Source organism: Citrobacter portucalensis, assembly GCF_002042885.1.
Lineage (GTDB): Bacteria > Pseudomonadota > Gammaproteobacteria > Enterobacterales > Enterobacteriaceae > Citrobacter > Citrobacter portucalensis.
Window position 1 is genome coordinate 1 of record NZ_MVFY01000011.1, and the last position, 115,343, is coordinate 115,343.

Below are 115,343 nucleotides of genomic sequence, written 5' to 3' on the forward strand. Positions count from 1 at the left end.
GACATTACTCACCCGTCCGCCACTCGTCACCCAAGGAGCAAGCTCCTCTGTGCTACCGTTCGACTTGCATGTGTTAGGCCTGCCGCCAGCGTTCAATCTGAGCCATGATCAAACTCTTCAATTTAAAGTTTGATGCTCAATGAATTAAACTTCGTAATGAATTACGTATGTTCACTCAAGAGACTTGGTATTCATTTTTCGTCTTGCGACGTTAAGAATCCGTATCTTCGAGTGCCCACACAGATTGTCTGATAAATTGTTAAAGAGCAGTTGCGACGCGCTTTAGCGCTCTGTCGCGAGGTGGCGTATATTACGCTTTCCTCTTTCAGAGTCAACCCTCATTTTCAGGTTTTTCTCTTCAACCGAACCGGCTGTTTGTGTGAAGTGATTCACATCCGCCGTGTCGATGGAGGCGCATTATAGGGAGTCGACTCAGGAAGACAAGCGGAAAAATGCATTTTTGTTTCAACCGCTCACCTTTTATCCACAACGCTTACTTTTGCTGCTTTTTTATCGTCATTGGCAGGTCTGCCAGACTATTTATGACCAAATCTGCCGCATTTTCTGCTTCCGGCGTGACGGGTTTGCCCGTGCGGACCAATACCTTCGTGCCAACATTCGCAGCTGCCGCCGCCTGCATATCTTCAATTTTGTCGCCTACCATATAAGAAGCGGCCATATCGATGTGCAAGAAGTCTCGGGCGGAGATAAACATGCCAGGATGCGGTTTACGGCAGTCGCAGACCTGACGATACTCTTCTACAGTACCCTGCGGGTGATGCGGGCAGTAGTAGATACCATCCAGCTCAACGTCGCGATCGGCCAGCGACCAGTCCATCCATTCGGTCAACGTTTCAAACTGCGCCTCAGTAAATTTACCACGCGCGATACCAGACTGGTTCGTCACGATAATAAGCGCGTAACCCATCTTTTTAAGTTCACGCATGGCATCAATAACGCCGTCGATAAACTCAAACTCGTCGATCTCATGTACATAACCGTGGTCCACATTAATGGTACCGTCACGGTCGAGAAAAATTGCGGGTACAGACTTTGCCACCTTTTATAGCTCCTGAATAAGGCATGTGACTCTAGTATCGCATGTTTCAGCGGGCAAGAAAGTGCTCATCGTGCAAAGCCTGATTGATTTAGACGTCTGGATGCCTTAACATCCATCTTGTTGACGGCTTCGACCGTACCTGACAGACGAAAATGCCACGGCTAACTTAATTACGATAATAAATAACCAATGATTAAACTTTCGAATATCACCAAAGTGTTCCAGCAGGGGACTCGCACCATTCAGGCGCTAAATAATGTCAGCCTGCATGTTCCTGCCGGGCAGATTTATGGCGTTATTGGCGCCTCCGGTGCCGGTAAAAGTACGCTCATCCGCTGCGTTAACCTACTCGAACGCCCTACCGAAGGCAGCGTTCAGGTTGGCGGTCAGGAGCTGACCACGCTTTCTGAGTCGGAGTTGACTAAAGCTCGCCGTCAAATCGGCATGATTTTTCAGCACTTTAACCTGCTCTCTTCCCGTACGGTGTTCGGTAACGTCGCACTACCGCTGGAACTGGATAACACGCCAAAAGAAGAGATCAAACGCCGCGTAACAGAGCTGTTGGAGTTGGTTGGTCTTGGCGACAAGCACGATAGCTATCCGGCCAACCTTTCCGGTGGACAAAAACAGCGTGTGGCGATCGCTCGTGCGCTGGCAAGTAATCCCAAAGTGTTGCTGTGCGATGAAGCCACCAGCGCACTCGATCCGGCAACGACCCGCTCGATTCTGGAATTATTGAAAGATATTAATCGTCGTCTGGGACTCACCATTCTGCTGATTACCCACGAAATGGACGTTGTAAAACGTATTTGTGACTGCGTGGCGGTCATCAGTAATGGTGAACTGATTGAGCAAGACACCGTTAGTGAAGTGTTCTCACACCCGAAAACGCCGCTGGCACAGAAATTTATCCAGTCCACGCTGCACCTGGATATTCCGGAAGATTATCTGGAACGTTTAAAAGCGGAGCCGGAAGCCGACAGCGTGCCGATGCTGCGTATGGAATTCACCGGTCATTCGGTCGATGCACCGCTACTTTCTGAGACGGCCCGTCGCTTTAATGTGAATAACAACATTATTAGCGCGCAGATGGATTACGCCGGCGGTGTAAAGTTCGGCATCATGCTGACTGAAATGCACGGCACACAGGAAGATACACAAGCAGCCATTAGCTGGTTGCAGGAACACCATGTAAAAGTAGAGGTACTGGGTTATGTCTGAGCCGATGATGTGGCTGCTGGTTCGCGGCGTATGGGAAACGCTGGCAATGACCTTTGTGTCCGGTTTTTTTGGCTTTGTGATTGGTCTGCCGGTCGGCGTGTTGCTGTACGTAACGCGTCCGGGGCAAATTATTGAGAACGCGAAGCTCTACCGTACGCTCTCTGCGCTGGTGAACATTTTCCGTTCCATCCCGTTCATCATCTTACTGGTGTGGATGATTCCGTTCACCCGCATGATCGTAGGCACCTCTATCGGACTGCAGGCAGCTATCGTTCCGCTGACCGTCGGTGCCGCGCCGTTTATCGCCCGTATGGTGGAAAACGCGCTGCTCGAAATCCCGACCGGGCTGATAGAAGCCTCTCGTGCGATGGGCGCCACGCCGCTGCAAATTGTACGTAAGGTATTACTGCCAGAAGCGCTGCCAGGACTGGTCAATGCGGCCACCATCACCCTTATCACGCTGGTTGGTTACTCCGCGATGGGCGGTGCCGTCGGTGCCGGTGGTCTTGGACAGATTGGCTATCAGTACGGCTATATTGGTTACAACGCTACCGTAATGAATACAGTACTGGTATTGCTCGTCGTTCTGGTTTATTTAATTCAGTTATCCGGCGATCGCATCGTCCGGGCTGTCACGCACAAATAACGTTGCACACAACACTAAAAACTCATTAAGAAAAGGAAATAAGCATGGCGTTCAAATTCAAAACCTTTGCGGCAGTTGGAGCCCTGATCGGTTCTCTGGCACTTGTGGGTTGCGGTCAGGATGAAAAAGATCCTAATCACATCAAAGTGGGCGTTATTGTTGGCGCAGAGCAGCAGGTTGCAGAAGTCGCGCAGAAAGTGGCAAAAGAAAAATACGGTCTGGACGTTGAGCTGGTCACGTTTAACGATTACGTTCTGCCTAACGAAGCGCTGAGCAAAGGCGATATCGATGCTAACGCCTTCCAGCACAAACCATACCTGGACCAGCAGATCAAAGATCGTGGTTACAAGCTGGTTGCTGTAGGCAATACTTTTGTTTACCCGATTGCGGGCTACTCCAAAAAAATCAAATCGCTGGATGAGCTGCAGGACGGTTCCCAGGTCGCGATTCCAAACGACCCGACTAACCTTGGCCGTTCCTTGCTGCTGCTGCAAAAAGTGGGCTTAATCAAACTGAAAGACGGTGTTGGCCTGCTGCCAACCGCGCTGGACGTGATTGAAAACCCGAAAAACCTGAAGCTGGTTGAACTGGAAGCACCGCAGCTGCCGCGTTCCCTGGACGATGCACAAATCGCACTGGCGGTCATCAACACCACCTACGCCAGCCAGATCGGCCTGACTCCGGCAAAAGACGGTATCTTTGTTGAAGATAAAGATTCCCCGTACGTAAACCTGATTGTAACTCGTGAAGACAATAAAGATGCTGAGAACGTGAAGAAATTCGTTGAAGCATACCAGTCTGACGAAGTGTACGAAGCAGCAAACAAAGTCTTCAACGGCGGTGCTGTTAAGGGCTGGTAATTTTAGGCTGTTTACAGAATCTGTAATATCATCAGGACGGGCGCTTGCCCGTCTTGTCATTTATGCAAGCACCTGATTCAATATCTGACGTTTAGATCATTCATTGAGGAAATATTATGCGTGCTTTACCGATCTGTTTAGTAGCACTCTTGCTGAGCGGCTGTTCTATGTTAAGCAGATCCCCTGTTGAACCCGTTCAAAGCACCGCAACCCCGCCGAAAGCGGAGCCGGAAAAACCGAAAGCACCGCGCGCTACGCCGGTAAGAATCATTACTAACGCTGAAGATTTAGTAGGCAAACCGTTCCGCGATCTTGGCGAAGTTAGCGGTGAATCCTGCCAGGCTTCAAACCAGGATTCCCCTCCGAGCATTCCAACCGCACGCAAACGCATGCAGATTAACGCATCAAAAATGAAAGCTAATGCGGTATTGCTGCACAGTTGCGAAGTGACCAGCGGAACGCCGGGTTGCTATCGTCAGGCGGTTTGCATCGGTTCTGCACTGAACATTTCGGCGAAATGAGCCATTTTCAGTTCGAGCAAATAGGCGTTATCCGCTCACCTTATAAAGAAAAGTTCGCCGTTCCACGCCAGCCCGGTCTGGTGAAAAGCGCCAGCGGTGAACTGCATTTGCTCGCACCTTATAACCAGGCCGATGCCGTTCGCGGCCTGGAAGCCTTCAGTCATTTGTGGGTGATTTTTGTTTTTCACCAGACAATGGAAGGTGGATGGCGTCCGACCGTGCGCCCTCCCCGCCTTGGCGGCAACGCCAGAATGGGTGTCTTTGCCACGCGTTCAACGTTTCGTCCTAACCCTGTTGGCATGTCGTTGGTTGAGCTACGGGGCATCCGCTGCCATAAAGAGCACGTGATCCTCGAACTCGGTGGGCTGGATCTTGTTGATGGCACGCCAGTCGTAGATATAAAACCGTATCTGCCGTTTGCCGAATCGTTACCCGATGCTCGCGCCAGCTATGCTCAGGATGCCCCCCAGGCCAGCGTAGACGTGACGTTCAGTGAAGATCTCGCGGAGCAGCTACCGAAGCTCGAACAACGTTACCCGCATCTTCGTCAGTTTATTGCCGAAGTGCTGGCGCAGGATCCGCGTCCTGCCTACCGTAAAAACGAGGAAGAAGGCAAAACCTACGCCGTCTGGCTGCTGGACTTTAACGTCCGCTGGCGCGTCACGCCGTCAGGATTTGAGGTCTTTGCTCTGGAAGCCCGCTAATTTGCGTCGCGTACTCTTTTGACATCCCTTTCTCGCTGGTAAACTAAACCACTTTTGTTTTGTGCCAGGCTCGTTTTGAGCCTGTTCGATCGTTCAACTGGAACCGTAACAACATGCGTACTAGCCAATATCTGCTCTCCACTCTGAAGGAGACACCTGCCGACGCCGAAGTCATCAGCCACCAGCTGATGCTGCGCGCCGGGATGATCCGCAAGCTGGCCTCCGGGTTATATACCTGGCTGCCGACCGGCGTGCGCGTCCTGAAAAAAGTCGAAAACATCGTGCGTGAAGAGATGAACAACGCCGGTGCGATCGAGGTGTTGATGCCGGTCGTTCAGCCTTCTGAACTGTGGGAAGAGAGCGGCCGTTGGGAACAATACGGCCCGGAACTGCTGCGTATTGCTGACCGTGGCGATCGTTCGTTCGTCCTCGGCCCAACGCATGAAGAAGTGATCACCGACCTGATCCGTAACGAGCTGAGCTCTTACAAACAGCTGCCGCTGAACTTCTATCAGATTCAGACCAAATTCCGTGACGAAGTCCGTCCGCGCTTCGGCGTGATGCGCTCCCGCGAATTCCTGATGAAAGATGCATACTCTTTCCACACCTCTCAGGAATCCCTGCAGGAAACCTACGACGCGATGTACGCTGCGTATAGCAAAATCTTCAGCCGTATGGGGCTGGATTTCCGTGCAGTACAAGCGGATACCGGTTCTATCGGCGGCAGCGCCTCTCACGAATTCCAGGTGCTGGCGCAGAGCGGCGAAGACGATGTGATCTTCTCCGACTCTTCCGACTATGCGGCGAACATCGAATTTGCCGAAGCCGTTGCGCCGAAGGAGCCGCGCGCGGCAGCAACCCAGGAAATGACGCTGGTAGATACGCCGAACGCTAAAACCATCGCCGAACTGGTTGAGCAGTTCAACCTGCCTATCGAAAAAACCGTGAAAACCCTGCTGGTGAAAGCCGTTGAAGGCAGCAGCTACCCGCTGGTCGCCCTGCTGGTTCGTGGCGATCACGAGCTGAACGAAGTCAAAGCGGAAAAACTGCCGCAGGTTGCCAGCCCGCTGACCTTTGCCACCGAAGAAGAAATTCGTGCGCTGGTAAAAGCAGGTCCTGGCTCGCTCGGTCCGGTGAATATGCCAATTCCGGTGGTTATCGACCGTACCGTTGCAGTAATGAGCGATTTCGCTGCCGGTGCCAACATCGACGGTAAACACTATTTCGGTATCAACTGGGATCGCGATGTGGCCACCCCGGAAGTTGCTGACATCCGTAACGTGGTCGCCGGCGACCCTAGCCCGGACGGCAAAGGTACGCTGATGATCAAACGCGGTATCGAAGTCGGCCACATCTTCCAGTTGGGTACCAAGTACTCTGAAGCAATGAAAGCCGCTGTTCAGGGCGAAGATGGCCGTAACCAGACGCTGACTATGGGCTGCTACGGTATCGGGGTCACTCGCGTAGTCGCTGCTGCTATTGAACAGAACTTTGACGATCGTGGCATCGTATGGCCAGATGCCATTGCCCCGTTCCAGGTCGCCATTCTGCCGATGAACATGCACAAGTCCTACCGTGTGCAGGAGCTGGCTGAAAAGCTGTACGCTGAGCTGCGCGCGCAGGGTATCGAAGTGCTGATGGACGATCGTAAAGAGCGTCCGGGCGTGATGTTTGCCGATATGGAACTGATCGGTATCCCACACACCATCGTGCTGGGCGACCGTAACCTCGACAACGACGATATCGAATACAAATACCGTCGTAACGGCGAGAAAGAGCTGATTAAAACCGGCGACATCGTCGACTTCCTGGTCAAAGCCATTAAAGGCTAATACCAACAAAAAGGCCCTGATTATCAGGGCCTTTTTTCTATCGATTAATTACACGCTTTACCAGGGATAAATTTCGCGTCTTTATCCGCCATCAACGTTTTCACTTTCTCACCCGTATCCGGGTTTGACTCCAGCGTGAAATGCGCCTCAAGCGTCAGCAGTACGGACTGTCCGTTTTCCGCACGAGCGGCTAAATAGTCGCGTTCAAGCTGAGCATTATTCGCCACCGGCATCCGTTTACCCGTTGCGCAGTCGGTAAAGATTGCCGTGTCAGCCATATAGAAATACATGCCTCGCATCGGCATTGGCGTCACCGGTAAGCTGGCGGAAACCGGCTGGAGCGTGTAGTTAAACTGTGACTCAATCGGGTTACCTTCACGATCGAGCATTTCCAGCGCCTCGCCTTTAGCCCGGTAGTACGATTTTTCACCTTTGCTGTCGGTCAGCACCAGTTTGTCGGCTGTACGCGCCCATGTGCCATAAGAGGCAAATGAAGACGGTTCATCCCGCACGCCCTGATAGCGTTCGTTCATCACCCATGTACCGTCTTTTTCCAGAAACAGAGAGGTTTCAATCCCTTCGCAGTCCGCGCAAGGTAAGATGCCACGCCAGCTTTGCTGCATCGGTTTTAATTCTGCCGCCCGCGTCGGCTGTAGTACTTCAACTTCAGTACGGTTATTACAGCCGATCAAGGAAAAAAGCGTGCATGCAGCGACCACGGACAATATTGCTGTTTTCACTATCAATTCCTTATTAATTTTTATTCCCGCTCGTCAGTCTTGCGTTCGACGAACTCTCCCACGCAGTGCTTTCACTGTGGATTTTTGCGCCTTCGATGACAACCTGCGCTCTTTCGAGGCGCGCGTAGGGCGAGTTGCCTGTCGGCTTTTTTGCACCGCGGTTAATTCTTTTATCACCGCCACCAGTCGGGAGATTGCCGCTTCCCGATTGAGCTCCTGGCTACGGTATTCCTGCGCCTTAATGATAATAATGCCATCGCCGCTAATCAGATGATGGCTGGCGGCCAGCAGGCGTTCCTTGTAATACTCTGGCAGGCTCGAGGCCCGAATGTCAAAGCGCAAATGGATAGCCGTCGAGGTCTTGTTAACGTGCTGACCACCCGCGCCTTGTGCCCGAATCGCCGTGATTTCCAGCTCATTATCAGGGATAGAGACGTTTCGGGAGAGAACAATCATGAACGCGGCTGCCACGCGGTCAGATGAATTTCCAGATTGTTCTGAGAGTCGGACAGCCAAATAGCGCCGTCCTGAATAGTCGCCTGCAGCGCCATTGTACGACCAGCAAAATCACTCAGTTGCGCCAGCTGTTCATCATCCAGATACCACACGGTGAGATTTTTAAACTGCGCACATTTGTTCTGGTTTTGCTGCCACCAGATCTGAGCCGCACGACTGTTGTAGGCAAACAGAGCAACCTCACCAGACTGGGTACAGGCTTTCTTGATACGGCGCTCATCCGGCAGACCCAGCTCAATCCAAAGATCGATGCCCAGATGGTCGTTACGCAGCCATGCTTCAGGCTCGTCTTCCGCGCTCAGGCCACGCGTGAACTGCAGCCGTTCATCGGCATATTTAATCCAGGCCAGCAGGCGCAGCATCATGCGCTCCTGGGTTTCAGAGGGGTGACGCGCCAGCGTCAAGGCCGCGTCAAGAAACTGGTTGCGGTCAAGATCCGCTACGTTGACGACGGCTTTATAAATTGTCGCTTTAAGCGCCATGGGAGAACTCCTTTCGAATCAGGCGCACATTGTAGCGAAAACTGCGGCAAAAGGCTGCTAACTGCTCATCTATCAAGGCGCTGATATTGCTTGAATGAGTATGGTATAGTCACCTTGCTAAACAGAGTTTATCTTCGTAGGCTTAGACTTGCATCCACGGTTAAGTCAGAGTGCTGACAGGAGGGCATGTGGAAAAATATTGTGAGTTAATACGCAAGCGGTACGCGGAAATCGCCAGCGGAGACTTAGGGTATATCCCGGATGCGCTGGGTTGCGTATTGAAGGTGCTTAATGAAGTGGCGGCAGACAGCGCCCTTCCAGAGTCGGTCAGGGAAAAAGCGGCCTATGCTGCCGCGAACTTACTGGTGAGCGATTATGTCAATGAATGAAACGTATCAACCCATCAATTGCGATGATTACGACAATCTTGAACTCGCCTGCCAGCACCATTTGTTACTGACGCTGGCGTTAAAAGATGGCGAAGTTTTGCAGGCGAAAGCGAACGACCTGGTTTCACGCAAAAACGTGGAGTATCTGGTCGCAGATGTCGCAGGTGAAACCCGGGAGCTTCGCCTCGACAAAATTGCCAGCTTCAGCCACCCGCAGATCGGTACCGTGGTGGTCAGCGAATCCTGATTATTTTGGTGCCGGATGACGGTGCAAAGCACCTTATCCGGCCTACTTTCCACGCCAAACCAGACTCACGCCTTCTTCATCTTCCGCCGCTCCCTCACGCGTCACGAAAACACCCGCAGCCGCAATCAACGTTTCGCCGTAAAACAGCAGCGGTGTGGTATCTCGTCGCCAGGGTGGAATCCCCTGCTCCTGCCAGATTTTCTTTAATTTCCGTCCACCGTTACGCCCGACAATATGCAATAACCCTGGTGCTTTGAAACGAATGCTGACGGCTTCATCCGCTTGCGGCATGCGCAATTCACCCGCAGAAATTAACTGAACCGAACCCAATCCGGCAGGCAGCGTCAACGGTGTTTTCCACTCTAACCATGGGATAACGGTTTCGCTTTGCCCATCGACTGACTTCACCCACCACAGCTGTGACTGATAACGACGGACCTCGTACTCCCCGAGGCGAAAACAGGGTGAGGCATCTTCCCGCGCCAGCGCCACTTCCTGCCAGATACGTTCCAGTCCATCACGAGAAGGCATCGGCGCATTTAACCCCGCCAGCCAGCGACGAAGTAGCGCGGCACGACGCACGTCGCTCATCATCATTAACGGTACCAGTAGCAGTGTGCCATGGGCTGTGATGCAATCGGCTAAATCGCTGGCCAGCAGTTCATCCAGTAAACTCTCCTGCTCAGCACACAGCGCGGCGCTGCGGGCTACGGCTTGCGCGAAGTGCGGCCAGCGCTGTTGCAGCAATGGGGTAACGCGCAATCTGAGAAAATTGCGATCGTAGGTATCATCCTGATTGCTTTCATCTTCAATCCAGCATAATTCATGCAGCCGCGCCCATGCTTCAAGCGCCTCTCGCGTTTGCGCCAGCAGCGGTCGAATCAGCTGGGTTCCGGCGAACGGTGAGTTTTCGCCCATGGCGGAAAGTCCGGCAGGGCCGCTGCCGCGCTTAAGCGCCAGCAGAAAGGTTTCACACTGGTCATCGAGATGCTGGGCGGTCATTAGCACCTCGCCCGGTAGTAAGGTCTGCGCAAATGCCTGATAGCGCGCTCGTCGTGCCTGAGCTTCGATGCCCAGGCCATCGTCCTCAAGGTGTACCCGCTCAACCACTAGCGGCACCTGCCACTGCATACATACTGACTCACAGTGCTGCACCCAACTGTCTGCATGTGGGCTTAATCCGTGATGAATATGGATTGCGCGTAAAGCGACCTCAGGATGCTGCGCTCGCCACTGCACCAGCTGATGCAGGAGTACGGTTGAGTCCAGCCCGCCGCTAAAGGCGACCAAAATCGATTGAGAATTCAGCAGTGAAGTGTTCAGCGTGAGTGTCGTCATGATGGTTACTTACAATGGCATTGCCCGGCACGTTACCGGGCTAACGCCACAATGACAAGCCTTACATCTCGTACAGTTCGAGGGGCAATCCGTCCGGATCGTTGAAAAACGTAAAGCGTTTACCGGTAAATGGATCGATACGTATGGATTCACACTTCACGTGGTGTGCTTCCAGATGCGCGATCGACTTTTCTACATCCTCCACGCTGAACGCCAGATGACGCAAACCGCAGGCTTCCGGTCGGCTCGGACGGCAAGGTGGAAACGGGAAAGAAAAAAGCTCAATCACATACTGGCCGTTCAATGCCAGATCGCCTTTCCACGAATCTCTCTCTTCCCGATAGGCTTCGCTCATCAGTGTAAAGCCAAGCACATCGCAGTAAAATGCCTTACTTGCCGCGTAGTCCGTCGCAATAATGGCAATATGGTGAACCTGTTTTAATCCCAGCATAGCGTCATCGCCTCTTTCATTTTTCTGTCAGCACGTTACTCGTACGTCTTAGGGTCAGGCAAGTCGTTATGCCATTTTTAAGACTCTCACGCGATACACGCCATCCTCGCCCAGTTTAGCGCCATGGATATCGGTTTCAAATCCCGGGTAGCGCTGCCCCACTGAACACAGCATCAGAAGAAAATCGAGGACAGCCCGGCTTTTGGCAGTGATCATTTCCCCGGGCATCAAGAGCGGCACGCCAGGAGGATAAGGCAGGATCATATTGGCGGACACGCGTCCTACCAGTTGATCAAGCGCCACGGTTTCCACCTCACCTTTGATCTGCCGCTGCCAGGCCTGGTGCGGTGTCATTTTCATTTCCGGCAAAGTATCAAATGCACGCAGCATCAGTCCGGAGAGATCGTGCTGGCGGATCAGCTTATGGATCCCCTGTGCCAGATCCTGAATACGCATATTGCGATAGAAATCGGGATCTTCAGCATACAGATCCGGCAGCATATTTTTCACGCGTAAATTCAGATCGTACGAGCGCTTAAATTCCGTCAGGCCACGTAGCAGCCCCATCGCCCGGGTTTTATCAATGCCAATACTGAACAGGAATAACAGGTTATACGGTCCCGTTTTTTCGACGACGACGCCGCGTTCATCAAGGAATTTCGCCACCAGCGCCGCGGGGATCCCCTCTTCGCTCATATTTCCCTGTTCATCCATTCCCGGCGTCAGAATCGTGACCTTCACCGGGTCGAGGAACATGTGGTCGGCATCAGCATCAACAAATCCGTGCCAGTCTTCACCTGGCGCTACCGGCCAACATTCTGCTTCATCGACCTTTTCCGGCTGCCAGATATCAAAGAACCAGCCATCCGACTCTTCGCGCAGACGCTGCACTTCTTTACGGAAATGCAGCGCCCGTTCCACCGAACGATTGATTAACCGCTTGCCGGAATTGCCACGCAGCATTGCCGCAGCCGTTTCTATCGACGCCACAATCGGATAGCTCGGAGACGTGGAGGTGTGCATCATAAAGGCTTCGTTGAACGTGTCTTCATCATAGTCACCCTTAATGTGGATCAGCGAAGCCTGTGACAACGCCGCCAGCATCTTGTGGGTGGACTGGGTTTCAAATATCACCTTTCCCGGTACCCGTTCGCCGCTCATCCCGCTTTTCCCCTGATAGATCGGATGAAAATGGGTATACGGCACCCAGGCTGAATCAAAATGGATGGAGGACACATCCAGGGTTTGCTTGATCCAGTTGGTGTTATAAAGCAGCCCGTCATAGGTGGAGTTGGTGATCACCGCGTGTACTGGCCATTGCGCCTGAGTCGTCTCTTCTACCTTGCGTTCAATACTTGCACGGGTAAATTCCCGACGGGGTATACCGCCGAGGATCCCCAACGCGTTACGCGTAGGCTTCAGCCAGATTGGCACCACATCGCTCATCATCAGCAAATGCGCCAGCGACTTATGGCAGTTGCGGTCAATCAGTAACGTACTGCCTGCAGGCGCAGCATACATGCCGACAATCTTGTTCGATGTCGAGGTGCCGTTGGTCACCATATAGCTCTGTTCGGCACCAAAAGTACGCGCGATGTACTCCTCCGCTTCGAGGTGTGGTCCGGTATGATCAAGCAATGAACCCAGTTCGGTTACGGAAATGGACACGTCGGCTTTCAGCGTATTGCCGCCAAAGAAATCATAGAACAGGCAGCCGACCGGGCTTTTCTGGTACGCCGTACCCGCCATGTGCCCGGGCGTACAGAAGGTATACTTTCCTTCCTTCACATAGGTAAACAGCGCCTTGGTGAACGGAGGCGTGATGTTATCGAGGTATTCGCTGGTGTACTGGCGAATGCGGGTGGCAATGTCTTCAGACTGACCCAGCGCATACTCAAAAAACCACAGCGCCATGCGCAGGTCGTGCGCACTGACATCCATCGTCGAATGGGTATTAATAAAGGCGTAGAGCGGGAGATACTCGTTGAGCTGGTTGATGTCACTACACAGCTCCAGGCTATATTCATCCCAGTCAAAAATGACGCCGCAAATTCGCGGGTTGTGTTCGATAAACTTCAGCAGGTCAACGCTATTCTGCGGCCAGATAATCTGAAATCCCTGCTGTTGCAGCGCACGTTCAAGTTCCTTGATGGGCTCATCTTTATAAAAGACGCCATGCGGTCCCATGATGGCAATGATATTCATGCGTTCCTCCTGGAAAAACCTTAGTTAATCATAGCCTGGCCAAACCACAGGTAAAAAAAAGGGCCACAACGTTGTGGCCCTTTTCGGAATTAATGCAGTTTACGCGTAACCGTAGCTCATCAGACGCTGGTAACGACGGTTTTTCAGATCGTCTTTGCTTAACACGTCGAGATCGGCGAGATCGGCCAGCAGCTGTGCTTTCAGGGACGCAGCCATCACTTCCGGATTGCGGTGTGCGCCGCCTAACGGTTCCGGAATGATAGAGTCGATAAGCTTCAGCTCTTTCAGACGCGGGGCAACAATTCCCATCGCTTCTGCGGCCAGCGGTGCTTTGTCGGCGCTTTTCCACAGAATGGAAGCACAACCTTCCGGGGAGATGACGGAATAGGTGCTGTATTGCAGCATATTCACTTTATCGCCTACACCAATCGCCAGCGCGCCACCGGAACCACCTTCACCGATAACGGTGCAGATTACCGGTACGCTCAGACGCGACATTTCACGCAGGTTGCGCGCGATCGCTTCTGACTGACCACGCTCTTCCGCGCCCACGCCCGGGTAAGCCCCTGGGGTGTCGATGAAGGTAATGATCGGCATGTTGAAACGCTCGGCCATTTCCATCAGACGCAGCGCTTTGCGATAACCTTCCGGCGCTGGCATGCCGAAATTACGGCGAATCTTTTCTTTGGTCTCACGGCCTTTCTGATGACCAATGATCATCACCGGACGGCCATCCAGACGCGCGATACCGCCGACAATAGCTTTATCATCCGCATAGGCACGATCGCCCGCCAGCTCATCAAATTCATCAAACGCCAGGCGGACATAATCCAGGGTGTACGGACGCTGTGGATGGCGCGCCAGTTGGGCTACCTGCCATGCGCCAAGATCGGCGAAGATTTTACGCGTCAGTTCTACGCTTTTTTCACGCAGGCGATGCACTTCTTCATCGATGTTAATATCCAGTTTCTCATCCTGACGGCTAACCGCAGTCAAAGAATCGATTTTTGCTTCCAGCTCTGCAATCGGCTGTTCAAAATCAAGGAAATTCAGACTCATAGTATTCCTGTATTAGTCAAACTCCAGTTCCACCTGCTCCGAACCAATAAGGCCACGGAGATCGTTTAGCAAACGATCGCTCGGAGAAACACGCCACGTCGCGCCAAAACGCAACCGCGCACGTGCATCCGCCCTCTGATAGTAGAGATGTACTGGAATTGTCCCCGAGCGGTGGGGTTCCAGAGACTGACGGAGTCGGTTTAAAAGCTGGTCATCAATTTGCCTGTCCGTCAGCGAGATAGCAAGCCCGCGAGCATATTTTTCCCGGGCTTCGTCAATATCCATGACTTCACGGGCCATCATTTTAAGCCCGCCGCTGAAGTCATCAAAGCTGACCTGTCCGCTGACGATAAGTATGCGGTCTTTTTCCAGCAATTGCTGGTATTTATCCAGAGCATCGGTAAACAACATAACTTCCAGACGTCCGGAACGGTCATCCAGTGTACAGATGCCGATACGATTGCCGCGCTTGGTGACCATTACCCGCGCAGCAATGACGAGCCCCGCAGCCGTGGTGACTTTACCACGTTCTGTCGGATGCATGTCTTTCAGCCTGTAGCCTCCGACATAGCGCTCAATTTCTTTTAAATACTGGTTGATGGGGTGTCCCGTCAGGTAAAGCCCCAACGTTTCACGCTCACCATCTAATACCACCTGCTCCGGCCATGGTTGGCAACTGGCATAGGATTGTTCAATTTGCTCCGGTTCTTCCGCCAGCACGCCAAACATATCGGCCTGACCGATGGCTTCAGCTTTTGCATGCTGATCGGCGGCTTTTAGCGCATCGTTGAGCGAATTCATCAACGCCGCGCGATGCGGGCCAAGGCGATCAAACGCCCCGGACATGATTAGCTTTTCCAGCACCCGGCGGTTAAGTTTTTTGATATCCGTGCGCGCACAGAGATCAAACAGCTCACGGAAGTAACCGCCTTCGTTACGCGCCTCAATAATAGCTTCAATTGGTCCTTCACCCACGCCTTTTATCGCGCCGATGCCATAAACAATCTCGCCATCATCATTCACGTGAAAATGGTAAAGCCCGGAGTTGATATCCGGCGGCAGGATTTTGAGCCCCATACGCCAGCATTCATCTACCAGCCCGACCACTTTTTCAGTGTTATCCATATCGGCGGTCATTACCGCCGCCATAAACTCAGCAGGATAATGCGCCTTCAACCACAGCGTCTGGTAAGAGACGAGCGCATAGGCTGCGGAGTGCGATTTGTTAAATCCGTAACCGGCGAATTTCTCCACCAGGTCAAAGATTTTCATCGCCAGTTCGCCGTCTACGCCGCGCTTTTTCGCCCCTTCTTCAAAGGTGCCGCGCTGCTTAGCCATCTCTTCCGGCTTTTTCTTACCCATCGCACGACGCAGCATATCCGCGCCGCCAAGGGTGTACCCGGACAACTCCTGGGCAATCTGCATAACCTGTTCCTGATACAGGATAATGCCGTAGGTCGGCTCCAGTACCGGTTTCAGACACTCATGCTGCCATTGTACGTCCGGGTAGGAAATCTCTTCGCGACCATGCTTACGGTCGATAAAGTTATCTACCATCCCCGACTGTAGCGGACCTGGGCGGAACAGAGCCACCAGTGCGATCATGTCTTCGAAGCAGTCAGGCTGCAGACGTTTGATCAGGTCTTTCATACCGCGGGATTCAAGCTGGAAGACCGCCGTGGTCTCCGAGCGTTGCAGCATATCGAAGCTTTTCTTGTCATCCAGCGGGATAGCCGCAATATCCAGCGGTGGCTCACCGTTCTTTTCACGGCGCGCGTTGATCATTTCCAGCGCCCAGTTGATGATGGTGAGCGTACGCAGGCCGAGGAAGTCGAACTTCACAAGACCGGCATATTCCACGTCGTTCTTATCAAACTGAGTAACCGGGTGCAGCCCCTGCTCATCGCAGTACAGAGGCGCAAAATCAGTAATTTTTGTCGGTGCGATAACCACACCACCGGCGTGCTTACCAGCGTTACGCGTGACGCCTTCCAGCTTACGCGCCATATCGATCAGCGCTTTAACCTCTTCATCTGCCTCATAGATTTCCGGCAGTTGGGGTTCGGCTTCAAAGGCTTTTGCCAGCGTCATGCCCGGATCGGGCGGCACCAGTTTCGAAATACGGTCAACGAAACCGTACGGATGTCCCAGCACGCGGCCCACGTCGCGGATAACCGCTTTTGCAGCCATCGTACCAAAGGTAATAATCTGCGAAACCGCATCACGACCGTACATTTCCGCCACGTGCTCGATAACCTGGTCGCGTTTCTCCATACAGAAGTCAACGTCGAAGTCGGGCATTGAGACACGTTCCGGGTTAAGGAAACGTTCGAACAGCAGGTCAAACTCCAGCGGATCGAGATCGGTAATTTTCAGCGCATAGGCGACAAGTGAGCCAGCGCCGGAACCACGTCCCGGGCCTACCGGTACGCCGTTATCTTTCGACCACTGGATAAATTCCATAACGATCAGGAAGTAGCCTGGGAATCCCATCTGGTTGATAACTTTAAGTTCAACTTCCAGACGTTCATCGTAAGGCGGGCGCTTCTGCGCACGAACTTCAGGGTCAGGGAACAAAAATTCGAGGCGTTCTTCCAGCCCTTCGCGTGATTTCGCCACGAGGAAATCCTCGGTGGTCATATCGCCAGTCGGGAACTGCGGCAGGAAGTATTCGCCCAGACGCACCGTCACGTTGCAGCGTTTGGCTATCTCGACGGTGTTTTGCAGTGCTTCCGGAATATCGGAGAACAGCTCGCACATCTCATCTTCGCTGCGCATGTACTGCTGCGGCGAATAGTTACGCGGGCGTTTCGGGTCATCAAGGGTGAACCCGTCGTGGATTGCTACGCGGATTTCATGCGCGTCGAAATCTCCGGTTTCCAGGAAGCGGACATCGTTAGTCGCCACCACCGGTAGACCACGCGTTTCGGCCAGTGCTACGGCTGCATGCAGATAATTTTCTTCATCTTGCCTGCCGGTGCGAATCAGTTCGAGGAAATAGCAATTGGGAAAATGTTCTTCGTAAAACGCCACGCACTCGTCAACCAGTGCGCTATTGCCGCGCAGCAGGCTGCGTCCGACATCGCCCATGCGACCGCCGGAGAGCAAAATCAAACCTTCTTTTAGCTCGACCAACCAGTCCCGGTCGATAACCGGTCCTTCTGCGCCATAGCCTCGCTGATAGGCTTTCGAAATCAACAACGTCAGGTTCTGATAGCCGGTATTATTTGCGGCCAGCACGGTGAGCTGCGTGAGTTCATCGCCCAACAGCTCACTGCGGACATGAAAATCTGCGCCAACTATCGGCTTGATACCCGCGCCGTGGCCCGCTCCGTAAAACTTCACCAGACCACACAGGTTGGTAAAATCGGTGATCGCCAGCGCAGGCATGCCTAACGCGGCCGCCTTTTTCACCAGCGGCCCGGTTTTCGCCAGCCCATCGATCATGGAGTAGTCGCTGTGCACCCGTAGGTGGACGAAACGTGGTTCAGACATCTTCAGATTCCTTCGACACAAGAATCAGGACGAGAGTCCCAGTGCGCGTTTGACGGGGCCAAAGCTGCGGCGATGGTGCTCAGTCGCACCATGCAGTGCCAATTTTTCCAGATGAAATGCGGTTGGATAGCCTTTGTGCTGTGCAAAACCATACTGTGGAAAAACCGTATCCAGCGCCGCCATTTCAGCGTCACGGGTCACTTTTGCCAGAATCGATGCGGCGCTGATCTCCGCCACGCGGCTATCACCTTTGACCACCGCCATCGACGGTACCGGTAATGCCGGGCAACGATTGCCGTCAATCAGCACGTATTCGGGCGCAATATGCAAACCCGCAACCGCACGCTGCATGGCCAGCATGGTGGCATGCAAAATGTTCAGCTCGTCGATTTCATGCGGTTCCGCCCGACCAAGGCTCCAGCTTAACGCTTTTTCTTTAATTTCATCAAACAGCGCCAGGCGACGTTTTTCTGACAGTTTTTTTGAGTCATTAAGACCGATAATAGGGCGAGTCGGATCCAGAATGACGGCAGCAGTGACGACCGCACCGACCAAAGGGCCGCGCCCGACTTCATCCACACCCGCCACTAAATGCGTATGCGGATACACAAATTCAATCATTGCGCTAACTCCAGGACCGCATCCGCCGCCTGCTCATCAGCATTGCAACGGATCTGCTGGTGCAGTTCACGGAATGTGTCGTGCATCGCATGGCTGGTTTTACCATTTGCCAGCAACGGCAACAGCGCTTGCGACAGCGCCTGCGGTTCACACTCTTCCTGCAACAGCTCTTTAACCAGTTCTCTTCCCGCCAGCAGGTTAGGTAGCGAAACGTAATCCGTTTTCACCAGGCGCTTCGCCAGCCAAAAGGTGAAGGGTTTCATACGGTAGCCAACCACCATCGGGCATTTTGCCAGCATACACTCCAGCGCGGCGGTACCTGAAGCCAGCAGTGCGGCATCGCTGGCCACCATTGCTTCACGTCCCATACCATTGAGCAGATGTACAGAAAGCTCCGGTGCAACTTCCGCTTTAATGCGTTCAAACTGCTCGCGACGTTTGGCATTCACCAACGGCACCACCACTTCGAGATCCGGATAATGCTGGCGTAATAGCTGCGCCGTTTTCAGAAAATCGGCGCTGAGCATCTCCACTTCTGCACCGCGGCTTCCTGGCAGTAGCGCCAGGCAGTGAGCGTCATGAGGAATGCCCAGAACATCACGTGCCGCATTTTTATCCGGGTCCAACGGCATGGCATCCGCCATGGTATGACCGATAAAGCGGCACGGGACGTTAAATTTGTCATAAAACGCTTTTTCGAAAGGCAGAAAGGCCAGCACCATGTTGGTGGATCTGCCTATTTTGAAAACGCGTTTCTGTCGCCACGCCCAGACGGACGGACTGACATAATGAATGGTTTTAATGCCCTGTTTTTTCAAGTTCCCTTCGAGGGTAATATTGAAATCAGGCGCATCAATGCCGACGAAAACATCCGGCTTTAAGTCGGTGAATCGGCGAGTGAGGTCGGCACGAATATGCAGTAAACGGCGCAGGCGTCCGAGCACTTCAACAATGCCCATGACCGCCAGCTCTTCCATTTCGTACCAGGCTTCACAACCTTCGGCCTGCATCAGCGGACCCGCCACGCCAACAAAACGCGCATTGGGAACGCGAGCCTTGAGTGCACGGATTAACCCTGCACCAAGAATATCGCCGGAGGTTTCTCCGGCGACGAGGGCAATCGTTAAAGGACGCTGTTCAGTCATTAACGAATCAGGCCACGCGTTGAGCGTTCAAAGAAGTCGCTGAAAGCCTGAACTTCGGGGTACTGTTTCGCCAGTTCCGCGATTTCTGGTTTCACTTCTTCCAGCGTTTTACCGCTACGGTACAACGCTTTGTAGGCGTTACGAATCGCGGTAATCGCTTCGCGGGTGAATCCACGACGCTTCAGACCTTCGATATTGACGCCAAACGGCGTCGCGTGGTTACCCTGGGCGATAACGTACGGAGGCACGTCCTGGGCTACACCAGAACAGCCGCCAACCATCACATGAGCACCGATGATGCAGAACTGATGCACCGCAGTCATGCCGCCGATGATAACAAAATCATCAAGCGAAACATGTCCGGCAAGCGTGGCGTTATTCGCCAGAATACAGCGGTTGCCTACCGTACAATCATGCGCGACGTGCGCATTAATCATCAGTAAGTTATCGCTGCCCACCTTCGTCACTCCACCGCCCTGCACTGTGCCACGATGAATGGTGACGCTTTCGCGGATGCGGTTGCGATCGCCAATTTCCACACGGGTCGGTTCGCCAGCATATTTAAGATCCTGGTTAACTTCACCGATGGAGGCAAACTGATAGATCTCGTTATCGCGACCAATTTTTGTATGGCCATTCACGACAACGTGAGACTTCAGTACGGTACCCTCACCAATTTCAACATGGGGTCCAACAATACAAAATGGGCCAATGTGAGCATTGGCACCAATGCTGGCGCCCTCTTCTACAATGGCGGTCGGGTGAATAAAGGCGGATTTATCAATCACGTATCAGGCCTCCCGGCTACGGGCACACATCATCGTTGCTTCGCACACAACTTTACCGTCGACCAGCGCAACCCCTTTAAAACGGGTCAGGCCACGGCGCGTTTTCTCGAAAGTCACTTCCATGATCATCTGATCGCCAGGCACGACAGGACGCTTAAAGCGTGCTTCATCAATACCAGCGAAATAATACAGTTCGCCTGGTTCCAGTTTTCCTACGCTTTTAAACGCGAGGATACCGGTAGCCTGTGCCATCGCTTCCAGAATCAATACGCCAGGGAAAATAGGTTTACCCGGGAAGTGGCCCTGAAAGAAAGGCTCGTTAACGGATACATTTTTCACTGCGCGCAGAAAACGACCTTCTTCAAAATCCAGCACGCGGTCAACCAGCAGAAACGGAAAACGGTGCGGCAGAAGTTCTAAAATCTCTTCAATATGCAGAGTATGAGTGTTAGTAGTCAAAATACTCTTCCTGTCAAAATATACTAAAAGGCAATAATAACACGGCCTGTCGCAATCGTATGAATGGGACAGGCCGAAAAGTCAGACATGCAAAAACGGTGCTTTAGTCTTGTTGATTAACCTTGCGCTCAATCGCTTTGAGGCGCTTGCTCATATCATCAATATTCATCACCAGTGCAGCTGTTTTACGCCATACCTTGTTGGGTTGTAGCGGAATGCCTGAGGAGTAGACGCCAGGTTCAGTGATAGGACGCATCACCATACCCATGCCAGTTACCGTAACTTTGTCGCATATTTCCATATGCCCATTGATCACGCTGGCACCGCCAATCATGCAATAACGGCCAATCTTCAGGCTACCCGCCATAATGACGCCACCGGCTACCGCCGTATTGTCGCCAATCACAACGTTATGCGCAATCTGGCACTGGTTATCAATGATAACACCATTACCGATCACAGTATCGTCCAGAGCACCACGGTCAATGGTGGTACAAGCGCCGATCTCGACGCGATCGCCGATAATCACGCGACCAAGCTGGGGGATCTTCACCCAGTTACCACGATCGTTCGCGTAACCAAATCCATCAGATCCAACGACGGTGCTGGACTGGATCAGGCAATTTTCACCGATCTGGATGTCGTGGTAAATCGTCACATTCGCCCACAAGCGTGAACCTGCACCGATTTTGGTATTTTTTCCGACGAAGCAACCTGCACCGATAACCACGTTATCGCCCAGTTCTACGCCAGACTCAATGACCGCATTTGCGCCCACAGAGACATTATTACCCAGCTTCGCCGTTGCATCGATCACTGCACTGGGTGCAATGTTCTGTGCAGGCTGAGGCGTGGTATCTAAAATTTGCGCCATACGTGCATAGGTCAGGTAGGGATTCTTCACTACCAGCGCCGCACTCTTAGCAAAAGGAAGATCGTCCTGCGTCATCACAACGGCAGACGCCTGGCATACGCCTAAATGTTCACGGTATTTAGGATTCACCATGAACGTGATATTGCCAGTTTGCGCAGATTGCATGGACGCTACGCCGGTGATGACGATATCGCCATCACCGTGTAATTCTGCATCCAACTGCTCTGCTAAATCAGCCAGTCGAATTGAAGGCATTACTTATTTAACCTGTTTCAGTACGTCAGCGGTGATGTCTTTTACATCGCTGCTGTTGTATGCAACGGTGTTTGCGTCAACGACCAGATCAATGCTCTGGCTGCTGGCAACAGATTTCACAGCTGTCTGGATACGAGTAACCAGTTTGCCACGTTCTTCGTTGGAACGACGTGCACGATCCTGCTCGAAAGCCTGAGCTTTCTGAGAGAAAGTCTGGCGCTGAGCCATGACGTCTTTTTCCAGCTTGGTACGATCGCTACCTGCTTTCATTGATTGCAGACGCTGCATTTTAGATTGCAGATCGGATTCCATACGCTGCAGTTCGCTGGCACGGCCTTTGAACTCGTTTTCCAGCGTAGCAGAAACACCCGTCTTCTGTGCAACCTGTTGGAACAGGCTACCCATATTGACGATTGCAATTTTGTCAGCAGCCTGTGCGGACGTTGCCATCGCTAAACCGAGACCTGCAGCTAATAACCACTTTTTCACAATTAACTCCTTACCATCCCATTTGCACCCGAAGGTGCAGTTCTTTGCGTGGCCAGGCGATCCCATGCAAGATCGCCTAAAGTCATCGCTACACTACCACTACATTCCTTTGCGAAGAACAGTTACCAGGTTTTACCAATGTTAAACTGGAACTGTTCCGCTTTGTCTCCATCGTACTTCTTGAACGGCTGGGCGTAGGAGAAAACCAACGGCCCCAATGGGGACATCCATTGTAACGCGATACCTGCAGACATACGGATATTGCTCGGATCACCGTAATCTGGAACCCCAATAGCGCGAGTTTGATCGCTATCCTGCCAGTTAGTATCCCAAACGGTACCCATATCCCAGAAGAAGGAGGTACGGACCGAGTTAGCATACTTATCGCTGATAAACGGCGTCGGGGTAATAAATTCCAGGCTGGCTACGGCCATGGCGTTACCACCGACCGCATCGTCTGATTTACAGTACGAACCGTCTTTATTGGTACACTCTTCGTAGCTGTCAGGATCCCCTGCATAAGCCCCTGATTTATAGACTGCTTTTGGACCGATGGTATTCGACTGGAAGCCACGCACGGTGCTGGAGCCACCCGCATAGAAGTTCTCGTAGAACGGCATTTCTTTACTGCCAATACCGTCGCCATAGCCTACCTTCGTACGTCCTAACACTACCCACTTATGATCGTCATCGATCGGTACATAGGTCGCGGTATCCAATGTCGCTTTATAGTATTCGTTGTCAGAACCCGGAATGGTGACTTTGCCGTTCAGGTTGACGCGCGTACCTTCCGTTGGGAAGTAGCCGCGGTCAAGCTTGTTATATGTCCAACCATAGTTAAAGGTGAAGTCATCAGCAGCAAAGCTGTTGGTATTGGTCTCACCCATTGACTCAAGATAACGATCCATCGCAACCTGCGGCTGCATATTGGACAGTTTGTTATGTACATAACCCAGGCCCGCGCGCAACGTGTTGTATTCGTTGACCGGGAAGCCCAGCGTCACGTCTGTACCATAACTTTTGTTGGTATAGTCGGACAGGTCTGCATCATCCGCTTCAAAGTCGTTATAGAAGACGCGGCCACCAAGGCTCACACCATCAACGGTGAAGTACGGGTTAGTGACAGACAACTCAGTATAGGTCTGGTAGTCGTTTTTGGTGCCGTTAATCCCGACAGAATAACCGGTACCTAACCAGTTATCTTGCTGAACGCCAGCCTGGAAGCTCACGCCGCTCTCGGTACCGTAACCGACGCCGAAGTTAAAGCTACCGGTGTTACGCTCTTTGACCTTGTAGACCACATCAACCTGATCCGGGCTGCCCGGAACACGCTGAGTATCGGTATCAACGGTTTCAAAGTAACCCAGACGGTTCAGACGCTCTTTACCCTGGTCGACCAAATCGCTGCCCAACCATGCGCCTTCCATCTGACGCATTTCGCGACGCAGAACGGAGTCTTTAGAAGTGTCGTTACCTTCAAAACGGATCTTACGCACATAGAAACGGTTACCCGCATCCACGTTTACACGTAATTTAACGGTTTTGTCGGCGTCGTTGATTTCAGGCTGCGACTGTACGCGCGGATAGGCATAGCCATAGCGACCCAGAAGCTTCTTGATGTCATCTTCCATTTTGGTCACTTTGGTGCCGTTATAGAGTTCACCTGGCTCGATCTTCGTCAGGGTCTCAATTTCGGCGGAGTGCCCGGCCAGGTTACCGCTCACCTGAACCCCAGAAAGCTTGTACTGCTCGCCTTCAGTGATGTTAACGGTGATGTAGATGCCTTTTTTATCCGGCGTCAGGCTGACCTGAGTGGAATCAATATTGAAGCGAGCATAACCGCGATCCAGATAGTAGCTACGCAGGGTTTCAAGGTCGCCCGCCAGCTTCTGTTTCTGGTATTTACGATCGCCCACCACGTTCCACCACGGCACTTCGTCACGCAACTGGAAGTGAGAGATAAGTTCGTCAGTCGAGAAGGCATGGTTGCCGACGATATTGATCTGTTGGATCTTCGCCGAAACACCTTCCTGGAAGACCAGCTTGAGGTCAACGCGGTTACGCGGCAACGGCGTCACCACCGCTTTCACACTGGCGCTGTACTTACCGACGCTATAGTAGAAATCTTCCAGGCCCTTTTCGATATCGGCAAGCGTTGTGCGATCCAGAGACTCGCCAACACGCACGCCAGACGCCTCGAGGTTTTGCTTCAGCATGTCATCTTTCACCGATTTGTTACCGGAGAAAGTGATGCTGGCAATCGTCGGACGTTCTTTTACCTGAACCAGAAGGGTATCACCATCGCGCAGGACGCGGACATCCTCAAAGTTTCCGGTGGCGAACAGAGCACGAATGGTATTACTGATGTCTTCATCATTAACCGTGTCGCCTGTGCGCACCGGCATACTGAGGAGAGCCGCACCAACGGCGACTCGCTGTAGGCCTTCGAAATGAATGTCCTTCACTACGAACCCTTCAGCACCGTATACGGTGGCGCTGCTAAACAGCAGCGACGCTATGAGCAACTTTTTCATCGCCATCGTTATTATGCGTTCTTCCTAACACTCTCTTACAACCGAGAGAAATCATTGAAAAGTGCAAGCCCCATTAACAACACCAGCAAGATAGAGCCAATGCGATAACTAAAGTCTTGAACCCGCTCGGATACCGGACCGCCCTTCAGCTTTTCAATCGCCAGGAACAGCAGATGCCCCCCGTCAAGAACGGGCAACGGAAACAGGTTGATTATCCCTAAGTTCACGCTGATAAGCGCAAGGAACATCAGGTAATAAATAATCCCGAACTCCGCTGACATCCCAGCCCCCTGGGCGATAGAAATCGGCCCACTGAGGTTGTTCAGTTTTACATCACCGGTAATCAATTTTCCCAGCATACTGACCGTCAGCTTCATCAACTGCCACGTTTTATCCGAGGCTTCGAGGATGGCGCTGAATGGCCCATACTGGCGTACAGTCTTATACTCATCAGGCAGAGGAATAACTTTAGGCACCACGCCCGCAAACCCTTCTGCCTTACCGTTAACCTGTTTTGAATCTGGGGTTAACGTTAAAGACAAGGAACTTCCTTGTCTTTCAATATCTAGCGCTAACGGCGTATCCGGATTATCGCGCACCAGCGTCACGAACGTCATCCATTGCGTCAGCGACTGACCATTGACTTTAACGATCCTGTCGCCAGCTTGCAAACCTGCCTTACTTGCAGCGGAGTTAACCTGCACTTCTGACAGTACCGGTTCAATCTGCGGGCCACGCGGACGCATGCCCAAACTAGAGACAGGATCCTCTTTGTCTGGCTCAAATGCCCAATGGCGTAAATCCAGCGTTTTGTCCTGTCGCTGGTTACTGCCAAATTGCGCCACGCTGAGGGTCGTATGCTCATCGCCAATTTTGGATACCAGTTGCAATCGCACGGCATCCCAATCAGGGGTTTCGATGCCATCAACCGCTTTTAGTTCCGTACCCGGCTGAATTTGCGCCTGTGCAGCAATCGAGTTGGGTGTTATTTCACCAACAACCGGACGAACGCCAGGGACACCAATGATAAACACCAGCCAATAAGCAAAAATAGCAAAAAGGAAGTTTGCAATCGGACCCGCGGCGATAATGGCAGCACGTTGTCCAACCGTTTTATTGTTGAAGGCGTAATGGCGCAATTCCGGTGCGACCGGTTCAGCGCGCTCATCCAGCATTTTGACGTAACCGCCGAGGGGAATCATGGCGATGACGTATTCCGTACCTGATTTATCGGTACGCCGCCAAAGCGCTTTTCCAAAGCCAATGGAAAAGCGTTCGACGCGGACTCCGCAGCGCCGCGCAACCCAGAAATGACCAAATTCATGCACGGTGATAAGCACACCAAGTGCGATGATGAATGCAGCCAAATTCCAGAGAATACTCAGCATAAGACCATCCGTTAGAGCGTCCTGAACACCAGTAACAACAGGCAGGCAAAGACCGGTACCGCAGCCGTCAGGCTATCAATACGATCCAGAATACCGCCGTGTCCTGGAATTAAGTGACCACTGTCCTTAATACCTGCTTCACGCTTAAACATACTCTCGGTCAGGTCACCCAGCACGGAGGCCAGGGCTGCAACGATGGAGCAAATGAGCAAGGTGACAGGCGCAACTTCAAGATTCGCCCACATGCCATAACCCCATGAGATCACGGCCGCAGTGGCGAGTCCGCCAATAAAACCCTGCCAGGTTTTACCAGGAGAAACCTTCGGTGCCAGCTTATGTTTGCCAAACAGCTTACCAAACATATACGCACCAGAGTCCGCTCCCCAAACGAGGATCATGACATACAGCAGCCATAGCGCGCCACTATAATGATTCTCATCATAGTGCCATGCACGTAGCGCCAGCATTCCCCAAAAGAACGGGACAATGGTTAACACGCCGAAAATTATGCGTAATGTTTTGGAATTACGCCAGACCGACGCAGAACCTGGGTAAAACAATACCAGTAACAGCGCTACGACCCACCAGCCCAGCGACGCCCACAGCGATACTTCAACCAGCGGTTGATGGATATCGCGATGGTACTCTGGCAGCAAAAATAGCATCAGTGCCAGCAATAGCCCGCACAAAACCGCCAGCCAGACTCGCTGCGTACGCGTGGTAAAACCGCTTAACTGTCCCCATTCCCAGGCGGCCAACATACAGACGACCAACGTAACAATGGCGAACCCCACCGGCGGCAGCAAAAACAGCGCCGCGATGACAACGGGTATTAAAACAAAAGCAGAAATCAGGCGATACTTCAGCAAAAGCGACCCCCATCAGGCTTTTTCATCACCGGGTTCGGTGCCGCCGAAACGACGCTCACGATTAGCAAAGGCATGCAGCGCACCTTCAAAGTCTTGTTCATCGAAATCGGGCCAGAGAACATCGGTAAAGTAAAGTTCGGCATAGGCAATTTGCCACAACAGAAAATTACTAATTCGGTGCTCTCCCCCAGTCCTTATCACTAAATCCACAGGAGCCAGCTCATGCATACAAATTTGCTGCCCAAGCATCTCTTCATCGATTTGCTCAGGATGCAGCACACCGTCCTGCACCTGTTGTGCCAGTTGCCTGACTCCCTGGACAATATCCCACCGTCCACCGTAATTCGCTGCAATATTCAGCGTCAACCCGGTATTCTGGGCGGTAATCGCTTCTGATTTGCGAATCCGTTCTTGCAAACGTGAGTTAAATCGACTGATATCCCCGATAATACGCAGGCGTACGTTATGGCGATGCAGGTTTTTCACTTCGCTATCAAGTGCCCACACAAACAGTTCCATTAACGCGCTCACTTCCTGCGCAGGTCGGTTCCAGTTCTCACTGCTAAAGGCATACAGCGTTAACGCATCAATACCGTTATTTGCAGCAAAAGAGACAGCCCGGCGGACGGATTTTGCTCCAGCCTTATGCCCAAAGGCGCGAATCTTCCCTTGCTTTTTCGCCCAGCGGCCATTGCCATCCATGATAATTGCGACATGGCGACAACCATGTGCTGGCAAATTTTCGCTTAATGGTTTAGTTGCAGACAACATAACGCGTTATTAGTCCCTGAAAGGATTTACGGTACTCAGGAATACTGAAGCCTATCCACAAAAAAGCCGTGTCAAACCACGGCTTACCCGACCGAAAAAAAGCAAATACCCGCGATCGGGTGGCGCAGACTATATCACTGAAGCCCAACGCTAACAAATAGCACGATTCTCCGTAGAGGGATTATCATCAGCTTGAGAGTCGCATCACTTCTTTTCTGGCGACTTCCCGCGCGATGGCATCGACCTTCAACACGTCGTCAACGCTCTGCGGTTCCTGCAAATCCATCTTATCCAGTACAGATAAATTGAGATCGGCAATATCGGTAAATCGGATCTGCTGCGCCAGGAATGCGGCAACGGTAATTTCATTCGCGGCATTGAGTGCGGTCGTCGCCGCCTGACCTTGCTCAAACGCGTCCATCGCCAGTTTCAGGCACGGATAACGCTGGTAATCAGGTGCGGAAAACGTCAACGCACTGAGTTTGCAAAAGTCGACAGGCTTAACACCGGACGTCACACGTTCTGGCCATGCCATCGTATGGGCAATAGGTGTACGCATATCAGGTTCACCCAACTGCGCCAGAACACTACCATCCTGATAACGGACCATCGAATGAATAACCGACTGCGGGTGAATCAGCACTTCCATCTGGCTTGCACTGGCATTAAATAACCAACGCGCTTCAATGTATTCCAGACCTTTGTTCATCATGGTGGCGGAATCGACAGAGATTTTTCGTCCCATCGACCAATTCGGATGACGGCATGCCTGATCGGGGGTCATAGAGACCAGATCGCGCAATGGCGTTTCACGGAATGGGCCACCAGACCCGGTAAGCAGAACTGACATGACGCCGTTTTGCTCAAGGTCAGCGTATCCCAGATTGTGTTGGATAGGTTGCGGTAAACTCTGAAAAATCGCGTTATGCTCGCTATCTACCGGCAAAAGCTGCGCTTTGTGGCGTTTCACGTCGTCCATAAACAGACGACCGCAGGTCACCAGAGATTCTTTATTCGCCAGCAAAATGCTTTTGCTCGCACGAATTGCCGCCAGCGTCGGCAGCAAACCCGCTGCGCCGACAATCGCCGCCATGACCTGATCAACATCATCCAGCGCAGCCATATCACAGGCAGCCTGCTGCCCGCTCATCACCTCGGTACGGCTACCCTGTGCCAAAAGAGCAGCTTTTACCTGTGCCGCGCTTTTTTCATCATCCATTACCGCATAGCGAGGCGCAAACTCCAGGCATTGCTCTACCATACGGGCAACATTTTTACCCGCCACCAACGCAGCAACACGAAATTTTTCCGGGTTATGGCGTACTACATCCAGCGTACTGCAACCAATGGAACCGGTTGATCCCAGGATGGTTAATTGCTTCATCGGACATCCAGAAGAATTTTACTCGTCATACTTCAAGTTGCATGTACGTTGGCTTTACTCGACCTTTGGCGTCACCGCCTTCCTGCAACTTGAATTATTTAGAGTATGTAGACAGAAAAAAGCAAAACGCCGCCATCCAGCCTTCTCAGGCCTTCTAAGCGGCGTTTTTAGCGTACAGGCGAATCAGAACTGCATCAGTTCTGCTTCTTTCTCTGCCAGCGCCGCATCAACTTTCTTGATTGCTGCGTCAGTCAGTTTCTGTACGTCGTCCTGAGAACGGCGATCGTCATCTTCGCTGATCTCTTTTTCTTTCAACAACGCTTTCACTTTGTCGTTTGCATCGCGGCGTACGTTACGTACCGCAACACGCGCGCCTTCAGCTTCACCACGTACGATCTTGGTCAGATCTTTACGACGTTCTTCAGTCAGCGGCGGCAGCGGAACGCGGATGTCAGAGCCCGCAGAGCTTGGATTCAGACCGAGGTCGGAAGCCATGATTGCTTTCTCAACGGCTGGACCCATAGAACGGTCAAATACGTTGATTTTCAGGGTACGGGAATCTTCAACCGTTACGCTTGCCAGCTGGCGCAGCGGAGTCGGCGTGCCGTAATATTCCACGACAATACCATCCAGCAGGCTAGGAGAAGCACGACCCGTGCGAATTTTGCTGATTTGGTTTTTGAACGCTTCGACGCATTTGTCCATGCGTACTTCAGCATCTTTTCTGATATCGTTGATCACGTTACGAATCCTTGAAAGCTTGTTTCAGTCAGACCATACCCGCCACGCAAGATGTGACAAGTATAGTCTTGATTAATTTTGAGGGACGTATCCCGCGACATTAAAGCGGAATATTACCTGCATTTAGCCGCAACGGGAATTATTCCGTGATTAACGTGCCTTCTTTTTCACCCATAACAACACGGCGCAGTGCACCTGGTTTGTTCATGTTAAAGACACGAATCGGTAATTTGTGGTCACGAGCCAGCGTGAACGCGGCAAGATCCATTACTTTCAGCTCTTTATCCAGTACTTCAGTGTAGGTCAACTGTTCGTACATGGTCGCCGTGGGATCTTTAGCCGGGTCGGCAGTAAATACGCCATCGACTTTGGTGGCTTTCAGAACCACATCCGCTTCAATTTCAATACCGCGCAGGCAGGCTGCAGAATCGGTGGTGAAGAACGGATTGCCGGTACCCGCAGACAAAATAACAACGCGGTTGTTACGCAGCAGGCTGATAGCTTCGGCCCAGCTGTAGTTATCACACACGCCGTTCAGAGGAATTGCGGACATCAAGCGAGCGTTCACATAGGCGCGGTGAAGCGCATCGCGCATCGCCAGACCGTTCATTACGGTGGCTAACATGCCCATGTGGTCGCCCACAACGCGGTTCATCCCCGCTTTCGCCAGACCAGCGCCACGGAACAGGTTACCACCACCAATCACTACGCCAACCTGAATACCCAGCTCAACCAGCTCTTTGATTTCCTGAGCCATGCGGTCGAGGATGCTTGCATCAATACCGAAGCCTTCTGAACCTTGCAGAGCTTCGCCACTTAACTTAAGCAGAATACGTTTGTAGACGGGTTTTGCATTGGTAGCCATGTTTCTTTCCTGAGACTGTCAACGAATGAGATGAGTTAATTCCGGCGACATTGTATGTCGCTTTTCAGCATGACCACTATAGCGGTTCGCTGAATTTACAAGCCAGACACAAAAAGAAGCCGCCCTCAGGCGGCTCCTTTAAAAATTAAGACTGCTTGGACATCGCAGCAACTTCTGCTGCAAAGTCAGTCTCAACTTTCTCGATGCCTTCACCCACTTCAAAGCGGATGAAACCGGTTACGTCAGCGTTATGCTCTTTCAGCAGCTGACCAACAGATTTGCTCGGTTCCATGACGAAAGGCTGACCGGTCAGAGAAACTTCGCCGGTGAATTTCTTCATGCGGCCTTCAACCATTTTCTCTGCGATTTCTTTCGGCTTGCCAGACTGCATAGCGATGTCCAGCTGAACCTGGTATTCTTTTTCTACCACTTCAGCGGAAACGTCTTCCGGCTTAACGAATTCTGGTTTGCTTGCAGCAACGTGCATTGCCAGCTGTTTAACCAGTTCTTCGTCAGCGCCAGTTGCAGCAACCAGAACACCGATACGAGCACCGTGCTGGTAGTTACCCAGAACTTCGCCTTCCAGGGAAGCAACGCGACGGATGTTGATGTTCTCACCGATTTTAGCAACCAGAGCAACACGTTCTTCTTCGAACTGTGCTTTCAGAACTTCAACGTCAGTGATTTTGCCAGCAACGGCAGCGTCCAGTACTTTGTCAGCAAATGCCTGGAAGCCAGCATCTTTAGCAACGAAGTCAGTCTGGCAGTTAACTTCCAGAATGAAAGCGATGTTGCCGTCGATTTTGGTTTTGATTACGCCGTCAGCAGCAACGTTGCCTGCTTTTTTCGCCGCTTTGATTGCACCGGACTTACGCATGTTTTCGATTGCCAGCTCGATGTCGCCATTAGCTTCAGTCAGTGCTTTTTTGCAATCCATCATGCCTGCGCCAGTACGCTCACGCAGCTCTTTTACCAGGGATGCGGTAATTTCAGCCATTCTAAAATCCTCGGAAGATTTGATCTGCCCGGCATGAAACCGCACAGATTTAAAAGTGAAAAAGGGGGCCATATACAGGCCCCCTAACCAAACGTGATACTACCTGGCCTATATCCGTCATTCTTCCAGCTGCAGGTGCGTTGTTTTCCTTACTCACCCCAGTCACTTACTTATGTAAGCTCCGGGGGATTCGTTGCGTCAACGCCTTCCTGCAACTCAAATTATCTTGGATATATAAGGGGTCGCTCTAACGAGCGTGCCTTATTATTCAGCTTCTACGAAGCTTTCTTCCGCCTGGGAAGCCAGATCCTGAGAACGGCCTTCACGAACGGTAGTAGCTACAGCGCCCAGGTACAGGGTCACAGCACGGATTGCGTCGTCGTTACCCGGGATAACGAAGTCAACACCGTCCGGATCAGAGTTGGTATCAACGATAGCAAATACTGGGATACCCAGGTTGTTTGCTTCTTTGATAGCAATGTGCTCGTGGTCAGCATCGATTACGAACAGAGCGTCCGGCAGACCGCCCATGTCTTTGATACCGCCCAGGCTGTTTTCCAGTTTCTCAAGCTCACGAGTACGCATCAGCGCTTCTTTCTTGGTCAGCTTTTCGAAAGTACCGTCCTGAGACTGAGTTTCCAGATCTTTCAGACGTTTGATGGACTGACGAACGGTTTTCCAGTTAGTCAGCATACCGCCCAGCCAGCGATGGTTCACGAAGAACTGGTCGCAGCTGTTAGCAGCTTCTTTCACCGCTTCGCTTGCAGCGCGTTTAGTACCAACGAAAAGGATTTTACCTTTACGAGCAGAGATCTTGTTCAGTTCAGCCAGAGCTTCGTTGAACATCGGTACAGTTTTCTCAAGGTTGATGATGTGAACTTTGTTACGCGCACCGAAGATGAACGGCTTCATTTTCGGGTTCCAGTAACGGGTCTGGTGACCGAAGTGAACACCAGCCTTGAGCATGTCGCGCATGGAAACAGTTGCCATGATTAAAACCTCTATATATAAAAGTTGGGGTTAAGCCTCCACGCATCCCATATTACCGACCCCAAAGGGCACCCCGGAATATGTGCCGATACGTGTGTGTTGTTACACAAAGTGAGATTTGTCGCTCCCGTCCATCGTGTGTAGTCTTCGAATGGATCGGAAGTCCGGCGCGCTTTATACCACAAATACGCCACCGACACCAATAATTGTTGGCGGTCTGTGCTGAATGAACGATGAATTTCGTGTTACAGGAAGGCGGCAAATTTTTGAATCCCCGGGAGCTTACAACCAGTAAGTGACTGGGGTGAAAAAATGTAGCCAACGCATCTGTGGCACGAAAGGCGAAGTTCAGAATGATTCTCAATTTGGCAGGGTACACCCCAGACTGATACCATTGACAGCACTTACACAATTATTGTCGAAATAATCGACACTGATGGACAGAATTCATGGCTATCTCAATCAAGACCCCTGAAGAAATCGAAAAAATGCGCGTCGCTGGCCGCCTGGCCGCTGATGTACTGGAAATGATCGAACCGTTTGTTAAACCGGGCGTCAGCACCGGCGAGCTGGATCGCATCTGTAATGACTATATCGTGAATGAGCAACAGGCTATTTCCGCCTGCCTGGGCTATCACGGCTATCCGAAATCCGTATGTATCTCTATTAATGAAGTCGTGTGCCACGGGATCCCGGACGACGCTAAACTTCTGAAAGACGGCGACATCGTCAACATCGACGTAACCGTGATTAAAGACGAGTACCACGGCGATACCTCCAAGATGTTTATCGTCGGCAAACCTACTATTCTGGGCGAGCGTCTGTGCCGCGTCACACAGGAAAGCCTGTATCTGGCGCTGCGAATGGTAAAACCGGGAATTCGCCTGCGCACGCTGGGCGCTGCAATTCAGAAATATGCGGAAGGCGAAGGTTTCTCTGTTGTTCGTGAATACTGCGGTCACGGTATCGGTCGCGGCTTCCATGAAGAGCCACAGGTTCTGCACTACGATGCAGACGACAGTGGTGTGGTGCTGCAGCCGGGCATGACGTTCACCATAGAACCGATGTTGAATGCCGGTGATTACCGCATCCGCACCATGAAAGACGGCTGGACGGTGAAAACCAAAGACCGGAGCTTGTCTGCACAGTACGAGCATACTATTGTAGTGACGGAAAACGGCTGTGAAATTCTGACGTTACGCAAGGATGACACCATCCCGGCGATCATCACACACGGCGAATAATGTTTTGCCTGATGGCGATGCATTCGCATCTTATCAGGCCTACAAATTGTACTACTTAGTAGGCCGGATAAGGCGTTCACGCCATCATCCGGCTTTTTAATGGGTGGCGCATAATGAATACTCTTCCTGAACAGCACGCAAATACTGCCCTCCCCACCCTGCCTGGCCAACCGCAAAACCCAGGGACATGGCCACAGCAAGATCTCAACTGCTCCGGCATTAAAGCGCATATCGACACCTTTCAGAACTGGTTAGGCGAAGCGTTTGACAGTGGAATTTCCGCAGAACAGCTCATTGAGGCCCGCACCGAATTTATTGACCAACTGCTACAGCGTTTGTGGATAGAAGCAGGGTTCGGGCAAATTGCCGATCTGGCGCTGGTTGCCGTTGGCGGCTACGGGCGAGGCGAATTGCACCCGCTTTCCGATATTGACCTGCTGATCCTGAGTCGTAAAAAGCTGCCTGATGCGCAGGCCGAGAAAGTCGGTGAGCTGTTAACGCTGCTATGGGACGTGAGGCTGGAGGTTGGGCATAGCGTGCGTACGCTGGAAGAGTGTCTGCTGGAAGGATTGTCAGATTTAACCGTCGCCACCAACCTGATTGAAACTCGCCTGCTGATCGGCGATGTGGCGCTGTTTCTGGAGCTGCAAAAGCATATTTTTAGCGAAGGTTTCTGGCCTTCCGACAAGTTTTACGCTGCCAAAGTGGAAGAGCAGAATCAGCGCCACCAGCGCTATCACGGCACCAGCTACAACCTGGAGCCGGACATCAAAAGCAGTCCCGGCGGCCTGCGCGATATCCATACCCTGCAATGGGTGGCCCGCCGCCATTTTGGTGCCACCTCACTGGACGAAATGGTCGGCTTCGGCTTTTTGACACTGGCAGAACGCGCCGAGCTAAATGAATGTTTGCATATCCTGTGGCGGATTCGCTTCGCCCTGCATCTGGTCGTTAGTCGTTACGACAACCGCCTGCTGTTTGACCGCCAGCTCAGCGTGGCGCAACGGCTAAACTACGGCGGCGAAGGCAACGAGCCTATCGAGCGGATGATGAAAGACTATTTCCGCGTCACCCGACGGGTCAGCGAACTGAATCACATGCTGTTGCAACTGTTCGACGAGGCGATCCTCGCCATGCCCGCCGATGAAAAACCGCGCCCGATTGATGACGACTTCCAACTGCGCGGCACGTTGATCGATCTGCGCAACGACGACCTGTTTATCCGCAAACCCGAAGCGATACTGCGGATGTTTTACATCATGGTGCGTAACAGCGCGATCAGCGGGATTTACTCCACCACGCTGCGCCATTTGCGTCATGCCCGCCGTCATTTAACGCAGCCGCTGTGCTACATCCCGGAAGCGCGATCGCTGTTTCTCAGTATGTTACGCCATCCAGGCGCGGTGAGCCGCGGTCTGCTGCCGATGCATCGCCACAGCGTGTTGTGGGCCTATATGCCGCAATGGTCGCATATTGTCGGCCAAATGCAGTTTGACCTGTTTCATGCCTATACGGTGGATGAACACACCATCCGCGTAATGCTCAAGCTGGAAAGTTTTGCTAACGAAGAGACCCGTCAGCGCCATCCGCTATGCGTGGATCTATGGCCGCGTCTGCGACAGCCGGAGTTGATTCTGATTGCCGCGCTGTTCCACGATATCGCCAAAGGTCGCGGCGGCGATCACTCGGTGCTCGGCGCTCAGGACGTGCTCAAGTTCGCCGAACTGCACGGCCTGAATTCCCGCGAAACGCAGCTGATCGTGTGGCTGGTTCGCCAGCATTTGCTGATGTCGGTGACCGCTCAGCGCCGCGATATTCAGGATCCCGAAGTGATCAAGCAATTCGCCGAAGAGGTACAAACGGAACACCGTCTGCGCTTTTTGGTGTGTCTGACCGTCGCAGATATTTGCGCCACCAACGAAACGCTGTGGAATAGCTGGAAGCAAAGCCTGCTGCGCGAGCTGTACTTCGCGACGGAAAAACAACTCCGTCGTGGCATGCAAAATACGCCGGATATGCGTGAGCGTGTACGCCATCATCAGCTTCAGGCGCTGGCGCTACTGCGAATGGACAACATTGATGAAGAAGCGTTGCACCACATCTGGTCACGCTGTCGCGCCAACTACTTCGTGCGTCACAGCCCAAATCAGCTGGCCTGGCATGCGCGCCATCTGTTGCAGCACGATCTCAGCAAGCCGCTGATCCTGCTCAGCCCACAGGCCACGCGTGGCGGGACGGAGATTTTCATCTGGAGCCCTGACCGCCCTTACCTGTTTGCCGCCGTCTGCGCTGAACTGGACAGGCGTAATCTTAGCGTCCACGATGCGCAGATTTTCACTACCCGCGATGGGATGGCGATGGATACGTTCATCGTGCTGGAACCGGACGGCAGCCCGCTGTCTTCAGACCGACATGAAGCGATCCGTTTTGGACTGGAACAGGCCATCACGCAGCGCAGTTGGCAGCCACCGCAACCGCGTCGCCAACCGGCAAAATTACGCCACTTTACCGTCGATACTGAAGTTACCTTTTTGCCGACCCATACCGACCGAAAATCATTCCTGGAGCTTATCGCTCTCGACCAGCCCGGCCTGCTGGCGCGGGTCGGGCAGATTTTTGCCGATCTGGGAATTTCGCTGCATGGCGCCCGAATTACAACCATTGGCGAGCGAGTAGAAGATTTATTCATAATCGCCACCGCCGACCGGCGCGCCCTTAATAATGAGCTGCAGCAGGAAGTGCATCAACGGTTGACAGAGGCCCTCAATCCAAACGATAAAGGGTGATGTTTTTATTTATTATGGAAAGAGTTTAACAATGCAGCAGTTACAGAACGTTATTGAGTCCGCTTTCGAGCGCCGTGCCGACATTACTCCGGCAAATGTAGATACCGTAACCCGCGAAGCGGTGAATCAGGTTATTTCTTTACTGGATTCCGGTGCACTGCGCGTCGCAGAGAAGATTGAGGGTCAGTGGGTCACGCATCAGTGGCTGAAAAAGGCGGTCCTGCTCTCTTTCCGTATTAACGATAATCAGGTCATCGAAGGTGCGGAAAGCCGTTACTTCGATAAAGTACCGATGAAATTCGCCAACTACGACGAAGCGCGCTTCCAGAAGGAAGGTTTCCGCGTGGTTCCGCCTGCGGCCGTGCGTCAGGGTGCGTTTATCGCCCGTAACACCGTGCTGATGCCATCTTACGTAAACATCGGCGCTTATGTTGATGAAGGTACGATGGTTGATACCTGGGCAACAGTCGGTTCCTGTGCGCAAATCGGTAAAAACGTACACCTGTCCGGCGGCGTTGGCATCGGCGGCGTACTGGAGCCGTTGCAGGCTAACCCGACCATCATCGAAGACAACTGCTTCATCGGCGCGCGCTCTGAAGTGGTTGAAGGCGTGATCGTCGAAGAAGGTTCTGTTATCTCCATGGGCGTGTACATCGGTCAGAGCACCCGTATTTACGATCGCGAAACTGGCGAAGTGCATTATGGTCGCGTTCCGGCAGGCTCCGTGGTCGTCTCCGGCAACCTGCCGTCGAAAGATGGCAAATACAGCCTGTACTGCGCGGTGATTGTGAAGAAAGTCGATGCCAAAACGCGTGGCAAAGTGGGAATCAACGAACTGTTGCGCACTATCGACTAACAGCGATTTGAAAAAGCGGGCTTAGCCCGCTTTTTTTACATCTGCGAGTGGCATAAACAAGGCTTTTCGTTAATTATTCAATGGTTATAGTGAGCTTAAGGGTACCGCTATGTATGACAATCTGAAAAGTCTGGGCATTACTAATCCTGAAGAGATCGATCGTTACAGCCTGCGGCAAGAAGCCAACAACGATATCCTGAAAATCTATTTCCAAAAGGATAAAGGCGAGTTTTTTGCCAAGAGCGTGAAGTTCAAATATCCCCGTCAGCGCAAAACGGTGGTAGCTGATGGCATCGGCCAGGGTTACAAAGAAGTGCAGGAGATCAGTCCCAACCTGCGCTATGTGATCGATGAACTGGATCAGATCTGCCAGCGCGATCGCAGCGAAGTCGATCTTAAACGCAAGATCCTTGATGATTTACGTCATCTCGAAAGCGTCGTGACCAACAAGATCAGCGAAATTGAAGCCGATCTGGAAAAACTGACGCGTAAATAAGCCGTTTGTTGCCGGATGGCGGCGTCTTACGCCTTATCCGGCCTACAGGTATATCCTCGTAGGCCTGATAAGCGTAGCGCCATCAGGCAGTTAATCAATGTTGTTCATCCAGTTGTAACGCCACATACAGCAGCAGTCTGTCGTCAAAATTCCCCAGATCCAGTCCGGTCAGTTCTGAAATACGATTCAGGCGATATTCCAGCGTATTGCGGTGAATAAACAGTGCCTTTGAGGTGGCCAGCGGCTGGACGTTATGACGAAACCATGCCGCCAATGTCCGACGCAGCAACCCATTGTTATCCATCGCTTTCAGCCTCACCAACGGACGCGCCAGCTCATTGGCCTGCCAGCCGCCGCGCAGGCTGTCCAGCAGTACTGGCAGCATCAAATCCTGATAGAAATAGCTACGGCTTTCCGGCATCCGCTGCTTGCCGACCATCATGGTAGTGCGCGCCGTACGATACGAACGGGCAATGCTACCGGGCCCGGTAAAATAGTTGCCCAGCGATACGCGAAAACGCAGCTGTCCGTTCTCTTTCATACGGGCAATAAGCTGCTCAACGCGCTTACGATGATCTTCAGCGTCCCAGCGGCCAAACTGATTGAGCGCCGGTTTCAGCACCACCATCTCGGTCAGGGAAACAATCGCAATCAGATTATTACGTTCGGGTGTGGTCAACGCATTCTGCAATTGCTGTAACTCCGCCATCGCACTGTCAACGCCAAGCTGGCCACTATCGACCTCCAACACCGCCACCACGCGTGGCTGGTTCAAATCAATGCCTAAACGCTGGGCCCATTCCATCAGCGCTGGCGTATTCTCTTCCGCCTGAATCAGGTTCATCACCAGCTCTTCACGCAGACGGCTATCCTGCGCTAACAGATGCATCAAGCGCGACTGTTCCAGCATCATTTCGGCGGTCATACATACTAACTCGCCGTATTTGCGCAGATGCTCCGGCTCGCCGGTAAGGCCGATAACGCCAACGATTTCGCCTTCCAGACGCAGAGGCAGGTTTATCCCCTGTCGTACACCGTGCAAGTGACGTGCCACCGCATCGTCGATATCGACCACCCGACCCTGCGAAAGCACCAGCAGCGCGCCTTCGTGCAATTCACCAATACGTTCGCGATCGCCGCTGCCGATTATCCGCCCACGGGCATCCATTACGTTGATATTGGTATCAATGATGCGCATGGTACGCGCCACGATATCCTGCGCCATTTTGGTATCAAGATGCCAACCAGCCATAAACCCCTCCTGTGAGCAGAGCTCAAGCATAGGGAAGATAATAAGCGGCGACATTGTGCAAATGCACAAAGCGAAAGGGAGAAGTATGGAGTTGTGGGAAGTATCACAAAAAGAAACCCCTTCCTGTGCAGGAAGGGGTTGAGGGAGATTACTGCATCAACAGATAGATGGAGCTGTCACCGCGCTGAATGTTCAGCGCCAGTACAGCCGGTTTGCTGTCGAGGATTTTGCGCAGTTCAGCGATGTTTTTCACCGGCTGCTGGTTCGCGCCGATAATCACATCCCCTTTCTTCAGGCCAATCTGTGCAGCCGGAGAATTCGGTTTCACGTCGCTTACCACGACACCTTTGTCCTGGCCTTTGTTGCTCATATCGGCACCTTCGATGCCTTTAAAGATAGAGCTGGAGTCAACCTGAGTCTGGCTGCTCTGCTGCAATTCCAGGTTCACGGTGACCGGCTTACCGTCACGCAGCAGACCCAGGGTGATTTTGCTGCCAACCGGCATCGTACCGACCTGCGCACGCAGGGCGGCGAAGCTGCTGATAGGTTTGCCGTTCAGGGAGGTAATCACATCCCCGGCTTTAATCCCCGCTTTCGCTGCGGAAGAGTTCGGCATCACCTGGCTGACGAATGCGCCACGCTGGGCGTCAACTTTCATCGCTTTCGCCAGCTCAGAGCTCAGCTCGGTACCCATAATGCCCAGCTCACCGCGTTTAACCTGGCCAAACTCAACCATCTGCGAGGTCAGGTTTTTCACCATGTTGCTTGGGATCGCAAAACCGATACCGATGTTACCGCCGTCCGGTGCGAGGATCGCGGTGTTAATACCAATCAGCTCACCGTTCAGGTTGACCAGCGCACCACCGGAGTTACCCCGGTTGATCGCAGCATCCGTCTGAATAAAGTTTTCGTAGTTCTCCGCGTTCAGGCCACTACGTCCCAGCGCAGAAACGATACCGGAAGTCACCGTTTCACCAAGGCCAAACGGGTTACCAATTGCCACGGTGTAATCACCCACGCGCAGCGCATCGGAATCTGCCAGCTTAATCGCCGTCAGGTTTTTCGGATCCTGAATTTGGATCAGCGCGATATCGGAGCGCGGATCTTTACCCACGATCTTCGCGTCAAATTTACGACCATCGCTCAACTGAACTTTAATCACCGTGGCGTTATCTACCACGTGGTTATTGGTCACGACATACCCTTTCGCGGCATCAATAATTACGCCGGAACCGAGTGCCATAAATTTCTGCTGCTGGCCGCCGCCATTGTCAGCGCCCGGTGCGCCGCCCTGGCAGAACGGTGAACTCTGGAACGGAGAACCGTCCTGGCAGAACGGTGAATTATCACCGAAGAACTGCTGGAAATTACGCGGCATGCGCGGCGTATTTACCGTCGTGCTCCCCTCGACGTTAATACTTACCACCGATGGCATCACTTTTTCGAGCATCGGGGCCAGGCTTGGCATCTGTTGGGCGGTCATTGCTGAAGACGACGTCTCAGCCGCTGTAGCAGACAGGGGGGACAACGCCAAACCTAAACTCAGAGCCAGTGCACTCATTGCTAATGTGGTTTTTTTCATGTGTTTCGTTCTCGATTAACAGGTAACGCAAAATTGCTGTATACGTCAGAGTCGTTTTATAGCGCTAAGTTCCAGAATTAAGTTTAAGGAAAAAGTAAAATTTTATTGTCCGTCTTTACAAATGAGTATTTATTGTTCTACGGCCATCAAGCGACGATATTCATCCCAGGCATACAAATCTGTCATTCCGCTGATATAATCCTGAATCAGCCGACAGCGATAATAATATTCCAGAACCGAATACTCGGCGCACCCCGTCGATATTTTACTAACCGCCTCAACATACGCAAGACGATGGCGGGTAGACAACTTCTGAAATAAACGGGACTCGATAGGAAAACGTTTTACTCTTTCATTGTCGACCAGTTCAGAAAAATCTGACTGAGACATTTTTAATAACGGCTGATAGATCTCCAGCAACCCGCTGATCACCCGATAGCCCTGTAGTTCCAGTTGTTCAACATCCGGATGGCTAAACACATGTTTTACCGCCACATTTTTATAAACACCCAGTAACTGGCTGAAGCTACTTGCATCTTCTAGCAGCGCATGATTAAAGCTGCCTTCATAAATCTGCGGCAAATTATCAATAAACCGCTGGGCCGCATATGGCACCAGTTTATTCAGCGTATTGACGCGTAAATACATAAAGAACTGATCTTCGGTACTCCGGCTTAATGTATTTGAACGTGACTTCTCCCAGGCGTTCTCAACAACCTGGCTAAACAGGGAACCTTTTTCATGCTGCCCCCACGCCTCATGCAGGTGGTGATAAAGTTGCTCGACGCTAAAAATTCTTTTCTCAACGGCATCTTCCAGATCCGCCACGCAATAAGAGATATCATCGGCAGCTTCCATAATCCAGGTTAATGGAAAGCGACTGTAAGGCGCTAATGATAATTCTTTACGCAACCGCTCAATATACGGTTCTTCAGAAAGGTAATAACCCGGCTTCTTCATTAAATAGTTGTGTGTCTCGGGTGCACTGCCGCGCCACCACGCCGGACGGGTATATTTTAAAATACCGCCAACCTGCGCCCAGGTAAGGTTCATACGCATCAACGTATGCACAAGGCGAATACCCTGCGCATTGCCTTCAAAATGGCACAGGTCCTGGCGTACCTTACGGCGAATATCATTCAGCGACTCTTCGCCTTCACGCAATCGTAATGCCGTCACCTGGCAACGGTCATCACTTAGGGGCTGACTTTCTGCGTCTGCGGGATACAGTCGCTGGCGAAACCAGTCATTAATTGCCGCCTCCCCAAAATGGCCAAACGGCGGATTACCAATGTCATGCATCAGGCAGGACATTTCGACAATACTCTCAAATGGCCCTGTCAGTTCATCCAGGCCATACAGCTCCAGCAGCTTTAGTTCTTTCAGTCGGCTGAGGATCTCTTTCGCGATATAGCGCCCAACCTGCTGAACTTCCATCGAGTGCGTCAAGCGCGTGCGTACTGCCGCATTACGCTCCAGCGGAAAGACCTGCGTTTTTTGTTGCAGTCGGCGAATGGCCGGTGAATTGATAATACGTCCGCGATCGCTTTCGAAAATACGCAGGATCTCATGCTCAGTCTTCACGCCCTGCGGCGAACGGTAACGACGATGCCAGTTTATTTTTTTTCGGAAATCGATCTGTGCCATGTCCTCTCCCGCCTGAGAAATGCGCTACCCCTTAAGCGCATGATAGACTATGCCCTCAAATCTGGCTTATCGCGAGTAAATCTATGAAAATCGGCATCATTGGTGCAATGGAAGAAGAAGTTACGCTGCTGCGTGACAAAATCGAAAACCGTCAGACCATCGCGCTCGGCGGTTGTGAAATTTACACCGGCCAACTGAACGGTACAGAGGTTGCGCTGCTGAAATCGGGTATCGGTAAAGTGGCTGCGGCACTGGGCGCTTCGTTGCTGCTTGAACGCTGCAAGCCGGACGCCATCATTAATACCGGTTCAGCGGGCGGCCTGGCCTCTACGCTGAAAGTCGGGGATATCGTAGTTTCTGACGAAGCGCGCTATCACGACGCCGACGTCACTGCCTTTGGCTATGAATTTGGTCAGCTACCGGGCTGCCCGGCGGGTTTTAAAGCCGATCCTGCGCTGGTTGCCGCAGCAGAATCCTGCATTGCGGAACTGAATCTGCATGCCGTTCGTGGGCTTATCGTCAGCGGCGATGCCTTCATTAATGGATCCGTAGGGCTGGCTAAAATTAAGCACAACTTCCCACAGGCGATTGCCGTTGAGATGGAAGCCACCGCTATTGCGCACGTTTGCCATAACTTTAACGTACCGTTCGTCGTGGTTCGCGCCATCTCTGACGTTGCCGATCAGCAGTCCCATCTCAGCTTTGACGAATTCCTGGTGGTTGCCGCGAAGCAGTCAAGCCTGATGGTTGAAACGCTGGTACAGAAACTGGCGCATGGCTAAATTACTCTCCAGGGCGCTGGTCGCCCTGCTTTTCACTCTCCCGGCGTTCCTTTACGCCGCGCCGCGTGTTGTGACGCTTTCTCCTGCCAATACTGAACTCGCTTTTGCCGCTGGCATTACCCCCGTTGGCGTCAGCAGCTATTCTAACTACCCGCCAGAAGCCAAAAGTATTGAGGAAGTCTCAACCTGGCAAGGGATGAATCTTGAACGTATTGTGGCGCTGAAACCTGATTTGGTTGTCGCCTGGCGCGGGGGAAATGCTGAGCGGCAGGTGAATCAACTGACCTCTCTGGGAATTAAGGTCATCTGGGTGGACGCCGTTACCATTGAGCAGGTTGCCGATGCGCTACGCCAATTGGCAGCATGGAGCCCCAAGCCTGAACAAGCTAAACAAGCGGCGCAAACCATGCTTGATGACTATGCTTTACTTAAATCTCAGTATGCCAACAAACCGAAAAAACGCGTGTTTCTCCAGTTTGGTGCCAATCCTCTGTTTACCAGTGGAAAAGGTTCTATTCAGCACGAAGTTCTTGAGGTATGCGGCGGAGAAAACATCTTTGCCGGTAGTCGGGTTCCCTGGCCGCAGGTTAGCCGTGAGCAGGTCCTGGCACGAGCCCCCCAGGCTATTGTTGCAACCGGCGGTCCAGGCGAAACTCTGAAAATTGAGCAATACTGGGGAAACCAGCTAAAAATACCCATTATTACACTTAATAGTGACTGGTTCGAACGCGCGAGCCCGCGTATTATCCTCGCCGCAAAACAACTCTGTAATGCGCTTTCACAGATAAATTAGCGCCTGCCCCCACCAGGTCTGTTGTGAGGATTTAAAAATGCTCGTCTATTGGCTTGATATTGTCGGCACCGCGGTATTTGCAATCTCTGGCGTATTACTGGCCGGAAAATTACGTATGGATCCGTTTGGCGTCCTGGTACTCGGCGTGGTTACCGCCGTTGGTGGTGGTACGATCCGAGATATGGCGCTGGATAATGGACCGGTTTTTTGGGTTAAGGATCCGACCGATCTGGTGGTGGCGATGATCACTAGCATGCTGACAATCCTGTTGGTACGTCAACCAAGACGCATACCGAAATGGATCCTTCCGGTGCTGGATGCCGTTGGTCTGGCTGTGTTCGTAGGTATTGGGGTCAACAAGGCATTTCTAGCAGGAACAGGGCCTCTGGTGGCGATTTGTATGGGGGTGATTACCGGCGTTGGTGGTGGGATCATTCGCGATGTGTTAGCTCGTGAAGTCCCGATGATTTTGCGCACCGAGATCTACGCCACAGCCTGTATTATCGGCGGGATCGTGCATGCGACAGCGTTTTATACCTTTGATGTTTCACTGGAAAACGCCAGTATGATGGGGATGATTGTCACGCTGCTGATTCGGCTTGCCGCCATTCGCTGGCATCTGAAATTGCCGACGTTTGCGCTGGATGATAACGGGCGTTGATATGACGATACAGAACATGTAGGCCGGATAAGGCGTTTACGCCGCCATCCGGCACATTGCCCGGTGGCGTTGCGCTTACCGGGCCTACAACATCAGACCATCAGTAATACAGACAGCAATCAGATGCTGAAAGAAGAACCACACCCGCAGGTGCTTTTCGCATTCGGGTTAGTCACAACGAAGCGGGAACCTTCCAGACCTTCGGTATAGTCAACCGCGCCGCCCACCAGATATTGCAGACTCATCGGATCAACGACCAGACCAACACCTTGTTTCTCGATGGTCATATCACCTTCATTGACCTGATCATCAAAGGTGAAACCGTACTGGAAACCGCTGCAACCACCGCCAGTGATATACACGCGTAATTTCAGATTCGGGTTATCTTCGTCAGCGATCAGGCTTTTAACTTTATTGGCTGCTGCTTCAGTAAATTGCAGTGGCAGCGCTACGTCATCACTCATATTTTGCTCCAAACGACATCGGCAATTGGGTAAATTTCAACCCAATATTTTGGGCCATTATCTAATACCCTGGTATTTCGTTCAAGTATTCTCGCCAGCGGCAGTACCCTGGCTTTTTGCCGCCTGCTCCGCTTCCTGTTTTGCCAGCGTACGAGCCAGGATAGTCGAGTATAGCGGCTTTCCGCCCATAAATTGGGCTAATAGTGTTGCGCCAAGACAGGTAATAATCATTGGCAAAATGAGCTGATAGTTATCGGTCATCTCCAGCACCAGTACAATACCTGTTAGCGGCGCACGCACCGAAGCAGCCAACAAAGCCCCCATTCCGGCAATGGCAAAGGTTCCGGCCTCCAGGTGATACTGCGGAAAAGAGGCTGCCGCAGCCATACCGAACGCCGTACCAAGCAACGTCCCCAACGCCAGCATCGGGGCAAAAATCCCACCGGGCGCGCCGGACGAGAAGCACAGTAGCGTGGTGACGACCCTGGTAATAAATATAAACAGCAGCAGACCAACGCTAAAATTGCCTGCCGCGGCGATAGGAATCAGGTTAAACCCGCCGCCTGCCGCTTCCGGTTGAATTAACCCGAGGATCCCGCACAGGCCGCCGATCGCGCCGCCCATCAGCACCCATTTTTTAATTTCACCACCGTGGAAGCGCTGGAACATATCCTGGGTACGCAACACCATGGTGTTAAACAATGGCCCGACACAGCCAAAAATAAGCCCGAGCACCAGATACAGCCACAGCGTATTTACTGGCGCATTAGACAACTTTCCGACTTCAATTATCGGGGCTTCACCGTTGAAAACACGAAACACAATGCTCGACATAATAACGCCGGTAAACACGGCTTTGATCGACACAAGGTTATAGCGAAACTGCGGGCGCATCTCTTCAATAATGAACAGGATCCCCGCCAGCGGAGCGTTAAACGCCGCCGAAAGGCCCGCTGCCGCACCGGTAGCCAATAAGGTATGCCGCGCTTCGGCGCTACGCATGCGGAAAATATCCAGCACCATGCGCCCGAGGTTACCGCCAATCTGCACGGTCGGACCTTCACGCCCAAGCACCATGCCAGCACCCAGCGTGCCCATGCCGCCGATAAATTTCACCGGCAGGACACGCCACCAACGCACAGGTCGCAGCTCTTCCAGCGCACCTTCAATCTCTGGGATCCCCGAACCACCGGCTTCCGGCGCAAATTTACGCACCAGGAAATAGCCGACCATCGCCAGCAACGCCGAGAGAATAAACGCCAGCGGCCACAGCAGAATGTCATGGTCCGCAACCTGAGCCAGCGCGCCAATGCGCTGATTCTGCACCCAGGTCACCGCTTTCTCAAATGCCACGCCAACAAGCCCTGTCACAGTACCTACTACTGCAGCCATCAACAGGATCGCCAACGGCGTTTTGTCTCGTTCCAGGAGACGACGAATTTGATCCCTGCGGCGTAAACGCACAATTTGCTGTGCTTCAAAAGAGGGAGTGTCTGTCTTCATCAGATGATCATTAATTGGTAATACAAATACGGAATCGGCATTCTACTCGCACATTTCACGAAAATCCCCTGCAAATCGCATTGTTTCAATTGCGTAAAACTTTCATAACCTTCTCTGAATAACTAGAATAGCGGGCATTTACTTTTTCTACGAACCAGGACCCCATCCATGAGTAAGTCTGAAAATCTCTACAGCGCGGCACGCGAACTTATCCCTGGCGGCGTTAACTCCCCTGTTCGCGCCTTTACTGGCGTGGGTGGAACTCCGCTGTTTATCGAAAAAGCGGACGGCGCATATCTGTACGATGTTGATGGTAAAGCCTATGTCGATTACGTCGGTTCCTGGGGACCGATGGTACTGGGCCATAACCACCCGGCAATCCGTAATGCGGTGATTGAAGCTGCGGAGCGCGGTTTAAGCTTCGGCGCGCCGACCGAGATGGAAGTAAAAATGGCGGCGCTGGTCACTGAACTCGTGCCAACCATGGACATGGTACGTATGGTGAACTCCGGTACGGAAGCGACGATGAGCGCAATCCGTCTGGCGCGCGGTTTCACCGGACGCGATAAGATCATCAAATTTGAAGGCTGCTATCACGGTCATGCCGACTGCCTGCTGGTCAAAGCCGGTTCCGGCGCATTAACGCTGGGCCAGCCGAACTCCCCAGGCGTTCCGGCCGATTTTGCGAAACACACCCTGACCTGCACCTACAACGATCTCTCTTCAGTACGTGCGGCATTTGAACAGTACCCACAAGAGATCGCGTGCATCATCGTTGAGCCGGTCGCCGGCAACATGAACTGCATCCCGCCGCTGCCGGAATTCCTGCCGGGCCTGCGTGCGCTATGCGATGAGTTTGGCGCGCTGTTGATCATCGATGAAGTCATGACCGGTTTCCGCGTAGCGCTGGCCGGTGCACAGGATTATTACGGCGTCGTTCCGGATCTGACCTGCCTCGGTAAAATTATCGGTGGCGGAATGCCCGTTGGCGCATTCGGCGGTCGCCGCGATGTGATGGACGCACTGGCGCCGACCGGTCCGGTTTACCAGGCGGGGACGCTTTCCGGTAACCCGATCGCGATGGCGGCAGGTTATGCCTGTCTGACCGAAGTCGCCCAACCGGGTATTCATGAAACGCTGAACGAACTGACGACGCGTCTGGCGGAAGGTCTGTTGGAAGCTGCCGAAGAAGCGAATATTCCGCTGGTGGTTAACCATGTGGGCGGGATGTTCGGGATTTTCTTCACCGATGCAGAAACCGTAACCTGCTATCAGGATGTGATGGCATGCGACGTCGAACGCTTCAAGCGCTTCTTCCACATGATGCTGGATGAAGGAATTTATCTGGCGCCGTCTGCTTTCGAAGCGGGCTTTATGTCCGTGGCGCACAGTGAAGACGATATCAATAACACCATCGACGCCGCGCGCCGGGTGTTTGCGAAGTTGTAAAAAAGAGAACGTGCAGAAATGTAGGCCGGGTAAGGCGAAGCCGCCACCCGGCTTTTTTATTGCCGGATGTCGACTAAAAGTGTCTTATCCGGCCTACATCAAAGGGGTCAGCCTCAGCGGCTCTGCTTTCTCAGCAGATAGATAAAGTACGGCGCACCAATAAACGTCGACAATAATCCCGCCGGGATCTGATACGGAAACAGCACCATCCTGCCGCACCAGTCAGCAAAGACCAGCAACACGCCACCCGCCAGCGCCGAAATCAGCATATGCGGCATCGCCCGACGAAAACCCATCATACGGGCAATATGCGGAGCCATCAGCCCGACAAAGCTCAACGGTCCAATAGTCATGGTGGCTGTCGCCGTCAGCCCTGCCGCCAGCAGCAGTAACCCCACGCGTGATGGCGTGATAGCCATACCTACAGCCCGCGCCGTATCGCCGCCGAGCGGTAAAATTGTTAGCCAACGGCGGCACAGAGGCGTCATCGCCAGCAGAATCACCATCACAATCCCGGTACGCAGTACTTGCTCTCCGCTCGCGTTATAGGTTGAACCGGAAATCCAGGTCAACACGCCCGCCATGCGCGGATCGCCGCTGGCCTGCAGCATCATCAGCAGCATAGTAAAGGCCGTACTGAGCGCCATACCGGCCAACAACATACGGTGCGGTGAAAAACCACCGCGCCCGGCGGCAATCATAATGATAAGCAGAGTAACCGCGGCCCCGAGGCTTCCGGCAGGCAGCAGCCAGCCAAAAGCATTTCCGGGGACCAAAAACAGCATGAGTACCACGCCAAATGCCGCACCGGAGCTAATGCCCAGCACTTCCGGGCTGGCCATCGGGTTGCCCGTCAGACGTTGAATAATACAGCCCGCTACCGCCAGCATCACCCCGGCAATCAGGGCCGCCAGAATGCGAGGCCAGCGCCAGGGCATCAGCTCATCCAGCATCGCGCCGCTAGCCCATGTCCAGCCATGTGCGTCGCGGCCAAACGACAGCGCCACCACGAGGGTTAGCAGCAAGATTACGCCACCTGCCAGCGCAAACATCAGCACATTCTGACGCTCAGCGGCGATGCGATTACTGGCGTTCATATCCGGGGCGCTCATACCCCTCAAGCGCGGCAACAACCACAGTAGCAACGGTGCGCCAATCAACGCCGTCACTGAACCGGTGGAGACTTCCATCCATACGCGGGTCAGCCACAGAATGATTTGGTCGGAGAGCCAGAGGATCAACGCACCAATCAGCGGGGCAAGCACCAGACGTGCCAGCAAACGACGCGCACCGAGCATTTTCGCCAACAGCGGTGCAAACAGGCCAATAAAGCCGATAATTCCAACCGCGTTAACCAGTAAGGCGCTGATGACAATGGCCAGCGATAACGCCGCCAGACGTGCCAGCGACAGCGCCAGACCGAGGTTACGCGCCACGCCGTCATCCAGTCCCATCAGCGTCATTGGGCGTAATAACAACAGAGTCAGCATCACACCGCCCAACAGCTGCGGCCACAGACGCTGTACGCCGCTCCAGTCGGTTTGCGTTAACGTGCCGCTGCTCCATAAAAACATGCTTTGCAGCTGATCGTGATGGAAGATAACCATCAACTGGTTAATCGCCCCGCAGTACAGGCTGACCACCAGCCCGGCAAGGATTAACGTCACCGGAGAAAGACGCTTGCCCCAGGCAACGCCAAACACCAGCGCCCCAACGACACATGCTCCCGCCAGCGCCGCAAATTGCGTGGTCAGCGCACCAGGAATAGCCCACAGCGTGGTAACCGTAATGCCCAACTGCGCACCGGTCGCAACGCCCAGCGTGGTTGGCTCCGCCAGCGGGTTACGCAACACCTGCTGAAACAACACGCCGACCAGGCCCAGCCCGGCGCCGACCAGTAGCGATATCGCCAGCCTCGGCAGCAGGCTATAGTGAAAAACCATCTGCTCAATGACGTCGATATCCGGTGACCAGATAGCCTGTTGCCACTGACTGCGCGGTAGAGCAACGGAGAAGTTAACCCATGTCAGCCAGCAGGCAGCAACAAACAGCACCAACAACAGCAACGCCGGATGGCGGCTTCGCCTTATCCGGCCTACAAAGCGCCCAAACCGTAGGTCGGATAAGGCGTTTTTCGCGCCGCCATCCGGCATTTCAAGTTTCCTGCTCACGCTTTGCCTCCCAACGCATTATCCAGAATACGGGCAAAATGCATGGCCGATAGCGTTGCGCCATAGAACCAAACGGCAGGCACACGTTGAAAACGTCCGCCACGGACAAACGGCATCGCCTGCCATAATGGCGTAGACATCAGCGCAGCCATCTCTTTATCGTTGCCGTGATCAAAGCACAGCACATCGACATCCTTATAAGCAGCCAGACGGTCAATACTCACGGCAGTGCTGCCCCAGAAGTTTGTTTCTCCCTGCCAGGCGTTAGGGATCCCATATTTGTCCAGTACGTCCTGGAACAGGCTGTTTGAGCCAAACACCAGCATATGTCGCGAATCAAGCAAGGATGTCAGGAGCACGGGACGCGCGCCGCGTTGCATAAAGCGCGGTTTCAGGCTGGCGATATAACGATCGTACTCAGTCAAATGGCGTTCAGCAGAGGCTTGCAGATTGAACAATTGCGCCATTTCCTGCAGCGACTGTCGCGCAACGACCAGCGGCTTTTTGCCATCGCTGAAGTTAAATCCCCGGCCAGGTGCAATCCGCGCCAGCTTTTCAGGGGAAGGACCATAGCCTGCCGACCAGAGCAGAAACGAGGGCTTCATTTCGGTCAGCAGTTCGAGATTGGGTTCCGTACGTAGCCCGACATCAATTACCGAGTCCGGCAGAGGAGGCTCACTGACCCACAGCTTGTAGTTAGGGATGTCTGCGATGCCATACGGCGTAATACCCAGCGCCAGCAGCAGCTCTACCGGCAGCCATTCCAGCGCGACAATGCGCTGGGGATCAACCGCCGCGGCGTGCGCCGTATTCATCCGCCACAGCAGAGGCGACAGCGCCATCGCCGTAAGCAGCCGCCGACGGGTAATATGATGTAATCCGATCATTAATAGACAAAACTCACGGGTGCGGCACCGGCCGGATGCGGCAAAATGCCCATCGGGATACCGTAAATTTGTTCCAGAGTTTCACTGCGCATCAGTTCAGCAGGCGTTCCTTGAGAAATCATCTCACCGCCGCGCAGCGCAACGAGGTAATCGCAGTAACGGGCCGCCATATTGATATCATGCAGCACCGCAACCACCGTCAGCCCGCGCTGCTGGCTTAAGCGGTGCACCAGCGCCAGCACGTCAACCTGATGGGCGATATCCAGCGCGGAAGTTGGTTCATCAAGCAGCAGACAGCGGCTGTCCTGTGCCACCAGCATGGCAATCCACGCGCGTTGGCGTTCCCCACCGGACAGGCTATCGACCAGACGGTGCGCCAGCGGCTTTAAACCTACCAGCGAAATTGCTTCTTCTACCTTCTCTCTGTCGGCAACGCCAAAACGCCCCAGCGCCCCGTGCCACGGATAACGACCAATCGCCACCAGTTCGCGTACGGTCATCCCTTCTGCCTGCGGCAGCTGTTGCGGCAGATAGGCGACCTTGCGGGCAAACGCTTTACTACTCCAGCTCTCCAGCGGCTGTTCGTCGAGCAGGATTTCACCTTCTGACGGCGGCTGATGACGTCCCAGCATTTTCAATAATGTCGATTTACCGGAACCGTTGTGGCCGATAAGACCCGTCACTTTCCCTACAGGAAAAGTTAATGAGAGAGGATGCAAAAGCGTGCGGCCAGGCACACTAAAGGAGACATTACGCAACGCAAAAGTGGTGTCGGGATGGGATCTGTTTTCCTGCATAGCAGCCAACTTGTAAAACGGGCACGCAAAGCGTGCCCAAAGAGAAATTAGAAACGGAAGGTTGCAGTTGCAACGACCTGACGTTCTGCGCCCCAGTAACATGCGTATTCGCTGTAGCAACTGGAAACGTATTCGCGATTAAACAGGTTGTTAACGTTCACCGCAACAGACGAACCCGCCATGCCGAAACGAGCCAGATCGTATTTCACCATCGCGTCGGCAACAGTATAGCCACCAACGTTAAAGGAGTCGTTCTTCTTCGCCGCATCGTTTTTGTAGTAACTCACCGTTGAACCGGTGTAACGCACCCCTGCGCCAAGAGTCAAACCGCTAAGTGCCGTTTCATAGAACGTATAATCGGTCCATAAAGAAGCCTGATTACGAGGTACTTCTGCCGGACGCTTGCCTTTGAAGATGGTGTCCTCGGTATATTCCGCATCCGTATAGCTGTATGCCGCCGTAATGTTAACGTTGGCATTGACCGCAGCTTTAGCCTCCAGCTCAACACCACGAGAACGAATTTCGCCGCTCTGAACGCTGTACAGCCCAGTTGGATCGTTCGGGTCTGCGGTCAGATTTTTGTCTTTCGTCAGCTGATAAACCGCAGCTGTCAGCACGACAGGCATATCCTTCGGCACATATTTCACGCCAGCTTCGTACTGCTTACCGCGTGACGGATCAAACGGTTTTCCTTCTTTCGTTGAACCTGATGTCGGTTCGAAAGATTCGCTATAGCTAAAGTATGGCGAAATTCCGTTATCAAACAGGTAGTTAACACCACCGCGCCAGGTAAACTGTTGATCGTTAACTTCGGCCAGAGTATTACTGGAGCGAGTCAACGTAGAGGTTGTTGCGTAATCATAACGACCACCCAGCGTCAGCACCCACTTATCCCATTCCATCTGGTCCTGGGCATAAAGTCCGGTCTGCTCCATACGGTTCAGCACGGCGTACTTCGCATACGGTCCGCTGACATCAATATTCGGATTACCGTACTGCGGGTTATTCATATCCAGTGGATCTGCGGAGCCATAAAGTGCATTCACGTCGTTACGCATGCGCGAATAATCAACACCTGTCAGCAGAGTATGTTCCACATCGCCGGTGGCGAAAGCAGACTGAAGCTGGGTGTCGACAGTGAATGCACTGAGATCTTCGTCAGAACGCACGTACTGGCGATTAATTTTGCCAGGGGCAATGTAGCCGTAGCCATACACGGAACGGTAGAGTGTTTTCACACGGTCATATCGCAGATTCTGGCGCACAGTGAAGGTATCGTTCAAGGCATGCGAGAAGTTGTAGCCTACCATTTTCTGACGACGCGCCATCTTGTTATCGTCTTCGCCTTCATTGAAATCAGTTGGCAACTTGTGCGGATTACCGTTCGCATCGTAGTAAGGGACAAGCGTACCTTCACGCGGCAACCAACCGTAATAACCCGCGTACGGATCGTTTTGGAAGTTACTAAGGAAGGTGAAATCTGTTTTATCATCAGGACGCCAGCTAAACGCAGGCGCAACAGCGTAACGCGTTGATTTTGACATTTCCTGCTGAGAATTCTGGCTGTTGCCTAATCCCGTTAAACGGTATGACCACACACCGTCATCATCAATAGCATCGCTGAAATCGAAACCGGTTTGCCAGAGGTTGTTAGTCCCCATTTTGAACTGAATTTCTTTCAGAGGTTCAGTGGTCGGACGCTTGCTTACCATGCTTACAATGCCGCCAGGGTTACTGTTACCGTACAATACAGATGTTGGCCCACGCATGACTTCTACGCGTTCCAGAAAATATGGGTCCATTGATACTTCAGAGTAGTTATTTCCCTGAAGTTTCATCCCATCAAGATACTGGTTGGTATTGACGGTGGTTGGCGCAGTGAAACCTCGAATTGTCACCACATCATAGGTAGTTGAACTACCACGCGTGGCAAAAACACCCGGCGTGTAAGCAATCGCTTCTTTCACCGTCGCGGGCTGTTTGGTGTCCATCTCTTCACGCGTCACTACCGAAACAGATTGCGGGGTCTTTTCGATAGGCGTATCGGTCTTGGTTGCAGTGGCAGACCGCTTCGCAGCGATGGTTGGGGACGGTCCCCATGCGCTTTCTTGTGCGGCAGGTGCAGCAGTTACGGTGATGGTTTCTTCTTTCGGGTCAACCGCCGCCTGTGCATAGACAGACATGCCGCTAACCGCTGTGGCTACCACTACTGCGATTTTACGCAGTGATGAACTTGGCTGAGCAGTTTTAAGACGCGCCATTGGTATTTCTCTGATTAAAGTGAATGATAACGTAAACGAGAATTATTATTATAACGGCAGCATAATATTCGAAACTCTGGCGAGATAGCAAGCAATACGCGTCCCTACTAAAACTGAGGGGTTAAGAAATAACCAGATGAAAAGAAAGGGTTAATAAATTAGGCTGGAATGTTTAAAAGAAAAGCCTGCAAATACACAGGCTATTTTTGGCTAGCGGTAAAAAACGCTAAATGTCGCAACAGAGTCAACCTTTCCCGCTTTTACAGTGCCTGTTTGTACATATCTCGCTTTCAAAGGGATAGTGACAGACTGCCTATCGGTTGTTTGCGCTACCGCGTTGTAATCTTGATCAAATTTCAGCACATTATTGTTGCTGTCGAGGATTTGTAATCCGACCCCTTCGGCCGCGTCATTACCACTGGCGATCTCCAGGATGTCGCTATTGCCACTCACGCCAGTTGAACCGGCAGTGGTGAATTTATAATCAAGTTTGATGCCCGCGACACACTGTTCCAGCTGAATCTTGAAACTATCATCAGATACAACATCGGAATAACCGTCCACAATATCGCTAGTCATGATTCTCTTAAGCGGCACTGTGATATTTTTTTCAACTAAATTGCAGGTGTTAGCAGTAACGTTAATAACTATTGGCGCAAAGCGAATTTGAGCAATAACCTGCGAATCATAAATCCAGTCCGCATTGAGCATGTTGACGTCAATAACTCCTGACTGCACAACACCAGTGACGACAAATTCAGCTCTCGCACGTGACTGAATACTATAGTCACTTAAGTGGGTTGTTTTTGACGTCCCTAGATGCATAGGGGTAACCACCGAACCTTCTGTTAGGGCGGAAGCGTTATCTTTAACCCAGGCGACCCGAAAACCTATTCCCGGAACATTTGTTTGATAAACGCGGCTAAGGGGATTATCCGTGCGGGCATCGCTACTCGTGAATACGGTATAGCCTGTATAGATATCGCCATTATCTGTACAGTCCACGACTTTAATAAGATCGCCAGTCACTTCCTGGGTTGCAATGATCGTACCTGGAGCGGCGTCCGCATTTACCGTAAACGACGGCATATTGAACGTAGAGGTTGACGGCGACGCATCATTCTCAATTTTGCAGGATGCCTGAACTGATTGCTGTGCGAACAATAGACCGCAACATAGAATCAATCTAAAAATCATATAATTATTCATATTCCCACAGTCCATTTTATGTTTTCCCTTTACACTATCGACACTCAACCGCAGCCTGGTAAATAGAGGACTCGATATCGTCTGGGATCTGCGCATTTCCTTCACAGCGCTGTTCTGGAGCACTACCCCACTGTACTTTAAACGGTACATTACCTTTCAAACCGGTCAGATAAACTTCGCCACCATCTCCGACTATTGAGGAGCCCCCCTCAATTGACAGTACCGCGCCGAAAGGCACAAAACTCGATCCATGGTGAAGTGTTAATAAGGCGCGAATACCCTGGCGGGCAGAGAAATTAGCTGCGACAACTGCCCCTTTCGTAGGTACGACATCTTTGGCCGGTTTTTCGATATCCAGATCGTCGCGTTCCCCGCTGTTCACCGTGACGGTATTACGACGATAATTAGTTAGATATGGTACGACCGCATTTCCCCAGTAGTCAGTGTAAATACCTTGCATATTCTGGACTTTAACATCTGCTCCCTCGTCAATATGGACAATAGCAAAAGCATCCTGGACAGATTGCCCCAGCGTAATACCATAAGGATGTGCGACGACGGATCCTTGCGCGCTGTAGTTCCACTGTTTGCTATCTTTGGCATAGCTATAGTTCGCCCCAATTTCACCGTATGAGCCACGATAACGCCCCGTCATGCTCGCACCATATCCAGTATCGTGATCGGTATAGCTTTGCTGCAGGTTATAACTTAAGTTGTTATCTTCCAGCGCAGTCCCGCCAATCCCAACCTGATGCACGGTATTGCCATTTTTAGCGCTGTTTAGGTTGTAGGTCGCCCAACTGTTTGACAGCCAACGTGACAAAGGAATATTGACGGAAAATGCAACCTGCTGGTCATTATCGCTGTTTGGTGTTTTTGTCAGGCTATAGTTCACAGACCAGGTGATGTCCTGCCAACTGGAGCTGAATCCCATACTGGCACTGCGCTCATGCCCACTCATATCCCAGTAATCTTGTTGATAACCATTGATATACACAGACCCTACAGAGCCCAATGATTGCGACATACTCAACTGTAAACGGCTACGACGATTGTTCGTTTTACGGTAATTGTAAATTCCATCATCTTCGCCCCTATCGCGCTGATCGAGAGCTTCCTGGAAGGTATAAAAACCAGAAGTGGAATAACGGTAACTGGCCAGCGTCACCGTGGTATCTGTTGCAGAAAAGTCTTTGGAATATTGTGCACGCCAGGATAAACCGTTGGCATTACCACGCCCATCGTCAAACTGGGTTCTGGCCGCAGTAACATCTACAGACACAGAACCAAGCTCACCGAGATCGGCCCCCGCCCCGACCAGACCGGCACGGTAAATTGATGCTTCGAGCACTCCGCCATACAGCGTAATGCCATGAGGCATGCCGTAGATTACCGTCGCCTGACCAAACCCAGGTTCCTCGCCGTTATCGCTATCACGGTATTTTCCACCAGCAAGGCTATATTTCAGCGCACCTTCACGCTGTAAGATGGGTACCGAAGCGCTTGCCTGAATAAACGAATGCTCGCTTCCATCAGCCTCTTTAACGGTAACTTGTAGATCTGACCCTGCTGTTACCTGACTGAGGTCTCTGATTTCAAAGGGGCCGCTGGAGACATAAGTCTGATATATCGTGTAGCCATTTTGCTTAATCGTTACTTTTGCATCGCTATTGGCAATTCCGCGCACAACAGGCGCAAACCCTTGTAAGCTATTGGGTAACATGCTGGTATCGGTTTCCAGCTTCACCCCTGTCATCTGTACGCTGTCAAACAGTTCGCCGTTGGTATATGTCTGGCCAATTTCAAGCTGACTTTGCAGAAATTTAATATCCCGCTCCAGCGTGGTGCTGATCGCATCCCAGCCATCCGAATTGCTGTAGGTACTTGAATTACGAAGCCGCCAGGCGCCAAGATTTAGACCGGAATTAAGGCTTGCCCAGTTCGAGTTATCGTTCTCGCCATTTACTTGCTGGCGGTTGCCGCTAATGTAATAGCTGCTCCATGCCGCAGGAATGCCATCGTCCCAGTCTTTAATAGGGATAGCGCCAGCGACTTGCTGGTCGCGATAAATTTGCGGGATCCGCACGAAAAGAGTTTGGCTATCGAGTTGAAAATCAAACTTTGCTCCCGATATGTACTGGGCGATGTCGCCAACTGGAGCCGTATCAGCCAATGATTTCAAGCCGGGAAGGCTATCGACCTTCACCCCCAGCTCTCTGAGATCCCCTTTGCTGAACTGCGGGAGTAATTGCGTCTTATCCTGTGATAGTACGTAAGTAATATTTCGCTTATCAATGCGATCATAATCCCACATCACTTCAGTCAAATAAGTCCCTGGTTGTAACCCATTATTTTGCAAAAAGGTTTCCAGTATTGACGTATTCTCTAACGGTGTACCGAGTTCCAGAATATGCAAATTGAATTCATCTTCAGCACTCGCTGGGTGCAAAAATGAGCATAATGCCAGCGTAATGCTGTTGAGCAAAAAGAGTCGGCAAGATCGCAAAGGATAAGGCTGCATATAATAAAGTCCCTTTAATTTTTACCCATACGCGTCATTGCGTTTATAGTTGTTGGCGCTTTTTCACCGTTGCAGCACCATAGTCATTCACTGCAGCCCATGACACATCACCTACTGCAGCTGCAGGTATTGAAAATATCTGTTCCCCAAAGGGAGGAACCGTCATTGACAATGACTCAGGTACAGAACTGTCTGCGAGAGGTTTTACCTGCTTTCCGCCAACAGAGAGTTCTAATAACGAAATATGAAATGGCGTTGGATTTTTTGCGGTTAATTGAGAACCCTGACGGCTAAACCGTAATTTTTCCCACGCACCGACAGCGGCCGATTCTTTAAGACCCACTGGCCGCCAAAAAAGTTTCAGCTGTGTTTTCATCGCAAACTGCAACGTATTTTTATCTTTTAATTCATCAGGCATAGCCGAAACAGATTTAAAGTTGGCAACAAACATCGATTCACGGTCTTGTGGTAGCGATCCTTTATCGCCAATAAAGACGATATGCAGCAGAGCCTGGCCATTAGCGTCCATTTTATAAATCGGCGGAGTGATAATAAAAGGCGCTTTTGTGTTATCTGTCTTTGTTACCCAGCTTTGTATCAGATATTTATTGGCATCTTCTTTATTCTTAATAGATATCTGTACTTCTTTTTTATTCTCCGGGTAAATGATTCTAGTTCCTCCCAGGACAATGCTGGCCTGTGCATTTATGGCAATAAGCCCAATGATGGCAAAACAAATTCGCGCATATAATTTCACCCGCAATACTCCCTGGTCAGGCAGCCCTGAAGGGCTGCCTGTCATACTTAACGATAGAACACGGTAAAATTCGCGGAGGCGTGATATTTACCTGCAGTCGGTTTTTCATCACCAATCTGAATCACTTTCGCGGTATAGTTGAAAATAGAAGGTGTTGCTTCATCGCCAGTATTCACCACATCCGTGGTTGATACCGGAACGGAGTCATCAAACACAACGTCAGTATTACCACCATTATTATTGGTTACGGTAATACCTACATTTGTTGCAGCACTCGCATCACTAAGGTCGTTCTTCAGGCGTAAATTCTCGCCGTCAGTAGTGTCACCACTGAACCTCAGGTTTAAACTTGCTATGGCAGGGTCACATTTAGCCAGAGAAATCTGGAAATCTTTTGTCGGGCCAGGGGTCCCATCACCATCAAAATTATCCGGATAAGCATCCGCAAAAGTAACCACGGTATTTGCTCCTGCGCCATCGACATCAATAACGCAAGTGTCGGCAACAATACGGCCAGAAAACTCTACCTTACCCGTATCTTCTGCAAATGCAGAAGTATTTACAGCGGCAATCAGGCTTCCGGCCATCAGCACAGTAAGAAGCTTTTTATTCATTAGAATCCCTTAATCAGAACGATTGAATGACAAAGTCCCATTGCCAATAATAAATTACTGGTGAGAAATATTGAGGGTGAGCACGGAGAGAAAAGAATAAAGATATGCAAAAAACATGATCTTCTGAAATCCCTTCATCAAATCAATACAATGAATCGTGTATAGTGTTCACTCGCGGATTAAATCAAACCACCGGAGAGACTGTCTATAGCCTGCAATTTTTCACACATCATAAAAGAAGTTAACTATTTAATTTCCAATGTTTTTTGCAAACATTTATTTTACTTAATCTGTTCTTAATTAAAATTAAATCAATACAATTACATCATGGAAAAATAAAACTCATTTTACCCAGAAATAAAAACACCCGCTAATAGCGGGTGTTTAGGTCTAATTTACTACTGAATTAATTACTACCAAACATCTCTTTAATCCAACCGGCTACGCCATCGCCGTCCTTCTTCTCTTGCTGCGGCGGTTGCTGCTGTTGAGGCTGCTGTTGCTGCGGCTGCTGAGAAGATTGATCGAACGGATTACCCGACTGCTGCAGCATCTCACCTTGCTGACACAGTGAATCCGGATCGGTGGTCCATACAGGAAGCGTGCGCATCCCGCCGCTACAAACGAAGTTACCGTCGTAGTCTACGCCCATATCCACCACATCCTCCGGCGGCGTCAACACCAGCGGTGTTGGCGTCTGGTTGGCCAGATAACGCTGATAAATCGACATCGCGCCGCTGGCACCGTACAGCTTGGTTGGCTGGTTATTATCGCGGCCCACCCAGGTAATGGTCACCTGGCTGCCGTCGATCCCAGCAAACCAGGTATCCACGTTGTTGTTGGTGGTCCCGGTTTTCCCTGCCAGATGCAGACCCGGATACTTCGCGCCAAGCTGGCGACCCGTACCACGCTGAACCACCTGCTGCATAGTCCACAGCGTCATATACGCTGCCTGCGCCGGAACGGCACGCTCGGCCTGTGGGAAACTCTGGTACAGTACGGTTCCATCTTCGGCAATCACCGAACGCAGCGCCGACAGCGGCGCGCGGTTCCCGCCGCTGGCGATAGTCTGAAATGCCTGCGCCACTTCAATTGGCGTCAGGTTCAACGCCCCCAGCAGCATGGCGGGAACCGGGTTAAGCTGATCTTTCGGCGCCCCCAGCTTCAACCAGGTATCGGTTACAGCAGGCAGGCCCAGCGCCATCCCCAGATTTACCGTTGGCACGTTCATTGAACGCGTTAACGCATCCACCAGCATCACTTTACCGCTTTCGCTATAGCGACGGTCATCGTTCTGCGGTGACCACACCTGGCCGTTCGGCTGACGCAGCGCAATCGGCGCATCGGCAATCCAGGTATTCAAGCGGTACAACTTCGGCTGGCTGAGCGCGGTCAGATAGGTCGCAGGCTTGGCCAGAGAACCAATCGAACGACGCGCCTGCATCGCACGGTTATAGCCCGCAAACTGCGGTTCTGCTCCGCCGACCATGGCGCGAACTTCGCCGCTAAAGCGGTCAACAACCACAATCGCGGTTTCCAGATCGCTCAGCTTACGCTGTTTCTTCAGTACAGGAATGCCTTCCACCGCCGCTTTTTCTGCGGCGTCCTGCGCCACGGAATCAAAGGTGGTGAAAATCTTCACGCCGGAGAGATCTTTAACTTTATCGCCCAGCTTCGCCTGGAGCTCCTGACGCACCATCTGCATAAAGGCAGGCTGCGGGGAGATCACCCCACCACGCGGCTGTACGCCTAACGGACGCGCACTCAGCATGTCATACAGATCCTGGTCGATAATCTGCTGCTGTTGCAGCAAACGCAGAACCAGGTTACGACGCTCCAGCGCCAGTTTCGGGTTACGCCACGGGTTGTAGATCGACGCCCCTTTAACCATCCCCACCAGCAGCGCCTGCTGGTCGAGGCTCAGCTCTTCTACCGGACGACCGAAATAATAGAGGCTCGCCAGCGGGAAGCCGCGAATCTCGTTATCACCGCTTTGGCCGAGATAAACTTCGTTCATGTACAGCTCAAGAATGCGGTCTTTGCTGTAACGCGCATCCATGATCAGCGCCATATAGGCTTCGTTGGCCTTACGCCAGTAGGAACGTTCGCTGGACAGGAACAGGTTTTTCACCAGCTGCTGAGTCAGCGTACTGGCCCCCTGTACCGTACGACCAGCTGTCAGGTTCGCCAGCACCGCACGGCCAATGGAATAGAGACTGATACCATCATGCTCATAGAAATGACGATCTTCGGTCGCCAGCAGCGTGTCCACCAGCAGATCCGGGAAGCCGCTACGCGGAACAAACAGGCGCTGCTCACCGTTAGGTGAAGAGAGCATGGTGATCAGACGCGGATCGAGACGGAAGAAACCGAACTGGCGGTTGTTATCCATATTCTCGATGGTGTCCAGATGATCGCCGTCAAAGGTCAGACGCGCACGCACCTGCCCTTCTTTACTGTCCGGGAAGTCAAACGGACGACGAATCATCTCGATGCTCTTCGCCTGCACGGTAAATTCGCCCGGACGCGTCATCTTCGTCACCTGACGATACTGCGTGGCCTCCAGCAGCTTCACCATCTCGTTTTTGCCGATAGGCATTTCTGGCTCAAGGTTAACCATACGGCCATAAACTGCCGCAGGAAGCTGCCAGACTTTGCCATCAATACGGCTACGGATTTTTTGGTCCAGATAAACGCCGTAAATGGCGATCAGCACCAAAAAGACAATCGACAGTTTTACCAGCAGCCAGAACCAGCCGCGCTTACCACGAGGCTTACGCCCTTTGCCTTTACCCTTACGCGGCATCGGTTCTTCATCCTCATAGTCATCATCATCATAATCGTCGTCATACTCTTCATCTCTGAGTTGACGACGGCTCACCTTTTGTTTCACCGGACGCGAGGGTTTCCCTTTACGTCCAATTGGCTCGCGGTCATTCCCCGCCATGCTTTTTCTCCGCAACATTCAGGCGCAAGGGCCCGATTCTCTGTTCTTCCGTCCTGCGACAGAAGAAGAAATCTCTCAATTATTACCGCTCTTTCGCCGGATGCGGCATAACGCCTTATCCGGCCTACAGTTACATTACGAATACTTTTTGGTGCGCCGCGTTGGCGCGGTATTCGCCGGATCGTCCGGCCAGACATGTTTGGGATAACGCCCTTTCATCTCTTTTTGCACCTCACGGTACGATCCCTGCCAGAACGCGCTCAGATCGCTCGTCACCTGTAGCGGTCTTTGGGCCGGAGACAGCAGCTCCAGCACCAGCGGCACGCGCCCCTGGGCAATGGTTGGAGTCTTTGCTTCACCAAACATTTCCTGCATCCGAACCGCCAATACTGGAGGATTATCCTCATGATAGCGAATGGCAATCCGGCTTCCCGTCGGCACAGTGTAATGCGCAGGCAGCTCACTATCCAGACGTTGCAACATTGACCAGTCCAGTAAACTGCGCAACGCCTGTCCCACATTGAGTGCTTTTAATGCGCGTAACGAGTGCACACCGCTCATGTGCGGCAGCAGCCAGGTCTCCAGCGACGCCAGCAGAGAATCCTCATCTACCGCGGGCCAGTCGTATTCTGGCAACCAGTTTGCCGCACATTGCAGACGCAGTCGAAACTGCTCGGCTTCCGGCGTCCAGTTGAGCACACTTAGCCCTTTATCGCGAATGCCATTCAACATCGCCTGATGCAACTCCTCTTCCGAGGGTTTGGCCAATGGCTGTACTTTTACCGTGAGCTGACCAATGCGCGACCGACGCAATGCCTTTAACGTTCCCTGGGTTTCATCCCATTCGATGGTGTCGGACTGTTGCAGCAGCTCAGGACATGCCTGCATCAGCGACACGATATCCAGCGGCAGAGCCAGCAAGATACGCGCGTCTGGCGAAGCGCTGCCCTGCAACAAAAGTGGCGCTATCAACCATTCATGGCGTCCTGAGGCATCATCGGCATCCAGCATGGCACCCATGCCATTCGCCAGCTGATAGCGCCCTTCCTGCCCGCGTCGACGCGCGATCCGATCGGCAAACGCCCGCGCCAGCAATGAGGGGAGCAGCGTGCTGTCGGGCTGCCCGCTGCTAACGTTAAGCCGTTTCAGCAACTGTTGACTGCGCTGCTGCCAGGCGGGCTGATTTCGTGAAAACGCCACGGTCAGATCGGTACTTCCGCCGCGCGGCGGCTCTTCCAGAATCGCGGCCAGTTTTGCCGCCGTAGCCGCTTCGGTATTATTTTTGGCACCGACCAGCATCGCCGCTAAACGAGGATCGTTACCCAATGCCGCCATTTTCTGTCCGCGAGCACTGAGCCTGTCGTCCTCAAGCGCGCCCAACATCTGCAACAGCCGTTTTGCCGCCTGCAGATTGATGGCGGGCGGCGTATCCAGCCAGTTCAGTTGTTCAGGTTCGGTACATCCCCATTGCAGCAACTCCATCAGTAGCCCGGACAGATCGCTCTGCAATATCTCCGCTTCCCCATGCGCTGCCGCTCTTTCTGCCTGCTCTTTGGCAAGCAGATGCAGGCAAATACCGGGCTCCAGACGACCCGCACGTCCCGCGCGCTGAGTCATCGAAGCCTGGCTGATGCGCTGGGTAATCAGTCGCGTCAGACCGGTACGCACGTCATAGCGCGCCACGCGTTCCTGGGCGCAGTCCACCACCAGTCGGATGCCTTCGATCGTTAAGCTGGTTTCAGCAATATTGGTGGCCAGCACCACTTTGCGTTTGCCTTGCGGCGCGGGCACAATCGCCTGACGCTGCTCGGAAAGCGTTAACGCGCCGTACAGTGGACACAGCACAACATCGCTGCCTACACGCGTAGCCAGCTGCTCCTGTACACGCAGGATTTCGCCCACACCCGGTAAAAACAGCAGCAGTGACCCACCTTCATGGCGCAATAGCTCCGCCGTCGCTATCGCCACCGCTTCATCAAAACGCAAATGCGCCGCCAACGGCTGATACCGCCGCTCAACGGGAAATGCGCGGCCTTCAGAAACGATCGTCGGCGCATCGGGCAACATCTGCTGCAAACGCCCGTTATCCAGAGTGGCGGACATAATCAACAGTTTCAGATCGTCCCGCAGCCCTTGCTGCACATCCAGCAATAGCGCCAGCGCCAGATCAGCCTGTAAACTCCGTTCGTGAAATTCGTCGAGGATCACCAGCCCGACGCCTGTCAGTTCAGGATCGCGTTGGATCATCCGCGTCAGGACGCCCTCTGTTACCACTTCCAGCCGGGTCTGCGGCCCTACGCAACTTTGTGCGCGCATGCGATAGCCCACAGTTTCACCAGGCTTTTCGTTCAGCAATTCCGCTAATCGTTGCGCCACATTGCGCGCTGCCAGGCGGCGCGGCTCCAGCAAAATAATCCGCCCCGTGATACCGCGATGCTCAAGAAGTCGCAACGGCAGCCAGGTCGATTTCCCGGCACCGGTCGGCGCCGTCAGCAGAACCTGCGGCGAGGCATCAAGGGCGGTAAGCAGTTCAGGCACTACAGCGGCAACGGGCAACGACGTCACAAATGGCTCCAGAGGGTTAACATTCTTCGCGCTGCATTGTAGCATCGCGTTAATTCATAACCGAGTATCCATCATGTCTGAGCCAAAAAGGCTGTTCTTTGCGATTGAATTGCCAGCCGGGGTTCGGGAGCAGCTAATCCACTGGCGGGCCGCGCAGTTCCCCCCTGAAGCGGGTCGCCCCGTCGCGGCTGATAATCTGCATCTGACGCTGGCCTTTTTAGGCGACGTCAGCGCTGAGAAGCAACAGGCGCTGTCGCAGCTCGCGGGGCGTATTCGCCAGCCAGGTTTCACGCTCAAATTCGATGATGCCGGGCAATGGCTGCGCTCCAGGGTCGTGTGGCTGGGTATGCGTCAGCCGCCGCGCGGGTTGCTGCAACTGGCAAATATGCTACGGGCGCAGGCCGCGCGCAGCGGGTGCTATCAAAGCCCGCAGCCGTTTCACCCGCATATCACGCTGCTGCGCGATGCCGGTCACGCGGTTCCAATCCCTCCACCGGGCTTTGGCTGGTCATTTCCGGTAACGGAGTTCGCACTTTACTCCTCCTCATTTTCACGAGGACGCACGCGTTATACGCCGCTGCAACGCTGGACGCTGACTGAATAATTAAAGGGACTGCTTATGCAATTTTCTCCACCTTTACAACCTGCAACGCTCATTCAGCGCTATAAGCGCTTTTTAGCGGATGTGATCACACCCGATGGCACAGCGTTAACGCTACACTGCCCAAATACCGGTGCGATGACCGGATGCGCAATGCCAGGTGACACCGTTTGGTATTCGACATCAGAAAATACTAAACGCAAATATCCACATACCTGGGAATTAACGCAAACCCAATCCGGTGAATTTATTTGTGTTAACACGCTGTGGGCCAACAGATTAACGAAAGAGGCGATTCAGCAGGCGTTAATTTCGGAAGTTTCAGGCTACAGTACTTTGAAAAGTGAAGTAAAATACGGCGCCGAAGGGAGCCGCATCGACTTTTTGTTACAGGCAGATTCCCGACCTGACTGCTATATTGAAGTGAAATCAGTCACGTTGGCGGAAAAAGAGCAGGGTTATTTTCCCGATGCCATCACTGAACGAGGTCAGAAGCATCTTCGGGAATTGATGAGCGTAGCGGCTGAAGGCAAGCGGGCAGTGATATTTTTCGCCGTGCTACATTCAGCCATTACACGGTTTTCACCCGCGCGCCATATCGATGCAAAATATGCGCAATTATTAGTTGAAGCACAGCTTAAGGGGGTTGAAATTCTGGTTTATAAAGCGGAACTTTCTGCCCACGGTATGACTCTTAAAGAGCCGTTGCCCATTACCTTGTAATGGTGTAAATATCTGGTCAATTAGTATTCTGGGCGCGTGGGCAAATACGCTTTTCCTCACAGGGTTGTCAAGTGTTACGTTTAGATAATTGCTATCCGGAAAAGCATCTGCTATTTATAGCGACCTGATTTTTCCCCCGAACATGGGGATCGATAGTGCGTGTTAAGGAGAAGCAACATGCAAGAAGGGCAAAACCGTAAAACATCGTCCCTGAGTATTCTCGCCATCGCTGGGGTGGAGCCGTACCAGGAGAAACCGGGCGAAGAGTATATGAACGAAGCCCAGCTGTCGCACTTCAGGCGTATTCTTGAGGCATGGCGCAATCAACTTAGGGATGAAGTCGATCGCACCGTAACTCATATGCAAGACGAAGCGGCTAACTTCCCTGATCCGGTGGACCGCGCCGCACAGGAAGAAGAATTCAGCCTTGAGCTGCGTAACCGTGACCGTGAGCGCAAACTGATCAAAAAGATCGAGAAGACGCTGAAGAAAGTAGAAGACGAAGATTTCGGCTACTGCGAATCATGCGGCGTAGAAATTGGTATTCGCCGTCTGGAAGCGCGTCCGACAGCCGATCTGTGCATCGACTGTAAAACGCTGGCAGAAATCCGCGAAAAACAAATGGCAGGTTAATTCCGGTCATTTTTACCACGTTTACTACAGGCGGGAGCTTCTCCCGCCTTATTATTTGTTAGTCCGCAAAATGAGCGATTCACACTATATTGGCCGCTTCGCCCCTTCCCCTTCCGGCGAACTGCATTTCGGCTCACTAATTGCCGCCCTCGGGAGTTACCTGCAGGCTCGTGCCCGGCGTGGAATCTGGCGAGTACGCATTGAAGATATTGACCCCCCTCGTGAAGTTCCCGGTGCTGCAGATACGATTCTGCGTCAGCTGGAACATTACGGACTGCACTGGGATGGCGATATTTTATGGCAATCCCAACGTCATGATGCCTACCGCGAGGCGCTCGCCTGGTTACATCAACAGGATCTGAGCTATTACTGCACCTGTACGCGGGCGCGTATTCAAAGCGTCGGCGGTATTTATGACGGCCACTGCCGTGAGTTACGCCTCAGACCAGAGCAGGCGGCAGTCCGCATAAAGCAACGTCACCCGGTGATGCAGTTTACTGACCAACTGCGCGGTGAAATTCAGGCAGATCCACAGGTTGCAGGCGAAGATTTTATCATTCACCGTCGCGACGGGCTGTTTGCCTATAACCTCGCCGTGGTGGTTGATGACCACTTTCAGGGCGTAACGGAGATTGTACGCGGCGCCGATCTTATCGAACCCACGGTGCGGCAAATCTCTTTGTATCAGCAGTTTGGCTGGCAAGCGCCTGACTATATTCATCTTCCGCTGGCGCTCAACGAACAAGGCGCTAAACTTTCAAAACAAAATCATGCACCTGCGCTGCCGCAAGGCGATCCGCGTCCGGTGATTATTGCCGCGCTGCGCTTTCTCGGCCAGCGTGCCGATATCCCGTGGCAGGATATGCAGGTTGATCAGATCCTGGAGTTTGCCGTTGAGAATTGGCGTCTGACAGCGGTGCCTGAATCGGCGATCTTAAATCCGGCATTCTCAAATGCATCATGCTGAGCTATGATTAGCCGCTATTTTTACACAGCAACACTTGTTCTGATTGAAGTTTGACACTACCGAGGTGCACTATTTTTACCCGAGTCGCTAATTTTTGCCGCAAGGTGCTAAGCCGCGAGGAGCGCGAGGCTGAGCTCGCCGTCGCCCGTCCACATATGACGGTAATTCCGCGTGAGCAGCACTCTATCTCCCGCAAAGATATCAGTGAAAATGCCCTGAAGGTAATGTACAGGCTCAATAAGGCCGGATACGAGGCATGGCTGGTTGGCGGTGGTGTACGCGATCTTTTGCTGGGCAAAAAGCCGAAAGATTTTGATGTCACCACTAACGCAACGCCGGATCAGGTGCGCAAACTGTTTCGTAACTGTCGCCTGGTCGGTCGCCGTTTCCGTCTGGCCCATGTCATGTTCGGCCCTGAAATTATCGAAGTGGCGACGTTCCGCGGCCATCATGAAGGCAGCGAATCCGATCGCACAACATCGCAGCGCGGGCAAAACGGTATGCTGCTGCGTGACAACATCTTCGGCTCCATCGAAGAAGATGCACAGCGTCGCGATTTCACGATTAACAGCCTGTATTACAGCGTGGCCGATTTCACCGTACGTGATTACGTTGGGGGAATGCAGGATCTCGAAGAGGGCATCATTCGCCTGATCGGTAATCCGGAAACGCGCTATCGCGAAGATCCTGTGCGCATGCTGCGCGCCGTACGCTTTGCCGCCAAGCTCGACATGCGTATCAGCCCGGAAACCGCAGAGCCGATCCCACGTCTGGCAACCTTGCTTAACGATATTCCTCCTGCACGCCTGTTTGAAGAAGCGCTCAAGCTGTTACAGGCGGGCTATGGGTACGAAACCTATAAAAAACTGCGTGAGTACAGCCTGTTCCAACCGCTGTTCCCAACCATTACGCGCTACTTCACCGAAGACGGTGACAGCCCGATGGAACGCATCATTGCCCAGGTACTGAAGAATACCGATAACCGCATTCACAATGATATGCGCGTTAACCCGGCGTTCTTGTTTGCTGCCATGTTCTGGTATCCGTTACTGGAAGCCGCACAGAAAATTGCGCAAGAAAGCGGTCTGGCCTATTACGACGCTTTCGCGCTGGCAATGAACGACGTGCTGGACGAAGCCTGCCGCTCGCTGGCGATCCCGAAACGTCTGACCTCACTGACCCGCGATATCTGGCAGTTGCAGTTACGTATGTCCCGTCGCCAGGGCAAACGCGCCTGGAAGCTGATGGAGCATCCAAAGTTCCGCGCAGCTTACGACCTGTTAGCGCTGCGTGCTGAAGTCGAACACAACGCGGAATTGCAGCGACTGGCGAAATGGTGGGGTGAATTCCAGGTTTCTGCGCCGCCAGAACAAAAAGGCATGCTGAACGAGCTGGATGAAGAGCCAGACACACGTCGTCGCCATCGTCGCCCGCGTAAACGCGCGCCACGCCGTGAAGGCTCCGCATGACCTATCACGTATACCCAACAAATTTCGAGTCGTATCAAGGTGGTGACACAGATGCAGCTTGAAAAACGACGGGTATATATCGCCCTCGGCAGTAATTTAGCCTCCCCTCTGGAGCAGGTTAATGCTGCCGTGAAAGCGATCGGGGAAATCCCTGACAGCCGAATCGTGGCTGTCTCCTCATTTTACCGTACGCCACCATTAGGCCCACAGGATCAACCCGATTACCTGAACGCCGCCGTCGCACTGGAAACCACCCTCGCGCCGGAAGAATTACTCAATCACACCCAACGCATTGAGTTACAGCAGGGGCGGGTGCGCAAAGCCGAACGCTGGGGACCACGAACGCTGGACCTCGACATTATGCTGTTTGGCGATGAAGTGATTAACACCGAACGTTTGACCGTACCGCACTACGACATGAAAAACCGTGGTTTTATGCTGTGGCCGCTCGCTGAAATCGCGCCGGATCTTATCTTTCCAGACGATAAACAACCACTTGCGTTTTTCATCCAGCAAACCACTCCTCGTCCGGCGCAATGGTAACCGCGTTATATAATAAAATTAATTATGAAAAGCCTCACTCAAATTAATTAAACTACATTTTCCTTTCAGTAAATCTAATTAACACATACTACTCAGACATCATCCATGCAAAACAATTATTATTAAAGACCAGTAGTTGTTTGTTCCTTGCGCTTTATCACACAAACCTATATCCCATAAAAATATATTTCAAAAAACAAAGAAAGCCCTCCTACAATAATTTTAAAATAAAATGATTTTATAAAACTCATAGGCCCAAGTTATTTTACAAAACATTACTAACCGCTAGAATATGCCCCTGCTATTTAATATAGCAAAGTAGTAATTATCTAATATTTCAAATCCTGTAAGGATACAGTAATGAAAAAAGCAATTTTGGCAGCAGCTATGGTTATGGCAATGGGCTCAACTTCGGCAATGGCAGCGGATGCAGAAGGCGGTCAGCTTAATTTTCACGGTTTAGTCAGTGCTACAACCTGTTCTAAAGTCGTTTCCACCAGCCGTGGTGATGAATCCACTGATGGCAACATCTATCTGGAAACCGCAACCCCGGCGGATATCACCACTGAAGTCGCTGATGCTACTTACGGCGCAAAAGCAGAACCTTTCTCCATCGTTCTGAACTGTAAAGATGCATCCGAAGTGACCACCGGAACTAAGGCCAGTCTGTCAATGGTCTCTTCTTTTGGTAACACCAAAGGCACGCTGGATAACGACACCAACCTGACTGCCGCCGGCATGGCTGCTGCGAAGAACGTAAACATCGCGATTCACGATGCAGACACCAAAACGCTGATGAAAGTTGACGGTGCAGACGTTCACGAAGCCACCTTCGATGCCAGCAAAATCGCTACCTACCACTTTGTAGCTTCCTATGTGAAAGCAGTACTGAGTGATGACGTAACCCCAGGTCACGTTACCACTAACGCAATGTATACCTTTACTTATCAGTAAGCATTAACGCTTTACTGATGAAATAAGTATACAAAAAAGCGCGTTAATAGCATTAACCGGAATTATTACACCGTTTGTCATTAACACAGCTTGTAATAACGAGGTGAGAATTACGATTACTATCGCACCTCGTTTCTTAAATTAAGAACACCAAATCATCCACTGGCAAGGAATGCTCATGTTGAATTTTAAGAAAACGCTTACCACATTGGTACTAGCAGGAAGCTTATTGAGTAATACCAGTCATGCCGATATTATCATTTCCGGCACGCGCATCATTTATGATGAAAATAAAAAAGATGTCAGTATCCGCCTGGAAAATAAAGGTACCCGACCGCTGCTGGTGCAAAACTGGATTGATCTCGGGAATGATAATGCCGATCCAGGCAGTATTAAGGCCCCATTCGTCTCCACTCCTCCCGTTTCACGTATAGAACCCAAGCACGGTCAATCCGTGAAAGTAATGTTTACCCAAACCACAGCATTGCCAAAAGACCGTGAAAGCGTGTTCTGGTTTAACGTGCTGGAAGTACCGCCAAAAGCAGACGCCAACAAAGAAGAAAACAAAAGTTTGCTGCAGTTAGCTTTCCGCACTCGTATCAAACTGTTTTACCGCCCTGCCGGTTTACAGGGTTCACCTGCAGAAGCCACCAAACAGTTGAAGTGGCAGATGGGGAATGAACAAGGCCATACGACGCTAAAGGTTAATAACCCAACACCTTACTACGTTTCATTTAATGATGCTGTCGTTACGGTTGGCGGGAAGCGCTATACCGTTGATGCCACCATGGTTGCGCCTTTGAGCAATGCCTCTTTTAACGTCAAAGGTCTACAAAATACCGTATCAGGCAAACTGGACTACCACGCCATTAACGATTATGGCGGCATGATCGAAGGCTCTGTTTCACTGTAATCGATTAATCAAAACGCAGGATGCAAAAGACGGTGCAAAACTTTCCTTATACCGAATCGATGCCGAAAAAAACGCTACTGGCGATGTGCTGTGCACTGCTTTACAGCCAGCCCGGTTTTGCCGCAGAAAGCGTCGAGTACGACAGCTCATTTTTAATGGGAAGTAGCGCGGCTAGTATCGATATCAGTAAATATTCCGACGGCAACCCTACGCCAGCGGGAACCTACAGTGTGAAAGTTTTCGTCAACGAGAAATCAGTAGCAAGCCTGACCCTACCCTTTGTTGATGTCGGTAAAAATAGCGCACAAGCCTGCCTGACATCGAAGAATCTGGCACAGCTGCACATAAAGCAGCCTGAGATCGGCAACGAACACGCTATTCTGAAAAAAGGCGATGAAGATGGGGATGACTGCTTAAACCTACCTGCACTTATCGAGCAGTCAAACGTAAGCTTTGATATGGGTGAGCAGCGCCTGGATATCTCCGTTCCTCAGGCGTGGCTCATTAAAGGTTATTCTGGCTATGTCGAACCCTCCTTGTGGGAAAGCGGCATCCCGGCAGCCCTGTTTTCCTATACCCTTAACGGCTACCACAGCACCAACCACGATACTGACAGCGATAGCTTGTATGCTGCATTTAATACGGGCATCAATCTCGGTGCATGGCGTCTTCGTGCCAGTGGTAACTACAACTGGGCGAAGGACGGCGGCAGCAATTTCGAATACCAGAACCGTTATCTGCAGCGCGACCTCCCGGCACTACGCTCACAGCTGATTGTCGGCGAAGCCTATACCACTGGCGAAACCTTTGACTCGGTGAACATCCGCGGGGCACGTCTGTATAGCGACACGCGTATGCTGCCTTCACAGTTGGCTAACTATGCGCCTATTATCCGCGGCGTCGCCAACACTAACGCCAAAGTGACCGTGACTCAGGGCAGTTATAAGATTTATGAAGCGACCGTTCCGCCGGGACCTTTCGAGATCAACGATATCAGCCCTTCCGGCTACGGTAGCGACCTGATCGTCACCATCGAAGAAGCTGATGGCAGTAAACGTACTTTCTCCCAGCCGTTTTCTTCGGTCATGCAGATGCAGCGCCCGGGCGTCGGACGCTGGGACGTGAGCGTCGGGGAAGTCAATAACGACGAACTTCATGACAAACCAAACCTGGCGCAGGGCTCATACTACTACGGTCTGAACAACTTTCTGACGGCCTACACCGGAATTCAGGCAACGGACAACGACTATTTCGCTGGACTCCTCGGTCTGGGTCTGAATACGCCCTTTGGCGCACTGGCGGTTGACGTTACCCATTCACGCGCAGATATCCCTGACGACAATACCTATCAAGGCCAAAGCTATCGCTTGACCTGGAACAAACTGATTGAGGCGACCGATACGTCGTTCAACGTCGCGGCCTATCGCTACTCGACGCGAGACTACCTGGGCCTGAATGACGCGCTAGAGCTAATCGACGATGCCAAATTCAAAGGTACTGACGCTGAACGCAATACCATGAATAACTTCTCGCGTATGAAGAATCAGGTCACCGTCAGCATGAACCAACCTTTGCAGTCCGCTGAGGTTGATTACGGTTCATTTTATCTGTCAGCCACCTGGACCGACTACTGGGCAAGCAACGAGAGCCGCAGCGATTACAGCCTGGGTTATGGCAAAGGATTTTCCTGGGGCAGCATGAGTATCAACCTGCAGCGCACCTGGGATGAAGAAGGCGATAAGGATGATTCGCTTTATATCAACTTCAATATTCCGCTGGAGAACCTGCTGGGTGGTGAACGTCGCCGCTCAGGATTCAGCAACTTGAGCACCCAGATGCGTACCGATTTTAACGGTGGGCACCAGCTCAGCATGAACAGTAGCGGCAGCAGCGAAGACAATAAGCTGAACTACAGCGTGAATACAGGCTACACCATGCAAAAAGAGGGGAAAAACATCTCCGATATTGGTGGATATACCAGCTATCAGTCCCCATGGGGAGATCTTTCAGCATCCGCCTCGGCGAATAACGACAGTAATCGTCAGTATTCGCTCTCCACTGACGGCGGTTTTGTGTTGCACAGCGGTGGTTTAACGTTTACCAACGACAACTTTGGCAACAGCGATGCCATTGTGCTGGTGAAAGCGCCTGGCGCTAAAGGCGCTCGGATTAACGGTGGAAGCAGCACAATTGATCGCTGGGGTTATGGCGCAACGAACTCACTGACGGCCTACCGGGAAAACCAGGTCAATCTCGACATCGATACGATGGATAACGACGTCGAGCTGAAGAGCACCAGTACCACACTGGTACCACGCGATGGCGCGGTCGTTTTCGCCAGTTTCGAAACCGATGAAGGACGTTCAGCCATTCTCAACATGACGCGCAGCGATCACCAGACGATCCCATTCGGCGCCGAAGTTTATGAGAACAATGTACAGATCGGCAATATGGGCCAGGGCGGCCAGGCTTTTGTCCGCGGTATTAGCGATAACGGCGAACTTACGGTGCGCTGGTTTGAAAATAACCAACCCGCAACCTGTACGGCAACCTTCCTGTTGCCAGCAACGCAACAAACGGTCGGCTCCAGCCAGACCCTACTGTTAGACAACATTACGTGTCGTGTCATTAACCACAATACAAATGGAATCCCCAATGAAAAGGAATAAGCGCTTTTTAGCTGCCTCCGTACTCGCGGTACTCTTTCCGCTGACCAGTCAGGCGGAAACACTTAACGTCGACTTCACCGCCACCGTGTTAGCCACTACCTGCAGCATGACCATTGCGGCCCTGGATGGCTCATCGGTTTCTGGCGATGCCACCAACGGCTATAAGTTAACGGTGGGCGATGTTGGTCTGGATAAGATCATTAAGAAATCAGCTGAATCGCAGAAGAACTTTAAGTTCGTCGCCAGCGATTGTGCCGGTTCATTGACCAGTATCACCACAGCACTGGCAACCTCGACCTCCGCCAGCGGTAACTTCATTAAAAATGAATCCGCTGATTCAGGTGCCGCCACCAATATCGGTATGGGATTTAAACGTAAAAGCGTCAGTGATGAAACCTATATGAAGCCAGGTTCTGGTTCCTTCACCTGGACCCCTGAAGAACGTACTAACAACGCCGTCGAAATGACAGTGGCGCTTCGCGAACTGACGGATGGCGCAGGTACCACCGGTGCATTCAGCTCTAAAGCGACCTTCACCTTCACTTATCAATAACAGGGACGATGATAATGAAAAAACAACTTTTGCGCGGGTTAATGATTGGCGCACTGGCAACGATGGGGGCGGGCGTTTCCACCATGGCGCAGGCTGATGGTACTGCACAGTTGGACTTAACCGTAGAGGCAAATATCACCGCCGGTACCTGTGCGGCATCGGTGCTTGACGGTGAGACCGCCACCGCTACGATTGGTCTTGGCGACGTGTATGTCTCGGAAGTTTTTGCAAAAAGCAAATCGAAATCCTTTAGCCTACGCTTTAGCGACTGCGCAGGGTTAAAAGATAAAACGGCAAAACTGAGAATTGCTTCGTCAAACACCTTGTGCACCGGTTCAAATTCCAAGAACCCTGAGTTTGCCAACAACTCAACGTCAGCAACCAAAGCAGGTAAAACCGGTATGGAGATATGGTCAACAGCAACACCTGCTGGCACAGATAGCATCCAGTTCAACTGTGGCGACCCTACATCAAGCGAGCAAACTATCGACCTCTCAACCGCGACATCTACCACGCCTGTCGATTATCCGTTAAGTGCGCGTCTGGTGCCGGTATCCAACCCAGTAACAACCCTTTCTCAGATAACTGCGGGTGATTTTCTGAGCAATACTGTTTTCACCATTACTTACCAGTAACGGTAATTACCATGATGCGTTTGCGTAGATTCACACTCTCCGCGTTAATTCCGGGGCTGGCAACAGCCCTGGTTGTCGCGCCGCTGTATGCCGACACCAACGTGGATTTCACCGCCACCGTGCAGAAGGATACCTGCCAGTTAGAGATTAACGGCAGTGGAACGGTAAATTTCGCAACCGTAGGTCCCGCCTATTTTGCCGACGGCATTACTGCGGAAACTGATTATGAAGGCGGTCAAGAGTTTTCAATTAAGCTTCTGAATTGTCCAATCAGTGACGGAGCCATCACTAATGTTACCTTTAACTTTACCCCCCAAAGCGGCCAGTTTGCGAATGGGAACCAGCAGGTATTTGCGAATGATCTAACTCAGACCTCGGGCGGTGTGGCAAATGTAGGAGTAGTGATTTTCACCACAGATTCACCACGTCAAAATGTGTTGAATACTGACGGCTCGTCAAGGGCGATATTTTCCGCTACAGATTATAGCGATACAACATGGACCTTTTATTCGCGGATGCAGAAAATCCTGAGTACCGAAACGGTTACCCTCGGCGAATTAAGTAGCCATGTACTTGTCAATGTCACCTACCAATAAAATTCGGAACGACCATTAATAGGGAAATTAGCCATGAAGAAAAACATAGTCCTTTTAATATCATCTCTATTTTTATGGTTAGGAGCCAGCAACGCTTATGCCTGGTCTGTCTATATTGGGCAAGCGACCTCGTATCAAGGAGGTGCAGAATATGCAGATGTACAAGACTACTCAGCTCCATTCTCATGGAACCTGCTCCCTTCAGTTGCCGCCCATACAGAATCAGGATTACGCGAACTTGCTGTTTCTAATGCGACAGAATTTGATCCCAAGCATGGGCTTAATTGTAACTATAACCACGATGTTCATAGTGTAAATCTTTATCATGGTTTTCAGAGTGCGGGTATTAAAAATAATAGCGGCAATCCATTATGGAAAACAAATACTACGGGTTTGTATCTTGGTATGGAAATTACCAAGATTAACTTTGGCACCGCCTATTATCCAGGGAGTTCATTTTGGGTTGACTGGAACGGCGGTGGTACGGATTATAAGTCCTTTGATCTGAATTTCATTAGTACCTCTTATGCAGATTTCTCCACTTTCTGTGATTCAATCGCATGGAAGAAAGGTTATTTTGAAATGGGGGGAATTGTTCTGTGGATTAAATTCCATCTTTATGCTGATGATACATTTAAGCCAACCACATCAGCAGTTAACGTTACCTTTCCAACAAGTACCGGTTACAACTTCCGATTTAAGCTTTCAGACACCAGTATCGGTGGTGGCAACCACTACCTTGATTACGTCATCAGTCCAGGTTCAATAACGATTCACTACCCAACATGTACTGCCACTGCCGTTACAGGTGAAGGTGTTTCAGGATCTACCGTGCCTTTTGGCAGTCGCAACGCAGAAGAACTGAAAGGCGACGGTGTGACAAAAGACTTTTCAATAAAATTAAGTAACTGTACCTACATTAAAAATGTCGAAGTGAAGTTAGGATCAACAATAACAGGCAGCAGTGACAACGCATTATTGGGTAATACTTTAACATCTGGTGCCGCCAGCGGTATTGGCGTGACGGTTGCCGGCGAGAAGAATCCAGCAAGCATCAGCGACTGGATGACGATCATGCCAAACAACTCCAGCTCCGTTTATAAGTTTACGAATATGGAAGACTATACCTATAGCAATATCGGTAACCCCGATCAGATTCTGAATTTCAGAGCAACGCTGAAACAAGACGGTAGCAACACCATCAAACCCGGCGAGTTCAAAGCGACAGGCAGCTTCACTATTGACTATCCCTAAGCGCGTTAATCCGGCGGCTCTCGCTGCCGGGAATACACACAAAGGGCTAACGCTTTTCTGCTTCATTCCCCTACAATGCGGCCATTATATTCATCAATATTATGGCCGGAGAGGTTATGAGCAAACCCACCACTATCGCTGTGTTGCAGAAATGCAAACAAGAGAAAAAGCGCTTCGCGACTATCACCGCCTACGACTACAGCTTCGCTAAGCTGTTTGCCGATGAAGGCATCAACGTGATGCTGGTCGGTGATTCACTGGGCATGACGGTACAGGGGCACGACTCCACCCTGCCCGTCACCGTTGAAGACATTGCTTACCACACCCGAGCCGTGCGTCGCGGCGCACCGAATTGTCTGCTGCTCTCCGACCTACCGTTTATGGCTTATGCCACTCCGGAGCAGGCGTTTGAAAACGCTGCGGTGGTCATGCGCGCGGGCGCTAATATGGTCAAAATCGAAGGTGGCGCCTGGCTTACGGATACGGTGAAAATGCTCACCGAACGCGCGGTGCCGGTTTGCGGCCATCTGGGATTAACACCCCAGTCGGTGAATATCTTTGGCGGCTATAAAATTCAGGGCCGCGGCGACGCCGGGCAGGTACTGCTGGATGATGCGCTGGCCTTAGAAGCCGCTGGCGCTCAGTTGCTGGTGCTGGAGTGCGTGCCGGTTGAGCTGGCGAAGCGCGTCACTGAAGCGCTGTCGATCCCAGTGATTGGTATCGGTGCCGGCAACGTCACCGACGGGCAAATCCTCGTCATGCATGATGCCTTTGGTATTACCGGCGGCCATATTCCGAAATTTGCGAAGAATTTCCTCAATGAAGCAGGCGACATGCGCGCCGCAGTGCGGCAGTATATGGCTGAAGTGGAGTCCGGCGTTTATCCGGGCGAAGAGCACAGCTTCCACTAATTTTCTGACCGTGCCGGATGACGACGCTACGCGTCTTATCCGGCCTACGGTACCTCAGGCAACTCAAGGAGTCTTGTCGTGTTAATCATTGAAACCCTGCCGCTGCTGCGCCAGCATATTCGTCGTCTGCGTCAGGAAGGCAAACGCGTCGCACTGGTTCCCACCATGGGCAACCTGCACGACGGCCATATGAAACTGGTCGATGAAGCAAAAGCGCGGGCTGATGTGGTGTTCGTCAGCATTTTCGTTAACCCGATGCAGTTTGACCGACCGGACGATCTGGTGCGTTATCCGCGTACCCTGCAGGAAGATTGCGAAAAGCTGAACAAGCGTAAAGTCGATTATGTCTTTGCTCCGGCCGTGGAAGAAATTTATCCTCAGGGTCTGGAAGGCCAGACTTTCGTTGATGTTCCCGGCCTCTCTACCATGCTGGAAGGCGCCAGCCGTCCAGGCCACTTCCGTGGTGTTTCCACTATCGTCAGCAAGTTGTTTAACCTGATCCAACCCGATATCGCCTGCTTTGGTGAAAAAGATTTCCAACAGCTGGCGCTGATCCGCAAAATGGTAGCGGACATGGGTTATGACATTGAGATCGTTGGCGTACCGATTATTCGCGCCAAAGACGGTCTGGCCCTCAGCTCACGTAACGGTTATCTAACGGCAGAACAGCGTAAAATTGCGCCAGGCCTGCACAACGTGATGAACGGTATCGCTGAAAAGCTGATTGCGGGTAATCGTGAGCTGCAAGAAATTATTACCATTGCCGAACAAGAACTGAATGAAAAAGGCTTCCGCGCCGACGATATTCAGATTCGTGATGCCGACACGCTGCTGGAGTTGACTGAAACCAGTAAACGCGCGGTGATTCTGGCCGCAGCATGGCTGGGTCAGGCTCGTCTGATCGATAATCAAAGCGTTACATTAGCCCAGTAGACAGGGGTTAAAAATCGGGCAATACTGCCTGAAGATTTCTCAAAGCAGGCCAGTCGCGCCTGCTTAGCCAAGGTAAACGACAGGGTATAGAAGTTATGATTCGCACCATGCTGCAAGGCAAGCTCCACCGCGTAAAAGTCACGCAGGCGGACCTGCACTACGAAGGCTCCTGCGCCATCGACCAGGATTTCCTCGATGCCTCAGGTATTCTGGAAAACGAAGCTATTGATATCTGGAACGTGACCAATGGTAAACGTTTCTCAACCTATGCCATTGCGGCTGAACGCGGCTCCAGAATCATCTCGGTGAACGGTGCAGCGGCGCACTGTGCTGAAGTTGGCGACATTGTGATTATCGCCAGCTTCGTCACCATGTCTGACGAAGAAGCCCGTACATGGCGTCCGAAAGTGGCCTATTTTGAAGGCGACAACGAAATGAAACGCACTGCAAAAGCCATTCCGGTACAGGTCGCCTGACAGCCCTTACCCCTGCGGCTGATTGACTATCAGCCGCGACATTGTTTCCAGCGAATCCGTCCGCAGGATATACAGCCGCTTTAGCAACATCGGGTTATCGCCAGGCTTCACCTTCCCTTTCACCGTCGTCACCGCCAAATGAAAACCGGCATCATGCGCCGCTTTCACCGCCGTCGCGTTATAGCCGCCAAACGGGTAGGAAAGATAGAGCACATGCGGATTAAACTGCCCGAGCGCCCGACGGGAGTGTTCAAAATCAAACAGAATATTGTGATAGTTACGGCTGAGTAAAATAGGTCGTCGCTGGCCATCCACCCGATGCAAGAAATGGGTGTGCGACTGGAAGTCGAAAACATCTTTAATCCCTTCCAGCTCGGAAATACTCATAAACTGCAGCGATTTCGGATCCCACTTCTGTGGGTGGCGCTTGATACGTGAGCTAATGATAAACGCCGTCGCCTTAAAGCCATACTGCTTGAGGACGGGATGCGCATAGCGGCTAACGGACTTCAGGCCATCATCGAACGTAATAACGACCGAACGCGCCGGAAGGTTTGCGCGATTATTGAGGTAGTCTTCTAACTGATACATCGTCAGCGTGGTATAGCCCATATCTCGCAGCCAGGTCATCTGGTTACTGAACGCGCGCACTGATGTGGTGGTGGAGGTATGACGAAAACGCGTGTTCTCTTCATCGCGCAGAATATGATGGTAAGTCAGAATCGGGATACCGTTATCCTGCTGAGCATCCAGCGCGCTGATATAGGCCAGCCGCTCGCCGATGCGAATCTGATACCAGGTCTGATTCAGTCTGTCTTTCAGCCGACTGAGCACCGGGTAACGTAGATTCTCAGCCAGCGTACCAAACGGCGCACTGCCTACGTCCGGCGCGTTATAGACCGGAGTATCTTTCCAGGTAATCAGGTTCTGGTTACTCAACGGTTTATTTAAGTCACCCAGGCCGTCTTCCACACGCTGACGCCCCTGCACAGGTTCCAGGTGCCCTTTGTCGATGTAGCCTTTGCCAAAACCGAAGTTGAAGGTGTAGTAATCCTTTGCATCCGGTTCAACGGCAATAATCTGTCCCGCGCGTAAATTACCGACAGTCTCCGTCTTATTGCCAATATGCGCCCAGATCACCGCATCTTCCGTGGTTTGCATATAGCGAGCGGGCAAGGCCGCACCTACGCCACCAGAAAACAGGAGCAACAGAACAAACAGAACGCGCATAACCATATGATTTAACCGAGGCGAGAAACCTCGGTTATTGTAGCAAAAGCATCATCAATACCAATGATTAATACTCATACAAATCATGCTTCAACACGAAGGGGGGATTTTTTTGTTGTTGATGCCAGAGGCTGGAGACTTCGGGGCCGCCAAGCGCGACGATGCAATCGCGAAACGCAGAACTGCTCAGCGATTCCCGTGACGAAATCATTCGCTCAAGCAATGGATAGCTGATACCTGAAATCACTTCGCACTGGGGATGTTTATGACTCATTAACGAGGCTACACGGTATGGCGCAGCCCCGGCCATATCCGTCAGGAATACTACCCCTTCACCTGAATCTGTAGCATGCAGGGCATGGCACATCATGCGGCTTAACATATTCGAGCTGAGCCCACGCCAGAAACTTACCGCCTGACATTGCTCCAACGGACCGTACTTTTTCTCCAGACGATGCAGCATATCCTGTGCCTTATCGTCATGACAGGTAATTACCCAACCTAACATTGCCTACCTCCTTAGCAGGCAAGTAGTTTATCAGGGTGATAAATCGGTAATGGTGATAAGCATCAAAAGTCTTCCTCTCCCGAGTCAGGAGAGGAAGAAAGAATTAGCTACGCAGGCCGCGTCCGCGCTGAATCAGGTACCAGCACAGCAAGTAAAACGCCGCAATGAACACCACCAGCACGCCAAACGTGGTGACCAGCGGAACATCATGAATACCCAGGAAGCCGTAGCGGAAGCCGCTAATCATGTAGACAATTGGGTTCAGATGCGACAGTCCCTGCCAGAACGGCGGCAGCAGCGTTAACGAATAGAACACGCCACCCAGATAGGTCAGCGGCGTCAGCACGAAAGTTGGGATCAGGCTGATATCGTCAAAGGTTTTAGCAAAGACTGCGTTCAGCAAACCGGCCAGCGAGAACAGTACCGCCGTTAACACCAGCGTGAGCGCCACAAAGACCCAGGAATGCACCTGGAACGGCACGAAGAACAGTGAAATAGCCGTCACCAGAATGCCTACGCACAGGCCACGCGCCACGCCGCCGCCGACAAAACCGGCAATAATCACGTGCGTCGGCACCGGGGCGACCAGCAGCTCTTCAATATTGCGCTGAAACTTGGCGCTAAAGAACGACGAGGCCACGTTGGCGTACGAGTTGGTGATCACTGCCATCATAATCAGCCCCGGCACAATAAACTGCATGTAGCTAAAGCCATGCATTTCGCCGATACGCGAGCCGATCAGGTTACCAAAGATAATAAAATAGAGCGTCATGGTGATGACGGGAGGCACCAAAGTCTGGACCCAGATACGCATAAAGCGGTGGATCTCTTTCGCCCAGATGCTTTTCAGCGCAACCCAGTAAAGCTGCATCATGCGCGATCTCCTTGTTTTTCATGCACCAGAGAAACAAACAGTTCTTCCAGTCGGTTCGCTTTGTTACGCATACTCAATACCTGAATGCCCTGCGCGCTCAGCTGAGAGAAGACGCTGTTGACCCCTTGTTCACGCAGAACCTCCACTTCCAGCGTGGAAGTGTCGACCAGTCGGTACTGATAACCTTCCAGTTTCGGCAGCGGACTTTTTGGTGCCAGATCGAGGATAAAGGTCTCAGATTTCAGCTTGGAGAGCAGACTCTTCATCGAGGTGTTTTCCACCAGCTCGCCGTGCTGAATAATGCCGATATTACGACACAGCATTTCCGCTTCTTCGAGATAGTGAGTGGTCAGAATAATGGTGGTGCCTTTGTCGTTTAAATCCTTTAAAAAGCCCCACATTGAACGACGCAGCTCAATGTCAACGCCCGCCGTTGGTTCATCCAGAATGAGTAATTTCGGCTCGTGCATCAGCGCACGGGCAATCATCAGACGACGTTTCATCCCACCAGACAGCATGCGCGCGCGCTCGTTACGTTTTTCCCATAAATCGAGCTGCTTTAAATATAGTTCGCTGCGTTTGACCGCTTCTTTATGCTCAACACCGTAGTAACCCGCCTGGTTGACCACGATCTGCTGCACGGTTTCAAACGGGTTAAAGTTAAACTCCTGCGGTACTAGGCCAAGCTGGCGTTTCGCGTTAACCGTATCTTTTTCAAGATCGTATCCGAAGACACTCACCCGCCCGGAGGTTTTATTCACCAGCGAGCTGATTATTCCAATGGTGGTGGATTTTCCTGCGCCATTCGGTCCCAAAAGCGCATAAAAATCACCCGCTTCGACTTGCAAATCTATCCCGCGTAACGCCTGAACGCCACCGGGGTAAGTTTTTTTAAGTTGTTGAAGTTCCAGAGCAATGGTCATGTTTTTATACTTACCTTACGTTCTGACATTTTATATATAGTTTAAATAATGATGGAGTTACCCTATATTAGCCCATCGAATTTATCTGGCTTCGGGTCGTGCTACTCCATGAAAGACATAGATACACTCATCAGCAACAATGCACTATGGTCAAAGATGCTGATAGAAGAAGATCCCGGATTTTTTGAAACGCTGACACATGCCCAGAATCCGCGTTTTCTATGGATTGGATGTTCCGATAGCCGCGTTCCCGCTGAACGATTAACCGGTCTTGAACCGGGCGAATTATTTGTTCACCGCAATGTTGCCAATCTGGTTATTCACACCGACCTGAACTGTCTCTCAGTGGTTCAGTATGCGGTGGATGTGCTGGAAGTGGAACATATTATTATATGCGGCCACTATGGATGCGGCGGCGTCCAGGCGGCGATTGAAAATAAAGAACAGGGGCTGATTGATAACTGGTTACTGCACATCCGCGATATCTGGTTCAAACACAGCTCACTGCTGGGCGAAATGCCGCAGGAACGTCGTATGGACACCCTGTGCGAACTGAATGTCATGGAACAGGTCTATAACCTGGGCCACTCAACCATTATGCGTTCAGCCTGGAAGCGCGGTCAGAAAGTGACCATTCACGGCTGGGCTTACGGTATTCATGATGGCCTGCTGCGCGATCTCGACGTCACCGCCACCAGCCGCGAAACGCTGGAACAGCGCTATCGCCAGGGGTTGTCTAACCTGAGTCAGAAACACAGTAACCATAAATAATGTGACATTGCCGGGAGGCGGCGACGCCTTACCCGGCCTACAAACCTGCGCCATCAGGCGCTCCAGCCAGTTACTCGTCCAGCAGCACCACTTTGCCAACATACGGCAGATGGCGATAACGCTGGGCATAGTCAATGCCGTAACCGACCACAAACTCATCAGGAATTGAGAAGCCGATAAACTCGACCGGAACATTCACTTCACGACGAGAAGGTTTGTCCAGCAGCGTACAAATAGCCAGGGATTTCGGCTCGCGCAGGCTCAGAATTTCACGCACTTTGGACAGCGTATTGCCGGAGTCGATGATGTCTTCGACAATCAGCACGTCCTTGCCACGAATGTCTTCATCCAGGTCTTTCAGGATTTTAACATCACGCGTGGTAGACATTCCGCTACCGTAGCTGGATGCCGTCATGAAATCGACTTCGTGAGAGACATGCACTTCACGGCACAGATCCGCCATAAACATAAATGAGCCACGTAACAGACCAACCAGCACCATATCGCTGCCGCTGTCCTTGTAACGTTCGTTAATCTGGCGCCCCAGTTCAGCAATACGCGCTTTGATCTCCGCTTCCGGGATCATCACTTCAACAGTATGTTTCATAAACCCTATAACTCACTGATTTTTATCAGTTGACACATCATGCAGATCGAAAGAAAGCGCTTACGTTGATACACCGACTGACAGACGGCGACCCGCTCTAACCACAAAACTTGCGACAGCATACAAACAATTCAGTTGATGAAGTATACCAGTAAAGAGAGCGGGTTCCTCTGATAGTTCACAGGAGAACCCGTTTGCGTCGTTTTTTGTACGCTTATTAATCAAAACCAGGAGCGCACGGCAGCCTGTGGCTAAAACGTTTCCCAGTGCGGGTCTTGTGGCGAACTCCCCGCAGAGGTCGCTCGTGGAGTATCCTTAGGTGGTTTTCGATGCTCACTGTTGGAGGCATCGCGAGTGATGCGAAATGCCGCCACGGCCAGACGTAACTGTTCAGCTTGTTGTTCCAACGAAGCGGCGGCGGCAGCAGACTCCTCTACCAGCGCGGCGTTTTGTTGTGTGACACTGTCCATCTGCGAGACCGCGAGGCTCACCTGCTCAATCCCCCGACTCTGTTCCTCCGAGGCTGAGGCGATTTCCCCCATGATGTCCGTCACGCGGGTGACCGCTGCGACAATCTCTTTCATCGTTTTACCCGCGTCCGACACCTGCTGAGATCCCATCCCCACGCTGTGGGTTGAGTTATCAATCAACGCTTTGATCTCTTTGGCTGCCTGAGCGCTACGGCTTGCCAGGGTACGGACTTCACCCGCCACAACAGCAAATCCGCGTCCCTGCTCTCCTGCTCTGGCAGCCTCAACCGCCGCGTTGAGCGCCAGGATATTGGTCTGGAAAGCAATACTGTCGATGACGCTGGTGATCTGCGCAATTTGCTGTGAACTACCGGCAATTTCACTCATCGTGTGCACGACAGTATCAACAACCCGTCCACCACGTGCGGCAGTATCAGACGCATTCTTAGCCAGTTGAGTCGCCTGTTTCGCATTGTCCGTATTTTGCTTCACGGTCGCGGTAAGCTGTTCCATGCTGGCGGCTGTCTCTTCAAGTGAAGCAGCCTGCTGCTCAGTACGCGAAGACAGATCGTTGTTACCTGATGAGATTTCCGTTGCGCCGCTATGAATCGTTTCTGAGCTGTTACGCACCGACGTGACTGTCGAAATCAGCGACTGTCGCATTTCATCTAAGCCCGTCGCCAAACGTCCCATTTCATTACGTCCCTGGACGTCGAGTTGATGGGTCAGATCACCACGGGTAATAATGCGGATATGCTCCATGATCTGCGCCAGGGGTTTAAGCAGCATATGCTGCAACCCACTCCAGATCATGCCCAGAACGATGAGCACAGCGACGACAATTGCCCCTAACGTCCATTGCATGCGGGTAAAGCTGTGCTGATTTTCCGCCGCCGCGTGCTGCAGCAACGCGTTGTTTTCGTTACGCCACTGGTCATAGCTGGCTTCCATTTCATCCTGCGCCTTCTGAGCATCAAGATCGCCATAGGCCTGATAGTTATTCGCGCGCAGATACTCTATCGATAACGCCATCACGTCGTGCATCTGCCGATACTGTTTTTCCATTTCAGATGCAATTTGCGGATTCTGCCCCGACACCTGCGGCAATGACTGATAATGCGCGAAGTATCCCTCAGCCTTTTTCATCGACTCACTCGCCGTCTTTAGCAAAGTATCAATGGCCGCCAGTGAGGCCGGATCGCGTTGATTCTTTAAGAAACGAATTGCTACGCGGGTTACCGTTACTCGGGTTTTAATCAGCGTATTGACGCTATCACTCAGATTTTCCTGTTGGGCATTCAGGGTGCCTGAGTTCTGGAAATTATGGCGATCATTGTTTACCGCAGAATAAAAAAAGCTTCCTGTCACGACCTGTAGCAAACAGAAAATGGCGAGAACCAGAAGAATGCCGGTAATAACACGCACATTTTTAATCATAGTATTTCATCCATTGAACTCACATTGGGTACCCAATGATTATCGGCTTCAAAGGCGATTACTTTATGTGCAATAGCAGAATTTGCAGGAGGAGGGAGTCGTGCGGTGAAACGCTGTAAAGAGACTGTGTCTTATCCGGCCTACGAGAGATTTCTGCAGGCCGGATAAGCACAGCGTAATTTTTTAGACGGTGAAGCCGAGCATCATCCCGGTATCTTCATGCTCTAACAGATGGCAATGCGCCATATAGGCATGCTCTTTTGGCGCGTCGTGGTCAAACTTCACTAACACCTCGCTCACGCCGCCTTCTACCCGCACAGTGTCCTTCCATCCCGCGCGGTGTGCGGCAGGTGCTTTGCCATTCTCAGACAGAATGCGGAACTGCGTACCATGAATGTGGAACGGATGCAGCATCATGTCGCCCTGGCCGGAAATCACCCAGCGTTCGTGCTGACCTTTCGCCGCGGCAAACATCGGTTTATTCATATCAAATGCCTGGCCATTAATCCGGTTGGCATTATGGAAGTCGAATGTTCCATGCTTCATGTTGCCCATGTCGCCATGCTGCATATTCCCCATCTTACCGTGGTTCATATTGCCATGATTCATATTGCCGTGGCCCATATTGTCATTATTCATATGGCCCATCATCTTCCCATGATCCATACCCGCCATGGCCTGACCGCCGTATTTCTTCATCAGCATTTGCATGCCCATCATATCGAGCATCGGATCCATCGACAGCTGCAGCTTGCGCACCGTCAGCCCTTCCAGTGACGGCAGCGATGGCATGGATGTCAGCGAATCTGGCAGCGTGCCGGAAGCGGTAATCAGCAACGGTTGAACGCGCATCACCGGGTGCGGCTTATCGAATGGCGCAATCGCCATCCCCATCTGGCTGACTGGCAGAGTGACCAGATCAAAAGCTTTGCCGTCACTGACATCCACCAGCACTTCAAAGCGCTCGCCCATCAGCATAGGAAGCTCGGTCACTTTTACCGGTTCCGCCAACAGTCCGCCGTCGCTGGCAATGACGTACAAAGGACGATTGTCGCTGGCCGCAATGTTCAGTGAGCGTGCGTTACAACCATTCAACAGACGCAAGCGCAGCCAGCCGCGCGGTGCGGCATGCTGAGGATAAATCGCCCCGTTGGCCAGCAGCGTATCGCCAAACCAGCCGACGGCGGCGGTCATGATGTCCAGTTGATAATCAACCTGCCCATCAGCAGAAAACTGTTTGTCCTGAATAATCACCGGCACATCATCAATGCCCCACTGCTTAGGCAGCATCAGCTTGCGAATCTCTTCATCTTCAATCAGCACCAGTCCGGCCAGTCCCATAGCTACCTGACGGCCGGTCTTTCCATGCTGATGCGGGTGGAACCAGCAGGTCGCCGCCCGTTGATCCGGCGTGAAGGTCACTGAACGTTTCCCGCCCGCCGGGATAATGCCTTGCGGCCCACCGTCGACTTCACCGGGGATTTCCAGACCGTGCCAGTGCAACGTCGTCTCTTCGGCAAGCTGGTTATGGATATCCACGGTCACCGACTGCCCTTTGTTCAGCTTGACCGCAGGTCCGAGTAAATTGCCGTTATATCCCCAGGTCGTCGCTGTTTTACCAGCAAAGCTCGATTTTCCGGCTTGCACCACCAATTGCATACGGTTTGAGGCATCCGCGGTTAACAGGTCAGGAATGGGCAATGCAGGGCGGTCTGCGGCAAATACGCTCCGGCTCCACAGAGGTAACGCTGACGCGACGCCCAGCGCCACGGAGTACTTTAAAAAGTCACGACGTTGCATAATCACTTCCTTATATTCAGCAGCTTAAGCAGGCTATCTTTTAAGCATAAGCCTTCCCCTTACGGGAAGGTCAAGTGAACGGCTAATAATAAAGGTCGTCGCTTCGCTCGCAGTATGCTAACGTTTAAATTCCGTGATGCAGTGGTAGAAGCAATGAAGACGTTTTTCAGAACAGTTTTGTTCGGCACCCTGATGGCCGTATGCGCAAATAGCTACGCGCTCAGCGAGTCCGAAGCCGAAGATATGGCCGATTTAACGGCAGTTTTTGTTTTTCTGAAAAATGACTGTGGATACCAGAATTTGCCTAATGGGCAGATTCGTCGCGCACTGGTCTTTTTTGCCCAGCAAAACCAGTGGGACCTGAGTAATTACGACACCTTCAATATGAAAGCGCTGGGTGAAGACAGCTACCGCGATCTCAGCGGTATCGGCATCCCTACAGCAAAGAAATGCAAAGCGCTGGCGCGTGACTCTCTGAGCCTGCTGGCCTACGTTAAATAATCTCCGGCGCAATCAGGGTTGAGATTGCCGTTACTCTGGCTGTACCAGCGTCAGGGCAACGGATTGCGCTTTTAATTCAGTCTGCGCGTTTGGCGGTAGATTCACATCGGTAACAACATCGGTAAAGCAACTAAGCGGCGCGACGTTAAATAACGAATGTGCGCCGTACTTACTGCTATCCGCCAGCAATACCTTCCGTTGGGCATTCGCAATAATTTCCTGCTTTAATCCCGCTTTGTCTTCCGTTGGCGTGGTTACACCCTTTTCCATACTCCAGGTGTTACAGCTCATAAAAGCAATATCAGGATAGACGCTGCGCAACATTTTCCGGCCAAACTCACCAATACAGGACTGGCTGCTGTCATCGATGCGTCCACCGACGATCGTCACCTCTATCTGACGGAATTCTGACAAAAACAGGGCAATATGCAGATCAACGGTAATCACTCGCAGCGGCAAATGCGTCAGACATTTTGCCAGCTCCAGCATTGTGGTACCGGCATCAAGCACCACGGCATCACCCGCACGCACCATTGAGGCGGCAAAACGCGCAATCGCCCGTTTCTCAGCAGGCGATCGCAGTTGCTTTTCGTTTGTGGTTGGCTGCGCAGCTTCAAAGCGTCGTAACGCAACACCGCCGTGGCTGCGGCTGATCACACCCTGTTCATCCAGCTTGATGAGATCGCGCCTGATCGTTGCTGGAGAGGCGTCAACCGCGTCAACCAACTGTTCCACGGTAACCAGCGTATGATTTTTCAAATACGCCACAATCTTATCCAGACGGTGTTGCCCTTTCATAACAGTAAATTACGCCAGTTGCATTGCCAGTTTGATCGATACGGCCATGCTCTCAGATTTTGCTTTTCCCGTCCAGGCGATATCAAATGCCGTACCGTGATCGGCAGAGGTACGAATAAACGGTAAACCTGCTGTGATATTTACACCATCATAGAAACCCAGCAATTTCAGCGGGATATGCCCCTGATCGTGGTACATCGCCACCACCATGTCATACTGACCTTCATAAGCCTGTAAAAACACGGTATCCGGCGGGCACGGACCGTAAACATCCATCCCCTTCGCTCTCATATTCTCAATCGCGGGTCCGACAATACGAATTTCCTCATCGCCAAACAGGCCATTCTCTCCGGCATGTGGATTCACCCCCGCAACGGCAATACGCGGGTGTGCAAAGCCTACGCGCTTCAGGAAGGTATCCGCGATACCAATCACCGTTTCGACACGTTGCCCATTGAGCGTATCAAGGAATTTGCGCAGAGCGATATGCGTCGAAACATGGATAACTTTCAGCTTATCGGTGTACAGCACCATCGCATAGTCGCGGCTTTCGGTTAGCGTTGCCAGCAGTTCGGTATGTCCAGGATAATTGTGTCCGCCGAGATGCAGCGCTTCTTTGTTCAACGGCGCGGTCGCGATGGCATGTACATCCCCCTTCATCGCCAGTTCAGTCGCCCGCTTCACACAGCGATAGGCCAGATCGCCCGCCTGCGCCTGCACTGTACCTGGGAGCAGTTCGTCAGGTTTCGCCAGCGGTTCATCAATCACATGAATCGTATCTGGCGTGAATCTGGCATCGGCGACCTGTTCAATAGCGCGAAATGTTACTCCGTCAGCCAGCCCCTGAGCCTGTAACCGCTGCAGCGTTTTTAGGCACCCAACCACCACCAGCGGCGCACCATTAAGTTCATCTTCGCGTAGCGCTTTAACAATAATTTCCGGACCAATCCCCGCCGGGTCTCCCATCGTAATCGCAATTGTTTTAGTTACCACGGTACATCTCCTCAATAAAATACAGCGCATCGCAAAGGGTCGTATCAGAACCGAATCCACCCGCTTTGGTAATAACCGGCAAGTCGTCAATCTCGCTATTCACAAACGTTCCGCACGGAATACACGGGGCGACCTCACTGTGGATGCGATACCCTTCTGCACCCAACGCACTGGCGACCGCCGTGGCAATATCGCCTCCGGTCAGGAACAATCCGCCGATACGTGCTTGTTCAATAATGCGCAGCGTTATCTCCCCTAGACGCTGACTCAGCAGTTCTCCCAACTGCTGGCGACTCATCCCCACGTTGAAACACAGCGTGTCGATCATGTCCCGGTCTTCTGCACATCGACTGGTGCGTAAGATCGTGTGCTGCTGCTGGCTCAGTTGCGCGCAAGCCTGTTCAATAACAGAGTCCATTTCCGGTGCAAATGACGATGCAACCAACCGCGCGGCATCGATATCAACGACTTTTGCCCGACCCTGACACACTGCTTTTTCCACCTGACGTCGCGTTGCCTCACTCATTGAGCCAGCCACAACCAACACCGGTAATTCCTGCTTTTCTTGCATAAACGTTGCGGCCGGTAGCGCATTGGCAAGCCCTGCCGCCCCTACGAGCAGCGGCATCTGTTTTTGCTCACAAACCGCCTGCGCAATGAGCGCGAGATCTCGCTCTTCCACAGCATCCACCACCACCATACATTCGCCGGCTTTTGCAAAAGCGCTCAGCAGCGCACTCAAACTTCCCCGACGCACATCCACCAGCGACACCTCATGTACAGGGACATCGCTTTGCAGCGCGACCAGTTCAGCAATACGCGAAGAGTGAATAGGCGTTTTTGGATCGCTGGCGAATTCCGTTTCCAGCAGCGGCACACCATGGACCAGGCACAAGCCATCCTGCGTGGTGCGCCCGGCAGCAGGAATTGCCGCCGCAATCACGGCCAGCGTCCGACCGGCTGTACGCATGGCTGCAGTGACTTCAGCCCCCACATTGCCACGAAATGTCGAGTCTATTTTTTTGTATACCAGCGGTATTGCTTCGCCCTCACACCATGGCGCTAACGCTTGTTGTACAGCCGCGGCGGCCTGCGTTGCCGGCATCGCCCGGCTTTCCGTATTGATGACCAGAACATCGGCGCGGCGCGACGGTTTCTGCGCTGGGGTCAGCATTACTTCGGTACGCGCCCCTTTTTTCGCCAGCTGTACGCCGGTATCGTTAGAGCCCGTAAAGTCATCGGCGATAACGATCATTTTCATGCTTTCTTCTCCTGCACGGCCTGACGAGACTGCCTTTTCGCGACCCACGACGTAAGAATTGGCGTCAGAATGGCGGTTGTAATGACTGACGCAGCGATCAGCGGCGCTGCCGCAGCGGCAACCTCTGCCAGCGAGGGATCGGCCTGTGCTATAGCCAGTGGCGTCGCGACGGCGTTCCCCGCCGTACTGGATGCCGCAGCACCAGCAATACCACTCCCGCCAACCAGACGATCGGCACGAATGTTAAAGAAGCCGCCCACAAAGGTGGTCAGCACACCCAGCAGAATGCCCGCCAGACCGCCTTGCAGCAGCATTTCCAGGTTAATACCGGCTCCAAGTGCAAATGCAAAGAAAGGAATGAGCAGTGGACCGCCTTTGGTCAGGAAGTCACGCATATTGGCGTCGAGGTTACCGAGGATCATGCCAACCACCAGCGGAACAAGAACCGCCACCAGCGCCATGATAGGAATATTTGCCATACCCGCCGCGCCCAGCGCGATCATGGTAAAGAAAGGCCCGTCATTCAGAGACAAAATGGAGATCGCACCGACATCACGTTCATTGCCAAACTCGCCAACCAGCGCCGCGTAAAGCCCGCCATTGGAGTTACTCATTGCCGCAATAATGGCAACACCGCTTAAGCCAAAGATGCCCTCCGCGCCAAACAGGTGTTCAACCCCGAGACCAATTGCAATCGCGACCAGTAACTTGGTCAGCGTAATCGTGCCGCCTTGTAGCAAAGCTTGCGGCGCCGCCTTTACGCTAATTCCCGCCCCCATACAGAGCAGGAACGCGCCAATCAAGGGAGCCGCGCCATTTTTAAATAAAGCCGTGGTGAATCCACCGATCTGCAACGCCTGCGGGGCAAAAGTGTTGATAATGGCACCGATAACCAACGGCACAACCATCATGCCGCCGGGTACGCGTTCTATTGCCTTCTTGATGTTCATGGTCTTCCCGCCTGTTGTTATGTTGTGATTAAATAAAATCACAGCGATTATATTCAATCAAAATCAGATCACAAACGCGGCAGATCACAGTTTTTAAATGATTAATAAAAATCAAATAATCATTCGGATGAAAAAAAAGCCGGGTTTGTCTCACCCGGCTTCATTGATATCTGAAATATCTCAGGATTGATGCACAAATTCGCGGTATGCCGCCACAACCTGAAGAAAGTCCTCTACACCACAGAGCGAAAAACTTTCTTCGTCGTAGTAGCTCATCCCCTCTTCCATCTCATCGCCAGAGAACTCCAGCTGATTAGCGCGAACCATCACTTCTTCGCCATCCAGCCAGAGCGTGTATTCATGCCCTACTCGCTGCCAGGAGCGCTCACTGCCCTTAACCGCACGCGCTGCCTGTTCCACTTCATCAAGTAAGGCCAGGTTTTCTTTCACTTCCTCATTAAACCAGTGCCCCACCACCTCGTGGCCCATGGACATACGCACTTTTACCACCCCGGTAATATCGCGCAGAAATTCGTAATCCATAATGTCTTCCTCTACTCCCGGCAATGCGCCAATACCGCATTGCGCCTTGCTGTAATTATCGCAGCAGCGCGGCAGAAAAAAAGCGTAGTGGGTATAAGGAATAGAAATAAAAATGCCCGGAGAAGCAGACTTCTCCGGGCATTGATGCGTTTTTACACAAAATGCTTTAGGGCATTACACCGCGGTCTGGAAAATCACACCATCCGCTTTCTCGGTGTACTGAGACAGCTGGTCGAAGTTCAGATAACGGTAAGTATCTACGGCCGTTTTATCTACCTGCGCCACATAGGTCTGATACTCTTCCGCCGTCGGCAGTTTGCCGATGAGCGCCGCAACCGCCGCCAGTTCCGCAGAAGCCAGGTAGACGTTCGCCCCGGTACCTAAACGGTTCGGGAAGTTACGGGTAGAGGTCGACACCACCGTTGCGCCGTCGGCTACACGCGCCTGGTTACCCATGCACAGAGAGCAGCCTGGAATTTCGATACGCGCACCGCTCTTACCGAACACGCTGTAATAACCTTCTTCGGTCAGCTGTGCCGCATCCATACGGGTTGGCGGAGCCACCCACAGACGCGTTGGCAGTTGGCCTTTGTGCGCATCCAGCAGCTTACCAGCGGCACGGAAGTGGCCGATGTTAGTCATGCAGGAGCCGATGAACACTTCGTCGATCTTCTCGCCCTGTACGTCAGACAGCAGACGCGCATCGTCCGGATCGTTCGGTGCACACAGGATTGGCTCTTTGATATCCGCCAGATCGATGTCGATCACTGCCGCGTATTCTGCGTCAGCGTCGGCTTCCAGCAACTGCGGATCCGCCAGCCATTTTTCCATGCCCTGCACACGACGTTCCAGCGTACGGCGATCGCCGTAACCTTCTGCGATCATCCACTTCAGCAGAACGATGTTAGAGCTCAGATACTCAACGATCGGCTCTTTGTTCAGCTTGATGGTACAACCGGCAGCAGAACGTTCAGCGGAGGCGTCGGTCAATTCGAACGCCTGCTCTACTTTGAGATCCGGCAGACCTTCGATTTCAAGAATGCGGCCAGAGAAGATGTTCTTCTTACCTTTCTTCTCAACGGTCAGCAGACCCTGTTTGATCGCGTACAGCGGGATGGCGTGTACCAGATCGCGCAGGGTGATACCCGGCTGCATTTTGCCTTTGAAACGCACCAGAACGGATTCCGGCATATCCAGCGGCATCACGCCGGTCGCCGCAGCAAACGCCACCAGACCAGAACCTGCCGGGAAGGAAATACCAATCGGGAAACGGGTATGGGAGTCACCACCGGTACCTACGGTATCCGGCAGCAGCATGCGGTTCAGCCAGGAGTGAATAACGCCGTCGCCCGGACGCAGCGACACACCGCCGCGGTTCATGATGAAGTCTGGCAGCGTGTGATGCGTGTTCACGTCAACCGGCTTCGGATACGCCGCAGTGTGGCAGAAGGACTGCATCACCAGGTCAGACGAGAAGCCCAGGCACGCCAGGTCTTTCAGTTCGTCACGGGTCATAGGGCCAGTAGTATCCTGAGAACCGACGGAGGTCATCTTCGGTTCGCAGTACGCGCCCGGACGGATGCCTTTCACGCCGCAAGCGCGGCCAACCATTTTCTGTGCCAGGGAGAAGCCACGACTGCTTTCCGCCACGTCTTTCGCCTGACGGAATACGTCGCTGTGCGGCAGACCCAGCGCTTCGCGCGCCTTGGTGGTCAGGCCACGACCGATGATCAGCGGGATACGGCCACCGGCGCGTACTTCGTCGATCAGGACTTCGGTTTTCAGCTCAAAGCTTGCCAGCAGTTCGCCGGTTTCGTGGTTGCGTACTTCGCCTTTGAACGGGTAAACGTCAATCACGTCGCCCATGTTCATGTTCGACACGTCCACTTCAATCGGCAGTGCGCCCGCATCTTCCATGGTGTTGAAGAAGATAGGTGCAATTTTGCCGCCGAGGCACAGGCCGCCGCCACGCTTGTTCGGCACATGAGGAATGTCGTCACCCATGAACCACAGCACGGAGTTGGTTGCGGATTTACGCGAAGAACCGGTACCGACAACATCACCCACATAAGCCAGCGGGTAACCTTTTTTCTGCAATTCTTCGATCTGTTTGATCGGGCCAACCACGCCCGGCTGATCCGGTTCGATACCTTCACGGGCGTTTTTCAGCATCGCCAGCGCGTGCAGAGGGATATCCGGGCGAGACCATGCATCCGGTGCCGGAGAAAGGTCATCGGTGTTGGTTTCACCCGTCACTTTAAAGACGGTAACGGTGATTTTTTCAGCCAGAGCTGGACGGTTCAGGAACCATTCGGCATCAGCCCAGGATTGCATTACCTGCTTCGCATATTCGTTGCCCGCTTTGGCTTTTTCTTCTACATCGTAGAAGTTATCGAACATCAGCAGCGTTGAAGAGAGCGCTTTGGCGGCAATCGGCGCCAGTTTTGCATCGTCCAGCGCGTCGATCAGCGGATGAATGTTGTAGCCACCCTGCATGGTACCCAGCAGTTCAATGGCTTTTTCTGGGGTAACCAGCGGGGAGGTGGTGTCGCCTTTTGCGACAGCGGCGAGAAAACCAGCTTTAACATAAGCGGCTTCATCTACGCCAGGAGGAACGCGGTTGATCAACAGGTCTAACAGGAATTCTTCTTCGCCCACAGGCGGGGTCTTCAGCAGCTCGACAAGTGCAGCCATTTGGGTTGCGTCTAAAGGTTTTGGCACAATCCCCTGGGCAGCACGCTCAGCTACGTGCTTACGGTATTCTTCTAGCACGACGATATCTCCTCGCTCTCATTGTCATAATGCGGCGCTTTTGTAGATGGGCGATTCTCTTCACGCTCCTGTGAGACAGTAGTTAGTAGGGTAAATGCCCGGTACCGCATAAGGCACAATAACAGGATTTTCATTAAGTGTTAATCCGTTTACAAAAAAGCAACATAAAAAATTGGCTGAATCGTTAAGAATGGTATAGCGACAAGGCGAGGTGAAATTAAGTCAGCTTAAAACCACCCATAAACGGTTAATTTTCAAGCGCGATCGGCTGAATATTCCAGCGATTTTTCCGCCATCACATATAATTGTGTAATAAATACTCACACTCTTTTTTCGGACCTACCTGGTGAATCAACCATAAAAGTCAAAACTGTCTAACACGGGTGAATAATACTCGCGGCAACAGGAACGCCTCACGGCACAGCGCTCGTCTCGTTGGAGTCATTTTATGAAGTTGCCCCTTAAGCCACATCTGCTTGTCCTTTTGTGCAGTGCCGGGCTGTTTGCCGCCTCTGGCGTGATGTTTGTTAAAAGTCGCACAACGGAGCCTGCTCCTCCGCCCCCCGTTGCGCAGCAACCGTCAACACCGGCCCCAGCTCCCGTAGCGGCCCCTGCCCCGGCCGACCAAACAGCGCCCGCCGTGGCACCAACCTACTCGGCAGCACAGATCGATCAGTGGGTTGCACCCATCGCGCTCTATCCAGACTCGCTGTTGTCACAAATTTTGATGGCCTCAACCTATCCGGCTAACGTCATCCAGGCCGCACAGTGGTCAAAAGACAATCCCAAAATGCAGGGCGATGCCGCCATTCAGGCAGTTGCCAGCCAGCCCTGGGATCCCAGCGTGAAATCGCTGGTTGCCTTTCCTCAGTTGATGTCGCTGATGGGTGAAAATCCGCCGTGGGTACAAAGTCTGGGCGATGCTTTCCTCGCACAGCCGAAGGACGTCATGGATTCCGTTCAACGTCTGCGCGCGCTGGCGCAACAAACCGGCGCGCTGCAATCAACACCGCAACAGACCGTCACCACCGTGACCAAAGCGGCACCGGCGAAAACCGCCACCAGCACGTCAACAACCAGCACTACCACCACGACAAGCCCTACGGTCATCAAGATTGAATCCGCCGATCCGCAGGTGGTGTATGTTCCAACCTATAACCCGAACACGGTTTACGGTACCTGGCCGAATACCGCCTATCCGCCAACCTATCTGCCACCAACGCCCGGTGAGCAATTTGGTAACAGCTTCGTCAATGGTTTAGGCTTCAGCCTTGGTGTCGCCACAACCTATGCCATCTTCAGCAACATCGACTGGGATGACGACGACGACCACCATCATAATGATGACTGGGATAACCATGGCGGCTATAACCGCAACGGTGATAACAACATCAACATTAACGTTGATAACTTCAATAAAATCAGTGGTCAGCGCCTGACAGATGCCAACCGTACCTGGCAGCATAACCCAGCCTACCGTGAGGGTGTGCCTTACCCAAATAGCCAGCTCAATAACCGCTTCCACTCCACTAACACGGCAACCGGGTTAAGTTCGACTCAGCAAAGACCGGTCAACCGTGATAACCAGCGCCAGGCAGCCCTGAGCCAGATGGAAAAATCGACGGGGAAAACATTCCCGCAAACGGCGCGTACGGGCACGAGAGACGCCCAGCGTCAGGCATCGAATCAACAACTGAAGCAAATTTCCCAACGTAATAACTACCGCGGTTACGATACCAAACCGCAAACCGCGAAGCGGACGAGCACTCAGCAGCGGGAGAATCGCCAGGCAGTCGCCCAGCGACAGGAGAAACGGGTCACGCAACCGGCGCAGCAACGCAATGTACAACAGCGCAATCTTCAACAGCGAACCAGCCAGCCACGCGCCAATGCGCTGAGCGGTAACGACAGTCGCTCCGCCAACTGGCAGGCACAGCAACAGCGAGGTGCCCAGAGCCGGCAGGTCGCCCGTAATCAGCCATCACGCCAGCCTTCTGGCGGGCGTGCTGAACACCGTGAATTCCGTCATCGTTAAGGGAACCGACATGAAAAATAAACTACTCAGTGGAATGGTGTTGTTCATGGTTTCGGCCACCGCGATGGCACAACAATCCTTCAGCACACCAGACCAGGCAACAGATGCGCTGGCAAACGCTATCAGTGAGCAAAATGAAAGTGCAATGAGCAACCTGCTCGGGGAAAACTGGCGTGATTTTCTGCCGCCAGAAGGCGTCGATCCTGATGCGGTTGATCGCTTCCTGCGTGACTGGAAGGTACGCCATAGCACTGTCATCGACGGCAATACGGCGCATCTTGTGGTTGGGGACAGCGACTGGCAACTGCCAATCCCGGTCGTCAAAAACGCTTCAGGCTGGCAATTTGATATCAAGGAAGCGGCCGAAGAGATCCTGACCCGTGAGATTGGACGCAACGAACTTGCTGCCATCGAGGCGTTGCACGCCTATGTGGATGCTCAGCAGAGCTATTTTGCGATGAACCAGAAATACGCGCAAAAGATTGTCAGTTCTGAAGGGAAAAAGGATGGTCTGTACTGGCCTGTTTCGCCGGGCGAAGCGCCAAGCCCGCTTGGCCCAGCCTTCAGTCCACAGGAGCCGGGCATGGGCTATCACGGCTATCGCTTCCGGATCCTTCCCGATAAAACCAGCGGTTTTGCCATGGTAGCCTGGCCCGTTAGCTACGATCACACCGGCGTGATGAGTTTTATGATTAACGGTGAAGACAAAGTCTACCAGGCCGATCTCGGTGTTGAATCACAGCAGAAAGCACAAGCGTTAACCACATTCCATCCGGATAAAAACTGGCAACCTGTAGCGCCCTAATACCGAGTCGGAAGGTTAGTAGGCCGGGTAAGGCATAGCCGCCCCCCGGCAACCCGCAACAAATTACAGGATGTTAGCGACAGATTTCGCCAGTTGAGCTTCCAACACCGGCTTCGCTTCTTCGAACTTCAGATTCACTTTGTTAGCATTAGACACAACGCGGGTCTGGTATTTTGCGCGATCGCCTTGCGCGCTGCTGGTTTGCAGCTTGATGCCAGATGTCCCTTGACGCAATGCAGCAACATTATCCGTTGTCACTTTCGCTTTGCTGCGTTCAGAGATTTGCAGGTCAGTAACCATGGTGTAGTTTACGTCTTCCACCATCGCATCCGCGGCCATGCCGATCAGCCCCGCCGCGATACCAACACCCAGCGCCGCACCAGAGGAGTTGCTGTTATAAGCGGTAATCCCCGCGCCCAGCGCTGCGCCCATCGCGGCACCTTCGTAACCCGTTTTCAGGAAGCCTTGAGCTTCACGCAGATCCATTTTGTCCGCTTTCAACACGTTCGCCTGCACCCAGTAATAAGCGCTGTCTGGCGAACTGGTCACTTTATACCCCTTCGCTGACAGGTCATTTGCCAGCAGGGTTTGCAGGTTACTCATGTCTTTGTCAGAGGTGTTTTTTACCTGAATGTAGACGGTCTTCTCGCTGGAAGGCTCCAGCCAGATGGTTTCACTCATCTGCGTTTTCACTTCAAGGTTACGTTTTTTAACGGCGGTGGTCATCGCACCACAACCGGTCAGCGTCATTGTCGCGACAACCATGCCAACAACCGCGATTTTTTTTAAAGACATGTATTTTCCTTTTTCGTGTAATAGAGAGTCCAGAGCCTCTTCTCCGTGCGGCCAGTAGCCACACAATGGCGAAAAAAGTATCGGCAGTTGCGCAATTTTTTTTAGTGGAAATATCAATGAGATGACTACTAAAACTGGTAGTTTTCAGGCAAAAAAAACGCCTCCGAAGAGGCGTTTTCACAAAAGCGGGAAGATTACTTTTTCTTCGCTTTCGGGTTTGGCAGGTCGGTAATGCTACCTTCAAAGATTTCTGCCGCCAGGCCCACGGACTCGTGCAGAGTCGGGTGCGCGTGGATGGTCAGCGCGATATCTTCTGCGTCACAACCCATTTCGATCGCCAGACCGATTTCGCCCAGCAGCTCGCCGCCGTTGGTACCGACAATCGCACCACCGATAACACGGTGAGATTCTTTGTCGAAAATCAGTTTGGTCATACCGTCTGCGCAATCGGAAGCGATAGCACGGCCAGAAGCAGCCCACGGGAAGGTGGCGGTTTCGTAGCTAATGCCTTTTTCTTTCGCTTCTTTCTCGGTCAGACCAACCCATGCAACTTCTGGTTCAGTGTATGCAATGGATGGGATAACTTTCGGATCGAAGTAGTGTTTCTTGCCGGCGATAACTTCAGCGGCAACGTGACCTTCATGAACACCTTTGTGTGCCAGCATCGGCTGACCGACGATATCGCCGATAGCAAAGATGTGCGGTACGTTGGTGCGCAGCTGTTTGTCAACGCGGATGAAGCCACGGTCGTCAACTTCCACGCCAGCTTTGCCCGCGTCGAGGTTTTTACCGTTCGGTACACGACCGATAGCGACCAGCACAGCATCGTAACGCTGAGCTTCGGCAGGGGCTTTTTTGCCTTCCATGGAAACGTAGATACCGTCTTCTTTCGCTTCAACGGCGGTCACTTTGGTTTCCAGCATCAGGTTGAACTTCTTGCTGATGCGCTTGGTGAAGACTTTAACCACGTCTTTGTCGGCAGCCGGGATAACCTGATCGAACATTTCAACCACGTCGATCTCTGAACCCAGCGCATGGTACACGGTACCCATTTCCAGACCGATGATACCGCCGCCCATTACCAGCAGGCGCTTAGGAACAGTTTTCAATTCCAGTGCATCGGTGGAATCCCACACGCGCGGATCTTCATGCGGAATAAACGGCAGTTCGATCGGACGGGAACCCGCCGCGATGATTGCGTTGTCGAAGTTGATCACGGTTTTGCCGTTTTCGCCTTCAACTTCCAGGGTGTTTGCCCCGGTAAATTTACCCAGACCGTTAACCACTTTCACTTTACGGCCTTTGGCCATACCCGCCAGACCGCCGGTCAGCTGAGTGATAACTTTTTCTTTCCAGGTACGAATCTTGTCGATATCGGTTTTCGGCTCGCCAAAAACGATACCGTGTTCAGCCAGCGCTTTGGCTTCTTCGATAACTTTTGCTACGTGCAGCAGCGCTTTAGAAGGGATACAGCCGACGTTCAGACAAACACCGCCAAGGGTGCTGTAACGTTCTACGATGACGGTCTCCAGACCTAAATCTGCGCAACGGAAGGCAGCAGAGTAACCTGCAGGGCCTGCCCCAAGTACCACGACCTGAGTTTTGATTTCAGTGCTCATCATGACCTCTTAATTTATACCCGTCGTCCAGCGGGTCGTTCTATCCGCCCGTATTTTACAAAATTGTTAACAATTTTGAAACAACAAACGGCAACCGATTTGTCTTTCGCACAATAACCTCACTGACTTCATGAGATTACCAGAAAAAAGCCGGCCGTCGGGCCGGCTTTTTCGCTTACATCACCAGGCGGCGAATGTCAGACAGCATGTTGTTGATGATGGTGATAAAGCGCGCACCATCCGCACCGTCAATTACACGGTGGTCGAAGGAGAGCGAAATCGGCATCATCAGACGCGGCATAAACTCTTTACCGTTCCACACTGGCTCCATAGAGGACTTGGAGACACCGAGGATAGCCACTTCCGGCGCGTTCACAATCGGCGCGAAGTGGGTAGTACCCAGGCCACCGATGCTGGAGATGGTGAAGCAACCGCCCTGCATTTCGCCAGCGGTCAGCTTGCCATCACGCGCTTTCTTGGAGATCACGGTCAGTTCACGAGACAGCTCGGTAATGCTCTTCTTGTTCACGTCTTTGAAGACCGGAACAACCAGACCATTCGGAGTATCAACCGCTACACCGATGTTGATGTATTTCTTCAGGGTCAGGCGCTGACCGTCTTCAGACAGGGAGCTGTTGAAGCGCGGCATCTGTTCCAGAGCTGCGGCAACGGCTTTCATGATGAAGACTACTGGGGTGAATTTCACGTCCAGTTTACGTTTTTCAGCTTCGGCGTTCTGCTGTTTACGGAACGCTTCCAGATCGGTGATATCGGTCTTATCGAAGTGAGTAACGTGCGGGATCATCACCCAGTTACGGCTCAGGTTAGCACCAGAGATTTTCTGGATACGGCCCAGTTCCACTTCTTCGATTTCACCAAACTTGCTGAAGTCCACTTTCGGCCAAGGCAGCATGCCCGGGATACCGCCACCTGCTGCTGCAGTCGGAGCCGCTTCAGCACGCTTGATAGCGTCTTTCACGTAAGCCTGAACGTCTTCACGCAGGATACGACCTTTACGGCCAGAACCTTTCACTTTCGCCAGGTTCACACCGAATTCGCGCGCCAGGCGACGAATCAGCGGCGTTGCATGAACGTAAGCGTCGTTTTCAGCAAACTCAGATTTGCCTTCCGCTTTTGCGGCCGGAGCTGCGGCTTGCGCAGGCGCTGGTGCAGCGGCCGGAGCCGGAGCTGCTGCTTGTGCAGGAGCGGCTGCAGGTGCTGCGCCTTCGACTTCGAAGACCATAATCAGAGAACCGGTTTTAACTTTGTCGCCGGTGCTGATTTTGATTTCTTTCACGGTACCCGCGAACGGTGCCGGAACTTCCATCGACGCTTTATCGCCTTCAACGGTGATCAGTGACTGCTCAGCGGCAATTTTATCGCCCACTTTAACCATCACTTCAGTGACTTCAACTTCGTCACCACCGATATCCGGTACGTTAACTTCTTTCGAGCCGGAAGCTGCCGGAGCCGCCGCTGCTGCTGGAGCAGCCGCCTGAGCCGGTGCAGCAGCAGGCGCTGCGCCCGCCACTTCGAAGACCATAATCAGGGAACCGGTAGACACTTTGTCACCCGTGTTGATTTTGATCTCTTTAACGGTACCTGCGAACGGCGCCGGAACTTCCATAGAGGCTTTGTCACCTTCAACGGTGATCAGAGACTGTTCAGCCGCAACGGTGTCGCCCACTTTAACCATGATCTCGGTAACTTCTACTTCGTCGCCGCCGATGTCAGGTACGTGTACGTCTTTCGCCGCAGAGGCAGCAGGTGCTGCTGCCGGAGCTGCTTCTTTCTTCTCTTCTGCCTGAACAGGTGCAGCAGGTGCTGCACCGTCGGCGGAATCGAAAATCATGATCAGTTTGCCGGTCTCAGTTTTGTCGCCAACAGAGACTTTGATCTCTTTAACGATACCCGCCTGAGGGGACGGAACTTCCATAGAGGCTTTGTCGCCTTCTACGGTGATCAGCGACTGTTCAGCTTCAACTTTGTCGCCTACTTTGACCAGGATCTCGGTGATTTCAACTTCATCAGCCCCGATGTCCGGTACATTGATTTCGATAGCCATTATTCTTTTACCTCTTACGCCAGACGCGGGTTAACTTTATCTGCATCGATGTTGAATTTGATGATTGCGTCAGCAACCACTTTCTTATCGATTTCGCCACGTTTAGCCAGTTCGCCCAGGGCCGCTACAACCACGTAGGAAGCATCAACTTCGAAGTGGTGACGCAGGTTTTCACGGCTGTCAGAGCGACCGAAACCGTCAGTACCCAGTACGCGATAATCATCAGCCGGTACATAAGTACGAACCTGTTCGGCAAACAGTTTCATATAGTCAGTAGATGCCACTGCCGGAGCGTCGTTCATCACCTGAGCGATGTACGGAACGCGCGGAGTTTCCATCGGGTGCAGCATGTTCCAGCGCTCACAATCCTGGCCATCACGCGCCAGTTCAGTGAAGGAGGTTACGCTGTAAACGTCAGATCCTACACCGTAGTCGTTCGCCAGGATCTGTGCTGCTTCACGCACGTGACGCAGGATAGAACCGGAGCCCAGCAGCTGAACTTTACCTTTCTTACCTTCGAGGGTTTCGAGTTTGTAGATACCTTTACGGATACCTTCCTCGGCACCTGCTGGCATTGCCGGCATGTGGTAGTTTTCGTTCAGCGTGGTGATGTAGTAGTAAACGTTCTCTTGTTTCTCACCGTACATACGCTCCAGACCATCGTGCATGATGACCGCAACTTCGTACGCGTAAGACGGATCGTAAGAGATACAGTTCGGGATAGTCAGAGACTGAATATGGCTGTGACCATCTTCGTGCTGCAGACCTTCACCGTTCAGCGTCGTACGACCGGAAGTACCACCAATCAGGAAGCCACGAGCCTGTTGGTCGCCTGCCTGCCAGCACAGGTCACCAATACGCTGGAACCCGAACATGGAGTAGTAGATGTAGAACGGGATCATCGGCAGATCGTTGGTGCTGTAAGAAGTCGCAGCAGCCAGCCAGGATGCGCCTGCACCCAGTTCGTTGATACCTTCCTGCAGGATCTGACCTTTCTCGTCTTCTTTGTAGTAAGCAACCTGCTCACGGTCCTGCGGGGTGTACTGCTGACCGTTCGGGCTGTAGATACCAATCTGACGGAACAGACCTTCCATACCGAAAGTACGCGCTTCGTCAGCGATGATCGGAACCAGACGATCTTTGATCGACTTGTTCTTCAGCATCACGTTCAGGGCACGAACGAAAGCGATAGTGGTGGAGATTTCTTTGTTCTGCTCTTCCAGCAGCGCACCGAAGTCTTCCAGAGCTGGCAGTTCCAGCTTCTCGGTGAAGTTCGGCTGACGAGCTGGCAGGTAGCCATGCAGTTTCTGACGCTGAGCGTGCAGATAAGTGTGCTCTTCAGAACCTTCCGGGAAGGTGATGTAAGACAGGTTTTCAACCTGCTCATCGGTCACAGGAACGTTGAAACGGTCGCGGATATAACGCACGCCGTCCATGTTCATTTTCTTAACCTGGTGAGCGATGTTTTTACCTTCAGCAGTGTCACCCATGCCGTAACCTTTGATGGTATGGGCCAGGATTACAGTTGCTCTGCCTTTGGTTTCCTGCGCTTTTTTCAGTGCAGCGTAGACTTTCTTCGGATCGTGACCACCACGGTTCAGAGCCCAAATCTGCTCGTCAGTCCAGTCAGCAACCAGTGCTGCGGTTTCCGGGTATTTACCGAAGAAGTGCTCACGTACGTATGCGCCATCTTTGGATTTGAAGGTCTGGTAGTCGCCGTCAACGGTTTCGTTCATCAGCTGGATCAGTTTACCGCTGGTGTCTTTACGCAGCAGCTCATCCCAACGACCGCCCCACATGACTTTGATAACGTTCCAGCCAGCGCCCGCGAAGATGCCTTCCAGTTCATTAACAATCTTGCCGTTACCGGTTACCGGGCCGTCAAGACGCTGCAGGTTACAGTTGATAACAAAGACCAGGTTGTCCAGTTTTTCACGGGTCGCGATGGTGATCGCACCTTTAGATTCTGGCTCATCCATCTCGCCGTCGCCTAGGAAGGCGTAAACGGTCTGTTTAGAGGTATCTTTCAGGCCACGGTGTTCCAGATATTTCAGGAATTTAGCCTGGTAGATAGCACCGATTGGGCCCAGACCCATAGATACGGTCGGGAACTGCCAGAATTCTGGCATCAGTTTCGGGTGCGGATAGGAAGACAGGCCTTTGCCATGTACTTCCTGACGGAAGTTGTTCATCTGCTCTTCAGTCAGACGACCTTCCAGGAATGCGCGTGCGTAGATGCCCGGAGAGATGTGACCCTGGAAGTACACCAGATCGCCGCCATCTTGCTCGTTGCGTGCGCGGAAGAAGTGGTTGAAGCAAACATCATATACCGTTGCGGAGGACTGGAAGGATGCCATGTGGCCACCCAGCTCGAGGTCCTTTTTAGACGCGCGCAGTACGGTCATAATGGCGTTCCAGCGGATAGCAGAACGAATACGACGTTCCAGCTCCAGATTGCCCGGGTATTCCGGTTCATCTTCAACGGCAATAGTGTTTACATAATTGCTGGCCCCTGCACCTGCCGCTACTTTCACGCCGCCTTTGCGAGCTTCTGAAAGCAGTTGGTCGATCAGATACTGAGCACGCTCAACACCTTCTTCACGGATGACCGATTCGATCGCCTGTAGCCAGTCGCGAGTTTCGATCGGATCCACGTCATTTGGGAAACGTTCTGACATGGGGGTATTCCTTATCTATCTAATACGTTGAGTTATCTGGAACCTGTCCCATTACGTTCTCGCCAGAGAGCGTAATAAGACAGGTTCTGCGTTTAGTTGCCGCGCACTTTATATGGCGCTTGATTTACAACATCTTCTGGTTAACGTTCTACCAGAAAAATCACTAATTCTTTCGTTGCTCCAGACGGCGTAAGGCGCGTTCACGACGGCTTTCCTCACGGCTTCTGTCCAGCAGGATCTCTTCGATAAACGCCAGGTGACGGTGGGACGCTTCACGCGCCTCTTCCGGCTTCCCGGCAATAATTGCTTCAAAAATACGGGTACGGTGACTGCTAACCAGTGGCAGCATTTCACGACGCGCATACAGCAATTCGAAGTTTTGCCGAACGTTCTGGGCCAGCATCGGTTCCATACACCTTAGCAAATGGAGCAGCACCACATTGTGTGCCGCTTCGGTGACAGCAATTTGATACTGGAGTACCGCATCAGATTCGCCGTCAAGATCGCCGGACTGTTGAGCAAGCTCGATCGCATGGTGGAGTTCACGGATACGCGTTTTGTCTTCATCCGTGCTGCGCAGTGCAGCGTAATAAGCCGCAATACCTTCCAGCGCATGGCGCGTCTCAAGCAGGTCAAACTGGGATTCAGGATGGTCGGAGAGCAGCTCTACCAGTGGGTCGCTAAAGCTCTGCCACAGGCTGCTCTGAACAAAAGTGCCACCGCCCTGACGACGAAGCAGTAAGCCCTTCGCTTCAAGGCGTTGGATCGCCTCGCGTAAGGAGGGGCGGGAGACGTCGAACTGTTTTGCCAGCTCGCGTTCCGGTGGGAGTTTTTCTCCGGGGCGAAGTGTCCCCTCAAGAATTAAAAACTCCAGCTGCTGCTCAATCACATCGGAGAGTTTTGGTTGGCGGATTTTGCTGTAGGCCATGATTTCCTGTCTTAAGCCATTTGCCCGGAGTCAATTGGTCTTACCAATTTCATGTTCTTGACGCTAAAGTAACAAAGTATTCACCTTCTGTCCATACAGGTTTTGATTGAAATCAGTAAAGGAGGCATATTTTAACAACATTACAGAAATAACGTTTCAAACATGTAACTATGCACAAATGTTAAATTTACCCACCTCGGGGTAGTTTTAACGGAATTGAAACGAAAAATTATCTCATCTGAACCGATTCACCTGCTTATTTATCGATATATCAACCACTATTAATGAATAGAAATTCAAAATGGAAATTTTGTGGTAGATAAACTCGCATTTACAAATGGTTTCTTTTTATTCAACTCGTCATCTTCCCCGCATAAAGCAGGTGCATTCGCGCTCGCATATCATTATTCTGATCAAGACAAAAGCATTAAGGCAACATTTTATCAAAAGCATCTGTAAACAAATTAATACAACAAACGGAATTGCAAACTTACACACGCATTGCTGCGTAGTTCAAAAAATAAGCACTCGAAATATGAAGAGTAAAACCACACACGAGGTTTCATGATGGAAAGTCAACAGCATGGCGATCAGCTCAAGCGCGGCCTTAAGAACCGCCATATACAGCTAATCGCACTGGGTGGCGCGATTGGTACCGGGTTATTCCTCGGTAGCGCATCCGTTATCCAGTCTGCAGGACCGGGTATTATTCTGGGTTACGCTATTGCCGGCTTTATCGCCTTTTTGATTATGCGTCAGTTAGGTGAAATGGTGGTTGAAGAGCCCGTTGCAGGCTCATTTAGTCACTTTGCTTATAAATACTGGGGCGGTTTCGCGGGGTTCTCTTCCGGCTGGAACTATTGGGTGCTGTACGTGCTGGTTGCCATGGCTGAGCTAACTGCCGTGGGTAAATACATCCAGTTCTGGTACCCGGAGATCCCAACATGGGTGTCTGCGGCTGCCTTCTTTGTGCTGATCAACGCCATCAACCTGACCAACGTGAAAGTGTTTGGTGAGATGGAGTTCTGGTTCGCCATTATTAAAGTCATTGCCGTCGTAGCGATGATCCTGTTCGGCGGCTGGTTACTGTTTAGCGGTAACGGCGGCCCGCAGGCCAGCGTCAGCAACCTGTGGGACCAGGGAGGCTTCCTGCCGCATGGCTTCACCGGTCTGGTGATGATGATGGCTATTATCATGTTCTCTTTCGGTGGGCTGGAGCTGGTCGGGATCACCGCAGCAGAAGCGGATAACCCGGAGCAAAGCATTCCCAAAGCGACTAACCAGGTTATCTACCGTATCCTGATTTTCTATGTGGGTTCGCTGGCGGTTCTGCTTTCCCTGATGCCGTGGACGCGTGTCACGGCGGATACCAGCCCGTTTGTCCTTATTTTCCACGAGCTGGGCGACACCTTTGTTGCTAATGCCCTGAACATCGTAGTGCTGACTGCCGCCCTTTCTGTCTATAACAGCTGCGTATACTGCAACAGCCGTATGCTGTTCGGTCTGGCACAGCAGGGCAATGCGCCGAAAGCGCTGATGAACGTCGACAAACGCGGTGTACCGGTGAACACCATTCTGGTTTCCGCACTGGTGACGGCTCTGTGTGTGCTGATCAACTACCTGGCACCGGAATCCGCCTTTGGCCTGCTGATGGCGCTGGTGGTTTCCGCACTGGTGATCAACTGGGCAATGATTAGCCTGGCACACATGAAGTTCCGCAAAGCCAAACAGCAGCAGGGTGTTACCACCCGCTTCCCGGCGCTGCTCTATCCGCTGGGTAACTGGGTGTGCCTGATTTTCATGGCTGCAGTACTGGTGATTATGCTGATGACGCCGGGCATGGCGATCTCGGTGTACTTAATCCCTGTATGGATTGCCATTCTTGGCATCGGCTACCTGTGTAAACAGAAAACGGCCGGCGCGGTTAAAGCGCATTAATCCCCCCCTCCCCCCACCTGCGTCAGGTGGGGGTTGTTACCTGTCTCACACTTTCCCACTCACGACTGTTTAGTCCATATCAGCGGCGTTATCCTGCAACGCAAAAACACCGGTACCGGACAATAATTCTCTCCATATCTCATTAATGGAGTGCAGTTGATGGAAACCAGTAAGCTCACGGTGAAAGAAAAGATCGGCTATGGAATGGGCGACGCCGGATGCAACATCATCTTTGGCGCCATCATGTTGTTTGTTAACTATTTTTACACCGACATTTTTGGTCTGGCACCTGCACTGGTCGGCGTATTACTGCTCTCAGTACGCGTTATCGACGCCGTTACCGACCCTATAATGGGCGCGATGGCCGACCGCACCCGTAGTAAATATGGTCGATTTCGTCCATGGCTTTTATGGATGGCTTTTCCGTACGCGTTATTCAGCGTACTGATGTTTACCACTCCAGAGTGGACCTATAACAGCAAAGTTATCTATGCGTTCGTTACCTACTTCCTGCTATCTATTACTTATACAGCGATCAACATTCCCTACTGCTCGCTCGGCAGCGTCATCACCAACGATCCGAAGGAACGCGTCGCCTGCCAGTCATATCGCTTTGTGTTGGTAGGCATTGCAACCCTGCTGCTGTCCCTCACCTTGCTGCCAATGGCCGACTGGTTCGGCGGGGAAGACAAAGCCAAAGGGTATCAGATGGCGATGGCGGTTCTGGCTTTCATCGGCATGTGTATGTTTCTGTTTTGCTTCGCTACGGTCCGTGAACGCGTACGCCCTGCTGTCCAGACCAATGACGATTTAAAAGCCGATCTGAAAGACGTGTGGAAGAACGATCAGTGGGTAAAAATTCTGCTGTTAACACTGTGCAACGTCTGTCCGGGCTTTATTCGCATGGCTGCCACCATGTACTACGTGACATGGGTTATGCAGCAAAGCACGCAGTTCGCAACGCTGTTTATCAGTCTTGGTGTGGTCGGCATGATGATCGGCAGTATGTTGGCGAAGGTATTAACCGATCGCTGGTGCAAACTGAAAGTCTTCTTCTGGACCAATATTATCCTGGCGATTTTCTCTGCCGCGTTTTACTTCTTCGATCCGAAAGCCACCATGATGATTATGGTGCTCTACTTCCTGCTCAACATCCTGCACCAAATTCCTTCTCCGCTGCACTGGTCGCTGATGGCGGATGTCGATGACTATGGCGAGTGGAAAACCGGTAAACGCATCACCGGAATCAGCTTCTCAGGTAACCTGTTCTTCCTGAAACTGGGCCTGGCGATTGCCGGAGCGATGGTCGGCTTCCTGCTCTCCTGGTACGGTTACGACGCTGGGGTGAAAGCGCAAAGCGACTCTGCCATTAACGGTATTATGCTGCTGTTTACCATCATACCGGGCGTAGGCTACCTGATTACCGCAGGCGTGGTTCGTCTGCTTAAAGTTGACCGCGAGTTTATGCAGCAAATCCAGACAGATTTAGAAAAGCGCCGCGCCAACTACCGTGAACTGAATGAATACCACGATATAAAAACGACTGAAACCGTAAGGAAAGCCTAATGAATCAGTGGCCAAATCCCTTTATTGAACAGCGTGCCGATCCGTTTATCTTACGTGACGGTAGCCACTATTATTTCATTGCTTCAGTACCCGAATATGACCGACTGGAGATACGCCGGGCCGACTCGCTGGAGGGGTTGCGCACCGCCGCCCCGGTTGTCGTCTGGCGCAAACCAGAAAGCGGCCCCATGAGCCAACTCATCTGGGCACCCGAAATCCATCATCTGGCAGGCAAGTGGTACATCTATTTTGCTGCCACTCACACACAGTCGCTCGACAAGCTGGGGATGTTCCAGCATCGCATGTTTGCGCTCGAATGTGCCGACGCCGATCCGCTGACCGGGCAGTGGACGGAGAAAGGTCAGATTAAAACGCAGTTTGATACCTTTGCGCTTGATGCCACCACCTTTAACCATCAGGGAAAACAGTGGTACCTCTGGGCGCAGAAGTCGCCCGATATCGCCGGAAACTCCAATATCTATCTCGCTGAGCTGGAAAATCCATGGACGATTAAAGGCGAGCCGGTCATGCTAAGTCACCCTGAGTATGACTGGGAATGCCGGGGTTTTTGGGTCAATGAAGGTCCTGCCGTCATGGTTCACGGCGATAAGCTGTTTATCAGCTATTCCGCCAGCGCCACCGATGAGAACTACTGTATGGGATTATTGTGGATTGACCTCAACGCCGATCCGCTCAACCCGCAGAACTGGCACAAATCACCGCGCCCGGTCTTTACCACCAGTTATGAAAACCGCCAGTTTGGGCCAGGACATAACAGCTTTACACAAACGCCGGAAGGTGAAGATGTGCTGGTGTATCACGCGAGAAACTACACCGAAATCGAGGGCGATCCGCTGTACGACCCAAACCGCCACACTCGTCTGAAGCTCGTGCGTTGGGACGAAAACGGCATGCCAGATTTTGGCATCCCGCCTGCTGATACGAACTAAACCGCTGCACTGCCCGGTGGCGCTAACGCTTACCGGGCCTACACGTTTTTTCATTGTAGGCCGGATAAGCATTAGCGCCATCCGGCACAACGCTATACTAATGCCCCATAAATGGTGAGCACCGCAATAACCACCACCACCACAAACGAGGTTTTCTTCGCCAGCGAAACGGCGGCTTTTGGCGTTTCGACTTTATCGGTGTGCGGTTCACGCGCCAGCGAGAACTGCGCCAGACGCGTAAGCACCTGATATTGCGACGTGTGCAGATCCGCAAGCGAGGCAAACCAGGCCGGCAGCGCTTTCTCACCATGTCCCAACAGCGCATAGACCACGCCCGCCAGACGCACCGGGATCCAATCCAGCACATGCAGGATCGCATCAATGCCTGATTGCAGACGCTGGTGCGGTGTCTGATAGCGCGCCAGCCAGGACTGCCAGGCGCGTAAAAAAGCATAACCAACCAGCGTCACAGGTCCCCACGGACCACCGACAATCAGCCAAAATAACGGCGCCAGATAAAAACGGAAGTTGTTCCATAACAGCGCGTTCTGCAGTTCGCGCAAGAATTCACGCTCATCGCAGTCCGGCGGAACCCCATGGATAAGCGTCAGCTCGCTGGCCATCGCATCACGGGCGTGAGCATCATCGCGAGCAGCCGCGTTCAGGTAAGCGTGGTAGTGAAGGCGCGCCTTGCCAGCACCGATGCACAGCAAGCCAATTAAGATCCACGCCACCAGCAACGGAACATTAAACAACAGCCCATGAAGTGCGCGCAGTAGCAGAAATGTCACTCCCATCGCAATCAGAGTCATGCCTACCGTACGCATCATCGAAAAATGCTTAATCCGGCGGAAAAAAGCTGCAATCCGGTGATCAAGCTGCCAGTGCTCACCCAGCTTAAACAGGCGTTCAACAATCAACACCAATAATGTTGTAAACAGCGTCATGTCATCTCCTTGTGCGACGAGGGGGTGACCAGGGCGCGGAACCTTGCCCAGTCAAAGGACGGCCCGGGATCGGTCTTACGCTCGGGCGCAATATTGCAATGTCCTGTCATGTTGTTAGCAATGGCCGGATAACGCGTAATCAGAGTATTCGTCACGGCAGCCAGTTGCTGATACTGCGCATCGGTATAGGCCAGCGTATCCGTCCCTTCCAACTCAATACCAATTGAAAAATCATTACAGCGTTCCCGCCCTTGATAGCTCGACACACCCGCATGCCAGGCGCGTTTATCAAAAGGCACATATTGCACGATTTCACCGTCACGGCGAATCAAACAATGGGCCGAAACACGCAGATGGGCGATCCCGGCAAAATAAGGATGGGCGTTGGGATCAATCGTGCCCGTAAACAGCGCGTCTATCCACGGGCCGCCAAACTCGCCGGGCGGCAGGCTGATATTATGCACCACCAGCAGAGAAGGGTTTTCGTCATCCGGGCGGCAATCGTAATGCGGAGAGGGGACGCGTCGCGCCTCTGCCAGCCAACCCTCGTCTAACAACATGCAGAATCTCCTTATTGGTGGTGCTCATATCAGGTTCAGGGTAGCATGTTTCCACCTTATGATTCGTTAGCAATTTGGAGTTTTATCATGCCGCCTCGCCGCTATAACCCTGACTACCGACGTGACGCGCTGTTGGAACGCATAAATCTGGATATCCCTGCCGCTGTAGCTCAGGCGCTGCGTGAAGATTTAGGCGGAGAAGTTGATGCCAATAACGATATCACCGCACAGCTTTTACCCGAAGACATGCGCTCCCATGCCACCGTAATCACCCGCGAAGATGGCGTTTTTTGTGGAAAACGTTGGGTGGAAGAGGTCTTTATTCAGCTGGCTGGCGATGATGTCAACATCACCTGGCATGTCGAAGATGGCGACAGCATAAAGGCCAATCAGCCGCTGTTTGAACTGGACGGCCCTTCCCGCGTTTTACTGACCGGTGAACGTACTGCGCTGAATTTTGTGCAGACGCTTTCAGGTGTAGCGAGTGAAGTGCGTAAATACGTCGACCTGTTAGCGGGAACCAAGACCCAACTGCTGGATACCCGCAAAACCCTGCCGGGACTGCGTACCGCGCTAAAATACGCCGTATTGTGCGGCGGCGGCGCGAATCATCGTTTGGGGCTGTCCGACGCCTTCCTGATTAAAGAAAACCACATTATTGCTTCCGGCTCGGTACGTCAGGCCGTCGAAAAAGCCTTCTGGTTGCACCCGGATGTGCCGGTTGAAGTCGAAGTAGAAAGCCTGGATGAACTGGACGACGCGCTGAAAGCCGGGGCCGATATCATCATGCTCGATAACTTCGAAACTGACCAAATGCGCGAAGCGGTAAAACGCACCAACGGCCAGGCGCGTCTGGAAGTGTCGGGCAACGTCACCCATGAAACGCTGCGCGAATTTGCCGAAACCGGTGTGGACTTTATCTCCGTTGGCGCGCTGACCAAACATGTTCGCGCACTCGATCTCTCCATGCGATTTCGCTAATTGCTGATTGTATTGCCCGATGACGCTTCGCTTATCGGGCCTACTACACAGGTTTATTCCGTAAGCCGAATACGGCATTTACACCACCACCCGGCAGTTTCTTCGAGTCTCTTCGCAAGTACATTGTCTGACTCTGTAATTTCGTAAAAATCCTCTGAACCCGCTTTCCCGTTTTGTTTTTTGTCTCTCGCCGTCCTCCCGTCGGTTTGCCAAAGTAGCGCCAGCAAACTCAAGGAGCGAACGATGAACAAGCAACGAGGCTTTACGCTTATCGAACTCATGGTGGTGATTGGCATTATTGCCATCCTTAGCGCCATCGGCATTCCGGCATATCAAAACTATCTGCGCAAAGCCGCGCTGACGGACATGCTGCAAACCTTTGTCCCCTATCGCACGGCGGTTGAGCTCTGTGCACTGGAGCATGGCGGAACAGATACCTGCGATGCCGGAACGAATGGTATTCCCTCTCCAACAACTACCCGTTACGTCTCAGCCATGAGCGTTGAAAAGGGAGTTGTCAGCCTTAGTGGGCAGGAAAGCCTGAGCGGGCTAAGCATCACCATGACACCAGGTTGGGACAATGCCAACGGCATTACCGGCTGGAACCGAAACTGCGTCATCCAGAACGACAGCGCATTGCAGCAGGCATGTGAAGACGTTTTCCGCTTCGATACCCACTAAGGAACAGAGATGAATACCACCCAACTTACGGCACTATGCCAACGTTATCAGGCAATATTACTGGATGCAGACAATGAAGTGGTGCATATCGCCGTCGTAGACGCCCCATCACACGAGCTGCTGGATGCGCTGCATTTTGCCACCACCCGACACATCGACATTGTCTGCTGGACACGTCAGCAAATGGAAGGCCACACGCATACACCGCAGACAATGCTTCCGGCAGTAGTCACGAAAAGCAGCGCCAGCGCGGCAGACTTGCTGAATCAGACGTTTCATTCCGCTCTGACGCAACGGGCTTCTGATATTCATTTTGAACCCGAGGAAAATCACTATCGAATCAGATT

At 52.3% G+C, this 115,343-nt stretch carries 102 protein-coding genes and 1 rRNA gene (1 of these 103 running past the window's edge); 42 read left to right on the forward strand and 61 right to left on the reverse strand.

Annotated features, from left to right (window positions below; translation table 11 throughout):
• Positions 1 to 124: ribosomal RNA gene (locus tag BZK40_RS16550) — 16S ribosomal RNA — on the reverse strand; the annotation flags it as partial.
• A 369-nt stretch (positions 125 to 493) separates the two neighbouring features.
• Positions 494 to 1,060, reverse strand: a complete 567-nt coding sequence (gene gmhB / locus BZK40_RS16560; RefSeq protein ID WP_079934968.1) for a D-glycero-beta-D-manno-heptose 1,7-bisphosphate 7-phosphatase — start codon at positions 1,058 to 1,060, stop codon at positions 494 to 496.
• A 189-nt stretch (positions 1,061 to 1,249) separates the two neighbouring features.
• Here gmhB and metN point away from each other — a divergent pair, with 189 nt between their 5' ends.
• The 6 genes from metN (at position 1,250) to proS (ending at position 6,844) form a co-directional block, all read left to right on the forward strand.
• Positions 1,250 to 2,281 (forward strand): methionine ABC transporter ATP-binding protein MetN, encoded by a 1,032-nt coding sequence (metN, locus tag BZK40_RS16565; protein WP_048227055.1) that lies wholly within the window; start codon positions 1,250 to 1,252, stop codon positions 2,279 to 2,281.
• Entirely contained in the window at positions 2,274 to 2,927 is a 654-nt protein-coding gene (locus BZK40_RS16570) for a methionine ABC transporter permease MetI (protein ID WP_003018471.1), read from the forward strand. Before metN ends, BZK40_RS16570 begins: the two co-directional genes overlap by 8 nt.
• 44 nt (positions 2,928 to 2,971) lie before the next feature.
• Positions 2,972 to 3,787, forward strand: coding sequence for a methionine ABC transporter substrate-binding lipoprotein MetQ (metQ, locus tag BZK40_RS16575; RefSeq protein ID WP_003829145.1), 816 nt, complete (start codon positions 2,972 to 2,974; stop codon positions 3,785 to 3,787).
• 116 nt (positions 3,788 to 3,903) lie between these two features.
• The gene (gene rcsF, locus BZK40_RS16580) at positions 3,904 to 4,308 is read left to right on the forward strand and encodes an envelope stress sensor lipoprotein RcsF (protein ID WP_003018477.1); all 405 of its coding nucleotides are present in this window, start codon (positions 3,904 to 3,906) and stop codon (positions 4,306 to 4,308) included.
• A complete protein-coding gene (gene tsaA / locus BZK40_RS16585) occupies positions 4,305 to 5,012 on the forward strand; it encodes a tRNA (N6-threonylcarbamoyladenosine(37)-N6)-methyltransferase TrmO (RefSeq protein ID WP_003829147.1) in 708 nt (235 codons plus the stop codon). Before rcsF ends, tsaA begins: the two co-directional genes overlap by 4 nt.
• A 113-nt stretch (positions 5,013 to 5,125) precedes the next feature.
• The gene (gene proS / locus BZK40_RS16590) at positions 5,126 to 6,844 is read left to right on the forward strand and encodes a proline--tRNA ligase (RefSeq protein ID WP_003829149.1); all 1,719 of its coding nucleotides are present in this window, start codon (positions 5,126 to 5,128) and stop codon (positions 6,842 to 6,844) included.
• A 44-nt stretch (positions 6,845 to 6,888) separates the two neighbouring features.
• Here the strand turns inward: proS and nlpE are convergent, their stop codons facing one another.
• The 3 genes from nlpE to BZK40_RS16605 are packed head-to-tail and all read right to left on the reverse strand — an operon-like array spanning position 6,889 to position 8,582.
• Complete coding sequence (gene nlpE, locus BZK40_RS16595) at positions 6,889 to 7,587, reverse strand: envelope stress response activation lipoprotein NlpE (RefSeq protein WP_095533151.1); 699 nt, start codon at positions 7,585 to 7,587, stop codon at positions 6,889 to 6,891.
• A 30-nt stretch (positions 7,588 to 7,617) separates the two neighbouring features.
• Complete coding sequence (gene arfB / locus BZK40_RS16600; RefSeq protein ID WP_032942412.1) at positions 7,618 to 8,040, reverse strand: alternative ribosome rescue aminoacyl-tRNA hydrolase ArfB; 423 nt, start codon at positions 8,038 to 8,040, stop codon at positions 7,618 to 7,620.
• Positions 8,037 to 8,582 carry a YaeQ family protein gene (locus tag BZK40_RS16605; RefSeq protein WP_003018497.1) on the reverse strand — a complete coding sequence of 182 codons (546 nt, stop codon included), beginning with the start codon at positions 8,580 to 8,582 and terminating at the stop codon, positions 8,037 to 8,039. Before BZK40_RS16605 ends, arfB begins: the two co-directional genes overlap by 4 nt.
• 188 nt (positions 8,583 to 8,770) lie before the next feature.
• On the opposite strand from BZK40_RS16605, the gene BZK40_RS16610 reads away from it, so the two are divergent.
• Together BZK40_RS16610 and rof are read left to right on the forward strand one after the other, a co-directional pair.
• Entirely contained in the window at positions 8,771 to 8,971 is a 201-nt protein-coding gene (locus BZK40_RS16610; RefSeq protein ID WP_003018499.1) for a YaeP family protein, read from the forward strand.
• On the forward strand, positions 8,958 to 9,218 hold the full coding sequence (gene rof, locus BZK40_RS16615) for a Rho-binding antiterminator (RefSeq protein ID WP_003018503.1): 261 nt from the start codon (positions 8,958 to 8,960) through the stop codon (positions 9,216 to 9,218). The genes BZK40_RS16610 and rof overlap by 14 nt, the downstream gene beginning before the upstream one ends.
• Positions 9,219 to 9,260: 42 nt before the next feature.
• On the opposite strand, the gene tilS is transcribed toward rof, so the two are convergent.
• From tilS to rpsB, 20 genes are all read right to left on the reverse strand, one after another.
• Entirely contained in the window at positions 9,261 to 10,556 is a 1,296-nt protein-coding gene (gene tilS / locus BZK40_RS16620; protein ID WP_079934970.1) for a tRNA lysidine(34) synthetase TilS, read from the reverse strand.
• A 61-nt stretch (positions 10,557 to 10,617) separates the two neighbouring features.
• Complete coding sequence (locus tag BZK40_RS16625) at positions 10,618 to 11,007, reverse strand: VOC family protein (protein ID WP_008786273.1); 390 nt, start codon at positions 11,005 to 11,007, stop codon at positions 10,618 to 10,620.
• 66 nt (positions 11,008 to 11,073) lie between these two features.
• Positions 11,074 to 13,212, reverse strand: a complete 2,139-nt coding sequence (gene ldcC, locus BZK40_RS16630; RefSeq protein ID WP_048236098.1) for a lysine decarboxylase LdcC — start codon at positions 13,210 to 13,212, stop codon at positions 11,074 to 11,076.
• Between the two features lie 99 nt (positions 13,213 to 13,311).
• The gene (accA, locus tag BZK40_RS16635) at positions 13,312 to 14,271 is read right to left on the reverse strand and encodes an acetyl-CoA carboxylase carboxyl transferase subunit alpha (protein WP_003829164.1); all 960 of its coding nucleotides are present in this window, start codon (positions 14,269 to 14,271) and stop codon (positions 13,312 to 13,314) included.
• A 12-nt stretch (positions 14,272 to 14,283) separates the two neighbouring features.
• Positions 14,284 to 17,766 (reverse strand): DNA polymerase III subunit alpha, encoded by a 3,483-nt coding sequence (gene dnaE, locus BZK40_RS16640; RefSeq protein ID WP_008786271.1) that lies wholly within the window; start codon positions 17,764 to 17,766, stop codon positions 14,284 to 14,286.
• A 24-nt stretch (positions 17,767 to 17,790) separates the two neighbouring features.
• The gene (gene rnhB / locus BZK40_RS16645) at positions 17,791 to 18,387 is read right to left on the reverse strand and encodes a ribonuclease HII (protein WP_079934971.1); all 597 of its coding nucleotides are present in this window, start codon (positions 18,385 to 18,387) and stop codon (positions 17,791 to 17,793) included.
• Entirely contained in the window at positions 18,384 to 19,532 is a 1,149-nt protein-coding gene (gene lpxB / locus BZK40_RS16650) for a lipid-A-disaccharide synthase (RefSeq protein WP_003829168.1), read from the reverse strand. Before lpxB ends, rnhB begins: the two co-directional genes overlap by 4 nt.
• The gene (lpxA, locus tag BZK40_RS16655; RefSeq protein ID WP_003018525.1) at positions 19,532 to 20,320 is read right to left on the reverse strand and encodes an acyl-ACP--UDP-N-acetylglucosamine O-acyltransferase; all 789 of its coding nucleotides are present in this window, start codon (positions 20,318 to 20,320) and stop codon (positions 19,532 to 19,534) included. The genes lpxB and lpxA overlap by 1 nt, the downstream gene beginning before the upstream one ends.
• Before the next feature lie 3 nt (positions 20,321 to 20,323).
• Entirely contained in the window at positions 20,324 to 20,779 is a 456-nt protein-coding gene (gene fabZ, locus BZK40_RS16660) for a 3-hydroxyacyl-ACP dehydratase FabZ (protein WP_003018528.1), read from the reverse strand.
• Between the two features lie 103 nt (positions 20,780 to 20,882).
• The gene (lpxD, locus tag BZK40_RS16665) at positions 20,883 to 21,908 is read right to left on the reverse strand and encodes a UDP-3-O-(3-hydroxymyristoyl)glucosamine N-acyltransferase (protein WP_003018531.1); all 1,026 of its coding nucleotides are present in this window, start codon (positions 21,906 to 21,908) and stop codon (positions 20,883 to 20,885) included.
• Between the two features lie 3 nt (positions 21,909 to 21,911).
• Positions 21,912 to 22,397, reverse strand: coding sequence for a molecular chaperone Skp (gene skp / locus BZK40_RS16670; RefSeq protein ID WP_003018533.1), 486 nt, complete (start codon positions 22,395 to 22,397; stop codon positions 21,912 to 21,914).
• 122 nt (positions 22,398 to 22,519) lie between these two features.
• Entirely contained in the window at positions 22,520 to 24,937 is a 2,418-nt protein-coding gene (bamA, locus tag BZK40_RS16675; protein ID WP_048236100.1) for an outer membrane protein assembly factor BamA, read from the reverse strand.
• A 29-nt stretch (positions 24,938 to 24,966) separates the two neighbouring features.
• On the reverse strand, positions 24,967 to 26,319 hold the full coding sequence (gene rseP, locus BZK40_RS16680) for a sigma E protease regulator RseP (protein WP_003829173.1): 1,353 nt from the start codon (positions 26,317 to 26,319) through the stop codon (positions 24,967 to 24,969).
• Positions 26,320 to 26,330: 11 nt separating this feature from the next.
• Positions 26,331 to 27,188, reverse strand: coding sequence for a phosphatidate cytidylyltransferase (gene cdsA, locus BZK40_RS16685; RefSeq protein WP_003829174.1), 858 nt, complete (start codon positions 27,186 to 27,188; stop codon positions 26,331 to 26,333).
• A 12-nt stretch (positions 27,189 to 27,200) separates the two neighbouring features.
• On the reverse strand, positions 27,201 to 27,959 hold the full coding sequence (ispU, locus tag BZK40_RS16690; RefSeq protein ID WP_008786266.1) for a (2E,6E)-farnesyl-diphosphate-specific ditrans,polycis-undecaprenyl-diphosphate synthase: 759 nt from the start codon (positions 27,957 to 27,959) through the stop codon (positions 27,201 to 27,203).
• A 187-nt stretch (positions 27,960 to 28,146) separates the two neighbouring features.
• Entirely contained in the window at positions 28,147 to 29,343 is a 1,197-nt protein-coding gene (gene ispC / locus BZK40_RS16695) for a 1-deoxy-D-xylulose-5-phosphate reductoisomerase (RefSeq protein ID WP_003829176.1), read from the reverse strand.
• Between the two features lie 183 nt (positions 29,344 to 29,526).
• Positions 29,527 to 30,084, reverse strand: coding sequence for a ribosome recycling factor (gene frr, locus BZK40_RS16700; RefSeq protein ID WP_003018547.1), 558 nt, complete (start codon positions 30,082 to 30,084; stop codon positions 29,527 to 29,529).
• A gap of 139 nt (positions 30,085 to 30,223) precedes the next feature.
• A complete protein-coding gene (gene pyrH / locus BZK40_RS16705; protein ID WP_003018549.1) occupies positions 30,224 to 30,949 on the reverse strand; it encodes a UMP kinase in 726 nt (241 codons plus the stop codon).
• A 145-nt stretch (positions 30,950 to 31,094) separates the two neighbouring features.
• Positions 31,095 to 31,946, reverse strand: a complete 852-nt coding sequence (tsf, locus tag BZK40_RS16710) for a translation elongation factor Ts (RefSeq protein WP_003018551.1) — start codon at positions 31,944 to 31,946, stop codon at positions 31,095 to 31,097.
• Positions 31,947 to 32,210: 264 nt separating this feature from the next.
• Positions 32,211 to 32,936: a 30S ribosomal protein S2 gene (gene rpsB, locus BZK40_RS16715; RefSeq protein ID WP_003018553.1), complete on the reverse strand. Its 726-nt coding sequence runs from the start codon at positions 32,934 to 32,936 to the stop codon at positions 32,211 to 32,213.
• 449 nt (positions 32,937 to 33,385) lie between these two features.
• On the opposite strand from rpsB, the gene map reads away from it, so the two are divergent.
• The 4 genes from map (at position 33,386) to BZK40_RS16735 (ending at position 38,318) form a co-directional block, all read left to right on the forward strand.
• Positions 33,386 to 34,180, forward strand: a complete 795-nt coding sequence (gene map, locus BZK40_RS16720; protein WP_079934972.1) for a type I methionyl aminopeptidase — start codon at positions 33,386 to 33,388, stop codon at positions 34,178 to 34,180.
• A 113-nt stretch (positions 34,181 to 34,293) separates the two neighbouring features.
• On the forward strand, positions 34,294 to 36,966 hold the full coding sequence (gene glnD / locus BZK40_RS16725; protein ID WP_003829184.1) for a bifunctional uridylyltransferase/uridylyl-removing protein GlnD: 2,673 nt from the start codon (positions 34,294 to 34,296) through the stop codon (positions 36,964 to 36,966).
• A 31-nt stretch (positions 36,967 to 36,997) separates the two neighbouring features.
• On the forward strand, positions 36,998 to 37,822 hold the full coding sequence (dapD, locus tag BZK40_RS16730; RefSeq protein ID WP_003829186.1) for a 2,3,4,5-tetrahydropyridine-2,6-dicarboxylate N-succinyltransferase: 825 nt from the start codon (positions 36,998 to 37,000) through the stop codon (positions 37,820 to 37,822).
• Between the two features lie 109 nt (positions 37,823 to 37,931).
• Positions 37,932 to 38,318, forward strand: a complete 387-nt coding sequence (locus tag BZK40_RS16735) for a DUF3461 family protein (RefSeq protein ID WP_005132126.1) — start codon at positions 37,932 to 37,934, stop codon at positions 38,316 to 38,318.
• 94 nt (positions 38,319 to 38,412) lie between these two features.
• Here BZK40_RS16735 and cdaR read toward each other — a convergent pair whose 3' ends face one another.
• The 3 genes from cdaR to dgt all read right to left on the reverse strand — a co-directional run bounded on the left by cdaR (position 38,413) and on the right by dgt (position 42,799).
• The gene (gene cdaR / locus BZK40_RS16740; RefSeq protein ID WP_003829189.1) at positions 38,413 to 39,570 is read right to left on the reverse strand and encodes a DNA-binding transcriptional regulator CdaR; all 1,158 of its coding nucleotides are present in this window, start codon (positions 39,568 to 39,570) and stop codon (positions 38,413 to 38,415) included.
• Positions 39,571 to 39,718: 148 nt separating this feature from the next.
• Positions 39,719 to 41,152, reverse strand: a complete 1,434-nt coding sequence (gene degP, locus BZK40_RS16745) for a serine endoprotease DegP (RefSeq protein ID WP_003829191.1) — start codon at positions 41,150 to 41,152, stop codon at positions 39,719 to 39,721.
• Positions 41,153 to 41,281: 129 nt separating this feature from the next.
• Positions 41,282 to 42,799, reverse strand: coding sequence for a dGTPase (dgt, locus tag BZK40_RS16755; protein WP_079934973.1), 1,518 nt, complete (start codon positions 42,797 to 42,799; stop codon positions 41,282 to 41,284).
• A gap of 83 nt (positions 42,800 to 42,882) precedes the next feature.
• On the opposite strand from dgt, the gene mtnN reads away from it, so the two are divergent.
• From mtnN to BZK40_RS16770, 3 genes are read left to right on the forward strand one after another with little or no spacing between them, the layout of a single operon-like run.
• The gene (mtnN, locus tag BZK40_RS16760) at positions 42,883 to 43,581 is read left to right on the forward strand and encodes a 5'-methylthioadenosine/S-adenosylhomocysteine nucleosidase (protein ID WP_079934974.1); all 699 of its coding nucleotides are present in this window, start codon (positions 42,883 to 42,885) and stop codon (positions 43,579 to 43,581) included.
• Entirely contained in the window at positions 43,574 to 44,374 is an 801-nt protein-coding gene (gene btuF / locus BZK40_RS16765; protein WP_079934975.1) for a vitamin B12 ABC transporter substrate-binding protein BtuF, read from the forward strand. The genes mtnN and btuF overlap by 8 nt, the downstream gene beginning before the upstream one ends.
• Before the next feature lie 37 nt (positions 44,375 to 44,411).
• Entirely contained in the window at positions 44,412 to 45,035 is a 624-nt protein-coding gene (locus BZK40_RS16770) for a TRIC cation channel family protein (RefSeq protein ID WP_003829199.1), read from the forward strand.
• Positions 45,036 to 45,154: 119 nt separating this feature from the next.
• Here the strand turns inward: BZK40_RS16770 and erpA are convergent, their stop codons facing one another.
• From erpA to clcA, 3 genes are read right to left on the reverse strand one after another with little or no spacing between them, the layout of a single operon-like run.
• Positions 45,155 to 45,499, reverse strand: a complete 345-nt coding sequence (gene erpA, locus BZK40_RS16775) for an iron-sulfur cluster insertion protein ErpA (RefSeq protein ID WP_008786260.1) — start codon at positions 45,497 to 45,499, stop codon at positions 45,155 to 45,157.
• Positions 45,492 to 45,557, reverse strand: a complete 66-nt coding sequence (gene yadW / locus BZK40_RS24455) for a small protein YadW (RefSeq protein ID WP_122973801.1) — start codon at positions 45,555 to 45,557, stop codon at positions 45,492 to 45,494. The genes erpA and yadW overlap by 8 nt, the downstream gene beginning before the upstream one ends.
• Positions 45,558 to 45,580: 23 nt before the next feature.
• The gene (gene clcA / locus BZK40_RS16780) at positions 45,581 to 47,002 is read right to left on the reverse strand and encodes a H(+)/Cl(-) exchange transporter ClcA (RefSeq protein WP_032942400.1); all 1,422 of its coding nucleotides are present in this window, start codon (positions 47,000 to 47,002) and stop codon (positions 45,581 to 45,583) included.
• Between the two features lie 168 nt (positions 47,003 to 47,170).
• On the opposite strand from clcA, the gene hemL reads away from it, so the two are divergent.
• On the forward strand, positions 47,171 to 48,451 hold the full coding sequence (hemL, locus tag BZK40_RS16785; protein WP_079934976.1) for a glutamate-1-semialdehyde 2,1-aminomutase: 1,281 nt from the start codon (positions 47,171 to 47,173) through the stop codon (positions 48,449 to 48,451).
• A gap of 113 nt (positions 48,452 to 48,564) precedes the next feature.
• Here hemL and fhuB read toward each other — a convergent pair whose 3' ends face one another.
• From fhuB to hrpB, 10 genes are all read right to left on the reverse strand, one after another.
• Complete coding sequence (gene fhuB, locus BZK40_RS16790; protein WP_095533150.1) at positions 48,565 to 50,604, reverse strand: Fe(3+)-hydroxamate ABC transporter permease FhuB; 2,040 nt, start codon at positions 50,602 to 50,604, stop codon at positions 48,565 to 48,567.
• A 14-nt stretch (positions 50,605 to 50,618) separates the two neighbouring features.
• Entirely contained in the window at positions 50,619 to 51,509 is an 891-nt protein-coding gene (gene fhuD / locus BZK40_RS16795) for a Fe(3+)-hydroxamate ABC transporter substrate-binding protein FhuD (protein ID WP_079934978.1), read from the reverse strand.
• Positions 51,509 to 52,306, reverse strand: a complete 798-nt coding sequence (fhuC, locus tag BZK40_RS16800; protein WP_079934979.1) for a Fe3+-hydroxamate ABC transporter ATP-binding protein FhuC — start codon at positions 52,304 to 52,306, stop codon at positions 51,509 to 51,511. The genes fhuD and fhuC overlap by 1 nt, the downstream gene beginning before the upstream one ends.
• Positions 52,307 to 52,353: 47 nt before the next feature.
• Positions 52,354 to 54,567 carry a ferrichrome porin FhuA gene (fhuA, locus tag BZK40_RS16805; protein ID WP_008786254.1) on the reverse strand — a complete coding sequence of 738 codons (2,214 nt, stop codon included), beginning with the start codon at positions 54,565 to 54,567 and terminating at the stop codon, positions 52,354 to 52,356.
• Positions 54,568 to 54,777: 210 nt separating this feature from the next.
• The gene (locus BZK40_RS16810) at positions 54,778 to 55,776 is read right to left on the reverse strand and encodes a fimbrial protein (RefSeq protein ID WP_253193185.1); all 999 of its coding nucleotides are present in this window, start codon (positions 55,774 to 55,776) and stop codon (positions 54,778 to 54,780) included.
• Between the two features lie 34 nt (positions 55,777 to 55,810).
• Positions 55,811 to 58,297, reverse strand: coding sequence for a fimbria/pilus outer membrane usher protein (locus tag BZK40_RS16815; protein WP_079934981.1), 2,487 nt, complete (start codon positions 58,295 to 58,297; stop codon positions 55,811 to 55,813).
• 43 nt (positions 58,298 to 58,340) lie between these two features.
• The gene (locus BZK40_RS16820; RefSeq protein WP_057066634.1) at positions 58,341 to 59,054 is read right to left on the reverse strand and encodes a fimbrial biogenesis chaperone; all 714 of its coding nucleotides are present in this window, start codon (positions 59,052 to 59,054) and stop codon (positions 58,341 to 58,343) included.
• 47 nt (positions 59,055 to 59,101) lie between these two features.
• Positions 59,102 to 59,668 (reverse strand): fimbrial protein, encoded by a 567-nt coding sequence (locus BZK40_RS16825; RefSeq protein ID WP_008786250.1) that lies wholly within the window; start codon positions 59,666 to 59,668, stop codon positions 59,102 to 59,104.
• 406 nt (positions 59,669 to 60,074) lie between these two features.
• Positions 60,075 to 62,615 carry a bifunctional glycosyl transferase/transpeptidase gene (mrcB, locus tag BZK40_RS16830; RefSeq protein ID WP_071446615.1) on the reverse strand — a complete coding sequence of 847 codons (2,541 nt, stop codon included), beginning with the start codon at positions 62,613 to 62,615 and terminating at the stop codon, positions 60,075 to 60,077.
• A 135-nt stretch (positions 62,616 to 62,750) separates the two neighbouring features.
• Positions 62,751 to 65,180, reverse strand: a complete 2,430-nt coding sequence (gene hrpB, locus BZK40_RS16835) for an ATP-dependent helicase HrpB (protein ID WP_172111184.1) — start codon at positions 65,178 to 65,180, stop codon at positions 62,751 to 62,753.
• 73 nt (positions 65,181 to 65,253) lie between these two features.
• On the opposite strand from hrpB, the gene thpR reads away from it, so the two are divergent.
• The 16 genes from thpR (at position 65,254) to panD (ending at position 80,010) form a co-directional block, all read left to right on the forward strand.
• Complete coding sequence (gene thpR, locus BZK40_RS16840) at positions 65,254 to 65,784, forward strand: RNA 2',3'-cyclic phosphodiesterase (RefSeq protein ID WP_032942390.1); 531 nt, start codon at positions 65,254 to 65,256, stop codon at positions 65,782 to 65,784.
• Positions 65,785 to 65,799: 15 nt separating this feature from the next.
• The gene (gene sfsA / locus BZK40_RS16845; RefSeq protein ID WP_008786246.1) at positions 65,800 to 66,504 is read left to right on the forward strand and encodes a DNA/RNA nuclease SfsA; all 705 of its coding nucleotides are present in this window, start codon (positions 65,800 to 65,802) and stop codon (positions 66,502 to 66,504) included.
• A 177-nt stretch (positions 66,505 to 66,681) separates the two neighbouring features.
• Entirely contained in the window at positions 66,682 to 67,137 is a 456-nt protein-coding gene (dksA, locus tag BZK40_RS16850) for an RNA polymerase-binding protein DksA (RefSeq protein WP_003829221.1), read from the forward strand.
• A gap of 70 nt (positions 67,138 to 67,207) precedes the next feature.
• Entirely contained in the window at positions 67,208 to 68,104 is an 897-nt protein-coding gene (gluQRS, locus tag BZK40_RS16855) for a tRNA glutamyl-Q(34) synthetase GluQRS (RefSeq protein ID WP_079934983.1), read from the forward strand.
• 71 nt (positions 68,105 to 68,175) lie between these two features.
• Positions 68,176 to 69,573, forward strand: a complete 1,398-nt coding sequence (gene pcnB, locus BZK40_RS16860; protein ID WP_204354956.1) for a polynucleotide adenylyltransferase PcnB — start codon at positions 68,176 to 68,178, stop codon at positions 69,571 to 69,573.
• Positions 69,574 to 69,624: 51 nt separating this feature from the next.
• Positions 69,625 to 70,116 (forward strand): 2-amino-4-hydroxy-6-hydroxymethyldihydropteridine diphosphokinase, encoded by a 492-nt coding sequence (gene folK, locus BZK40_RS16865; protein WP_008786242.1) that lies wholly within the window; start codon positions 69,625 to 69,627, stop codon positions 70,114 to 70,116.
• 360 nt (positions 70,117 to 70,476) lie between these two features.
• Entirely contained in the window at positions 70,477 to 71,070 is a 594-nt protein-coding gene (locus BZK40_RS16870; protein WP_071446612.1) for a fimbrial protein, read from the forward strand.
• Between the two features lie 178 nt (positions 71,071 to 71,248).
• The gene (locus tag BZK40_RS16875; protein ID WP_008786240.1) at positions 71,249 to 71,983 is read left to right on the forward strand and encodes a fimbrial chaperone; all 735 of its coding nucleotides are present in this window, start codon (positions 71,249 to 71,251) and stop codon (positions 71,981 to 71,983) included.
• A 59-nt stretch (positions 71,984 to 72,042) separates the two neighbouring features.
• Positions 72,043 to 74,652: an outer membrane usher protein gene (locus tag BZK40_RS16880; RefSeq protein ID WP_079935009.1), complete on the forward strand. Its 2,610-nt coding sequence runs from the start codon at positions 72,043 to 72,045 to the stop codon at positions 74,650 to 74,652.
• Complete coding sequence (locus BZK40_RS16885) at positions 74,639 to 75,205, forward strand: fimbrial protein (RefSeq protein WP_048236114.1); 567 nt, start codon at positions 74,639 to 74,641, stop codon at positions 75,203 to 75,205. The genes BZK40_RS16880 and BZK40_RS16885 overlap by 14 nt, the downstream gene beginning before the upstream one ends.
• A gap of 14 nt (positions 75,206 to 75,219) precedes the next feature.
• Positions 75,220 to 75,840, forward strand: a complete 621-nt coding sequence (locus BZK40_RS16890) for a fimbrial protein (protein ID WP_079934984.1) — start codon at positions 75,220 to 75,222, stop codon at positions 75,838 to 75,840.
• Positions 75,841 to 75,851: 11 nt separating this feature from the next.
• Positions 75,852 to 76,436: a fimbrial-like protein gene (locus BZK40_RS16895; protein ID WP_079934985.1), complete on the forward strand. Its 585-nt coding sequence runs from the start codon at positions 75,852 to 75,854 to the stop codon at positions 76,434 to 76,436.
• A gap of 33 nt (positions 76,437 to 76,469) precedes the next feature.
• A complete protein-coding gene (locus BZK40_RS16900) occupies positions 76,470 to 77,690 on the forward strand; it encodes a fimbrial protein (RefSeq protein ID WP_079934986.1) in 1,221 nt (406 codons plus the stop codon).
• 116 nt (positions 77,691 to 77,806) lie between these two features.
• Positions 77,807 to 78,601, forward strand: coding sequence for a 3-methyl-2-oxobutanoate hydroxymethyltransferase (gene panB / locus BZK40_RS16905; protein WP_008786234.1), 795 nt, complete (start codon positions 77,807 to 77,809; stop codon positions 78,599 to 78,601).
• Between the two features lie 78 nt (positions 78,602 to 78,679).
• On the forward strand, positions 78,680 to 79,534 hold the full coding sequence (gene panC / locus BZK40_RS16910; protein WP_008786233.1) for a pantoate--beta-alanine ligase: 855 nt from the start codon (positions 78,680 to 78,682) through the stop codon (positions 79,532 to 79,534).
• Positions 79,535 to 79,629: 95 nt separating this feature from the next.
• On the forward strand, positions 79,630 to 80,010 hold the full coding sequence (gene panD, locus BZK40_RS16920; RefSeq protein ID WP_000621526.1) for an aspartate 1-decarboxylase: 381 nt from the start codon (positions 79,630 to 79,632) through the stop codon (positions 80,008 to 80,010).
• Between the two features lie 6 nt (positions 80,011 to 80,016).
• Here panD and BZK40_RS16925 read toward each other — a convergent pair whose 3' ends face one another.
• The 4 genes from BZK40_RS16925 to BZK40_RS16940 all read right to left on the reverse strand — a co-directional run bounded on the left by BZK40_RS16925 (position 80,017) and on the right by BZK40_RS16940 (position 83,545).
• Positions 80,017 to 81,246: a polysaccharide deacetylase family protein gene (locus BZK40_RS16925; protein WP_020996224.1), complete on the reverse strand. Its 1,230-nt coding sequence runs from the start codon at positions 81,244 to 81,246 to the stop codon at positions 80,017 to 80,019.
• 61 nt (positions 81,247 to 81,307) lie between these two features.
• On the reverse strand, positions 81,308 to 81,748 hold the full coding sequence (locus BZK40_RS16930) for a PTS sugar transporter subunit IIA (protein WP_032942385.1): 441 nt from the start codon (positions 81,746 to 81,748) through the stop codon (positions 81,308 to 81,310).
• Positions 81,749 to 81,851: 103 nt separating this feature from the next.
• The gene (locus BZK40_RS16935) at positions 81,852 to 82,622 is read right to left on the reverse strand and encodes an ABC transporter permease (protein ID WP_003829467.1); all 771 of its coding nucleotides are present in this window, start codon (positions 82,620 to 82,622) and stop codon (positions 81,852 to 81,854) included.
• The gene (locus BZK40_RS16940) at positions 82,619 to 83,545 is read right to left on the reverse strand and encodes an ABC transporter ATP-binding protein (RefSeq protein WP_003829469.1); all 927 of its coding nucleotides are present in this window, start codon (positions 83,543 to 83,545) and stop codon (positions 82,619 to 82,621) included. Before BZK40_RS16940 ends, BZK40_RS16935 begins: the two co-directional genes overlap by 4 nt.
• Before the next feature lie 108 nt (positions 83,546 to 83,653).
• Here BZK40_RS16940 and can point away from each other — a divergent pair, with 108 nt between their 5' ends.
• Positions 83,654 to 84,316 (forward strand): carbonate dehydratase, encoded by a 663-nt coding sequence (gene can / locus BZK40_RS16945; RefSeq protein ID WP_008786227.1) that lies wholly within the window; start codon positions 83,654 to 83,656, stop codon positions 84,314 to 84,316.
• Positions 84,317 to 84,386: 70 nt separating this feature from the next.
• Here the strand turns inward: can and hpt are convergent, their stop codons facing one another.
• From hpt to cueO, 3 genes are all read right to left on the reverse strand, one after another.
• Positions 84,387 to 84,923, reverse strand: coding sequence for a hypoxanthine phosphoribosyltransferase (gene hpt / locus BZK40_RS16950; RefSeq protein ID WP_003018658.1), 537 nt, complete (start codon positions 84,921 to 84,923; stop codon positions 84,387 to 84,389).
• Positions 84,924 to 85,174: 251 nt separating this feature from the next.
• On the reverse strand, positions 85,175 to 86,830 hold the full coding sequence (gene tcp / locus BZK40_RS16955) for a methyl-accepting chemotaxis citrate transducer (RefSeq protein ID WP_048236121.1): 1,656 nt from the start codon (positions 86,828 to 86,830) through the stop codon (positions 85,175 to 85,177).
• A gap of 183 nt (positions 86,831 to 87,013) precedes the next feature.
• Complete coding sequence (gene cueO / locus BZK40_RS16960) at positions 87,014 to 88,630, reverse strand: multicopper oxidase CueO (RefSeq protein ID WP_079934987.1); 1,617 nt, start codon at positions 88,628 to 88,630, stop codon at positions 87,014 to 87,016.
• Between the two features lie 153 nt (positions 88,631 to 88,783).
• Between cueO and BZK40_RS16965 the strand changes: the two genes are divergently transcribed.
• Positions 88,784 to 89,131, forward strand: a complete 348-nt coding sequence (locus BZK40_RS16965) for a YacC family pilotin-like protein (RefSeq protein WP_032941691.1) — start codon at positions 88,784 to 88,786, stop codon at positions 89,129 to 89,131.
• Positions 89,132 to 89,161: 30 nt separating this feature from the next.
• Here BZK40_RS16965 and BZK40_RS16970 read toward each other — a convergent pair whose 3' ends face one another.
• The 6 genes from BZK40_RS16970 to acnB all read right to left on the reverse strand — a co-directional run bounded on the left by BZK40_RS16970 (position 89,162) and on the right by acnB (position 96,448).
• Positions 89,162 to 89,929 carry a DeoR/GlpR family DNA-binding transcription regulator gene (locus BZK40_RS16970; protein ID WP_008786221.1) on the reverse strand — a complete coding sequence of 256 codons (768 nt, stop codon included), beginning with the start codon at positions 89,927 to 89,929 and terminating at the stop codon, positions 89,162 to 89,164.
• A gap of 9 nt (positions 89,930 to 89,938) precedes the next feature.
• Positions 89,939 to 90,922, reverse strand: coding sequence for a D-threonate 4-phosphate dehydrogenase (locus BZK40_RS16975; protein WP_079934988.1), 984 nt, complete (start codon positions 90,920 to 90,922; stop codon positions 89,939 to 89,941).
• A complete protein-coding gene (dtnK, locus tag BZK40_RS16980; RefSeq protein WP_079934989.1) occupies positions 90,912 to 92,183 on the reverse strand; it encodes a D-threonate kinase in 1,272 nt (423 codons plus the stop codon). Before dtnK ends, BZK40_RS16975 begins: the two co-directional genes overlap by 11 nt.
• Positions 92,180 to 93,133, reverse strand: coding sequence for a 2-keto-3-deoxygluconate permease 1 (locus tag BZK40_RS16985; RefSeq protein WP_008786218.1), 954 nt, complete (start codon positions 93,131 to 93,133; stop codon positions 92,180 to 92,182). Before BZK40_RS16985 ends, dtnK begins: the two co-directional genes overlap by 4 nt.
• 180 nt (positions 93,134 to 93,313) lie before the next feature.
• The gene (gene yacL / locus BZK40_RS16990) at positions 93,314 to 93,676 is read right to left on the reverse strand and encodes a protein YacL (RefSeq protein WP_079934990.1); all 363 of its coding nucleotides are present in this window, start codon (positions 93,674 to 93,676) and stop codon (positions 93,314 to 93,316) included.
• A 174-nt stretch (positions 93,677 to 93,850) separates the two neighbouring features.
• Positions 93,851 to 96,448 (reverse strand): bifunctional aconitate hydratase 2/2-methylisocitrate dehydratase, encoded by a 2,598-nt coding sequence (acnB, locus tag BZK40_RS16995; RefSeq protein WP_008786215.1) that lies wholly within the window; start codon positions 96,446 to 96,448, stop codon positions 93,851 to 93,853.
• Positions 96,449 to 96,896: 448 nt separating this feature from the next.
• Between acnB and BZK40_RS17005 the strand changes: the two genes are divergently transcribed.
• Positions 96,897 to 98,483 (forward strand): DUF3300 domain-containing protein, encoded by a 1,587-nt coding sequence (locus BZK40_RS17005; RefSeq protein WP_079934991.1) that lies wholly within the window; start codon positions 96,897 to 96,899, stop codon positions 98,481 to 98,483.
• A gap of 10 nt (positions 98,484 to 98,493) precedes the next feature.
• Positions 98,494 to 99,288 (forward strand): DUF2950 family protein, encoded by a 795-nt coding sequence (locus BZK40_RS17010; protein WP_008786213.1) that lies wholly within the window; start codon positions 98,494 to 98,496, stop codon positions 99,286 to 99,288.
• Between the two features lie 63 nt (positions 99,289 to 99,351).
• Here BZK40_RS17010 and traT read toward each other — a convergent pair whose 3' ends face one another.
• The 5 genes from traT to pdhR all read right to left on the reverse strand — a co-directional run bounded on the left by traT (position 99,352) and on the right by pdhR (position 107,373).
• Positions 99,352 to 100,083 carry a conjugal transfer complement resistance protein TraT gene (gene traT / locus BZK40_RS17015; RefSeq protein ID WP_048236127.1) on the reverse strand — a complete coding sequence of 244 codons (732 nt, stop codon included), beginning with the start codon at positions 100,081 to 100,083 and terminating at the stop codon, positions 99,352 to 99,354.
• 194 nt (positions 100,084 to 100,277) lie between these two features.
• Entirely contained in the window at positions 100,278 to 101,702 is a 1,425-nt protein-coding gene (gene lpdA / locus BZK40_RS17020; RefSeq protein ID WP_003829486.1) for a dihydrolipoyl dehydrogenase, read from the reverse strand.
• Positions 101,703 to 101,877: 175 nt separating this feature from the next.
• On the reverse strand, positions 101,878 to 103,767 hold the full coding sequence (gene aceF, locus BZK40_RS17025; RefSeq protein ID WP_079934992.1) for a pyruvate dehydrogenase complex dihydrolipoyllysine-residue acetyltransferase: 1,890 nt from the start codon (positions 103,765 to 103,767) through the stop codon (positions 101,878 to 101,880).
• Between the two features lie 14 nt (positions 103,768 to 103,781).
• A complete protein-coding gene (gene aceE, locus BZK40_RS17030) occupies positions 103,782 to 106,445 on the reverse strand; it encodes a pyruvate dehydrogenase (acetyl-transferring), homodimeric type (protein ID WP_048214932.1) in 2,664 nt (887 codons plus the stop codon).
• Between the two features lie 163 nt (positions 106,446 to 106,608).
• A complete protein-coding gene (pdhR, locus tag BZK40_RS17040) occupies positions 106,609 to 107,373 on the reverse strand; it encodes a pyruvate dehydrogenase complex transcriptional repressor PdhR (protein WP_003018699.1) in 765 nt (254 codons plus the stop codon).
• A 564-nt stretch (positions 107,374 to 107,937) separates the two neighbouring features.
• On the opposite strand from pdhR, the gene aroP reads away from it, so the two are divergent.
• The 3 genes from aroP (at position 107,938) to BZK40_RS17055 (ending at position 111,827) form a co-directional block, all read left to right on the forward strand.
• Entirely contained in the window at positions 107,938 to 109,311 is a 1,374-nt protein-coding gene (gene aroP, locus BZK40_RS17045) for an aromatic amino acid transporter AroP (RefSeq protein WP_008786209.1), read from the forward strand.
• Positions 109,312 to 109,470: 159 nt separating this feature from the next.
• Entirely contained in the window at positions 109,471 to 110,877 is a 1,407-nt protein-coding gene (locus tag BZK40_RS17050; protein WP_079934993.1) for a glycoside-pentoside-hexuronide (GPH):cation symporter, read from the forward strand.
• Positions 110,877 to 111,827: a glycoside hydrolase family 43 protein gene (locus tag BZK40_RS17055; RefSeq protein ID WP_079934994.1), complete on the forward strand. Its 951-nt coding sequence runs from the start codon at positions 110,877 to 110,879 to the stop codon at positions 111,825 to 111,827. Before BZK40_RS17050 ends, BZK40_RS17055 begins: the two co-directional genes overlap by 1 nt.
• A 92-nt stretch (positions 111,828 to 111,919) precedes the next feature.
• Here BZK40_RS17055 and ampE read toward each other — a convergent pair whose 3' ends face one another.
• Both ampE and ampD read right to left on the reverse strand, forming a co-directional pair.
• The gene (ampE, locus tag BZK40_RS17060; protein WP_079934995.1) at positions 111,920 to 112,774 is read right to left on the reverse strand and encodes a beta-lactamase regulator AmpE; all 855 of its coding nucleotides are present in this window, start codon (positions 112,772 to 112,774) and stop codon (positions 111,920 to 111,922) included.
• A complete protein-coding gene (ampD, locus tag BZK40_RS17065; protein ID WP_008786207.1) occupies positions 112,771 to 113,334 on the reverse strand; it encodes a 1,6-anhydro-N-acetylmuramyl-L-alanine amidase AmpD in 564 nt (187 codons plus the stop codon). Before ampD ends, ampE begins: the two co-directional genes overlap by 4 nt.
• 87 nt (positions 113,335 to 113,421) lie before the next feature.
• Between ampD and nadC the strand changes: the two genes are divergently transcribed.
• From nadC to gspE, 3 genes are all read left to right on the forward strand, one after another.
• Entirely contained in the window at positions 113,422 to 114,315 is an 894-nt protein-coding gene (gene nadC / locus BZK40_RS17070) for a carboxylating nicotinate-nucleotide diphosphorylase (RefSeq protein ID WP_003837454.1), read from the forward strand.
• A gap of 243 nt (positions 114,316 to 114,558) precedes the next feature.
• On the forward strand, positions 114,559 to 114,996 hold the full coding sequence (ppdD, locus tag BZK40_RS17080) for a prepilin peptidase-dependent pilin (protein ID WP_008786205.1): 438 nt from the start codon (positions 114,559 to 114,561) through the stop codon (positions 114,994 to 114,996).
• 9 nt (positions 114,997 to 115,005) lie between these two features.
• Positions 115,006 to 115,343: the 5' portion of a type II secretion system protein GspE gene (gspE, locus tag BZK40_RS17085; protein ID WP_079934996.1), read on the forward strand. It continues 1,048 nt past the right edge of the window; 338 of the gene's 1,386 nt are visible here — the first part of the coding sequence; it begins with the start codon at positions 115,006 to 115,008; the stop codon falls past the right edge of the window.

Coding starts and splice junctions, on each gene's coding strand:
- metN (WP_048227055.1), top strand. CDS start 1,250: ATGATTAAACTTTCGAATATCACCAAAGTGTTCCAGCAGGGGACTCGC.
- BZK40_RS16570 (WP_003018471.1), top strand. CDS start 2,274: ATGTCTGAGCCGATGATGTGGCTGCTGGTTCGCGGCGTATGGGAAACG.
- metQ (WP_003829145.1), top strand. CDS start 2,972: ATGGCGTTCAAATTCAAAACCTTTGCGGCAGTTGGAGCCCTGATCGGT.
- rcsF (WP_003018477.1), top strand. CDS start 3,904: ATGCGTGCTTTACCGATCTGTTTAGTAGCACTCTTGCTGAGCGGCTGT.
- tsaA (WP_003829147.1), top strand. CDS start 4,305: ATGAGCCATTTTCAGTTCGAGCAAATAGGCGTTATCCGCTCACCTTAT.
- proS (WP_003829149.1), top strand. CDS start 5,126: ATGCGTACTAGCCAATATCTGCTCTCCACTCTGAAGGAGACACCTGCC.
- arfB (WP_032942412.1), bottom strand. CDS start 8,040: ATGATTGTTCTCTCCCGAAACGTCTCTATCCCTGATAATGAGCTGGAA.
- BZK40_RS16605 (WP_003018497.1), bottom strand. CDS start 8,582: ATGGCGCTTAAAGCGACAATTTATAAAGCCGTCGTCAACGTAGCGGAT.
- rof (WP_003018503.1), top strand. CDS start 8,958: ATGTCAATGAATGAAACGTATCAACCCATCAATTGCGATGATTACGAC.
- tilS (WP_079934970.1), bottom strand. CDS start 10,556: ATGACGACACTCACGCTGAACACTTCACTGCTGAATTCTCAATCGATT.
- BZK40_RS16625 (WP_008786273.1), bottom strand. CDS start 11,007: ATGCTGGGATTAAAACAGGTTCACCATATTGCCATTATTGCGACGGAC.
- ldcC (WP_048236098.1), bottom strand. CDS start 13,212: ATGAATATCATTGCCATCATGGGACCGCATGGCGTCTTTTATAAAGAT.
- accA (WP_003829164.1), bottom strand. CDS start 14,271: ATGAGTCTGAATTTCCTTGATTTTGAACAGCCGATTGCAGAGCTGGAA.
- dnaE (WP_008786271.1), bottom strand. CDS start 17,766: ATGTCTGAACCACGTTTCGTCCACCTACGGGTGCACAGCGACTACTCC.
- rnhB (WP_079934971.1), bottom strand. CDS start 18,387: ATGATTGAATTTGTGTATCCGCATACGCATTTAGTGGCGGGTGTGGAT.
- lpxB (WP_003829168.1), bottom strand. CDS start 19,532: ATGACTGAACAGCGTCCTTTAACGATTGCCCTCGTCGCCGGAGAAACC.
- lpxD (WP_003018531.1), bottom strand. CDS start 21,908: ATGCCTTCAATTCGACTGGCTGATTTAGCAGAGCAGTTGGATGCAGAA.
- bamA (WP_048236100.1), bottom strand. CDS start 24,937: ATGGCGATGAAAAAGTTGCTCATAGCGTCGCTGCTGTTTAGCAGCGCC.
- rseP (WP_003829173.1), bottom strand. CDS start 26,319: ATGCTGAGTATTCTCTGGAATTTGGCTGCATTCATCATCGCACTTGGT.
- ispU (WP_008786266.1), bottom strand. CDS start 27,959: ATGTTGTCTGCAACTAAACCATTAAGCGAAAATTTGCCAGCACATGGT.
- ispC (WP_003829176.1), bottom strand. CDS start 29,343: ATGAAGCAATTAACCATCCTGGGATCAACCGGTTCCATTGGTTGCAGT.
- pyrH (WP_003018549.1), bottom strand. CDS start 30,949: ATGGCTACCAATGCAAAACCCGTCTACAAACGTATTCTGCTTAAGTTA.
- tsf (WP_003018551.1), bottom strand. CDS start 31,946: ATGGCTGAAATTACCGCATCCCTGGTAAAAGAGCTGCGTGAGCGTACT.
- rpsB (WP_003018553.1), bottom strand. CDS start 32,936: ATGGCAACTGTTTCCATGCGCGACATGCTCAAGGCTGGTGTTCACTTC.
- map (WP_079934972.1), top strand. CDS start 33,386: ATGGCTATCTCAATCAAGACCCCTGAAGAAATCGAAAAAATGCGCGTC.
- glnD (WP_003829184.1), top strand. CDS start 34,294: ATGAATACTCTTCCTGAACAGCACGCAAATACTGCCCTCCCCACCCTG.
- dapD (WP_003829186.1), top strand. CDS start 36,998: ATGCAGCAGTTACAGAACGTTATTGAGTCCGCTTTCGAGCGCCGTGCC.
- BZK40_RS16735 (WP_005132126.1), top strand. CDS start 37,932: ATGTATGACAATCTGAAAAGTCTGGGCATTACTAATCCTGAAGAGATC.
- cdaR (WP_003829189.1), bottom strand. CDS start 39,570: ATGGCTGGTTGGCATCTTGATACCAAAATGGCGCAGGATATCGTGGCG.
- degP (WP_003829191.1), bottom strand. CDS start 41,152: ATGAAAAAAACCACATTAGCAATGAGTGCACTGGCTCTGAGTTTAGGT.
- dgt (WP_079934973.1), bottom strand. CDS start 42,799: ATGGCACAGATCGATTTCCGAAAAAAAATAAACTGGCATCGTCGTTAC.
- mtnN (WP_079934974.1), top strand. CDS start 42,883: ATGAAAATCGGCATCATTGGTGCAATGGAAGAAGAAGTTACGCTGCTG.
- btuF (WP_079934975.1), top strand. CDS start 43,574: ATGGCTAAATTACTCTCCAGGGCGCTGGTCGCCCTGCTTTTCACTCTC.
- BZK40_RS16770 (WP_003829199.1), top strand. CDS start 44,412: ATGCTCGTCTATTGGCTTGATATTGTCGGCACCGCGGTATTTGCAATC.
- erpA (WP_008786260.1), bottom strand. CDS start 45,499: ATGAGTGATGACGTAGCGCTGCCACTGCAATTTACTGAAGCAGCAGCC.
- clcA (WP_032942400.1), bottom strand. CDS start 47,002: ATGAAGACAGACACTCCCTCTTTTGAAGCACAGCAAATTGTGCGTTTA.
- hemL (WP_079934976.1), top strand. CDS start 47,171: ATGAGTAAGTCTGAAAATCTCTACAGCGCGGCACGCGAACTTATCCCT.
- fhuB (WP_095533150.1), bottom strand. CDS start 50,604: ATGCCGGATGGCGGCGCGAAAAACGCCTTATCCGACCTACGGTTTGGG.
- fhuD (WP_079934978.1), bottom strand. CDS start 51,509: ATGATCGGATTACATCATATTACCCGTCGGCGGCTGCTTACGGCGATG.
- fhuC (WP_079934979.1), bottom strand. CDS start 52,306: ATGCAGGAAAACAGATCCCATCCCGACACCACTTTTGCGTTGCGTAAT.
- fhuA (WP_008786254.1), bottom strand. CDS start 54,567: ATGGCGCGTCTTAAAACTGCTCAGCCAAGTTCATCACTGCGTAAAATC.
- BZK40_RS16810 (WP_253193185.1), bottom strand. CDS start 55,776: ATGAATAATTATATGATTTTTAGATTGATTCTATGTTGCGGTCTATTG.
- BZK40_RS16815 (WP_079934981.1), bottom strand. CDS start 58,297: ATGCAGCCTTATCCTTTGCGATCTTGCCGACTCTTTTTGCTCAACAGC.
- BZK40_RS16825 (WP_008786250.1), bottom strand. CDS start 59,668: ATGAATAAAAAGCTTCTTACTGTGCTGATGGCCGGAAGCCTGATTGCC.
- mrcB (WP_071446615.1), bottom strand. CDS start 62,615: ATGGCGGGGAATGACCGCGAGCCAATTGGACGTAAAGGGAAACCCTCG.
- thpR (WP_032942390.1), top strand. CDS start 65,254: ATGTCTGAGCCAAAAAGGCTGTTCTTTGCGATTGAATTGCCAGCCGGG.
- sfsA (WP_008786246.1), top strand. CDS start 65,800: ATGCAATTTTCTCCACCTTTACAACCTGCAACGCTCATTCAGCGCTAT.
- dksA (WP_003829221.1), top strand. CDS start 66,682: ATGCAAGAAGGGCAAAACCGTAAAACATCGTCCCTGAGTATTCTCGCC.
- gluQRS (WP_079934983.1), top strand. CDS start 67,208: ATGAGCGATTCACACTATATTGGCCGCTTCGCCCCTTCCCCTTCCGGC.
- folK (WP_008786242.1), top strand. CDS start 69,625: ATGCAGCTTGAAAAACGACGGGTATATATCGCCCTCGGCAGTAATTTA.
- BZK40_RS16870 (WP_071446612.1), top strand. CDS start 70,477: ATGAAAAAAGCAATTTTGGCAGCAGCTATGGTTATGGCAATGGGCTCA.
- BZK40_RS16875 (WP_008786240.1), top strand. CDS start 71,249: ATGTTGAATTTTAAGAAAACGCTTACCACATTGGTACTAGCAGGAAGC.
- BZK40_RS16880 (WP_079935009.1), top strand. CDS start 72,043: ATGCCGAAAAAAACGCTACTGGCGATGTGCTGTGCACTGCTTTACAGC.
- BZK40_RS16885 (WP_048236114.1), top strand. CDS start 74,639: ATGAAAAGGAATAAGCGCTTTTTAGCTGCCTCCGTACTCGCGGTACTC.
- BZK40_RS16890 (WP_079934984.1), top strand. CDS start 75,220: ATGAAAAAACAACTTTTGCGCGGGTTAATGATTGGCGCACTGGCAACG.
- BZK40_RS16895 (WP_079934985.1), top strand. CDS start 75,852: ATGATGCGTTTGCGTAGATTCACACTCTCCGCGTTAATTCCGGGGCTG.
- BZK40_RS16900 (WP_079934986.1), top strand. CDS start 76,470: ATGAAGAAAAACATAGTCCTTTTAATATCATCTCTATTTTTATGGTTA.
- panB (WP_008786234.1), top strand. CDS start 77,807: ATGAGCAAACCCACCACTATCGCTGTGTTGCAGAAATGCAAACAAGAG.
- panD (WP_000621526.1), top strand. CDS start 79,630: ATGATTCGCACCATGCTGCAAGGCAAGCTCCACCGCGTAAAAGTCACG.
- BZK40_RS16925 (WP_020996224.1), bottom strand. CDS start 81,246: ATGGTTATGCGCGTTCTGTTTGTTCTGTTGCTCCTGTTTTCTGGTGGC.
- BZK40_RS16930 (WP_032942385.1), bottom strand. CDS start 81,748: ATGTTAGGTTGGGTAATTACCTGTCATGACGATAAGGCACAGGATATG.
- BZK40_RS16935 (WP_003829467.1), bottom strand. CDS start 82,622: ATGATGCAGCTTTACTGGGTTGCGCTGAAAAGCATCTGGGCGAAAGAG.
- BZK40_RS16940 (WP_003829469.1), bottom strand. CDS start 83,545: ATGACCATTGCTCTGGAACTTCAACAACTTAAAAAAACTTACCCCGGT.
- can (WP_008786227.1), top strand. CDS start 83,654: ATGAAAGACATAGATACACTCATCAGCAACAATGCACTATGGTCAAAG.
- hpt (WP_003018658.1), bottom strand. CDS start 84,923: ATGAAACATACTGTTGAAGTGATGATCCCGGAAGCGGAGATCAAAGCG.
- tcp (WP_048236121.1), bottom strand. CDS start 86,830: ATGATTAAAAATGTGCGTGTTATTACCGGCATTCTTCTGGTTCTCGCC.
- cueO (WP_079934987.1), bottom strand. CDS start 88,630: ATGCAACGTCGTGACTTTTTAAAGTACTCCGTGGCGCTGGGCGTCGCG.
- BZK40_RS16965 (WP_032941691.1), top strand. CDS start 88,784: ATGAAGACGTTTTTCAGAACAGTTTTGTTCGGCACCCTGATGGCCGTA.
- BZK40_RS16970 (WP_008786221.1), bottom strand. CDS start 89,929: ATGAAAGGGCAACACCGTCTGGATAAGATTGTGGCGTATTTGAAAAAT.
- dtnK (WP_079934989.1), bottom strand. CDS start 92,183: ATGAAAATGATCGTTATCGCCGATGACTTTACGGGCTCTAACGATACC.
- BZK40_RS16985 (WP_008786218.1), bottom strand. CDS start 93,133: ATGAACATCAAGAAGGCAATAGAACGCGTACCCGGCGGCATGATGGTT.
- yacL (WP_079934990.1), bottom strand. CDS start 93,676: ATGGATTACGAATTTCTGCGCGATATTACCGGGGTGGTAAAAGTGCGT.
- BZK40_RS17005 (WP_079934991.1), top strand. CDS start 96,897: ATGAAGTTGCCCCTTAAGCCACATCTGCTTGTCCTTTTGTGCAGTGCC.
- BZK40_RS17010 (WP_008786213.1), top strand. CDS start 98,494: ATGAAAAATAAACTACTCAGTGGAATGGTGTTGTTCATGGTTTCGGCC.
- traT (WP_048236127.1), bottom strand. CDS start 100,083: ATGTCTTTAAAAAAAATCGCGGTTGTTGGCATGGTTGTCGCGACAATG.
- lpdA (WP_003829486.1), bottom strand. CDS start 101,702: ATGAGCACTGAAATCAAAACTCAGGTCGTGGTACTTGGGGCAGGCCCT.
- aceF (WP_079934992.1), bottom strand. CDS start 103,767: ATGGCTATCGAAATCAATGTACCGGACATCGGGGCTGATGAAGTTGAA.
- aceE (WP_048214932.1), bottom strand. CDS start 106,445: ATGTCAGAACGTTTCCCAAATGACGTGGATCCGATCGAAACTCGCGAC.
- pdhR (WP_003018699.1), bottom strand. CDS start 107,373: ATGGCCTACAGCAAAATCCGCCAACCAAAACTCTCCGATGTGATTGAG.
- aroP (WP_008786209.1), top strand. CDS start 107,938: ATGATGGAAAGTCAACAGCATGGCGATCAGCTCAAGCGCGGCCTTAAG.
- BZK40_RS17050 (WP_079934993.1), top strand. CDS start 109,471: ATGGAAACCAGTAAGCTCACGGTGAAAGAAAAGATCGGCTATGGAATG.
- BZK40_RS17055 (WP_079934994.1), top strand. CDS start 110,877: ATGAATCAGTGGCCAAATCCCTTTATTGAACAGCGTGCCGATCCGTTT.
- ampE (WP_079934995.1), bottom strand. CDS start 112,774: ATGACGCTGTTTACAACATTATTGGTGTTGATTGTTGAACGCCTGTTT.
- ampD (WP_008786207.1), bottom strand. CDS start 113,334: ATGTTGTTAGACGAGGGTTGGCTGGCAGAGGCGCGACGCGTCCCCTCT.
- nadC (WP_003837454.1), top strand. CDS start 113,422: ATGCCGCCTCGCCGCTATAACCCTGACTACCGACGTGACGCGCTGTTG.
- ppdD (WP_008786205.1), top strand. CDS start 114,559: ATGAACAAGCAACGAGGCTTTACGCTTATCGAACTCATGGTGGTGATT.